General features: G+C 46.6%; 100 protein-coding genes, 1 tRNA gene, 5 pseudogenes and 1 riboswitch (1 of these 107 running past the window's edge). Of the genes and pseudogenes, 78 read left to right on the plus strand and 28 right to left on the minus strand.

Annotation, left to right across the window (positions count from 1 at the left end; genetic code table 11):
• Together AC3WT9_RS29570 and AC3WT9_RS29575 are read right to left on the minus strand one after the other, a co-directional pair.
• A partial coding sequence (locus AC3WT9_RS29570; protein WP_492408491.1) for a transposase occupies window positions 1-218 on the minus strand: 218 nt, incomplete at its 3' end.
• Between the two features lie 228 nt (window positions 219-446).
• A complete protein-coding gene (locus AC3WT9_RS29575; RefSeq protein ID WP_341378048.1) occupies window positions 447-2480 on the minus strand; it encodes a vWA domain-containing protein in 2034 nt (677 codons plus the stop codon).
• Window positions 2481-2873: 393 nt separating this feature from the next.
• Between AC3WT9_RS29575 and AC3WT9_RS29580 the strand changes: the two genes are divergently transcribed.
• The 23 genes from AC3WT9_RS29580 (at window position 2874) to AC3WT9_RS29690 (ending at window position 29736) form a co-directional block, all read left to right on the plus strand.
• On the plus strand, window positions 2874-5042 hold the full coding sequence (locus AC3WT9_RS29580; protein WP_341091517.1) for a transcriptional regulator: 2169 nt from the start codon (window positions 2874-2876) through the stop codon (window positions 5040-5042).
• 121 nt (window positions 5043-5163) lie between these two features.
• A complete protein-coding gene (locus AC3WT9_RS29585) occupies window positions 5164-5589 on the plus strand; it encodes a hypothetical protein (RefSeq protein WP_038589056.1) in 426 nt (141 codons plus the stop codon).
• A gap of 126 nt (window positions 5590-5715) precedes the next feature.
• Window positions 5716-6138, plus strand: a complete 423-nt coding sequence (locus AC3WT9_RS29590) for a J domain-containing protein (protein WP_341091518.1) — start codon at window positions 5716-5718, stop codon at window positions 6136-6138.
• 48 nt (window positions 6139-6186) lie between these two features.
• The gene (locus AC3WT9_RS29595) at window positions 6187-6735 is read left to right on the plus strand and encodes an FHA domain-containing protein (RefSeq protein ID WP_341091520.1); all 549 of its coding nucleotides are present in this window, start codon (window positions 6187-6189) and stop codon (window positions 6733-6735) included.
• Between the two features lie 27 nt (window positions 6736-6762).
• Entirely contained in the window at window positions 6763-7296 is a 534-nt protein-coding gene (locus AC3WT9_RS29600) for an FHA domain-containing protein (RefSeq protein ID WP_038589064.1), read from the plus strand.
• Window positions 7293-8162 carry a PP2C family protein-serine/threonine phosphatase gene (locus AC3WT9_RS29605; protein WP_076110616.1) on the plus strand — a complete coding sequence of 290 codons (870 nt, stop codon included), beginning with the start codon at window positions 7293-7295 and terminating at the stop codon, window positions 8160-8162. Before AC3WT9_RS29600 ends, AC3WT9_RS29605 begins: the two co-directional genes overlap by 4 nt.
• 61 nt (window positions 8163-8223) lie before the next feature.
• Window positions 8224-10020 carry a PP2C family protein-serine/threonine phosphatase gene (locus tag AC3WT9_RS29610; protein ID WP_492408495.1) on the plus strand — a complete coding sequence of 599 codons (1797 nt, stop codon included), beginning with the start codon at window positions 8224-8226 and terminating at the stop codon, window positions 10018-10020.
• A complete protein-coding gene (locus tag AC3WT9_RS29615) occupies window positions 10017-11309 on the plus strand; it encodes a normocyte-binding protein (protein WP_341378050.1) in 1293 nt (430 codons plus the stop codon). Before AC3WT9_RS29610 ends, AC3WT9_RS29615 begins: the two co-directional genes overlap by 4 nt.
• Window positions 11306-11995 carry an iron-dependent peroxidase gene (locus tag AC3WT9_RS29620; protein WP_341378051.1) on the plus strand — a complete coding sequence of 230 codons (690 nt, stop codon included), beginning with the start codon at window positions 11306-11308 and terminating at the stop codon, window positions 11993-11995. The genes AC3WT9_RS29615 and AC3WT9_RS29620 overlap by 4 nt, the downstream gene beginning before the upstream one ends.
• 62 nt (window positions 11996-12057) lie before the next feature.
• Window positions 12058-14709 carry a molecular chaperone gene (locus tag AC3WT9_RS29625; protein ID WP_341378052.1) on the plus strand — a complete coding sequence of 884 codons (2652 nt, stop codon included), beginning with the start codon at window positions 12058-12060 and terminating at the stop codon, window positions 14707-14709.
• A gap of 31 nt (window positions 14710-14740) precedes the next feature.
• Window positions 14741-15517 carry a DNA and RNA helicase gene (locus tag AC3WT9_RS29630; protein ID WP_341378053.1) on the plus strand — a complete coding sequence of 259 codons (777 nt, stop codon included), beginning with the start codon at window positions 14741-14743 and terminating at the stop codon, window positions 15515-15517.
• 42 nt (window positions 15518-15559) lie between these two features.
• Complete coding sequence (locus AC3WT9_RS29635) at window positions 15560-16195, plus strand: hypothetical protein (protein WP_341091529.1); 636 nt, start codon at window positions 15560-15562, stop codon at window positions 16193-16195.
• Window positions 16188-17612, plus strand: a complete 1425-nt coding sequence (locus AC3WT9_RS29640) for a hypothetical protein (RefSeq protein ID WP_341091530.1) — start codon at window positions 16188-16190, stop codon at window positions 17610-17612. Before AC3WT9_RS29635 ends, AC3WT9_RS29640 begins: the two co-directional genes overlap by 8 nt.
• 95 nt (window positions 17613-17707) lie before the next feature.
• Window positions 17708-18949: a pentapeptide repeat-containing protein gene (locus AC3WT9_RS29645; protein WP_341378054.1), complete on the plus strand. Its 1242-nt coding sequence runs from the start codon at window positions 17708-17710 to the stop codon at window positions 18947-18949.
• Complete coding sequence (locus AC3WT9_RS29650) at window positions 18946-19506, plus strand: hypothetical protein (RefSeq protein WP_341378055.1); 561 nt, start codon at window positions 18946-18948, stop codon at window positions 19504-19506. Before AC3WT9_RS29645 ends, AC3WT9_RS29650 begins: the two co-directional genes overlap by 4 nt.
• A 69-nt stretch (window positions 19507-19575) precedes the next feature.
• Window positions 19576-20061 (plus strand): DUF4280 domain-containing protein, encoded by a 486-nt coding sequence (locus AC3WT9_RS29655; RefSeq protein ID WP_341378056.1) that lies wholly within the window; start codon window positions 19576-19578, stop codon window positions 20059-20061.
• 22 nt (window positions 20062-20083) lie between these two features.
• A complete protein-coding gene (locus tag AC3WT9_RS29660; RefSeq protein WP_341378057.1) occupies window positions 20084-22828 on the plus strand; it encodes a phage baseplate assembly protein V in 2745 nt (914 codons plus the stop codon).
• A gap of 39 nt (window positions 22829-22867) precedes the next feature.
• The gene (locus AC3WT9_RS29665; protein ID WP_341378058.1) at window positions 22868-23371 is read left to right on the plus strand and encodes a hypothetical protein; all 504 of its coding nucleotides are present in this window, start codon (window positions 22868-22870) and stop codon (window positions 23369-23371) included.
• A gap of 41 nt (window positions 23372-23412) precedes the next feature.
• Window positions 23413-23850 (plus strand): Imm48 family immunity protein, encoded by a 438-nt coding sequence (gene imm48, locus AC3WT9_RS29670; protein ID WP_341378059.1) that lies wholly within the window; start codon window positions 23413-23415, stop codon window positions 23848-23850.
• A 520-nt stretch (window positions 23851-24370) separates the two neighbouring features.
• Window positions 24371-27055, plus strand: a complete 2685-nt coding sequence (locus AC3WT9_RS29675; protein WP_445935327.1) for a phage baseplate assembly protein V — start codon at window positions 24371-24373, stop codon at window positions 27053-27055.
• 44 nt (window positions 27056-27099) lie between these two features.
• Entirely contained in the window at window positions 27100-27879 is a 780-nt protein-coding gene (locus tag AC3WT9_RS29680) for a hypothetical protein (protein WP_341380345.1), read from the plus strand.
• Between the two features lie 26 nt (window positions 27880-27905).
• Window positions 27906-28619: a pentapeptide repeat-containing protein gene (locus tag AC3WT9_RS29685; protein WP_341378060.1), complete on the plus strand. Its 714-nt coding sequence runs from the start codon at window positions 27906-27908 to the stop codon at window positions 28617-28619.
• 619 nt (window positions 28620-29238) lie between these two features.
• On the plus strand, window positions 29239-29736 hold the full coding sequence (locus AC3WT9_RS29690) for a hypothetical protein (protein WP_341378061.1): 498 nt from the start codon (window positions 29239-29241) through the stop codon (window positions 29734-29736).
• A 525-nt stretch (window positions 29737-30261) separates the two neighbouring features.
• Here AC3WT9_RS29690 and AC3WT9_RS29695 read toward each other — a convergent pair.
• Window positions 30262-30558 carry a transposase gene (locus tag AC3WT9_RS29695; RefSeq protein ID WP_341378062.1) on the minus strand — a complete coding sequence of 99 codons (297 nt, stop codon included), beginning with the start codon at window positions 30556-30558 and terminating at the stop codon, window positions 30262-30264.
• 254 nt (window positions 30559-30812) lie between these two features.
• Here AC3WT9_RS29695 and AC3WT9_RS29700 point away from each other — a divergent pair, with 254 nt between their 5' ends.
• From AC3WT9_RS29700 to AC3WT9_RS29760, 13 genes and pseudogenes are all read left to right on the plus strand, one after another.
• Window positions 30813-33167 (plus strand): M13-type metalloendopeptidase, encoded by a 2355-nt coding sequence (locus tag AC3WT9_RS29700; RefSeq protein WP_341378064.1) that lies wholly within the window; start codon window positions 30813-30815, stop codon window positions 33165-33167.
• Window positions 33168-33707: 540 nt separating this feature from the next.
• A pseudogene (gene imm47 / locus AC3WT9_RS29705) lies at window positions 33708-34415 on the plus strand (Imm47 family immunity protein); the annotation flags it as partial.
• Window positions 34416-34846: 431 nt separating this feature from the next.
• On the plus strand, window positions 34847-35476 hold the full coding sequence (locus AC3WT9_RS29710) for a hypothetical protein (RefSeq protein WP_341378065.1): 630 nt from the start codon (window positions 34847-34849) through the stop codon (window positions 35474-35476).
• 31 nt (window positions 35477-35507) lie between these two features.
• The gene (locus AC3WT9_RS29715; RefSeq protein WP_341091552.1) at window positions 35508-35984 is read left to right on the plus strand and encodes an SMI1/KNR4 family protein; all 477 of its coding nucleotides are present in this window, start codon (window positions 35508-35510) and stop codon (window positions 35982-35984) included.
• Window positions 35985-36028: 44 nt separating this feature from the next.
• Window positions 36029-36529, plus strand: coding sequence for a hypothetical protein (locus tag AC3WT9_RS29720; RefSeq protein WP_341378066.1), 501 nt, complete (start codon window positions 36029-36031; stop codon window positions 36527-36529).
• 58 nt (window positions 36530-36587) lie between these two features.
• Window positions 36588-37163 carry a hypothetical protein gene (locus AC3WT9_RS29725; RefSeq protein ID WP_341378067.1) on the plus strand — a complete coding sequence of 192 codons (576 nt, stop codon included), beginning with the start codon at window positions 36588-36590 and terminating at the stop codon, window positions 37161-37163.
• Between the two features lie 254 nt (window positions 37164-37417).
• Window positions 37418-37765 carry a hypothetical protein gene (locus AC3WT9_RS29730; RefSeq protein WP_341378068.1) on the plus strand — a complete coding sequence of 116 codons (348 nt, stop codon included), beginning with the start codon at window positions 37418-37420 and terminating at the stop codon, window positions 37763-37765.
• A 17-nt stretch (window positions 37766-37782) separates the two neighbouring features.
• Window positions 37783-38250 carry a DUF6985 domain-containing protein gene (locus AC3WT9_RS29735; protein ID WP_341378069.1) on the plus strand — a complete coding sequence of 156 codons (468 nt, stop codon included), beginning with the start codon at window positions 37783-37785 and terminating at the stop codon, window positions 38248-38250.
• A gap of 227 nt (window positions 38251-38477) precedes the next feature.
• Complete coding sequence (locus AC3WT9_RS29740; RefSeq protein ID WP_341091560.1) at window positions 38478-38966, plus strand: hypothetical protein; 489 nt, start codon at window positions 38478-38480, stop codon at window positions 38964-38966.
• A 25-nt stretch (window positions 38967-38991) separates the two neighbouring features.
• A complete protein-coding gene (locus tag AC3WT9_RS29745) occupies window positions 38992-39435 on the plus strand; it encodes an SUKH-3 domain-containing protein (protein WP_341091561.1) in 444 nt (147 codons plus the stop codon).
• Window positions 39436-39454: 19 nt separating this feature from the next.
• On the plus strand, window positions 39455-39913 hold the full coding sequence (locus AC3WT9_RS29750; RefSeq protein ID WP_341378070.1) for an SMI1/KNR4 family protein: 459 nt from the start codon (window positions 39455-39457) through the stop codon (window positions 39911-39913).
• A gap of 55 nt (window positions 39914-39968) precedes the next feature.
• Window positions 39969-40439: an SUKH-3 domain-containing protein gene (locus AC3WT9_RS29755; protein ID WP_341378071.1), complete on the plus strand. Its 471-nt coding sequence runs from the start codon at window positions 39969-39971 to the stop codon at window positions 40437-40439.
• Window positions 40440-40519: 80 nt separating this feature from the next.
• Complete coding sequence (locus tag AC3WT9_RS29760; protein WP_341378072.1) at window positions 40520-41194, plus strand: Imm3 family immunity protein; 675 nt, start codon at window positions 40520-40522, stop codon at window positions 41192-41194.
• A gap of 4 nt (window positions 41195-41198) precedes the next feature.
• Here the strand turns inward: AC3WT9_RS29760 and nfi are convergent, their stop codons facing one another.
• The 4 genes from nfi to AC3WT9_RS29780 all read right to left on the minus strand — a co-directional run bounded on the left by nfi (window position 41199) and on the right by AC3WT9_RS29780 (window position 44646).
• Window positions 41199-41876: a deoxyribonuclease V gene (gene nfi / locus AC3WT9_RS29765; protein WP_341380346.1), complete on the minus strand. Its 678-nt coding sequence runs from the start codon at window positions 41874-41876 to the stop codon at window positions 41199-41201.
• Window positions 41877-42003: 127 nt separating this feature from the next.
• The gene (locus tag AC3WT9_RS29770) at window positions 42004-42843 is read right to left on the minus strand and encodes a DNA alkylation repair protein (RefSeq protein ID WP_341380347.1); all 840 of its coding nucleotides are present in this window, start codon (window positions 42841-42843) and stop codon (window positions 42004-42006) included.
• 80 nt (window positions 42844-42923) lie between these two features.
• Complete coding sequence (locus AC3WT9_RS29775) at window positions 42924-43613, minus strand: Crp/Fnr family transcriptional regulator (protein ID WP_341091569.1); 690 nt, start codon at window positions 43611-43613, stop codon at window positions 42924-42926.
• Between the two features lie 145 nt (window positions 43614-43758).
• Entirely contained in the window at window positions 43759-44646 is an 888-nt protein-coding gene (locus tag AC3WT9_RS29780) for a fructose bisphosphate aldolase (RefSeq protein ID WP_341378074.1), read from the minus strand.
• A 132-nt stretch (window positions 44647-44778) separates the two neighbouring features.
• Here AC3WT9_RS29780 and pyk point away from each other — a divergent pair, with 132 nt between their 5' ends.
• Window positions 44779-45888, plus strand: a complete 1110-nt coding sequence (pyk, locus tag AC3WT9_RS29785; RefSeq protein WP_341378075.1) for a pyruvate kinase — start codon at window positions 44779-44781, stop codon at window positions 45886-45888.
• 313 nt (window positions 45889-46201) lie between these two features.
• Here the strand turns inward: pyk and AC3WT9_RS29790 are convergent, their stop codons facing one another.
• Window positions 46202-47392, minus strand: coding sequence for an alpha/beta hydrolase (locus tag AC3WT9_RS29790; protein ID WP_492408508.1), 1191 nt, complete (start codon window positions 47390-47392; stop codon window positions 46202-46204).
• Window positions 47393-47514: 122 nt separating this feature from the next.
• Here AC3WT9_RS29790 and AC3WT9_RS29795 point away from each other — a divergent pair, with 122 nt between their 5' ends.
• Window positions 47515-48102: a TetR/AcrR family transcriptional regulator gene (locus AC3WT9_RS29795; RefSeq protein WP_341091576.1), complete on the plus strand. Its 588-nt coding sequence runs from the start codon at window positions 47515-47517 to the stop codon at window positions 48100-48102.
• Window positions 48103-48254: 152 nt separating this feature from the next.
• Here AC3WT9_RS29795 and AC3WT9_RS29800 read toward each other — a convergent pair whose 3' ends face one another.
• The 4 genes from AC3WT9_RS29800 to frlD all read right to left on the minus strand — a co-directional run bounded on the left by AC3WT9_RS29800 (window position 48255) and on the right by frlD (window position 51695).
• Entirely contained in the window at window positions 48255-49343 is a 1089-nt protein-coding gene (locus AC3WT9_RS29800; protein ID WP_341091578.1) for a low temperature requirement protein A, read from the minus strand.
• Window positions 49344-49589: 246 nt separating this feature from the next.
• Window positions 49590-50018, minus strand: coding sequence for a secondary thiamine-phosphate synthase enzyme YjbQ (locus AC3WT9_RS29805; protein ID WP_341091580.1), 429 nt, complete (start codon window positions 50016-50018; stop codon window positions 49590-49592).
• A gap of 4 nt (window positions 50019-50022) precedes the next feature.
• Window positions 50023-50874: an amidohydrolase family protein gene (locus AC3WT9_RS29810; protein ID WP_341091581.1), complete on the minus strand. Its 852-nt coding sequence runs from the start codon at window positions 50872-50874 to the stop codon at window positions 50023-50025.
• A gap of 35 nt (window positions 50875-50909) precedes the next feature.
• Window positions 50910-51695, minus strand: coding sequence for a fructoselysine 6-kinase (gene frlD, locus AC3WT9_RS29815; protein WP_341378077.1), 786 nt, complete (start codon window positions 51693-51695; stop codon window positions 50910-50912).
• Window positions 51696-51916: 221 nt separating this feature from the next.
• On the opposite strand from frlD, the gene AC3WT9_RS29820 reads away from it, so the two are divergent.
• Together AC3WT9_RS29820 and AC3WT9_RS29825 are read left to right on the plus strand one after the other, a co-directional pair.
• Window positions 51917-53248 carry an APC family permease gene (locus AC3WT9_RS29820; protein WP_341378078.1) on the plus strand — a complete coding sequence of 444 codons (1332 nt, stop codon included), beginning with the start codon at window positions 51917-51919 and terminating at the stop codon, window positions 53246-53248.
• A gap of 143 nt (window positions 53249-53391) precedes the next feature.
• Window positions 53392-53464: transfer RNA gene (locus AC3WT9_RS29825), tRNA-Lys, on the plus strand.
• A gap of 246 nt (window positions 53465-53710) precedes the next feature.
• Here the strand turns inward: AC3WT9_RS29825 and AC3WT9_RS29830 are convergent.
• Window positions 53711-54601: a LysR family transcriptional regulator gene (locus AC3WT9_RS29830; protein ID WP_341378079.1), complete on the minus strand. Its 891-nt coding sequence runs from the start codon at window positions 54599-54601 to the stop codon at window positions 53711-53713.
• Window positions 54602-54710: 109 nt separating this feature from the next.
• Between AC3WT9_RS29830 and AC3WT9_RS29835 the strand changes: the two genes are divergently transcribed.
• The 8 genes from AC3WT9_RS29835 to AC3WT9_RS29870 all read left to right on the plus strand — a co-directional run bounded on the left by AC3WT9_RS29835 (window position 54711) and on the right by AC3WT9_RS29870 (window position 63981).
• Entirely contained in the window at window positions 54711-55103 is a 393-nt protein-coding gene (locus AC3WT9_RS29835) for a tautomerase family protein (protein WP_341378080.1), read from the plus strand.
• Window positions 55104-55123: 20 nt separating this feature from the next.
• Window positions 55124-55450, plus strand: coding sequence for a carboxymuconolactone decarboxylase family protein (locus tag AC3WT9_RS29840; protein ID WP_341091591.1), 327 nt, complete (start codon window positions 55124-55126; stop codon window positions 55448-55450).
• 169 nt (window positions 55451-55619) lie between these two features.
• Window positions 55620-57710, plus strand: a complete 2091-nt coding sequence (locus AC3WT9_RS29845; RefSeq protein ID WP_341378081.1) for a serine hydrolase domain-containing protein — start codon at window positions 55620-55622, stop codon at window positions 57708-57710.
• A 99-nt stretch (window positions 57711-57809) separates the two neighbouring features.
• Entirely contained in the window at window positions 57810-58493 is a 684-nt protein-coding gene (locus AC3WT9_RS29850) for a response regulator (protein WP_341378082.1), read from the plus strand.
• Window positions 58490-59533, plus strand: a complete 1044-nt coding sequence (locus tag AC3WT9_RS29855; RefSeq protein ID WP_341378083.1) for a sensor histidine kinase — start codon at window positions 58490-58492, stop codon at window positions 59531-59533. Before AC3WT9_RS29850 ends, AC3WT9_RS29855 begins: the two co-directional genes overlap by 4 nt.
• A gap of 101 nt (window positions 59534-59634) precedes the next feature.
• Complete coding sequence (locus AC3WT9_RS29860; protein ID WP_341091600.1) at window positions 59635-60420, plus strand: ABC transporter ATP-binding protein; 786 nt, start codon at window positions 59635-59637, stop codon at window positions 60418-60420.
• Entirely contained in the window at window positions 60407-62332 is a 1926-nt protein-coding gene (locus AC3WT9_RS29865) for an FtsX-like permease family protein (protein ID WP_492408515.1), read from the plus strand. Before AC3WT9_RS29860 ends, AC3WT9_RS29865 begins: the two co-directional genes overlap by 14 nt.
• A 416-nt stretch (window positions 62333-62748) precedes the next feature.
• The gene (locus tag AC3WT9_RS29870) at window positions 62749-63981 is read left to right on the plus strand and encodes an RICIN domain-containing protein (protein WP_341380348.1); all 1233 of its coding nucleotides are present in this window, start codon (window positions 62749-62751) and stop codon (window positions 63979-63981) included.
• A gap of 126 nt (window positions 63982-64107) precedes the next feature.
• On the opposite strand, the gene AC3WT9_RS29875 is transcribed toward AC3WT9_RS29870, so the two are convergent.
• The gene (locus AC3WT9_RS29875; RefSeq protein WP_083675605.1) at window positions 64108-64473 is read right to left on the minus strand and encodes a VOC family protein; all 366 of its coding nucleotides are present in this window, start codon (window positions 64471-64473) and stop codon (window positions 64108-64110) included.
• Between the two features lie 46 nt (window positions 64474-64519).
• Window positions 64520-65299 carry an SDR family NAD(P)-dependent oxidoreductase gene (locus AC3WT9_RS29880; RefSeq protein WP_038589173.1) on the minus strand — a complete coding sequence of 260 codons (780 nt, stop codon included), beginning with the start codon at window positions 65297-65299 and terminating at the stop codon, window positions 64520-64522.
• Window positions 65300-65527: 228 nt separating this feature from the next.
• Between AC3WT9_RS29880 and AC3WT9_RS29885 the strand changes: the two genes are divergently transcribed.
• The 11 genes and pseudogenes from AC3WT9_RS29885 to AC3WT9_RS29935 form a co-directional block, all read left to right on the plus strand.
• Window positions 65528-66208 (plus strand): TetR/AcrR family transcriptional regulator, encoded by a 681-nt coding sequence (locus AC3WT9_RS29885; protein WP_341091605.1) that lies wholly within the window; start codon window positions 65528-65530, stop codon window positions 66206-66208.
• A 270-nt stretch (window positions 66209-66478) separates the two neighbouring features.
• A riboswitch (cyclic di-GMP riboswitch) is annotated at window positions 66479-66572 on the plus strand.
• Window positions 66573-66623: 51 nt separating this feature from the next.
• Window positions 66624-68756, plus strand: a complete 2133-nt coding sequence (locus AC3WT9_RS29890; protein WP_341091606.1) for an S-layer homology domain-containing protein — start codon at window positions 66624-66626, stop codon at window positions 68754-68756.
• Window positions 68757-68781: 25 nt separating this feature from the next.
• Window positions 68782-76206, plus strand: a complete 7425-nt coding sequence (locus tag AC3WT9_RS29895) for a polymorphic toxin-type HINT domain-containing protein (RefSeq protein WP_492408519.1) — start codon at window positions 68782-68784, stop codon at window positions 76204-76206.
• Between the two features lie 5 nt (window positions 76207-76211).
• The gene (locus AC3WT9_RS29900) at window positions 76212-76757 is read left to right on the plus strand and encodes a hypothetical protein (protein ID WP_038589198.1); all 546 of its coding nucleotides are present in this window, start codon (window positions 76212-76214) and stop codon (window positions 76755-76757) included.
• A 358-nt stretch (window positions 76758-77115) separates the two neighbouring features.
• Complete coding sequence (locus AC3WT9_RS29905; RefSeq protein ID WP_341091609.1) at window positions 77116-77292, plus strand: hypothetical protein; 177 nt, start codon at window positions 77116-77118, stop codon at window positions 77290-77292.
• 175 nt (window positions 77293-77467) lie between these two features.
• Complete coding sequence (locus AC3WT9_RS29910) at window positions 77468-78379, plus strand: hypothetical protein (protein WP_341378087.1); 912 nt, start codon at window positions 77468-77470, stop codon at window positions 78377-78379.
• A gap of 93 nt (window positions 78380-78472) precedes the next feature.
• The gene (locus AC3WT9_RS29915; protein ID WP_341091613.1) at window positions 78473-78775 is read left to right on the plus strand and encodes a hypothetical protein; all 303 of its coding nucleotides are present in this window, start codon (window positions 78473-78475) and stop codon (window positions 78773-78775) included.
• 162 nt (window positions 78776-78937) lie between these two features.
• Window positions 78938-79852, plus strand: a complete 915-nt coding sequence (locus AC3WT9_RS29920; protein ID WP_341091615.1) for a class I SAM-dependent methyltransferase — start codon at window positions 78938-78940, stop codon at window positions 79850-79852.
• A gap of 230 nt (window positions 79853-80082) precedes the next feature.
• Window positions 80083-80528 (plus strand): annotated as a pseudogene (locus AC3WT9_RS29925) (TetR family transcriptional regulator C-terminal domain-containing protein); the annotation flags it as partial.
• 24 nt (window positions 80529-80552) lie between these two features.
• On the plus strand, window positions 80553-80921 hold the full coding sequence (locus AC3WT9_RS29930; protein ID WP_341091616.1) for a DUF4180 domain-containing protein: 369 nt from the start codon (window positions 80553-80555) through the stop codon (window positions 80919-80921).
• 22 nt (window positions 80922-80943) lie between these two features.
• Window positions 80944-81026, plus strand: a pseudogene (locus AC3WT9_RS29935) (formylglycine-generating enzyme family protein); the annotation flags it as partial.
• A gap of 97 nt (window positions 81027-81123) precedes the next feature.
• On the opposite strand, the gene AC3WT9_RS29940 reads toward AC3WT9_RS29935, so the two are convergent.
• Together AC3WT9_RS29940 and AC3WT9_RS29945 are read right to left on the minus strand one after the other, a co-directional pair.
• Entirely contained in the window at window positions 81124-81996 is an 873-nt protein-coding gene (locus tag AC3WT9_RS29940; RefSeq protein ID WP_341378088.1) for a stalk domain-containing protein, read from the minus strand.
• A gap of 153 nt (window positions 81997-82149) precedes the next feature.
• Window positions 82150-82524, minus strand: a complete 375-nt coding sequence (locus AC3WT9_RS29945; protein WP_038589217.1) for a VOC family protein — start codon at window positions 82522-82524, stop codon at window positions 82150-82152.
• A gap of 228 nt (window positions 82525-82752) precedes the next feature.
• On the opposite strand from AC3WT9_RS29945, the gene AC3WT9_RS29950 reads away from it, so the two are divergent.
• The 3 genes from AC3WT9_RS29950 (at window position 82753) to AC3WT9_RS29960 (ending at window position 85216) form a co-directional block, all read left to right on the plus strand.
• Window positions 82753-83532: a hypothetical protein gene (locus AC3WT9_RS29950; RefSeq protein WP_341378089.1), complete on the plus strand. Its 780-nt coding sequence runs from the start codon at window positions 82753-82755 to the stop codon at window positions 83530-83532.
• Window positions 83533-83664: 132 nt separating this feature from the next.
• Window positions 83665-84300, plus strand: coding sequence for a hypothetical protein (locus tag AC3WT9_RS29955; protein ID WP_341091620.1), 636 nt, complete (start codon window positions 83665-83667; stop codon window positions 84298-84300).
• A 202-nt stretch (window positions 84301-84502) separates the two neighbouring features.
• Window positions 84503-85216 carry a glycosyltransferase family 2 protein gene (locus tag AC3WT9_RS29960; RefSeq protein WP_341091621.1) on the plus strand — a complete coding sequence of 238 codons (714 nt, stop codon included), beginning with the start codon at window positions 84503-84505 and terminating at the stop codon, window positions 85214-85216.
• Window positions 85217-85295: 79 nt separating this feature from the next.
• Here the strand turns inward: AC3WT9_RS29960 and AC3WT9_RS29965 are convergent, their stop codons facing one another.
• From AC3WT9_RS29965 to AC3WT9_RS29975, 3 genes are all read right to left on the minus strand, one after another.
• On the minus strand, window positions 85296-85487 hold the full coding sequence (locus AC3WT9_RS29965; RefSeq protein WP_341091623.1) for a hypothetical protein: 192 nt from the start codon (window positions 85485-85487) through the stop codon (window positions 85296-85298).
• A 103-nt stretch (window positions 85488-85590) separates the two neighbouring features.
• On the minus strand, window positions 85591-86241 hold the full coding sequence (locus tag AC3WT9_RS29970) for a Vat family streptogramin A O-acetyltransferase (protein ID WP_341097616.1): 651 nt from the start codon (window positions 86239-86241) through the stop codon (window positions 85591-85593).
• A gap of 178 nt (window positions 86242-86419) precedes the next feature.
• The gene (locus tag AC3WT9_RS29975) at window positions 86420-88111 is read right to left on the minus strand and encodes a M3 family oligoendopeptidase (protein ID WP_341378090.1); all 1692 of its coding nucleotides are present in this window, start codon (window positions 88109-88111) and stop codon (window positions 86420-86422) included.
• Between the two features lie 166 nt (window positions 88112-88277).
• On the opposite strand from AC3WT9_RS29975, the gene AC3WT9_RS29980 reads away from it, so the two are divergent.
• The 4 genes from AC3WT9_RS29980 to AC3WT9_RS29995 all read left to right on the plus strand — a co-directional run bounded on the left by AC3WT9_RS29980 (window position 88278) and on the right by AC3WT9_RS29995 (window position 92624).
• On the plus strand, window positions 88278-89021 hold the full coding sequence (locus AC3WT9_RS29980) for a MerR family transcriptional regulator (protein ID WP_341378091.1): 744 nt from the start codon (window positions 88278-88280) through the stop codon (window positions 89019-89021).
• A 263-nt stretch (window positions 89022-89284) separates the two neighbouring features.
• Window positions 89285-90196 (plus strand): alpha/beta fold hydrolase, encoded by a 912-nt coding sequence (locus AC3WT9_RS29985; protein ID WP_341378092.1) that lies wholly within the window; start codon window positions 89285-89287, stop codon window positions 90194-90196.
• Window positions 90197-90299: 103 nt separating this feature from the next.
• On the plus strand, window positions 90300-91088 hold the full coding sequence (locus AC3WT9_RS29990) for a helix-turn-helix domain-containing protein (RefSeq protein WP_341091630.1): 789 nt from the start codon (window positions 90300-90302) through the stop codon (window positions 91086-91088).
• A 225-nt stretch (window positions 91089-91313) separates the two neighbouring features.
• Window positions 91314-92624 (plus strand): hypothetical protein, encoded by a 1311-nt coding sequence (locus AC3WT9_RS29995; RefSeq protein WP_492408526.1) that lies wholly within the window; start codon window positions 91314-91316, stop codon window positions 92622-92624.
• A 185-nt stretch (window positions 92625-92809) separates the two neighbouring features.
• On the opposite strand, the gene AC3WT9_RS30000 is transcribed toward AC3WT9_RS29995, so the two are convergent.
• The gene (locus AC3WT9_RS30000; RefSeq protein ID WP_341378094.1) at window positions 92810-93703 is read right to left on the minus strand and encodes a LysR family transcriptional regulator; all 894 of its coding nucleotides are present in this window, start codon (window positions 93701-93703) and stop codon (window positions 92810-92812) included.
• A gap of 210 nt (window positions 93704-93913) precedes the next feature.
• Between AC3WT9_RS30000 and AC3WT9_RS30005 the strand changes: the two genes are divergently transcribed.
• From AC3WT9_RS30005 to AC3WT9_RS30020, 4 genes are read left to right on the plus strand one after another with little or no spacing between them, the layout of a single operon-like run.
• Window positions 93914-94882, plus strand: a complete 969-nt coding sequence (locus tag AC3WT9_RS30005; RefSeq protein WP_341378096.1) for an ABC transporter ATP-binding protein — start codon at window positions 93914-93916, stop codon at window positions 94880-94882.
• 27 nt (window positions 94883-94909) lie between these two features.
• Window positions 94910-96004 carry an ABC transporter substrate-binding protein gene (locus AC3WT9_RS30010; RefSeq protein WP_341378097.1) on the plus strand — a complete coding sequence of 365 codons (1095 nt, stop codon included), beginning with the start codon at window positions 94910-94912 and terminating at the stop codon, window positions 96002-96004.
• 5 nt (window positions 96005-96009) lie between these two features.
• The gene (locus AC3WT9_RS30015; protein WP_492408529.1) at window positions 96010-97689 is read left to right on the plus strand and encodes an ABC transporter permease; all 1680 of its coding nucleotides are present in this window, start codon (window positions 96010-96012) and stop codon (window positions 97687-97689) included.
• Entirely contained in the window at window positions 97686-98993 is a 1308-nt protein-coding gene (locus tag AC3WT9_RS30020; RefSeq protein ID WP_341091641.1) for an MBL fold metallo-hydrolase, read from the plus strand. Before AC3WT9_RS30015 ends, AC3WT9_RS30020 begins: the two co-directional genes overlap by 4 nt.
• Window positions 98994-99125: 132 nt before the next feature.
• On the opposite strand, the gene AC3WT9_RS30025 is transcribed toward AC3WT9_RS30020, so the two are convergent.
• The 4 genes from AC3WT9_RS30025 to AC3WT9_RS30040 form a co-directional block, all read right to left on the minus strand.
• Window positions 99126-101528, minus strand: coding sequence for an ABC transporter permease (locus AC3WT9_RS30025; protein ID WP_341091642.1), 2403 nt, complete (start codon window positions 101526-101528; stop codon window positions 99126-99128).
• A complete protein-coding gene (locus tag AC3WT9_RS30030; protein ID WP_341091644.1) occupies window positions 101528-102295 on the minus strand; it encodes an ABC transporter ATP-binding protein in 768 nt (255 codons plus the stop codon). The genes AC3WT9_RS30025 and AC3WT9_RS30030 overlap by 1 nt, the downstream gene beginning before the upstream one ends.
• A gap of 99 nt (window positions 102296-102394) precedes the next feature.
• On the minus strand, window positions 102395-103837 hold the full coding sequence (locus AC3WT9_RS30035) for a sensor histidine kinase (protein ID WP_341378098.1): 1443 nt from the start codon (window positions 103835-103837) through the stop codon (window positions 102395-102397).
• Between the two features lie 24 nt (window positions 103838-103861).
• Window positions 103862-104560, minus strand: a complete 699-nt coding sequence (locus AC3WT9_RS30040; RefSeq protein WP_341091647.1) for a response regulator transcription factor — start codon at window positions 104558-104560, stop codon at window positions 103862-103864.
• A 191-nt stretch (window positions 104561-104751) separates the two neighbouring features.
• Here AC3WT9_RS30040 and AC3WT9_RS30045 point away from each other — a divergent pair, with 191 nt between their 5' ends.
• A complete protein-coding gene (locus tag AC3WT9_RS30045; RefSeq protein ID WP_341378100.1) occupies window positions 104752-107088 on the plus strand; it encodes a winged helix-turn-helix domain-containing protein in 2337 nt (778 codons plus the stop codon).
• A gap of 429 nt (window positions 107089-107517) precedes the next feature.
• Here AC3WT9_RS30045 and AC3WT9_RS30050 read toward each other — a convergent pair.
• Window positions 107518-107733: pseudogene (locus tag AC3WT9_RS30050) on the minus strand (transcriptional regulator); the annotation flags it as partial.
• A 277-nt stretch (window positions 107734-108010) separates the two neighbouring features.
• Here AC3WT9_RS30050 and AC3WT9_RS30055 point away from each other — a divergent pair.
• The gene (locus AC3WT9_RS30055) at window positions 108011-109042 is read left to right on the plus strand and encodes an aminoglycoside phosphotransferase family protein (protein ID WP_492408533.1); all 1032 of its coding nucleotides are present in this window, start codon (window positions 108011-108013) and stop codon (window positions 109040-109042) included.
• Between the two features lie 41 nt (window positions 109043-109083).
• Here the strand turns inward: AC3WT9_RS30055 and AC3WT9_RS30060 are convergent, their stop codons facing one another.
• Together AC3WT9_RS30060 and AC3WT9_RS30065 are read right to left on the minus strand one after the other, a co-directional pair.
• Window positions 109084-109479: a hypothetical protein gene (locus AC3WT9_RS30060; RefSeq protein ID WP_492408535.1), complete on the minus strand. Its 396-nt coding sequence runs from the start codon at window positions 109477-109479 to the stop codon at window positions 109084-109086.
• A gap of 106 nt (window positions 109480-109585) precedes the next feature.
• The gene (locus tag AC3WT9_RS30065; protein ID WP_341091653.1) at window positions 109586-110569 is read right to left on the minus strand and encodes a glycosyltransferase family 8 protein; all 984 of its coding nucleotides are present in this window, start codon (window positions 110567-110569) and stop codon (window positions 109586-109588) included.
• 214 nt (window positions 110570-110783) lie between these two features.
• Between AC3WT9_RS30065 and AC3WT9_RS30070 the strand changes: the two genes are divergently transcribed.
• From AC3WT9_RS30070 to AC3WT9_RS30095, 6 genes and pseudogenes are all read left to right on the plus strand, one after another.
• Entirely contained in the window at window positions 110784-111251 is a 468-nt protein-coding gene (locus tag AC3WT9_RS30070; RefSeq protein ID WP_341091654.1) for a DUF1801 domain-containing protein, read from the plus strand.
• Between the two features lie 46 nt (window positions 111252-111297).
• Window positions 111298-111705, plus strand: coding sequence for an iron chaperone (locus AC3WT9_RS30075; RefSeq protein ID WP_341091656.1), 408 nt, complete (start codon window positions 111298-111300; stop codon window positions 111703-111705).
• Between the two features lie 37 nt (window positions 111706-111742).
• Window positions 111743-113044, plus strand: a complete 1302-nt coding sequence (locus AC3WT9_RS30080; protein ID WP_341091657.1) for a DUF1963 domain-containing protein — start codon at window positions 111743-111745, stop codon at window positions 113042-113044.
• Between the two features lie 386 nt (window positions 113045-113430).
• Window positions 113431-113697, plus strand: a complete 267-nt coding sequence (locus AC3WT9_RS30085) for a CD3324 family protein (RefSeq protein WP_341091658.1) — start codon at window positions 113431-113433, stop codon at window positions 113695-113697.
• Window positions 113698-113965: 268 nt separating this feature from the next.
• Window positions 113966-114376 (plus strand): annotated as a pseudogene (locus tag AC3WT9_RS30090) (transposase); the annotation flags it as partial.
• A gap of 356 nt (window positions 114377-114732) precedes the next feature.
• Window positions 114733-115343: the 5' portion of a hypothetical protein gene (locus AC3WT9_RS30095; RefSeq protein WP_341091659.1), read on the plus strand. It continues 157 nt past the right edge of the window; the window shows 611 of its 768 coding nt (coding positions 1-611); it begins with the start codon at window positions 114733-114735; the stop codon falls past the right edge of the window.

Raw genomic sequence — 115343 nt, forward strand, 5'->3', positions numbered from 1 at the left:
ATACCGTAAAAGTAACCGAGAAAAATCATTTTAAATAAGACGACAGGATCAATGGCAGGACGACCATTATCTGCACAGTATAACGGTCGAACTATTTCATCGATAAAGGAAAAATCGATATATTTATCTACTTTGCGCAGCAAATGGTCTTGTGGCACTAAATCTTCGATTGAAACAAACTCGTAGGCTTGCTGTTTTTCTCGGTTGGACCGCAACATACCAAACACCATCCGTTCTATAAATAGTTACCTATATTATACAACATTAACGCGGTGTCGTCTTAAATTATTTACATATAAATAAGGCTGTCGAGACTTTCTCGACAGCCTGAGGACAACCTCTAAAGGTTGTCCCATACGGTAACCGGTAGTGATCCTGACTTGAGGGTCACTTTTCTTTTGCCTGGAAGCAGCTCTCGCACGGAATCCCCGGTTATTCTCCACAGCTTATATAACTTCCGAATCCCTCTGCTGGCCTACATAAATATTAGTTTTTGGCTTAATGGCCTTATAACGAATCTCAATCTCCGTCAGACCATCTTCGAACGTAATATAGAGCCGGTCGTTGTATTCAAGGACTTCCTGCTTGCCACGCTCCACAGGGGTTCGCCCATGTACGACGGTGCAGCGGGAATCATGCCGGACGATCAAGGTTTCATTCTTGCCGGCTTTGAACCAGATATTCCCTGCTTCCGGAACATGTTCCCGGATCTCCATCATGTTAAGCAATTCAGCCAGATTCATCCTGCGCTGTTGAAACGAGGTCATCGGCCAGTGGGTCACAGGAATATCCGTACCGCTTGCAGTACTTAGGAAATAACCTTCCAGTCTGCCGCGAAATACTGGCTTTGGCCGCAGCACGAACCAGTACAGCAGTCCAACAGCGATCAGCAACAGTACGGAGAGTACGCCAATACGCAGCATCTTTTCCACCATGGAAGTGATATGTACAGGGATTCGGGCGGTTACTTTGGCGCCTTCATCATCTGTGGCTGTTACTGAGAGATAGGACTTTCCTGAATGCAGCGAAGACAATAAGAGTTGTCCATCTTTGATGTCTGCTTGAGCCAGGCTCCGATCTCCTTGTTCTGTATCCACGGTATAAGTAAGCGAATCCTTATTAGGATCTTCGAAGTAGCTGGTTAAGTCAAGCTTAACAGCTCCGTCATCCTTGGATAAATCAATGGATTTATTCAAAGCGACCGGCGGCAGATTGTTAATCTCGATGACTGCAGTCTTGCCTTCTCTGTAGAAATCCGAACCGTCTACACGGATATGGTATTGGTATGTATTTGATTTAGGAAATATGTAGGTGCCCTTAAAGCCGCTTCCCGTATTGGTTAGTGGAATCCGTTCAACTTTGCCTTCTTTGGGTGTTACGATCAGTTCTGCTTTTAGCCGATTGTAAATATCGGTATCCTGAACTTTAGAACGGTCGTTTATTCCGTATAGTGCAGCCTCGAAGACGGTAGCTTGTCCTTTGAGCACCTTTTGTCCGCCGGATATAGCGGCTTCGGCACGCATATTGTAATTTCCAAGCAGATTGATTTTGACAAGATCACCGGCATGTCCGCGGAATTTCAGCACGAAATTGCCTTTAACCGGCTTGACGATTTTCATCAGCGAGTATTTATCCGATTGAATGAAGCTTACATTGCTTGATTTGTAATAGAGCTGGGCCTCCGTTACCGGATGCTCCGACAACATGATAATATTGGCGTCAGCCATGCTGGAGTTTGGAATCTCCACTGTGATTTCCTGAAGGGAGCCATTTGCTGTAACGGCTGCTACGGATGTAAGTACGGATTGAATCTGACTGGCAAAGATCTGGTTAAATATTTCAGGCAAATCGTCTGCACTTCCGGTAATAAAAGAGGTACCGCCCGTCTCACTTGAGATCCGCTCCAATTCACTTGAATTGACCTTGCCTCCATTATTAAGGCCAACGGTGTAAATCGGGTATCCTGACTTTCGGGCCATGTTAATAACTTTGTCCACATCATTTGCAGAATCAGCAAAAGTCCGTCTACTGGAGTTGTTCCCAATATCGGTCTCTCCGTCGGAGAGAAGGATGAGGAAGGGTTGTCTACCGTTTGCCCGGGATTTCGCCAGCAGTTCAGCGCCGCGCCGCAGTCCAAGGCCAAGATCTGTGTAGCCAGTCCGCTTCAAGCTGTCGATCTTGCTCCGTAATTGCTGTCGTGCGCCGGAAGACGTAATATCCGTGAGCGGGACAGAAGAGGTGATCCGGTCGTTGTAGGCCACGAAGCCGAGCCTCGTTTTTTGCCCCCCGCTCATATCCATGAACATGCGGATAACTTCATCGGCTATCCGGTCCTTGTCCGTCTGATTCATGGAGTAGCTGACATCCAGCACAAACATGGCATCCAGACCTCCTGCCGAAGCGGAATTGTTCTTGCCGGATGATGCGTAGCTGGAAGTCCCGCCGTTTCCTGCCAAGCAACCTGAAATCAGTATTATCACTACTACAATTTTCCTGAGTGATCTAAAGTACATAAGCTGCGGAATCCCCCCTTGTATCTGTTTAGGCCTAAAGTTATTGATGCAGCTCCATAAAATGCTGGGATAAGGTTATCATCGGTGGCTCATTGAGGGAAAATAAGGAAAAATTACAAAATAGTCCTTTTAGTCTAGTTAGTCATAAAAATGATTAAATGGAACTATATGCCTTTATATTGACAAAAATTATCTTTACTGGTTAAGATGGGTCCCATGAATCTAAAAATTATCGCTTCAAATGGCAGTATTTAGTCGAATGGTGTAACCAAAGACTCACGAATGCATGCCGGGTAACAGAAAATAATGGAGGGGGGAAGGCATCCTCATGAGCCTTTTTTAACATGGGATGCTGCCTGAATGGACATTATCAATCAAACGAACCGAACCTTGCTTTTTGAGGAAATCAACCCGGAAAAGCTCGATTTGATCACCATCGTCGGGGATGTAAAAGGTATCGACAGCTTGAGTGACGATAAGATCAAAGAGATTAATGAGCATCTTCTTGTGCACAATTTTGATGAGTTCCTCGACAAGTTTTCACCGAGCATTTACTCCTTTTTTAATGCGGCGAACCAGAAAGTAATGTATACGCTTAAGAAGCCTGAAGGCATTCCGGATGATACCATTTCGGAGATTAAGATTGATCAGAGCAATGACTTCCTGCGAATGTTGTTCACACTGATAGATACGAAAAGAAGCCAAGGGATTACGAATGTTGATTTCAAATTTGAAAATTTGCTGGACATGATCTCTCCAAAGAAGGTTATGGATGATATCCGCCAGGTCCGCAAAGAGATTCACTACATGTACGGCCAGTACGACAAGCTGGATGACGGAGATCCCAAAAAACTGGATGTCGGCGATAAACTGAATATTATGTTCGAGGAAGCCAGCCGCAACTATAACAATGTCATGGCTATGCTGCCGCTGGCCATCGAGGATATCAAGACTCGGCTGCTGCTCGGCCGGGCGCAGGAGGATACATCTTCCGAATTGATTCAAGTAGGCCAGCTTACCATCGGCGAGAGCGGTGAACTGAAGATCATCGAGGCTCCCAAGAGTGACAGTACCGACCTCATGCTTCTGGATGAAAGCACGAATACAGACCTCACACAGGTATTTGCTGAAGATTACGGCTCTTTGTCAGAATCTCCGTCTACTTATGTGCAGGACCTGGTAGTACGCACATTCTGTCCGCTTCCGGCGGTCCGGGCTGAAGTCAACGCCGCACTGGAAGTACAGAATTACAATACATACCTGGAATTCTATAAGAATGCCAAAGATGATTTCGTCAAGACGGTTAAGCCGTTAGTGGAAAAAATACTGGGTGTTAAGATGTTCTTCGACCAGTATGCGGTTAAAAACAAAGGGATGCAGCCTTCGATGCTGATTGCCAACAGCAAGCTGGATATGCTCGTGAAGAGCAGCAATATCCCGCGGCTGGAGACATATTTGAACACAGTGAACTCGAAAAATGAATTCTCCGATACGATCTGGTACGGGATTGTTCCTTCCGTTGAGCTAGAGACAACCGGCAAGGTCAAAGTTAGCCGGGAACGTTTTCGCGGAAACGACAAAGTGGTCAAGCAGGATGGCAACAGCATGGAATCACTTACAATGCTGCTCCAAGTCATCAAGGACTACAAGGTGCAGTTGTTCTTCAGCTTCGAGTCCGGCGAGGACACTACATTCAGCAGTATGGCTACTGCCGGAATCGACAAGTACATTGACAAATGTGCAGGATTGACACGGAAGGAATACAGTGAATTTGCGATCCCGAGTGCACCGAATTTCACGGTGATTCCTAAGGAGAAGTCCGGAGTTATCATTGACAGCAGAATGCTGCAGACCGAGAACGGTGTGGAATTGTCCAAGGATAAAGAAGACATTCTGAAGCTTTGGATCGAGGGTGTCTATATCGGAGCCGCTTATGTTGCCGCTGGTATTGTAGCTGCTTATCAATGTCCTGAATATCTGAGAAGCAACTTTAAGAATGTAAACCGGGAATTTCCGGGAGTACGCTTCGATATCGAAGCGGGAGACAACAGTCTGCGCTCCGTAACAACGATGACCAAGGAAATCTCGGGGTTCACGAATACAATCAAGGACTCCATTAACCGCAAGAACTTCGGATTTATTTTCTCCTCTGAGAACGCACAGCTTCAGGATACGGATATCAAACGTATTACCGTATATAAATCGAGAAGTATGGCTATGTCAGAGGACGGATATGATTCCATTTACAAAACACAGGTGAGTACCTATATCGAACGTTTCCTGCGCTTCCAGACCGGAGATTTCAAGCATGAGAACATAGTGAAGTTCTTCAGCAACAATCCGAGCAGCCAGAAGAGCCGCTGGTTGGGCAAACGCGGATCGGTTAACTCGATCATTCAAGAAGGCGATGATATGAGCTATATTATCGACGAGAAGAGTAACCTGTGCCATATAGATCTGGTCTTCAACGGCAATGTGAAGAATCTTGAGGTCATGATAACCAAGGGAACCAGCACTGTTAAGGCTTAAACATTCATATAACAACGATAAAAGATTATATTACAGAACTTATTAAGGTATCAGAGGCTTGTTCATCCGAGCTAGCCTTTATACATATTTCAACACTATTTTTCGAGGAGGTTTTTTATTTATGGGTTTTATTTTAAAAGTTGAAGGTGCAGAAACAATCGAACTGGGAATGGACAATATTCGTTCTGTTGTGTACGACACGGACACTCCGGATGATTCAAACGCAAGATCGACCGATGTTGGAGCAACCCTGCGCATCACTGGTAAAATTATCACGGCTACTGACGGCGATAATGCAGATGACACCATCAAGCTGGCGCTCTGGTCTATTGTTCCTGCTGAAAAAGCGGACTGCTACCGCAAAGTAACGCTTGAAGTTATTGCAGCAGACCAAGTAGTGCGCAAGATCCATTTCCCTAACGCATTCGTTGTGGATTACACAGAACGTTACGGGGACACCGAAGGTGTTGGTGAGTTCACACTGTACATCAAACAAAAGAAAGACAAAACCGAACTTACCAAAATCGATGGCGGATTCTCGGCCTAATATTAGGTAATCGGACTGGGACATCGGGCTGGCTGTGTCTGCCCTGATGTTCAGAACATTAAGGGGCCTTTATGCGCCTCTTAATGTTTATTTATCTCTAAATCGTAACGGGAAGCGGTGAGGCGTTTGACAGATTATTATGAAGTGCTTGGTATTGCCCCAAATGCATCATCCGCCGAAGTGAAGCAAGCTTACCGGAAGCTGGCCAAAAAGTATCATCCCGATACGAACGGAGGAGATCCGCAGGCCGCCGAGCGGTTTAAGCAGGTTCATGAGGCCTATAAGGTACTAGGTAATGAAGAGTCAAGGACGGCTTATCAGTCGCAGTCGCGTACAACCCGGGCATCCGGAGAGCCGCCGGAGAAGCCATCCGCAGGCAAGGAGCGGGTCAGTTTTGATCCGGGAAATATGGAAGAGCAGTTCGAACGTTTTTTTGGTTTCCAGCCGAAAAAGGAGAGTGACCGGAGCATCCCCAAACGCTCTGAGCCAGCAAAAAGTATGGAGTCATCGGAGCTGTTTGAGCGCTATTTTGGAATCCGAAAGAAGTGATCCGGCAGTCATTCTGGGGCGTAGCCCGGTAAGGCGGAGGTTATGGGAGTGAAACAAGGAAGGTCGGTCTGGACCCTGGTGCTGGATCTATTGATAACAGCCATCTCGGCTGTAATATTCTATTACATATTTGTGGTTGCAAAGGTTAGGGGGGCACAGGTGGTTGCGGCAGCAATCCTTTTGTTGTCAGTAGTCATAATTGCAGTCAGAACAAGACCCAAGAAGATCAAGGTGCAGAATAAGGTCAAACCCGGCAGCAAGGTTGTAAAGCTGGTGCTGCTGAGTGAAGACGGTGAAAGTGTAAAGGAATGGTACATAGAAGGCGAGACAAGTGTTCTGATCGGCAAAAGCTCAAGGCACGGTGAAGCGGATATAGATCTGTCAGATACACCTTATGCTTCTCTGATCAGCGCCCAGCATGCTGTGCTGAACAAAGCATCCGGCAAATGGTACATAGAGGATATTGAATCCTCCAGCGGTGTGGGTATACGGAAAAGCAATCAGAGCAAAGCAGTTAAATTGGAAATCGAGGAACCCAGCCTGCTTGAGGCGGGGGACTTAATTTATATTGCCAACACGAGGATTCTGGTGAAATGAACAACACATGCGGGGGTATGAGAGCGAATGAGTCTGACAAGATGCGCTAACGGACATATGTTCAGCACAAGAAGACACGGCAACACGTGTCCTTACTGTAATCTTACCGTGGAGAGCCCGGCTCCGTCCGGCAGCAAGGGAGCAGCCATTGCTATGGCGTCCCGTCCTTCCGAAGATGACAGAACGATGCCGTATTTGGGAGAGGCTACCGGAATTGAACCGGTGACGGGTTGGCTGGTCTGTATTGAAGGGGCACAAATGGGACAGGACTACCGGATTATGGCGGAGAAGAATTTTATCGGCCGCTCGGAAGAGATGCATGTGCGCATTCTGGGTGACAATACGATCTCCAGACGCAATCATGCGGTGATTGTCTATGATCCGAAGAAACGCAATTTCTACTTGCTGCCCGGTGATGCTTCCGGACTTGCCTATCACAATAACGAGGCGGTATATTCCCCGGTAGAGCTGGCTGCTTATGATGTTATTCAGCTGGGACGAAGCAAGTTTATTTTTGTTCCCCTGTGCGGTGTTCACTTTGAATGGGAGCAGCAGCAATGAATACGCTGAAGCAACTGCTGGATGATAGTGCATTGACCCCATACTGGATGATTGTTGTCTGGATATTGCTGATCTGGCCGCTGATTATGTTCAGGCATCGTATTCAAAAGATGCCGAAGGCTGGCACCGGTTCCGGGGACGGAATCGGGAACGGCCAGACGATCGGTGCGCGTGAAGAGCAGGATGACTATTTTGCGACGGTCAATATGCCTTTTGGATTGCTAGCTGTGCTTGCGGATGGAATCAGCGGTTTAAGCGGGGGAAGGGTGGCCAGTACGGCGGCCGTCCATACTTTTGTTAAAGAATTTCGGGAACTGGAGCGCTTCCCCGATCCGCCGGAATTCTTCGGTGATGCGGCAATGAACGCCAATGGAGAGATCATGAACCAGTTGCACGGAGTGCAGGGAGGGACCACGCTGGTAGCGGCGCTGATCCGCAGTAGTATGCTCTACTGGGGGGCGGTAGGGGACAGCCTGTTGTTCGTATACCGCGGCGGTATTCTGATTCCGGTTAACCATAAGCATACGCTGGAGAACACACTGCAGGAACAGTATCTGTCCGGTGAGATTACCGAGTCGGAGGCGCTAGGCAATCCGCAGCGCAAGACTCTGGTCAATTATCTCGGGTCCGAGAATTTCAGGAGCATGGAGCTGGCAGAAGAACCTTTTCAGCTGTATAAGGGGGACAAGATTATGCTGTGCAGCGACGGGGTATACAACACGCTCACGGAAATGGAAATGGAGACGATACTGTCCCGGCCGCTGTCACCCTATGATGCTGCTCAGGCCATGATTGATTTGATAGAGGAGAAAAGGCTTGTACATCAGGATAACGCTACAGTCATTATTGTGGAGAGGCGTTGGTAGAACAGGAGATGTCCCGCCGGGTACATAGCATAAATCATCAATACGGGAAATGGGGATACGCATGAGGAAGGAGAACAGCGATTTTTTAATGAGTTTCGTCTCCGAATCGGGTTCTTTTATGACTAACCGGGATTTTTTCGGGTGCGTTGAGCTGGAGGATAAGGCCTGTTATATCATTGCCGACGGATTGGATTCAGATGAAGAGGCTCACAGTGCCGAAATGATTGTGCAGACGATTCTGGAGAGCTTTTTGGAGAAACCCACCCTCTCCCGGCGGCGTTTGACCGATTACATCCGGATTGCCCATGAGTGGCTGCATTATGAGAGCCGAAGAGTCCGTCTGAAGGCCAGTATACTAATTGTGGTGACGGATTATACGAAGATGGTATGGGCATCGGCCGGGAATGCGAGACTTTATCATTTTCGCGGGGAGCGCCTGATCTTGAAAAGCCGGGACCACAGCCTTGCCCAGCAGATGGCAGACGAAGGACAAATTGCCGAGGACAAGATCGATACGAATGATGAGCGTGGCAATCTGCTGCAATATGCCGGGATGCCGGGCAAGCTGAAGCCTTATGTCTCCGGGAAGATTCCGCTGGCAGATGGCGATGTGCTGGTGATGTGCACCTCCGGGTTGTGGCAGGCTGTCGAGGATGCGGAGATGATTGATTCTGTCCAGGCGGCTAATGATCCGGTCATGCTGGCGGATACGCTTGAGGAAGTCATGCTCAGCAAACAGCGGATGCGGATAGACAATTATACGGCAGCATGTATCTACGCTAATAAGACCTATCAGGAAGAGCCGAAGAACCGCAAGAAATGGATCAAACGCATTCTTATTATTCTATTGACGGTGCTTCTGGTAGGTGGCGCCGGGATCTTCTATAAGGTCAAAAGTGCGGCTAAGAAGGCCGAATTAGCTGCCGATATGCTCCAGTATGAACAGAGTGCTGACGTGTATGTTACAGAGCAGGAGTATGGCAAGGCAGTATCCGACTATAGTCTGGGCCGCAACAACTCGATCAAGCTCAAGGACCGGATTCATAAAAAGCTGCTGACAGACAAAATGGCGGCTGCGCAAAAGCTGGTTGACGGCGAAGCCCACCTCAAGGAGGGGGATATTGTAAAAGCCAAAGCGAGCTATACCAAAGCGCTGGAACTTTCGGAGCCGTACAGTATCTTCAAGCGGCAGGCGATTGAGGACAGACTGGGACAGATGAACGCCTTCCAGAAGGTACAGGACTGGCTTCGGGAAGCAGATCTCAAATTCCAGAACGGGGACTCCAGCGGAGCCATTACGCTGTACCTGCGGGCGCGGTCCTCCGCCACGGAGAACGCTTATAAAGAGGCTCTTGCCGAAATTACAACCAAGCTGGAAACGGCGGAAGCCAAAAAATCGGATGTGGAGCGGCAAGTAAGTCAGCTCCAGGCCGATAAGCTGGAAGCAAAGGGCGACCGTTACAATGAAGCCGCTGATTACAGCGGGGCGCTCGATGCTTACGCAGCGGCGCAAGAGGTCTATCAGAGTATTGATATGCTGGAACGGGTACTGGCAATGGAACGCAAGATCTCCAAGCTGGAAGAGAAATTGAACCCGCCTGTACCTGCTGTAGATCCGAATGCTGCCGGAACTGCAGACCTTACGGGAAGTATGGGTTTGCCTCTGGTGACTCCAGATGAAAGTACAGATAACAACGGAAATATCACAGGAAATTCAAGTAATAATGAAGCTGGTAAGGGTTTAGAGGAAAGTGCCGCAAAAGGTGCAGCGGGCACAGAACCGGGCAGCGGCGTAGATGCCGCGCTGCCAAAAGAGGAAACGGTCCAGAAATCCGCTGAAGAGGAGGTGCAGCCATGAAAGATATCATTCGTGACCGTCTGAACAAGATGGAGGATCTGGAGCAGCGCCGGATGCTGAAGGATGTAATGACTGGTTTATTTCTGAATCTGGTGGAATATCAGGAGACGCTGAACCGGCAAATTGAGGAGCGCGTCTTCAATGAACTGGAGCCGGAGGAGGTGCGGCATGATGTGTATGCGTCACTCTGTCCCCGCGAAGAGCTTGATCCACTGCATGAATTCCTGTACCCCATGGTCCCAGGCGATTCAGAGCCGCAGTTTATCAATCTGGCGGAAGTTGCGGCTGCCTTATCGAAGCAGGAGGAAATGAAGTTATGTACGCTGTTCCTCCAGTGCGATACCTCACAGATTCGCTCGCTTACCCGGAGCAAGCGCCAGTTCAAGGGTGAGATGATCACCAGCGGAGGCCGGTATGAGATAACAGTCCGGCTGAAGCAGAGCTCAATGTACACCGAACGCATTGAAGAACTGTACCGGATATTCCGTAAAAACAGCCTGCCGTGGAAAACAGTCCACATCCCTTATGCCTACAAATTTATGGACTGCATCCTGATATCCTGCGGTTCGGAGTGGGACAACCAGGAGACGGTGAAGCAGATTTCCATACAGTTGGAGGAATTGGAACCGTATAAACATATGAATCTGGTGCCGATCTGGAATATTCAGAGAATGGAGATGAAGATCGGCGGCTTTCCCGTTCCGGCGGCTGACCGGGTGAATTACGAGCATGTGCTGCCGCTAAGAAGAACAGGCACAGAACACGGATATCTTGTAGATGGCGAGGAAGCAAATATCCGTTATATTAAACGCTCGGAGGAAGAGATTACAGTTGTATCTCCGCTGGATAAATCGGATTCCTGGACCATGCTGAAGGTGACGAGGCCCATGAATTCTGGAATTGGCCGGATGCATTATCCTCTTTTGTCGAACCGCAGACAAGAAGGGTATATCGGCAGATATGTCCGGCAGGCCGGCAGTCCGGTTCGGTCCAAAGGTGGCATTGCCCGTTTGACCGGGGCATTTGAGGTTTCGCGGGAGGTAGAACTGGAGGATGTCAAGATTCTGCCGCCGGGACAGGAGATTCCGCTGACTTATGAACTGAACAACTTCGTCAGCGACCAGGTCCGCGTACAGACGGATAAGTACCGGATGCGCCTTCTGTTCAGAGCTGTGGCCAGGGATCGGTCACTTGCCGGATCCTATCTAAGTGACGATGTGCTCAGCTTCCTCGTCTCTGAAGTTCAACTGGTCTTTCCGGAGTACCGCTGTGAAGGAGCCTGGGTATGAACTATATTTGGGATCTGCTGGTTCGGTCGGGGCGGGCGGGAATGAAGAGGAGCGACATTCACTTTGTTCCGGCGAAGGTGTATTCACCTTATATGGAGCTGAGCCATACCGATCTCAATGCGGCTGCTGTGGAGCAGGAGGTTGAGGTGAACCCGTATTATCGTTTTTACGATATTTTCAGAGACTTGTTCGATCCTAACAACGCTGAGGATTCCGAACTGCGTGAGACTTTATTCGATCTGATCATTCATTTCCTGGCTGAATTGGACCTGATGCAGGGGATGAACAAACGGGAATATCAAATCCGCTTCACACTGCGGGAAATGCAGGAGGGAGTCTTCGGAGAACGGATTCGGCAGCGGCTGAAGCTGTTTGGACGGGAAGAGCAGGAAGTCATCGCCGGGCATGTTCTACGGCTGTTCGATACCGGCGAAGCGGTGCATCTTCTGCGGGAACTGCTGGTCCGGATGTTCCCGCGTTCCACATTATATGCGAATTGTGAGGATAAGGACGAATTGCTGCTCTACATTGGTGAGGAAGAGCGCCCGGAGACAAGGGAGAAGCTGGAACTGATTTTGGAGCTTTTTTTACCGGTACGCTTCGAAACGGAGATTTACTGGAAACGCCATTTCGGCATTATCGACGTGGATCACACGATGGTTCAGGATTGCATTGCCATGTATTAAAGGAGCAAGAAGAGAGGGCAGATTCAGATGCTGCGGGAGCAGCCGCCTAGGAGGTTACGAACATGAACGGTTATACATACAGGTTGCATCCTGACGCTGCGAGCCGTGAACGCATTCGGGGAACCACCCGATATACGCGGGCAGAGCTTATGGACATGACGACCTTTCAGCTTCGCAACATTTGCTACAAAGAACGGATGGTAGAAGGGCTGGGTCCGCAGACGGACCGCGAAGAGTTGATCCGGATTATCCTGAAATTTCTGGGAGCGGATGATGTACTGTGTATCGGCCGTGTGCATAAGGGCGGGTTCGAACGGATTCAGCAGGCGATCCACCGCCATATGACCTCGCCGCTAAGCAGTGATGGCGGGATTAGTGTTCCCGCCCGTCTGATTCTGTACGAAGGGCTTAAGGTGGACAGGCTGGACCGCTATATCGTTACTGCAGCGGGAGGGCTTACGGACTCCAATGTACTGCTGGTGAACGAAAGTATGGAGCTGTGCGGGATTTTCAATCTGGAGCAGGATGAAGCCGTGCCGGGCACCTTCTACTTAACCGCCGACAGTGGAGCGAGATGGGAGAGAAGCAGGAACCGCCAGTACAGTCTATTGTTTTTCCGCAAGCGTGACTCGGAGTATTTGTACAAGATTTATTATTCAGACAAGCCGCTGCCGCCTGTTAACATTCAATATACCAAAATTCCGCTAGCCCATCTCGACATCCGTGAGCTGGAACAGACGCAAGCCGTGCTTGCCATCGATTTTGGCACCTCCAATACGACGGCGGGTGCTTATTTGCATAGAGGCTATATTCAGGAACCCAGCAGCCAGGACCTGCTGAACGGACGTGTCCGCCTGGAGGAGATTAATTATGTGACTTTTCCGGATACAACCTTTAAGAATACGGACTGGATTGAAGTGCTCCCGACAGCAGTCAGCATCGCTGATTGCTCGGAACCCGGCAATATCCTGTACGAATTCGGATATGAAGCGCTGAAGAGCATGCGCAGGGGGGGCTATAGCAGCCGGGCCAGTGTCTTCCGCGGCATCAAGCGTTGGATTAGCGATTACAGTAAACAGGAGGAAGTAGTAGATGCCCAGGGCAATGCAGCTGTAGTGACGCGTCTGGATATTGTGCGCGCCTACCTTGAACATGTAATTCTGACGGCGGAGCACCAGTTCAAATGCAGGTTCAAACGGCTGCATCTGTCCGCTCCTGTGAAGATGAAGGCCCAGTTCCTTGAGATGTTCAGCGAGATTCTGCCCGAATATGAAATTGAGAGCGAGCATTCCCTCGATGAAGGAATGTCAGTGCTCTACAACACGATTGCCGACGGTATCGAACGCAATGCCTTTATGGAGGGCGTGCCGTATCAAGCTCTGGTAATTGATTGCGGCGGGGGCACAACCGACCTTTCCTCCTGCCGCTTTACTGTGGAAGACGGACAGATTGCTTACAAGCTGGACATCCACACCACCTACGAGAATGGGGATACCAATTTCGGCGGCAATAATATCACTTACAGAATTATGCAGTTCATGAAGATTGTCTTCGCGGATTATTACTCCGGACGGCGGGCCGCAACCGATATTGACAGCCTGATTGCAGCACCGGGGGCAGATGTGTTCCGCCAGGTCGATGAAGCGGGAGTCCAGAGTGTATATGCGGAGCTCGACCGCCGGTATTTGGAGGCGGAGCAGATTATTCCTACGGCCTACGCCCACCGGGAACATCGTTCACGGGACGAATATTTGCGGGTCCGCGGAAATTTCCATTTCCTCTGGGAGATTGCTGAAGAGATGAAGCAGCAATTCTTCCGCAAGACCGGCATGCTACGCAACCGATTCCACTCCGCCATTGAGGACGGACAGGACAGCGATTTGCAGATTACCACGATGGAGCGCTGGTTCCTGTCCGTGGTGCGGAACGGCGAACTCCGTGATGAATTTGAATTTCCGGATGTGGTCTTTAACATCAAGGAGATCACCCAGCTCATCAAGGCGGATATTTATGATGTGGTCCGCAAGTTCCTGGAGGAGTTCTACCGGGAGGGAAGGCTTGGCCAGTATTCGATGATTAAGCTGACGGGCCAGTCCTGCCGGATTGATGTCTTCCGGGAAGCGCTGAAGGAGTTCGTACCTGGGCGCAGTATAGAATTCCGCCAGAAACCGGCGGAAGGCCGTGTTCCTGATCTGAAGCTGGCATGCCTGCGGGGAGCGATCCGCTATCTCAGTGCCAGAAAGACGGGGGCAATTCAGGCGGAAATCACCCATGAGGCGGCGGTCATTCCTTATACGGTCAGCGCGTATTCCCACAACCTCCGGCAGAAGGTATTGATTAACAGTCTCGAGCGGAGTGACGGTCTGCCCGGCAGCATTTCCCGGCCGTTCGAGACGGCCGAGGTCGAGCTGTATGTAAGCGGCAGCGACGGGACCCTGCGGCAGAAATGTGTATACGTCAATCGTAAGGAGAATTACGAGCAGGTGGTCTATGAGGACATCCAGTCCCGCTTTGGTACGAAGATTCCGCAGGACGATACGGATTCCATTATGAACGGGGAGACAAAGTTCTTCGTGTTCGCGGATCATTCGCATTGGGGTTTCCATGTCCTGCCTGTGGCCCGCCGTGATGAGCAATTGCTGCTGGGTCACAAAAGACTGTTCGCCTATGAGAATGAATCCTCGGAACTAGACTTTTTTGATGGACTGAAGTAAAAAAGGCAAGTCTGGGAAAGGAGCGCCGCAAATGTTCACCTATACTTACCCTGAGTTTCATAAAGGGCGGATTCTAAAGACCCGTATGCTTGAGGATCTGCGTGATTTCCCCCGGCAGTTTTGGGAGCTGTACTACAGGGATTATGCTGATGGAATTGTGTCTGGGGCAGAGGTGGAGGTACACGCCGAACGGTTATCGGTAAGCCCCGGCATACTGCTGCATGAGAGGCGGCTCTATATGATGACGGAGCCGGCGGAAATTGCTTATAAGGCCACAGGTCAAGAAACTGTTCTGAAGCTCCGGTTCACCGAGCTGGAGACAGGTCATGACCTGTCTCTGGGGCAGACCTCGCTTGCACTGGAAGATGCGGCGTCCGGGAGCGGTTCCCATGAGATGGAGCTCGCCCGCTTCAAGCTGAAGGAAGGGGCCAGATTGCGCAAGGATTACCAGAGCTTCGCGGATCTGGCCACAGAATACAATACGCTCCAGGTGCTGCAGGTTCCCTATGCGGCTCCCGGTGCCAGCACCCTTCCTCCGGCTGTGCTTCAGGACTATGCTCAGCGCCTTATGCGTACCGGTACGCCGGATCCGCATGATGTGATGTTCGCCATGCTGTGTATGAATGAAGGTGTCATCACCCGGAGTGTTATCCTGCATTATATTGCGAACCGGCTGGGACAGGAATACCGGGATTATCCGAGCCTGCAGATTCACCGCTATCTGGACCGGATTCTCTCAAATGCGCGCGGGGGACAGGGTCATAAGGGGCAAGCTCACGGGGGTATGCAGCGGATGCTGGTGGAGTAGAACGGCTGCGCATCAATCGACTATTGGAAGGATGGGGTGAAGATGGAGCATTGGGATGAGAAGATTGTGTCCATGCTTAACGGCAATACAGGCGGACAGCCTGCGGATAATTACGGAGTGATTCCGGAAGAGGCTGGACCGGATTTAACCGCACCCGTGGTGCAGATTGGAGACGAGCCGCACACCTTTGTGGAAACGGAGCTGCTGGACGGTGCGATGCGTATGCTGCTCCCGCAGACCTTTAAGCTCATGAGTAAAGAGATGGCAAAGCGGAAATATCCTTCTGAGCATCGACCCGGCGTTATATATACGACTTCCAATGCCAGAATTAACATTGCCGTCAATCACACCAAGAACCCGCTGCCGGAGGACGAGCTGTCCGATTTCAAGAAGACCATGATCCAGATGCTGCGCCGGACGCAGAAGCTGACGAAATGGTATGGGGACCATGAGTTCAGCATTAACGGCAAGCCGGTCGCTACTTGTGAATTTTTAACTCCGGCGGTTAATGCCAATCTGTATAATCTGATTCTGTTCGCTTCACTTGAGGATCGGGCACTGATGTGTACTTTTAACTGTACGGACGAGGAGCTTGAGGACTGGAAGCCGATTGCACTGGCCATGATGAAATCCATTCAGTTCATTCCACAGGAAGAAGGGGACGAGTCTCATGAGTGAACCAGCTTTGTCTTACGATAATCTGCGGGTTAGCCCGTTTGAACTGGTCAGTCTGCAGGAGTTAACCATTACGAAGCAAATGAATGAGCACACCTATGTGAAATTCACCGGTATTGTGGATGAAGAGAAGAAGGACAGCTATGTCCGGTTGAGCTCATCAAATACAGTGGTGGAGATCACGCAGGTGAATGAAGAAGGCGGCAGCTGGGTGCTGTTCAGCGGACTTATTCTGAATTTGAGTGTGTCGGTGAACCGCGGGGTCCACATCCTTGAAGTGGAGGGGGTCTCCCATACCCATGAGCTGGACATCCGCAAGAAAAGCCGTTCCTTCCAGAACCACAGCATGACTTACCCGCAGCTTCTGGATCAGATCGCGGAGGGTTATTCAAATATTGATATTATGGACGCGGCAACAGATGGAGCGGCTATCGGCAAGTTCACGCTCCAGTATGAAGAGACAGACTGGCAGTTTTTGAAGCGGATCGCTTCACGTCTGCGTACCGGTCTGATGCCTGCATCGGTCTTTGATAGTCCTAAGTTTTATTTTGGCGTGTTCGATACCTCCTCGAAAGGCAAGCTGCAGGATTTTAACTACCGGGTTCGTAAAAGAATGGACAAATTCCGTTACACTACGCAGAATACGTCAGCCAAGGTAGGCGAGGATGATTTCATATATTATGAGGTCGAGACGGGCCGGGTACTGGATCTGGGCAATGCGATCGAATTCAAAGGCAAGCTGCTGTATGTATATGAAGCGTACACTGAAATGAAGAAGGGCCTGCTTCGTCACCGCTATATTTTAAGCTCGCGTCATGGACTTCGCCAGAACACCTTTTATAATGACAAAATCATCGGAGTTTCGCTGCAAGGTCAAGTGATCGGGATCAACAAGGACAAGCTCAAAATCCACCTCTACATTGATTCGGAGCAGCAGGCAGGAGAAGCGCATGACTTTCCGTATTCATCTGTGTACACGGCAGAAGGCAATAGCGGCTGGTACGTCATGCCGGAGAAGGGCGATCATGTCCGGGTGTATTTTCCGGGGAACAAGGAGGAAGAAGGGGTAGCAACCAGCTCGGTGCGGCAGAATGCCGAAGAAGGCGAGAGCAACAAGTTAAGCAACCCTGACCACAAGTTCTTCCGCACACCGGCCGGCAAAGAGCTGAAGATGACCCCAGATGAGGTGATTGTGACCGGAAAGGACGGAAAGATCTTCATCCGGCTTAGTGAGGGCGGCGGGATCGAGATTATCAGCAGCCAGCTGATTAAGCTCAATGCTAAGGAAGATATTATGATTAACGCGGATAAAAGCATTGTAATTTCCGCCAAAGATCAGCTCAGCCTGACCTGCAAGGGCAGCAGCCTGAAAATGGACGGCACGACCGCTTTAAGCGGAACTGAAGTACGTACGAACTAAGTAAATATATGCAGATAACATCCTATGAACAACGGTTTAGTTCCTTTGGGGAGAAAAACCAAAACTGGAGCACGCGATAACAGGAGGGGAAACTGTTGGCTCAGACTGCCGTGATGGAGATGTTTATGGAAGAAATTGTGGGGCCGGTCCGTAACCGGGTACTGCTGCATTGGGAGCAGCTGTATCAGGCCAACCGCAAGCCGTTAAAGGAGGCGTTCATCCGTCACTTTGACAAGCTGTGCCGGGAGGTGGCGGAGCTGCAGAGCATAGGAGAGAAGGGGGCCATCGGGCATTTCACCTATTCGATGCTCCGGACCCGGCTGCAGGAAGGACGCGGAGTTTATCTGGTAGAGGCTTCGGATGAGACGTGGCTGTTTGACCCCGCTTCTGTGGCGGGTGAATATGATGCTTCTTGGGCATTCGGCTACCTGGATGAGCTCCAGCTGCTGCTGGAGGAGGAAAGACAACGCCCGGGTTCCCCGTATGCCGGAGGTATCAGCCGTCCCGAACTGGAGAAGCTGCTGCTGCGTGAATCGCAGCATGGGCATCAATATGTTATTGCACTGCTCCGCTGGGCGATGCCGGAGGCGATGCTTACCGAGGGGTTTCGTAAGCTGGAGCAATGCGGAATAGTTGAAGTGCGTGTAGGCGAGTATCTCGATATCAGCGAGTCTGTCTACCGCAAGGACAGCGACCCTGCGGATGAGACCGAGATTCGGAAATGGCTGGCTGAGCGGATCGAAGGTGCTTACGGATACGGCGCACTGGAGCGGCTGGATCTGACAGGCGGAGATTACAGTGAAATGGATTTTCGTTATTCTGCCTTTCGCGAGAGCACTTTTGGCGGTAGCAGCTTCGCAGAGAGCAATCTGGTGGGTACGGTCTGGGAAGGCTGCGATTTGACGGATACGGAATGGAATCAGGGATGGCTGCACGGTGCAAGCTTCAAGAATTGTCGTCTGGTGGGGGCGTTATTTCATCGGGCGGAGGCGGCCTGCGGGCTTCCTGATCCGGGGAAGTGGGAGATTCCGGGCTTCCATGAAATATCCTTTGCCGGAGCTGACTTAAGCGAGGCTGAATTTGTTCTGGCCAAGCTGCGGGGGGCTAGATTCACGGGGGCGAAGCTTACCGGAGCCATCCTTGGATGGTGCGATCTGACCGGTGCAGATTTCCGGGGAGCTGATCTGCGTGGAACGAATTTCTCAGGCTCCTGTTTAATAGGAGCGCAGATGGATACGGGCGCGTGCAGCTTGCTCAGCGAACGTCCGGAAATGCCGGAACTTCCGTTCACTGAAGAAGCCATTATGGATTGGCTGAAGGAGGAACATCAACAATGAGAAACAACTGGTTCCAGCTCTCACAGGATATGCGTGTGCGGGGGGCACTTGAACCGCTTGGTGTAAAAGAAGCCATCCGTCCGGAATGGCTGAAGGGGGAGGATTTACGGGAACTGGAGCGGTCCAATCTGCATTTTGCGCTGAAGCCCATCCACCAGCCGGTGGCGGTAGACCTCATTGAGCGGCCTTATCCGCTGTGGTCTGATCCTCTGAAGCAGCTCCTTCAGACCTTTGCCCCGCGTCTGATCTTCCGGCTGGCCGGACTAATGGATGCCGAACGAGAGCAGCTGTATCCCTATTGGTTCCTGGTTCCGCCGCAGCTTGCCTGTCTGAACGGAGACAGCCAGTTCGACAGCAGCGGCCGCCTAACCCGGCTGAAGGTCGATGCGGACTGCTTGCAGACCTGCGGCTGGCCGATTGTCCAGGCCATGGATAATCGGCTGCACGAGAATGTGTTCCTGATCAACCTCGCACTTGCGGAAGCCATTTTGCGCAGAGACTTTACCGGGTTATGTATGCAGCGGGTAGAGATGACAACAGTGGAGTCGATGTTATGAGATAAATGGAAGTCGTTAATTATAGCACTTCAACTGACATAGGCAGTTGATTTTAGGAGGGGAATCTCTATGGCAGAAATCAAAGGAATCACGAGACCGGATGTTGTGGAACAGGACGGAGGAGGGGCAGAGCCGAGCTACGTGGTTGCCGGGGCAATCTTAAGCTGTACATGCGGAACTCAGCTGAATCGCTTGAAAATCCCTTATAGCCACGGCGTACACCTGAAAGAAAAAGCACAGCTGAATGTGGAGGACAAGAACCCGATGATCCACATTATGCCATTCGGGAATTGTACCAGCTTATTGAACCCGGCTGTCCAGATCGGGAAACTCGATATTGAAGGGCGTAAGAAGGCGCCGTGTGTTCCGGGGATTTCGACTTCGTGGATGGACGGAAAAACAGATGTGCTTGTGGATGGACACCCCGCGCTGCTCAGCACATGTGTGAACCAGTGTGTTTATGGGGGACGAATTGTGATCGAGGATGACGGTCAGGAGCTTGGGGGATCGAGCCTGGAGGGGACGACGAGCGGGTTCGGCGGGGCCATCCGGTAATGTAAAGGAGAGGAGTGAGACAATGGGCATTGTGGAAGCCGCAACAGGCACATGGAACCTCAAGTGCCATTCGCCCTATCCCGTGCACAGCATCCAGAACATACATATGGAGCGGAAGGCAGGCGGACATGCACGCTTGTTCCTGACCGCTGTTCTTCCCGAAGAACAACAGGACCGGGAAATCGATATGACCGCAAACGGGGAGAATATCTCCCTGATCGAGACCGGTGAACGGGGCCAAGAAATACGCAAGCTGTTTCAGGGGATCATCCAGGAGGTTGGCGTCCGGGATGTTCAGGGGGTATACATCCTGGAACTGGAGGCCGTCTCCTATTCGTATCTGCTGGACATCGAGCCGCGAATTCGTTCGTTTCAGCATAGCGAGATGGAATGTGAGGACGTGATCCGTCAGGTATTATCAGCCTACCCAAAGTCTGACCTCATCGACTACGTGAGCAGCGGCACGAAGCTGGGAGGGCTGACGGTACAGTACCGCGAGACGGATTGGCAGTTCCTGCGGCGAATCGCATCCCGGTTCGGAGCGGTGGTGATCCCGGAGGTGACGGCGGATGCGCCGAAGCTGTATTTTGGTGTCCCGGATGGCGGATATCATGAACTCAAGGATCAGAATTATACAGTAACAAGAGATTTGCACGCGCTGAAGATGTCCTGGTCGGTGGGAGCCGCAGACGTAAAAGAAGCAGACTTCACCTCTTACCGGGTAGAGACGCGGCGCTGGTTCGGACTCGGAGATACCGTACAATTTCAAGGACAGGAGCTGCGGGTAGCAGCAGCAGAGAGCAGGCTAATGCAGGGCATGCTCATACATACGTATACCCTCAGTCCCCACAGCGGGATCCGGGAGAATGAAATCCGCAACGATGAACTGGCAGGAGCTTCGCTGGAAGGCAGGATCTTGGCGGTCACGAAGGATACTGTAAAAGTGCATCTGAACGTGGATGCGACCCAAGCGGAGAATGAAGCGAGCTGGATGCCGTACTCCGCGGTGTACGCGAGTGACGGTGGAGGGTTCTACTGCATGCCGCAAGCGGGAGACTCGGTGCAGGTGTATTTTGGAAGCGGGCGTGAACAAGACGCGTTCGCGATGGGATCGGTGAGGCGGGGCAGCAGTCCGTCACCGAAGACCGCGGATCCGGCGACCAAGAGCTGGGGAACAAACTTCGGGAAAGAGATGCGGATGACCGATGCGGAGATGTCGCTGATTGCGACCGAAGGGAGCCTGTTCATCACACTGGACGACGGAGGCATCTCGATCACGAGTAACAGCGGCATCCAAATGAAAGCCGTGCAGGATTTGGTACTGGACAGCGAGAAAAGTATAGAGATCGAAGCGAAGGAAATTCTGTTCCTGCAATGCGGGGACAGCAGTCTGGTGCTGGACGGGATGTCGGACCTGCGGGGAAGCAGCCTGACGATGAATGGCATCATAAAGCTGCCCGTGCAGGTCGAAGACCTGGAGCCGCAATACGAAGCTCCGTTTGTGAGTGAAGTGGCCGTGCCGGAAGAGGCCGCCCCCGAAGAGCAACCAAAGAAGAAGAAGAAAAAAGGGTTTTGGAGTAAGGTGCTGGATGTAAGCCAGACAGTGCTGGATGTGGCGGGCCTGATCCCGGGTGTAGGAGAAATCGCAGATTTGGCGAATGCGGGGATCTACGCGCTGCGTGGGGATTATTTGAATGCAAGCCTTTCATTAGCAGCGACAGTGCCTGGTGCAGGTTGGGCAGCAACAGGAACTAAACTGTTTGTGAATAGTAAGAAATTCACGAAAGCCGCAAATATGGTGGGGAAGGCGACGAAAGCTGTAAGCAAAATAGCGGACAAGGGAGCTGATGTCGCGAAAGCGATCGGGAAATTAGCGGATACCACGGGGGATGCGCTGAATGCCGGTCTAGGAAAAGTGCTGACAAAAGCGAAGAAGCTGGCGAGCAATGTAAGTACGTTCGATCTAGCCGGGAAGCTGAAGAGCGGCATGAATACCATCCTGACGAATTCATCCAATTTGAAAAAAGTGTTGCAAAAGGTCAAAAAAGAAGTGAAGAAAACCGCAGATCAAGTAATGGATCAGGTATCCGATACGATGACAGGGCTGAAAAACCGTCTGTCCGGTCCACAAAAAGCACTGGATGGCCCCTCTGATTTTTCATTCAGCAAACCAAATAAATCTCTTCCACAAAATAGCCAGCAGAAGAATTTCTGGAGTGAGATGGAGGCAGGCAAAGAGGATTTAGCGAAGAAGATGCCTGGGGGGACGGGTAAAGGTAATCTAAAAAAACCAGATGACATCGAGATTAAGGAATACGGAGAATGGAAAAATGATGGATCGGGGACTCAAAAGCATCATTTAAACCAAGACGCAGCGTATGGTTCAGTAATTCCAACTGATAAAGGAGTAACAATTGAACTTGATGGAAACATCATTAGTGGTCCTGTCGGAACCCCGCACTATAAAGCACATCAAGAAATGGAGAAATTCTGGGATCAATTCAGAGAAGTCACTAAAAAATATCCTGCAGGTCCACGTGTAGGTGATATCCCAACAAATTTAGAATATACAAGAGCTTTAAAACGTTCCCTGGAAGCAGCAGGTCTATCACCGGATCAGGTAAAGAAATCTTTGAAAGAAGCAATTCATCAAAGAGTAAAATACGGTTTGCTTGGTGGTATGAATGTTCCGTTAAAGTTTGGAAAGAATGGAGTACCGAAGATTCCGGGTAGGATATATGGCGTTTATAGAGATTACAAACCATAAAGTTTCATTATTATTGCTGGAAAATGGGAGGTATAACAGATGAAAGAGATTATAGTTAATCAAGAATTATTAAACGAGTTTGAGAATATCCAGTGGTTTATTAATTGTGGTAACATAGAAGAAATAGATTTACTATGTTCGGTACAACTTGTTGCTGGATGGGAGAAGGCAGAGGAACTTGACGATAAAGAAGAATGGGAGGAGGTAATATCAAGCAGTAGGGATGAGCTTTCAAATTTTGTTCTGAAAAAACTGGGATATAGTGTTAGGGATTTTAATTCAATTGTTGCTGTAGTAAGAGAGTCACTACAGTATAAAACTGCTATCTCTAAACTTTACGACGTTATTGAAGAGAAAAATATAAAAGAAGAGTTTGGTGGTACATTGGGTTGGTTATTACTTAATGCAGGTATTGAAAGTGCTTATGTTGAGTATAATGGTTGTCCAAGATTTTTTAGCGAAATGCTATCCGTTTTCAAACTCGGACACTGTCCATGTGGATGGAAGGGGAAATGGCCTAAAGGTACATTATATATTTACTAAACACTTATTTATAATAAGGTAAAGATGATGGGAGATAGATAATGAGCGACTTTTTAGAACCCGAGAAACTCGACGGAGTAAAAGTAAATAATGCGACAAGTGAGCTAAGGCTTTTTTTAACTAAAATATTTGAACTAATTGGAATCAGGTTTGAGGATACATCTGAGCTTGAAAGACAAGTTATTGCAGCGTTTTGTTTTGGCGCATTAAATGCTATTGTTCAAAGGGACGAGATGAATCAGCCACAGGCACATGCCTTGATAATAGCGCTACTGATTAATGGATTTAAATACAGTGAAAAACAGGCAGTTAATTTTGCGGAGGACTTAATTCAAGCAACAAATAAAGAGTATCACCCTGTAATGAATTCAATAATTCATAGAGGAATAGATGGTCATTATCAGTATGAAAATAACATGGAGGAAAATTTAAGACAAAATATATTAGGTGTCATTAATGCGGTGAAAAAGAAAGCGTGAATAATGCTTCTATTTTTACCGCAAATCAAACACTTTAATTTTACAATCTTTACATTGAACAGGTCGATTATTTTAGACACCTTCTGTGGTTTAGTGGATATTCGACAATCTCACTTTACCAAACGAAGCAGTGTTTTTCTATGTTGGCAAGATCCTGACTTAAACATGCTCCACCTAACCCTAGCGGGGTCTGAATTCGATTCTGACTCTGCGAAAGTTGAGCTATTAACATCAAGATAGTATAGTACAACCACCAAACCAAACTCTAAAAATTGAAAAACTACTTACCAATTTTCAAACGCTTATTCCAACTTGAATCATGAGATAGGAATAAGCGTTTTTGTATGTCAAAAATCAAAGGTGGGAGTAGCGAATAATTGAAGAAACAGTCTATGCGCATGCAGACCTGTGTCTGGCCGATCGTCCGTGCTGTGGACGATCAGCTGAAAGAGAATGTATTACTCCTGATCAACCTTGCACTCCGGAAGCCATCCTGCGCAGGAATTTTACCGGGCTGGGGGTGTACATCCTGGAACTGGAGGCCGTCTCCTATTCGTATCTGCTGGACATCGAGCCGCGAATTCGTTCGTTTCAGCATAGTGAGATGGAATGTGAGGACGTGATCCGCCAGGTCTTATCGGCCTACCCGAAGTCCGACCTCATCGACTACGTGAGCAGCGGCACGAAGCTGGGAGGGCTGACGGTACAGTACCGCGAGACGGATTGGCAGTTCCTGCGGCGAATCGCTTCCCGGTTCGGAGCGGTGGTGATCCCGGAGGTGACGGCGGATGCGCCGAAGCTGTATTTTGGTGTCCCGGATGGCGGATATCATGAGCTTAAGGATCAGAATTATACAGTAACAAGAGATCTGCACGCGCTGAAGATGTCCTGGTCGGTGGGAGCCGCAGACGTAAAAGAAGCAGACTTCACCTCATACCGGGTAGAGACGCGGCGCTGGTTCGGACTCGGAGATACCGTACAATTTCAAGGACAGGAGCTGCGGGTAGCAGCAGCAGAGAGCAGGCTTATGCAGGGCATGCTCATACATACGTATACCCTCAGTCCCCACAGCGGGATCCGGGAGAATGAAATCCGCAACGATGAACTGGCAGGAGCTTCGCTGGAAGGCAGGATCTTGGCGGTCACGAAGGATACCGTAAAAGTACATCTGAACGTGGATGCGACCCAAGCGGAGAATGAAGCGAGCTGGATGCCGTACTCCGCGGTCTATGCGAGTGACGGTGGAGGTTTCTACTGCATGCCGCAAGCGGGAGATTCGGTACAGGTGTATTTCGGAAGCGGGCGTGAACAAGACGCGTTCGCGATGGGATCGGTGAGGCGGGGCAGCAGTCCGTCACCGAAGACCGCGGATCCGGCGACCAAGAGCTGGGGAACGAACTTCGGGAAAGAGATGCGGATGACGGATGCGGAGATGTCGCTGATCGCGACCGAGGGCAGCCTGTTCATCACGCTGGACGACGGAGGCATCTCGATCACGAGTAACAGCGGTATCCAGATGAAAGCCGTGCAGGATTTGGTACTGGACAGCGAGAAGAGTATAGAGATCGAAGCGAAGGAAATTCTGTTCCTGCAATGCGGAGACAGCAGTCTGGTGCTGGACGGGATGTCGGACCTGCGGGGAAGCAGCCTGACGATGAATGGCATCATAAAGATGCCCGTGCAGGTCGAAGACCTGGAGCCGCAATACGAAGCCCCGTTCGTGAGCGAAGTGGCCGTGCCGGAAGAAGCCGCCCCCGAAGAGCAGCCGAAGAAGAAGAAGAAAAAAGGGTTTTGGAGTAAGGTGCTGGATGTAAGCCAGACGGTGCTGGATGTGGCGGGCCTGATCCCGGGCGTTGGGGAAATTGCGGATTTGGCGAATGCGGGGATCTACGCGCTGCGCGGGGATTATATGAGTGCAAGCCTTTCATTAGCAGCGACAGTGCCTGGTGCAGGTTGGGCAGCAACAGGAACTAAACTGTTTGTGAATAGTAAGAAATTCACGAAAGCCGCAAATATGGTGGGGAAGGCGACGAAAGCTGTAAGCAAAATAGCGGACAAGGGAGCTGATGTCGCGAAAGCGATCGGGAAATTAGCGGATACCACGGGGGATGCGCTGAATGCCGGTCTAGGAAAAGTGCTGACAAAAGCGAAGAAGCTGGCAAGCAACGTAAGTACGTTCGATCTAGCCGGGAAGCTGAAGAGCGGCATGAATACCATCCTGACGAATTCGTCCAAGCTGAAAAAAGCGTTGCACAAGAACGTGTCCGCGCTGGATGAAATGTGGACGGGATGGAAGCAGCAGGTCAAACATGAAGTTAAGAAAACCGCAGCTCAAGTAATGGATCAGGTATCCGATACGATGACCGGGCTGAAAAACCGTCTGTCCGGTCCACAAAAAGCACTGGATGGCCCCTCTGATTTTTCATTCAGCAAACCAGATAAATCTCTTCCACAAAACAGCCAGCAGCAGAATTTCTGGAGTGAGATGGAGGCAGGCAAAGAGGAATTAGCGAAGAAGATGTCTGGGGGGACGGGTAAAGGTGATAATGTAAAATTAAACAAAAACGGTTTGACTCCAGAACAAGAGAAGTATCATAGACAAAGAATAGATGAAGCAAAAGCACGTGGAGATCAGAAGGCTGCGGATAAAGCTAGATATGAACGTTACCTTGAGAAAGTGAAAAATAAAGGTGAAAAACCTTTAGATCGAAAAGATTGGGATACTCTCAATGAAAGTCTAAGAAAGAACAGGGTGCGCGGAAGAGAAGAAGAAATAAAAGGTAGAAAGGCTTTGGAAGAGCAACTTGATCGTAAATTAGCTGATAATAATGCCGACGAAGTCGTTACGTATACATCTAGTGAAGGTCATGTTACACGCCCAGACAGTATAGGGCGTAATGATAGGGGCGAAATTGATTTAGTTCATGACCACAAACACAAAGCAGGTGGAGAAGATCAAATTGTTCATAATGACAGCCAAATTAGAGCTGAAAGAGAAATGCTTCAAGACAAAAACGGTAGCCATTATGTAACAATATCAAGTGACAAACCTGACTTAAATGCTATTCCTCCTAAGCCAAGACCAAGTGGACCTTTAGGAAACAAAAGTTATGTCTACTATACTGATCCAAAGATAGGGAAAGTGACTCATAAATGGGAACCTAATCCGTTATTACCTGGCGGTGGTAGATGGAAAAAGCTATAAAAACATTATCATATAATCTTATTCTTGCAGCAGGAGGATATGCAATGAAGCCTGATTTATTTTCAATTACAATGTATCCCATGGTATCTTTAAACAAAGAAGAGATATTAAGTGATATTTTGGATGTGTTTGAGTCAAATGAAAAATTTGCTCCTACTCATTGGGGCAATAGTGAGATGGTAAGGGTTGAATATAATCGTAATGAGATTCTTGAAAAAGTAACTTTAGAGCGTAGGGTATCTGAAATTCATCTTCATCGTGATAATACAGTAAAATATACGGGGAGCTTTGAAGTTAACTGGAGCACACGCTCATTTTTGAAGTTTGATTTTCATAAATCTATGCCTCCAAAAATGTGGCCAGCTTTTTTTGAGTTATCTGATCGGATCGCAGAAATTGTAAAACCATGTTACGGAGTAACACATATTTTTTGGCCGTCATCATATCCTTGGAATACCGAGCGTGAACGTCTAAATATGTGGATGGATATATGTTCTTATCCTGTGCCGGTTAGATATCTTCCAAATGGCCCCTTAGGGATAGGGGCTAGAACATACTTTAGTGGTCATATTTTGGAAATGTTTGATGGAGAATTATTGCTAAATAGCCCGGGAGTTGTATCAAAACTTAACTGGGGTGGTATTTGTATCGATATTTTGAATGGGAAATTAGAAACTGATAATAGCACATTACTTGATAGCTGGTTGAATGTAATGAAATATTTGGAATCAGCCCAAGTGATGGCTATTCCAAGTTTTGATGAGGATCGCATGGGTGTGTCGTTCCGACCTAATGCAGCTTGGAAGGATTACCTTAAAAGATAAAATTTTGCTAGGAGGTGGTGGGAAAAATGGACGAGAATAAAGATGATAGAACAAAAGTTATAGAAATGTTAAATAAATACAAATGCAGTGGTGAGGTTATTGATGGATTGAACATGAGTGACATGGACCTCACATTTTTAGACCTGTCAGAAGTTATGGCAGATGGTATCATTGCAAAAAGGGTCATGTTAAGAGCATCCTCTTTAATTAGAGCGTCGTTTTTAGATTGTGATTTTGAAACGGCTGATTTTAGAAGCTGCAATTTAGAGGGGATTGACATGGCTGATTGTGTGCTTAGTGGAGCAAACTTCCAAAGAGCAAATATGAAATATGCAAAAATGAATATAAGTATGTGCTTAGAAACTTGTCTTGAAGAAGTCGATTTTTCCCATGGTGAACTGATTGGATCAACTCTAATCAATGCTATCGTTCGTAATGCAAATTTATCTGGGATCAATGCTAAACAAGCAAGTTTCTCTAGTGCAAATTTAAGCAGCGCTAATCTCACAGAGGGTAATTTTGAAGGAACTAATTTTATTAGTGCAAATTTATCTGAAGTAGATGCTAGAAATGCTAACTTTGCAAGTGCAGACTTAACAGGAGCTACCCTTTGTAATGGGATTTTTACAGGAGTTGATTTTACGGGTACCAAACTTGATAACGTAGTTTGGAAGGGAGCGAATGTGGAAGGGGCTAAGTTTGACAAAAGTGTTAAGGAACAAGTAATAAAGATGATCTAGTGATCTGCTTGGAGTTTTACGTAAATTAGACGAACAAACATAGTTACTTAGAAGGCTTATTCCAACTTGACTGGCGAGAAGGAATGAGCCTTTTAGCATGTATAAAATCAGATAGCATTAGGCCATATAGTTATCGAAAGAATTACTTAATCACAACTGACGAACTTAACCATAGAGATGCAGGGGCAAAGATAGAGAATATCTTAATACGCACAGTCCATGGTCATGATGGTACATTAAAGGACTTGTGCAACAACTCCCAAAACTTTTGAGGAATTCTTAATTGACTTATTGGGAGGGTAGCTTTTTTATATGTGGTCAGATAAAATTTCTTGGAGACAAGAGGCTTCAGTGTATTTCAATGTGTAAAGGAATTACTAGAAGAGTTTGGGGGAACAAAGTAACGCTTACTCCAAGAAAGAAGGAACTATAGAGGTCCTTCCATTTTATTCCTTGAAACTGCAATAGGTGATATATTGGAAAACGAAGATTTTTTAAAGTTCGAGTATTGGTTTGCGGAACCACTTGTAGTTATTGGAGAGGCATATCGACGTAAAATGAATATGCCTATCGAAAAAATTAATAATAACGAGCTTCGAGGAACGGAAGTGGTGATAGTATGTTTTCAGATAAATTTGAAAAAATGACAGATGATGAGTTTAGGAGTTTAACAGATGAAGAATTTAACGAATATATAAAATTGAAGAAAGAAGATCTTCCTAGACATCATCGTAAAATAGAAGAGATCACGATCGATGTTGTTTCGACTCCAGAAGAAGCAATTGAAATCGCAAAAAAGTACCATCAAGTACATGAATTGGATGGGGCAGTTAATGAGCAAATAGATAGTTTATTTTTTGACGAAGCCTATACATTTAAAGTGGATTTAGAAAATAGAGAGAATGATGATATTCGACCTGCTTGGAGAGTTACTGTAGATTTACCACCAAATCCATTTTTGTTTGAAGCTTATACTATAATTGTATCAGACCGAGATAAAGCGGTAATGGGGATGTTAGATCCTAATGGACATCCAGTATCAGAAGGTAACGAGTTCACTGATGAAGATATAGAGTATATTATGAGTGATGAAGACCTAGAAGATGATGAGGAATAATATTGAAATCATTTTTAATCCTATTATTTTATTTTTTAAGTAGTGATTTTAGTGGGTAGGTATAGAAGGAACTCATTATCAAACAATACCACATGTTTGGAAAGTATAAGGTTAATAACGTAAGAGCGTACTTAGAACAGGCCGATTATGGTCAGATATACCATGAAAAAGGAGCCGATGTCGCGAGAGTGATCGTAAGAATAGCGGATACCGCAGGGGAGGCAGCTGAATGCCGGTCTAGGGAAAGAACTGACGAAAGCGAAGAAGCTGGTAAGCAACCAAAGCTGGGAGATGCTAGCCGGAAAGCTGAAGAGCCGCATGAATACTATCCTAGTTTAGTTGGTTCAGGAACAGCACGAACTTCTAGCAATTGATGAGAATGGTACATAGACTTGATTGGGAAGGAAACTCTGTGATATATCCAGGGAGATCCAGATTTCAAGGGGGCTGGAATGGTAAAACAGGAAGTTGATATAGGTTGACCGGAGAATCTGCAGGGACTTGCCGCCGAAGTGCATAGGGTTTTTAGAAATGAACATTGTCAAGAAGCCGAATGACAAAGGATTGTCCGTCTTGTTTGTAGCGATCCAATTGTTCCAAATTGCCGTAAGCACGGTCCATGACCATAATAAAGTCAGGATTCTCCAACGTTTCGCATACAGGCCCATCGTGCCGTGCGCCAATCGTTTCCGTGACGCCAAATGGCTGTCTGTTTTGCACCCGCAAGGCGACATGCAGTTTAACCGCGAGCCCAGGCAAACGAGTTTTCCCAACCGTCATGATCGTCGAGTCAATGAGCAATAGTTCCTTCGGAAAAGCCAACTTTCGCCTCGTTTCCCGATTACATTTGTGGACAAGGAGTTGAAACAACACTTGAAATACAGCAAACGGCAGATCCGCTGCTTTACAGGAAAAAGAGGAATAATGAACGAGAGTGAGGCAGCGATCTCATTTGAATTATGCAAAATGCTGACATATAGCAAAGTGAAACTTCAGAACGAACATCACGTAATAACAAAATGGTATGTGAAAATAATATCAATTTAGAATTTTATTTTATCCGAGGAGGGGAAGCTTTGAAGAAATTATTAGCATTTTTGTTGTCTTCATCCTTGATACTTACTTCACTAGCGCCACATGCACTAGCTAAGGATGAGAAAGCAGCAATGACACGAGAAGAGGTTGTTACTTATTTATTAAATGTTGCAGATGATTACAACCCTGGCTTGAAGAAAGAAGACATTTTGAAGGGGGATGCTCAAGGAAAAACTAAAGACGGTGAGTATGTCTCGCGTACCGAAGCATTAATTATGCTAAGTAGAGCATTCTCAGACCTACCGAAGCCGCAAGGAAACGATTTGCGTAGCTTAAATACAGCGTCTTCCTTTAGTGACATCCCGGTGTGGGCACAAGATGAGATGACTACAATTGCTGCGACAGGTATCGTTAACGGTTATACGGATGGCAAACTTGGAGCTAAGGATCAAGTTACACTTGAACAATTAACCGCACTAGTTAAACGAATGGTAGCGTTAAAGGGGACAAATCCTCGTGATGATTATTATGAGTTTGTAAATAAAAAGTGGCTGAATGCATCTACCATTGATGCTGGAGAAATGAGCAATGGTGCATTTAACGAATTGGATAAACAAAATCAAGAACGAATTAAAAATATACTGCAAGAAGTTGTGAAGGACACACATGCTAAAGGATCAGTGGAACAGAAAATTGCAGACTTTTATACGAATGCACAAGATATGAAGCATCGTAATACTTTGGGAATTAAGCCAATTGCACCTTATATAGCATCCTTGAATCAAGCTTCTACAATCAAGGAGCTAATGAATGTAGGCTTGAAGATGGAGAAAGAGCTCGGCTTTGGCTCAATTTTATCATTTGGTATCATGGCAGATGCTAAAAAAAGTGACATTAATGCATTATATTATGCAGGTGTAGGCTTGATTTTAGACAAGACGAGTTATGTTTCTAACAATGCTCAAGCAAAACAAGTGTATGTCTCGTATTTGAGCAAGTTATACCAGCTTGTTGGTGACAGCAAGGAAGCTGCCGAGAAAAAGGCAAACTCATTGTATGAGTTTGAGAAGCAAATAGCAGCAGCAACGATGGACATTCAAGACCAAAATGATGTAAATAAATATTATAATCCATATACGATCCAAGACTTTGCTGCGCTGTTCCCTTCACTGGATATGGCTGATTATTTGAAGCAGCTACAGCTTGGTTCCGTGGATAAATTAATTGTAATGGACAAGGGGCAAGCCAATAAGCTTTCACAATTAATGACTGATGAGCACGTGGAAGATTTTAGAAACTACATGCAAGCGATTTGGCTTATTAATTCCAGCAGCGTATTAAGTGAAGAGTTGCAACAAGCGTCGTTGGATTTCCAAGCTAATCTATTTGGTATTCAAGGTCAAAAAACACAAGATGAAATTGCAATTCAATTAACACAAAGTGTAATGAGTGATTACTTAGGTCAAATGTTTGCAAAACGCCATTTTACAGCTGAAGCGAAGCAAGACGTGGAAAAAATGGTGAAGGAATTTATTGCGGTGTACAAGGAGCGTATTAAGGCGCTAGACTGGATGTCTGAAACCACTAAAGCTAAAGCTATGCTGAAGCTAGATAAAATGACCTACAAGATCGGTTATCCTGATAAATGGGATGACAGATTTAAAGACGTATCCATCGTATCCATTAAAGAGGGTGGAACATTATTTGATAACTTTGTAGCTATTCGCAAAGCATCATGGAAAACAGAAGTAGCAACATTGGGTCAACCTGTGGATAAAAGTAAATGGCAAATGAGTGTCTACAATGTTAACGCCTATTACAACGCACTCAATAATGAAATTGTATTCCCAGCAGGTATTCTTCAAGCACCATTCTATGATATTAATGCGAAGCACGAAACAAATTTAGGTGCAATTGGTATGGTAATTGCTCATGAAATCAGCCATGCATTTGATAATCTCGGCTCTTCCTATGATGAAAATGGAAATGCTGTAAACTGGTGGACACCTGAGGACTATAAGAAGTTCCAAGAAAAAACGGAGCAAGTGATTGCTTATTATAACGGACTGGAAGTCATTCCTGGTGTATATAATAACGGTAGCTTAACTGTGAGCGAAAATATTGCTGATCTTGGTGGTATGGCCGCCTCCTTGCAAGTATTGTCTCAAACGAAAAATGCTGATTACAAAGCTTACTTTGAAGGGTATGCAACGATATGGCGTACAACAATGACTAAGGAAGTGTTAGCTTATCTTTCTAGCAATGACACACATTCCGCTAACAAGATTCGTGTGAATCGCACAGTTGCCAGCTTTAAAGATTTTTATGATGCCTATGGAATTACAGAAAAAGATATGATGTATGTAGCGCCAGAGCAGCGTGTGAGTATCTGGTAGAGTATTGTAAGTTCTAATTTATTTTTGCCTAAAATATAAAGGATTGTTTCCACGACATTTCGGGTGGGCCGCAATAACACTCCAAAGCTCTTTCCCACTTGAACCATGAGTAGGAATGAGCTTTTTTACATACCCGAAATCAAAGGAGGATGAAACGAATGGCAAAACGTGTATAGGTTGTGACAGCAGAATTGAAGAAACAGCAACCAGTGCAGAAAGCAGAAAAGAAGTTACGGTCCATAGCACAGGCCCGCGCATTATACGAGCTAATTGATGGAATTTATGATAACTGTCAGCAAGCCCGGGAGTACGTGAGTAGCAGGGGTACATCATTCTGGACGGACAGATTCTCAGGTTAGTGTAGGCTTATGCAGTATAATCGGGGGGAAATGCTGCTGAAAAAAAGGGGAGAAGTATGTAGTGCCCTAGCTTTAATTGTTTTTTCACCATGAAAATGGTGATGGTAAAAAAAATGTCGAAGTATTGACTCGGATGAAAATGGAATCATACACTTTGGTAAATTCTCAGATATACTGAAGACGTTCAAAGACGGAACAAGATGTTATACTCCAACTCGTGGAGCTTTTCAAGTTAGGAGATTTTACGCAAAAAACACTCTTAATTCACTTGTTAAATCATTCTGAAGATGAAGCAGTATTAAATCTTTGCATTCGGATTTTTTGCTCAATTTGTACGCATGAAGATTTAAGAGACTCGAACAATCTTCTGTTTTTAGAAAATGCTACAGAAGATGTGGTTCATACATTTGCGTCAGCGGCAGTTACAACGCTTTCTCTCGAAGCAGTTCCATATCTATTAGCATTACTTGAAGATTGGGATGAAATTAATGATACGTCGATCATTATAAGGGATTCTATAGATGCTTTTATTGAATTTGAAGAGCATTTAGGTGATGGTGCAACCGTGGAAGAGATTGGTCATTATTATTTGGAGTACATTAACAGTTGTAACTCGGAAAAGTATTACTATAATCAAAAAAATGCATTTATTGGTAATTTAACAAAAAAATTAATTGAAAGAGTTATGATTGCCGCTAATACCGGACAGCGTCTTGAAATGGAGTTAGTTCCATCCTTACTATCGATTTGGTCTGGGGAGAAAGTGCCAGGCGATTACTACACAGTAATAAATGCAGACAACTATAAAGGTTTTATTAATTATGTCGAAGGACTTTCAAAGAAAAACTGGGAGAAGGGACATAAGTATTTTTACGGACTTAAAGTATAATGTACGGTTATAAGACACCCTCTGTGATAACATGATGTGAAATAACCCGTGATAAAATGAGGGCTGCCCAGTTCCAAATGAACTCATCATTCAACTAACAACACATATAACTTAACAATAGCGTTACGATGATCAGGTCGATTATGGTAAGATACCACCATGATTGACCTGTTTTTTTGTTTTTTTATAGGAATTCGAGCAATTCATGGAAAATAGTGTCCTCTAGATCAAGCAGCCATGGCTCATTTAACTGCCGTTGTCTCGTGGTGGAGCAATACGGGGAGATAGTATGGTACAAAGTCCCCAGAAGTTAGGGAATGGATGCTTAACTCCGATAACTATCTCAAGTTTTTTAAAAGTTAAATCTCAGAGCAAATGAAAACTGGATAATAGAATTGGATGTCGATTTGAATATTGTAGGAGTAAGATAAATGAGAGTATGCCTTAAAGAGGGTTTAGCGAAAAAAGAGAATCTATCAATGAATAAAAATTATATAGTTTTTTCTGTGGAAACCAGTGAAAATGGTGAGAAATTTTTCCGAGTAGAAAATGATGTCAATCAAGTTGTGCCTTATTCAATCTCTTTATTCAAAGTTGTATCCGATAAAGTGAACTCTGATTGGATATTGTGGAACAAGCCCAATAATAGCTCAGCTTTATTGCCGAAGCAATTTGCTTATCTAAGTTTTTGGGAGGATTATTATAATGATGAATTAGAGGCATTGAGTATATTTAACTTGGTTAAGGAGCAGCTATTTCAAGAAGAATTAGAAGAGATTGAGGTGCGTGAGATTTTTGAAATAGAGAATGAGGATGAGATTACATTCGTTCTTAATGTTCTCTTTAAGACAAAAGACAATAGATTCATTAATCAAGCGATTCAATATGTAAAAACAAAGTTGGAAAAAAATTATGGAATAGATGATACTACACTACTTGCATTTCAATATCTGAGTTTATTCAATCAAAGTGAAGTAAAAGATTATTTCCTTTGTTATTTGACTAACATTGAGTTAGGAAACGACCAATTAACTGCAGTAGTAAATGATTATTTTAGCTAAAAGTAAATGACTCTAATGAGGGTGAAACATTTTGAAATATTTAAATGAGTTAGTCTCACAATTTAGAATTGATAACATTCCTATGAATCCTTGTACAAACGAAGATTTAATTAATGTGAGAAAACTGATAAGCGATCAAATATTACCGATGGCTTATATTGAATTTCTTGAAACAATGGGAAACGGCACTGATCATACTTTTTTGCGTGGTGAATCATGTTTTATGGATGAATTGTTAGCGTTAAATGAAGGGGGGGCAGAATTGTTAGAAGAAAACAATGTACCTCTTAAACTTACTTCAAACGATTTTGTATTTTGGATGAGTCAAGGTTGTATGTTTTGCTTCTTTAAATTAGATGAAGGGGAAAATCCACCTGTCCACTTTTACTCAGAAAGTAAAAAGAAGGATGGTTTTTATAAGATTACAGATACTTTTACAGAATTCTTACAGCGTAGGTATATAAAAGATAGGTATATATTTCAAAAAAAAGAATGGGTTGCTAAATAATTCGTTAATGGATGCCATAGCTAACAAAGTTGGAGGAAAGTATAGTGTATTCAAATAATGACGAAGTTGGTTTAAAAAGAGATTTATACGAACAATCAAAACCTGGGATGATTGATACTTCAGCGGTAAGCCCTAATTGGTTTACCTTTACGGATCATGAATGGGAAGCATTACAAAAGGATTTCTTTGAAAAGCCTCTTGACGGCTTGTTGGTTGATTTAGTCTCGATATTTAGAAAAGGGAATCCCAATTACATCAATTTAGGTAGCCTGTTCGGCATTGAAAAAAAGAGGGTAGATGACAAAAATAAGATTATCTACACTGTTAATCAGGTGAACCGGAAGGAAAATGACATTACTAATGTTACAATGTTTCTTCATCCTGATAGCCACATAATCATAGAGATTTATTTACATATGCAAGTACTGCCTCATATGAATGAACTTAAATGCAGGATCGAGGAGAACTATTCCGATTTACTTGTTAATGTTAGCAATGAGCTTGTAATTATTGATAGAGATTTTAAATTAACGCTTAAAGAGTGATTTTGTGAAAATGAGTAATCCATTAATTTATAGGATAATTTTGAAAGGGGGCGTATAGATGTCTAGTCCAAAACTTTCTGCATCACAAGCGTTGAATATTGCACAAGAGTACATCAACGAACGTAACAAGCACATCATGGGGTATAACAAAAACTACATTCCATCGACCATTGACAGTGACATAGATAAATCTGTTCAGTATTATGAAGATTTTTTTGCATTGACGGGCGGCGCTTGGATTGTTGAGATAGACTTTAGGGATTTTGAAGAGCTTTTGGTTGTTTCTGATGAACAACAAGTTATTTCTTTTTGGATATTAGGAATTGATAGAAATAAATTACCTGAAATACACACCAAATTAACCACTGACCAATTACTCCAAATTGCTCAAAGCTATAATGACGAGTATGATTTAGAGGGAGTAATCCATCCTAATCACGGTGAGTCAATATTTTTTTATGAGAAATTTGAACATGTTGAAGGGTACTCATGGATTATTAATATGAACGTACCCCCTTCACCTTATGGCGGGGGTGATATGGTAAGTCTGGTTTTTTCTGATGAAAAAGCGTGTGTTGAATATATGTTTGATCCGTCAGGTTACCCGATTACCCCTCATTTAGATGACGATTAAGAGAATGATTCAAGATGAAGATAGCCTCTATCAGAACACACAACGTACAAACTTGGCAGACGTTAAAAGGCTTATTCCAACTTGAATCATGAGTTAGGAGTGAGCCTTTTTATATGTATCAGAATTTATGGGATCATAAAAAGTCTTAGAAAGTTCAACTAGCACAGAAAATTGGAGGGAGTTTAATATTTATAAAAAATGACGAAAGCATTAATGCGAAGTTTCTTTATAGAAAGCCTGTAGTTATTGGGGTATTGGACGATAGTGATGATGATTTCAATGATATGAGCTGGATGGTGGATAACTCGTGGGAATTGTTAAAAGTGAAATTTATAGAAAGTTCTTTTCAGGAGTTAGTTGTGGGGTTGGTGGAAATATTTATAGGTGGACAACCAAACTACTCAACACTGGGTGAAATGTTCGGTAATGATACAAAGGTGGAGGGGGATGTTGAGAAAGTAGTATACAAAATAAGCAATATTGAAAGAAATTCAAATGATATTATAAGAGTTAGCGGAAAATATGAGGGCGTATCCATTGAATTAAATAGCGAGTTTATTATTACAGGTAAGGATTACAGAATCATCATAAGCGGCAAATAAAAAGGGGAGACTTAAAAATGACAATAAACGATCCGATTTTTGGTGAACTTGAGTATAACTATACTTGGGCTAAGGATACTACGATTCATTTTTTTGGAAAAGAAACTGAGATTACATTGATGATCGATGGTGAAGAAGATGGCAAGTTTGATGAAGATCAATATACGGCGTATCAATCATTAATGCAAAACTGGCAGCAATTACAGCAAAGCTTCTTGCAACCCATTTTAGACTATTACCAACAAAAACGATATGAACTGGGTTATGATATGGAATTTAATGAGTATTATCCCTTAGTTGAAACAACCAGCCAACTTCTTGAGATGATTACTTTGGTTGGAATTGTTGTTTCATATGCAGGGATTTATGAAGGCCGAGATATCGGAATACTTTTTGATTGTACATGGGATGCAGAGAACGGAGTGGGAATTCGTTTATTGAATGAAAAAGTAATTGAGGTAGGTTATCAGGATGTTGCGATTTGAATAACTTATCATACGATACGAGAGAAATACTGATACAAGCAGGCTGGAACCCGAATAATAAGGCTGATTTAACCGAGACAGTAAAGTTTTTAGAAGCAATGGGGTATCAAGTATTCGATTCAGTGATTGATGCACTAGACCCTAGATACTCTATGTTTATTTAGAAAACCAGAAGAGGTATAACGCCGGGAAAAGATAGACTTGTGGCAAAGGTGGTTTGATAAGTTATGAAGAACGGAATATACAGCAATTTAGTTGAGGAAGTTATTCAATTCTCTAATTCTATTATGGAATTCCCGAAAACAGCTAGAGCCCAAAATATCGTTACAATTAATCAATATGAAGAGGCAAAAAGGCTAGCCAGTACAGAAGTTTTTGGTGAAGATGAATATACTTGGTCTGATATAAGACAACTTGAAATGGGAAAAGTTAAGGGGAAGTTATATAAATTAGCTTCTTCCCAAAAACCTAGTGGTTTGGATGAATTAACTGGATTAATAGCGGATGGTCTTAGAAGTCAAATAACTGACCCCTATCGCGATTTTTTTGAAACTGTTGTAGTGGACTTGAGAAACTGTGCAATCAATCGTGCAATAAACGGTGAGGTTGAAAATTTTTATGAACAAGTTTTTAGAATCTATAAGGCTGGTGGTTTTCCATGTGGTTGGGATGGTGATTATCCAGACGAAGGAAGAATTATTGCTTACTTTGCCTAAACAAGAAATTGAGTGAGGTTAACTTATGACTTTTTCACAAAGAACTATTGATATTTTAAAGGATGCTGGCTGGTATCCTGAAAGGAAAGTAGAGGTTAGCTCGACAATAAACTTTTTGGTGGAAAAAGGGTTTGAAGTATTTGATCTTGCCAAGGAGGCATTTGAACACTTCGGTGGACTAGAGTATTCAGTGCCTAGTGACGAATCAGATGACTTTCAGATAGGTCCTGAATTTTTAAGGGCAGGCATCGAAAAGAAACACTATAGCAGGTATGAAACAATAATAGGAGAAGAGCTAGTTGTAATCGGATTGGCATATGACGAGAATGCAACTATGTTTATGTCTAAAACAGGGAAAGTATATGGCATTATGAATGATTATTATATTTGGAAATTCGGCGATAATATATATGAAGCTATACATAATTTATGTGAGAGTAAAGAGTTAAAGGTAATTAGTGAAGAATGAGAATAGTGGGGGGAGTTTTGTGAACATAGAATTTGAGTCAACATTTAAACCAATTCAACATCAAGAACTAATAACTTTTGAAGAAACGTCTAGTCTTGTCTTGCCAGATGATTATAAGAATTTTTTAATGTATCGTAACGGAGGTAAGACAGTTCGCAGAAGATTTGAAACAAGAGATCAGAAAATCACATCGTCTATTATGTTATTTCTGCCACTTAGCAAAGAAACGGAGAGTAATCTAGAAGACTATTATAAAAAATATAATGGTGGAGCAATAATCCCTCCTAACTTTATTCCTATTGGGATAGATCCTGCAGATAGCCTTATTTGTCTTGCTGTTAATGAGGAGGATCAAGGAATAGTTTATTTCTGTGATATGGATTATTTCGAAGAGGACAATGAGTTGAGACCCGAATTCATTAAAATAGTATCTTCAAGTTTTAGTGAGTTTGTGAATTCACTGTACCAGCCAGATTGATTCCAAAATCCGCCCGCTCCGATAACAGTCACAACACGGCATTATGGAGGTAAACATGTTCAAGAGCGAAAAGATTAAAAATTACTTCGAGGAAAATGGTTGGTATGAAGGAAGGGAAATTGATATATCCCTTTATAAGGACATGTATCAAAAATTCAATATTAAGCCCAATCCTTTAGCGCTAAATCTATTGAAGGAATTTGGAGGAATTTATTTAAAGCTGCCCTCTAAAAGCTCGAATTATTATACATCTTTAATACTTGATCCAAGTGAAGGCGAAGTAACTCTCGAAGAGTTAAAAGAGTTTGAGGAAACAATGGGTGAGAAGCTGACACCTTTAGGTTTCTTTCCTAGGAGCACACTTGATATTTATATTTCAAACTCTAATAAATTTTATTTTGCTGGTTCCTATGAATTTATGTATATAGTTTTTATAGGTTCTGATTTTTATGAAATGTTAGAAGTGTATTTTAACAAGGAATATCTTGACCAAGATAGATTTCCAAATCTATTCCCTGAGGATTAATACATAGCATTGCAGTTCAAAATTTAGCCTGGCAGACTTACTCCACTTGAAATTTGGGTTGAGGTAAAGGAGACAGATAGGTGAAACGAAATTATGAAGCATTATTTGGTGCGTTTTATGAAAGTTATTTTGATTATAAAAGCGAAAAGATGAGCGATGCTGAAGCCATTGCCTGCACAGCTGATGCATATTTTGGTGTGCAAAACAGAGGCGAGATGGAGAAGGCTGTTGTATATATTTCAGAAGGAAGAATTTGCTTAACGCACTCAAAAATATTCATTAAAGCAAAAGAAAGAATAGTTGAGGTATTAAATTCTTTAGATTTACATAAGCTTCAAATTGAAACAACTCCAGATGAATATAAGGACCTATTAGAGCGCAGAGATATGGTACTGGATGAAATTGATAATATTCCAGTAGATTATAGCCCCTACACAAGATGGTATTACCATGAAATGGAGAAAGAAGTTAAGAACTACTTTGGGATCATTGTTAATGAAGTGGAAAATAAAAATGAAATGATAGAGAAAGTATTGGAGCGTTTTGAACGTGAATGTACGAATACGCTTAGCGAAAATATTGTTGTTAAAACTACGCTTGTAGAGTTACTAATTAGATATGAAATTAAGGGAAATGAACAATTTGTAGAAATCAGAAAAGAGCTGGAACAGTTCGATATAAATGATGTAGGTGAACAATTAACAGAAAATGAGAAGGAAGATCTGTCTCTCCGAATCAGCAACTTGTTGATGTAAAAGTTTATTCGATACTTGCTAGAGCCTTTTTAACAAGTTGGTCTGACTGACGTGTTGTCTCTGGCAAACGATAATCGGGTGATAGATGTAGAACCCATTCACAAGCGGTATCTAATGAAATACGATGACCAGTGGAGACGAAGATAGGCTTAACATTATTCTGTGTTCTAAGAACATTTCCGATAATCTCTCCTTGATCTTGCAGTGGTGAAATTGAGCCTCTTGTTAAATTGGGTTCTTCATACTCTCCTAATAACCTGGTTTTTCCACAACCAATTGTAGGAATATCAAATAGAACACCTAAATGACTTGCCAGACCAAATCGTCTCGGATGGGCAATCCCCTGACCATCACAGACAACTAGCTGAGGAGAGGTCTTTATCTGCTTAAATGCTTTAACTAAAGGGGGAAGCTCCCTGAATGAAAACAGCCCTGGAATATAAGGGAACTGAACAGAATCTTCAACTACCACGGATTCTACTATATCTAAGGAGCTTGCTTCTAAAATGACTACTGCGGCAATCAGTAAGTCACGTTGTTCACTATATGCCACATCTACTCCAGCGATATAACGAATTTCAGCAAATTGATCTTCTTTTATTACTTTTAAGGATAACTTTTGCTGTAATATTATTGCTTCCGTTTCGGTCAAAATCCAGGAATGATTTAATATGGGTTCCATCTTGTATCCCTCATTTTCGAACATTAGAATATCTGCAAATGCGAAGTACATTTATCTTAACACCTGGAAAATACTAAATTTGAAGAGGAGCATCATGTCTTTTAGAAAAGCAAACTGCGTCACCGCTTTACTTACGCGTAAGGGTCCGTTGCGCCCGCTCAGTAATACGTTTCGTTTCCTTTGTGTCAGAGGCCTTCAGCCAGTCGGAGCAAAGCTGCAGCACCCAATCCGGCTGGCTTTTGCTGGCGTCATTCAGCCAATTGGCCACCGAGTCCTGCACATATTTGACCGGATCGGAACGAAGGGGTTCAAGGAGCGGAAGCCCCTGTGCCGGGTTTTCTTTCAAGGCTTGTATATGTTTTGCCCAGACGCCTTGGGGACGTGTCGACTCCACGGCAAATCTGCGGATATTTGCGTCCTCGTCCCGGACCCATTTCGCCAAGAGGGTGATGGCTGCCTCCAGATTGGCTGAGATATGGGCTCTTACGGCCATCCAGGCAATCTCACGCACTCCAAAATGGGAATCGGCAGCAAACGGGCGGATATGCTGCAGTATGCCGGCAATATCCATATCTGGAGTGACTCCGACGATATAAGCCGCCCAACAACGGACGCTGTCGGAGCGGTGTGACGCCAGCATGGCGAACAATTGGCCTCGCTTGGTCTCGGGCAACTCCCTCAGCAGGCGATGCCACTGCGCTGCAATGGCCGGAATCATCTTCATCGGCTTGTCTTCTTTAAGCTTATTTAAAGCAGGCAGCATTACCTCTGCTTCATGTGAAAGACCGGAAGTGTTCAGCACAATGGACAATAACGCCCGGTGATCTACTGCCAGCCATTCTGTCAGATTGACGCTCTCAATAAGACCTTGATTTAAGCGTTCCAACACATTTTGCGGAATATCCGCAGCCTTCTTGGCGCCTTTGCGATTAAGGATATCTGCGGGAAGTGAAGCCGTTTCGTTCATCAAAAAAAGGACCTCCTCATGGGTTGCTTTCCTTAAAATACCCTGAGCAACCGCATGGAGGATGTAATGCAGATTACAGCTTAATGACAATCTGATATCAACTTCTCAAGTCGCTCCGGATGGATGCGGACCGTTTTAAAGCCTGTCTGGACCAGGCCGTCTCTGTTCCATTGCCGCAGGACGCCGCTTACTGCCTCCCGGGTGGCTCCAACCATATTGGCGAGTTCCTGGTGGGATAAGGACAGGTTGATCATGGATAGTCCGTCCTGCTCTTCACAGCCAAACCTGCGGGACAAACGCAGCAGAATATGCGCAAGCCTAAACCGCAAATCCCCAAGTGCCAACTGCAACATCAGACTGCCCATATCATTAAATTGGCTGCTTAACGTCTGTATCAGGTTCAACATGAAACGGGGCCGGCTCAGCAGGAACCCTTCGAAGCGGTCTTTGTTCATCAGACAAATATCGCAGTCATCCAGCGTGTCTATAAAAAGCTCTCTTGTCCCAAGCGAGATGCCGGCCATTTCCCCAAAAACATTTCCTTCACTCAGAATATCGAGCGTGAATTGCTTGCCGGTGCTGCTCAGCTGATAAAGACGAATCTTGCCCTTTTTGACAAAAAACAACCCTTCAGTAAATGTCGACGGTGTCTGGATCAACCTATTCGCCGGGACTGCTGTAATGGAAGTCATCTCCTCCATCTCCATTAAGTCCTCAGTGGACAGATTATTCAGAAGATTAAACTGGGATAAATACTGGATGCTATTCATGAATCCTCCTTAGCATATAATTGGTACTACCCTACCATAATCGAGCCAAAGCTCCGACGAAACAACTATGTAAATCACAGCTCTGCCATATAAATGAACCCCGGGCTGCAAAAAGCCCGGGGTTTATTTTGTGTGATAGCTACCCTTAGGTAATGGAGGCTTCGTAGATTTCCTGTGTGGATTTTGCGAGCATAGCATTGAATTCATCGTCCGATAGCTGATCGCTGAGCCCTTGCGATAAAGCGCGGGAGAAGCTGGCGATCAGTCCATGGTTATGTGCCAGCTTGTCATTGGCTTCAGCTTGGGAATAGCCTCCAGACAAAGCCACGACCCGTACCACATGCGGGTCTTCAATCAAATCGCTGTAGAAATTGTTCTCAGTCGGTATGGACAGTTTTAGCATGACTTTTACATCTTTGCCAAGGGCGGATAATTGAGTGGAGAGCTCATGTTTTAATAGCTTCTCAGCTTGTCCCTTATCTGCACTGTGGATATCCACTTCTGGTTCAATGATCGGCACCAGGCCATAACCTGCAATTTGCTTAGCAATGGTGAATTGCTGTTCGACAACTTTTTGAATGCCTTCGGGATTTGCTTCCTTAATCAGCGAGCGCATCTTGGTCCCGAAGATGTTTTTCTGCACTGCGCGCTTCAGGAGGTCATCCAATCCGGGAATAGGCTTCATAAGCTGAACCCCATTTTCAAGTTCATCCAGACCTTGATCGATTTTCAAAAAAGGCACAATGCCTTTCTCTTCCCAGAGATAATCGGCGGTTAATTGCCCGTCAATGAAGCGATCCATCGTGTTCTCAAAAAGAATAGCACCCAAAATGTGCTTGGAATCAAACGCTGAGCTCTTGATAATACGTGTTCTCATTTCGTGAACCAGTTCAAACATCTCTTCTTCATTGGAATAGCGGTCTTCCTGAATACCGTATTGCAGCAGTGCTTTAGGCGTGCTTCCACCGCTTTGATCCAAAGCCGCAATGAAGCCCTTTCCCGTGTGGATCACGTCCAATTGTTTCGTATTCATGGTCGTTTCCCCTTCCCTTCCATAAAATGAATGGTAACTGTTTCAATCATGTATAGTTTAGTTAGAATAAACGAACAATGCAAACTAAAGGAAAAGACAGGGAAGCCAAACAAGTATGAGAGGTGTGTTCACATGAGTATTGATTTGATCTGCACGATAGGTCCGGCAAGTTCTTCTGCTGCTGTTCTCAAGGAATTGCTGCTGAGCGGGATGACGATTGCCCGGCTCAATATGTCACACGGGAGCCATGAAGAGCATGAGCGGGTAATTGAGGCTTTGAAGACAGCCGCTGCCGAATCGGGACAGCCCGTACGGATAATGGGTGACTTGCAGGGACCGAAAATCCGTCTGAGGAACATAAAAGGGGACGCGATTCGCTTAGATGAGGGTCAAACGTTTATCCTTGACCAGTCTGATGAACCGGGAAGCCGGGAACGCGCAGCGCTCGATAATCCTGGTGTAATGGAAGATATTTTACTAGGGTCAACTATTTTAATCAATGACGGGGAAGTCAAGCTTAAGGTGACGGATAAACATCCGTCCAGGATCACTACACGGGTTATAGTCGGTGGAATGATCGGCAGCCGAAAAGGCGTTAATCTTCCAGGAACGGTACTTCACTTGCCGGCCATTACGGAAAAAGACAAACGGGATCTTCAGTTTCTGCTGGAGCATCATGTGGATTGGATTGCGTGCTCCTTCATCCGTGAGGCGTCGCATTTGGAGGAAATTCGAGAGTTTGTAGCTTCACTGGGGAAATATAGTCAACCTGGCCTTATTTCTAAAATCGAAACTATTCATGCGGTGCGTAACTTTCCATCCATCATGGAGGCGTCCGAGGGAATCATGATTGCGCGCGGAGATCTTGGGGTGGAGCTGCCTTTTGAACGTATCCCCTTTATTCAGAAAGCGATTCTTCGCGAGTGCAGCCTGTCGAAGACCTATGTAATTACGGCCACTCAAATGCTGCAATCCATGATCGATCATCCGGTTCCGACGCGCGCAGAGGTAACAGATGTCTCTCAGGCCGTAATGGACGGGAGCGATGCCGTGATGCTGTCAGCTGAGAGCTCGGTTGGTCATTACCCGGTGCAGAGCACAAGAGCCCTGAATACGGTAGCCAAATTTGCAGAGAACATGCGAGAGCAGGGGAAAAACGGTTTTTCACTGGAGGAGATTTGCTCCGAGTCCCTATTTCATAATCTGTATAAGAATATCGCTATTAATAACCGTTCAGATTGAACATTTCTATACAGCAATATGGATGCAGAGATACCGGCTGCTTTCGCTCAACCGCCGCTTAGGTGATAACCTATTTCAAGCCGTTGCTTTGGCAAATATGATGAAGAACAACATTAACTCGCCTAATATAAGATGTGGAGTTGCGCATTGCTGTCACGGCCGAATCGGTTGATGTATACGGATTGCCCTAGACGAAGGGCCTACGCTCATGGAGCTTGTGGCTAGAAAATCCAAAGCGAAATTCTTCATGCTGGATGCGGGTGAGTATATAATTTGAATACAACATGTTAAGAGAAAAGGCTTCATCCGTCGATTAGAATTGCCCGATCCATTGAAGCATCACATCAGCCGCCAAGCCTAAATTGCCAATTTGACAGTGATTGGACGCGTGTTCCTTTGCTGTGAACATGCGGGCAGTAAGCGAACGGACATGGGTCAAACTCGTGATTTGTTCGTTTAGCTGTTTGAGAGGAACATAATGATCCTCCTGTCCTACCAAAAGAAGAACATCTTGTGTGAGCAAGGAGGAAATATCCTTCGTGTTATACAGCATGGTTTTTCTCATGAATTCTGCCGGTGTTTGGCTGCTGGTGATATGCATCCCCTGCATCAAGCCCCACTCAATCATCAGGCTTTTGCCCGCCATTTGTTGTAACGCCGTATTGACTTGCTCATTCTGCCCATCCGCCAACAGCGTTTGAAGCTTTTCCCTGGTTTCTGGTTCAACTTGCTGCATAAATACTTCAAAAAAATTCGTCAGAACGTCATACGCAATAACATGTTTTACTCGCTTCTCAAACGCCGCAGCCCGCACTGCCAGAAATCCCCCCAAGGACATACCAATCAGAGTAACATTGTCCAGGCTAAAAAAATCAAGAACCGCACTCACCGGTCTTTCCCATTCATGGGTAAACGGTAACCCGTAATCCTCTAAGGCTGCTCCTTGTCCGGGTCCGTCGAAACAAACGACATCAAATCCGGCACCTTTAAAAATCATAACCATCAAAAGAAGCTCCTCCACATAACTGTCGAATCCTCCAAAAAAGACAACTGTTCTCTTGGGATTGTCCGCAGAGATATGGTAAGCTGACAGAAACTTGTTCTCGTAAGGAATGAGGTGGTGTTGCTCCTTGGCTATCCCGTAATGGGCAGTTGACAACGCAATGAATTGCTTGCGCAATTGCTGTTTCTTCGGATTTCCCTCTGGCAGGTAGAACTCCCCTCCCCGGAAATAATACGCCGCTTTAAGCTTTTTATCTTGTTCCAAAGCCTGATTGCCGAGTTGGATAAAGGAATGGACAAGCTCCTCATATGAATGGATACTGCGCGCGGCCTCACGCATTTCGCGAAGCATGTCTTCGTCATTTGTCCAATTATAAAACCGGTTCATTTGAAAATTGATGCTGACATTCGGGTGGAGGTCATAAAGTCCTACGGGAAAATCGCGGGTAGACCATTTGTTCATCATCTGTAATGCTCCTTTCCTTTTGTTTTTTTTTATCATACACTCACTATAATGAACCCGAACCTCTGCCACAATCACTGGATAATGCGGTTTCGTTGCTTATTCAACAGACGGATCTCTTTTGTTGCTTGACACAGAATTACGAGACAGGCGGTGTTAAAATGTCTTATGAAAAAGATCTGAGGGTGCTGAAAACACGCAGGCTGATCAGAGATGCGCTGGTAACCCTCATAGAAAAAAAAGGATTTAAGAATATCACGGTCAATGATATTGCCGAGCAAGCAATGATCAACCGTTCGACTTTTTACCACCATTATACCGACAAGTACGAACTGCTTGATCAGATGGTGAATGAGTTAATTGCAGAGCTAATGACGCTGGTGGCTCCGGAGGCTCATGTCAAAGGCGGGAAATTGGAATACTCCAGTTTTGTGGATACGATACAAACCATATTAAGCGTTGTAGCAAAAGACGCACAGCTTGTAAAAGTTGTAATGAGCGATAATGAAATGATCAGAATCCGCAGGCGAATGGAAAATACGTTAAAGGAAAAGCTGGACAAGAGTTTTCAGGAACAGATCCTAATCTCCAAGGATCTGTTCCTCGAATTAATTACGTCGCTTTATATGGCTGCTATCGAATGGTGGGTCAATAACGATATGAAATATTCTGCGGGGTATATGGCAGAGCAACTGGTTCGGATGCTTGCGGCCGGGCCTGTAAAAACCGCTGGTCTGGGGTCCATGTAGGCTTTGTTGCATGAAACTTTAAGAACTACAGTAGAGCGAATCCAAAAACAATCCGATGTGAATGTATTTGGTCTTGAGGATGACAAAAGCCATTTGCGCTTATCCGGTTCATGGGCATCTCATAATCTGTAAAGGGACACAGATAACCTATTTCAAGCCGTTGCCTTGGCAAATATGATGAAGAACAACATCAACTCGCCCACTATAAGATGTGGAGAAGCCGCTATAAATAGGTCCAGGGTAAACAGGGCACAAAGAATGCCGGTTAACAGAGTAACAACGGTGAAGCTGGGTCTAAGATGATTGAATTTGTACTGAAAGAGTATGAACATCACGGAAATATAATAGATCAGCACAGAGCCGAAGGCAAAACAAAGCATAAATACGTATTCCAATTGATCTATAAAGAGAAGTTGTATGGAAGCGGCAATCATACTGAGTGAAAAATAAATAAACAAGTGCCCGTATATGAGGCTCTGTCCTGCCGTTTGTTTCGATTTGTCTACGTGCTTCTCCACATTCTCGAAGTATTGCCACCAGATGGCGATCACTAATAGAAAAGCCAGGGCTGCAAATAAAACAGAAGATCCTGTGAATTTATAGGATTGCAGGACAGACAGCATGCTGACTACCGACTCACCAAGCAGAATCAGGGTAAACAAAGCAAATCGTTCTAATAAATGCGCAGTATGAATAGGCGTCTTGACCAAAATCTTTCGTCCGAGCAGAGGTACAATAATGTCCACAGCAATGCCTGCATATAGAAACAAATACCGTACTGAGGAGTCGAAAAAGAGGGAAACGCAGGAGATAACGATCCCCAGCCCAAAGGAGGCTCCTAAGAAACGGGCTGTTTTCTGCTTATGTGCAGCCTCTGTCCGCGAAGAGAGCACATACTGGACGGCGGTTAAGCTCCTTAAACCGATATATCCGACAAAAAAAGGCAAATAATTTGCATCAAAGTCCACATCAAGACTGGCGGTCATGATCAAAACAAAAAACAGCTGCACGATCATAAAGAGCCGCTGCGCATTGCTGTCACGGCCGAATCGGTTGATGTATACGGATTGCCCTACCCAAGCCCACCAAATCGGAACGAAAATCAGAATGAATTTCACCAGATGTTCAACGGAAATACTGTTATGCTCGACATGTAGCAATACATGGGTAGCTTTGGAAACAGCAGCTACAAATAACAAATCGTAAAAAAGCTCTAGCCAAGAAACCTTCTTCTCATGCATTGTTAGGAAGCCCCCCTCAAATTTTGCAGAATAGATATGGAGACTGGTGATGTTTTCTCAGAATATACTAGCACACAATTACTTAAAAAATAAGCAAATATTTAGACCTTTGGTATTAAGCTATTATCATCGTTGCGTAAAAACGGAGCTATTTCACAAGCAGATAAGACTGCTTACAAAATAGCTCCGTTGATGATGCATTGTTGTTAGCGTATCCGTTATTAGAAACGGTATAGTATCTTCCAGTTACTCACCCATCATTTGAACGTATACTTTACGAGTCTGCGGACCGTCACACTCCACAAGATAGATATGTTGAGCAGAACCACACACAATTCTAGATCCCTGAATTGGAAACATACAGCTATTTCCCAGCAGCATCGATTTCAAATGACCTGGCGAGTTATTGCTTGTGGCTCCATAGGTTGGAAGAAAATGAGCGTGAATATATTTATCGTCATCAGGAACGAGCTTCTCCAGCCGTTGTAATATATCTGTTTCTACACACTCCAGCGGTTCATTGATTGTAATTCCTGTGGTAGTATGAGCCGTAATTACTGCGACCAGGCCATTCGTAATTCCTGATTCCGCAACGATTTTGTGTACTTCTTCCGTAATATTTATCATTTGAACCGCTTGCTTCGACATACATGAGATTGAAACTAATTTGTTCATAAGCTTATTTCTCCTCCCCTAGAAATGCAAGTGCATTTCCCCCAAAAATGTTCGTCTTTACCTGTTCACTAAACGGTAGATTTTCTATAGCTTTTTTTAATTTAAACGCACGAAACCTCGGGGTATTTGAACCAAACATCACTTGCTTGGCAAAATTGCGTTCAAGGGTCTGCGGTTCCATTTCCTTCATAAAAATACGCTCCATAAAATCATTAAAGGAATCCATATACAGCATTGAGGTATCTGTGTAGACATTAGGATATTTTATCAACAGCATCATCATTTCTCTAACCCATGGCCATGCAAAATGTGCGAGGCACATTCTCAGCTCCGGGAATTCCACTGCTACCTGCTCATAATGAATCGGGTTAGCATACTTGGCTAGCGCATTAGGCTCCCAACTCAAGCCGGCATGAAACATGATCGGTTTATCGTATTCTCTACATTTCTCATAGATCGGCCACAATAGCTTATCATCAGGATAAAACCGCTGCTTGGAAGGATTCAGCTTTAGCCCGCTTAGCTTCAGATTGGCAAAGGCATTGTCCAAAACCTCCACCGCATCCTTCCGATACGGATCTACACTGGCAAATCCAATAAATGAATCGGGATGAAGATCTGTGATCTTCTTGATCTCCTCATTACTTACAATACAGCCGCCACTTTGTGTTGTTAAATCAAGTGGAAGCAGAATGGAACGGTCGATCTTACCATAAATCATTTCAGCTATAATTTCCTCATAACTGTAAGGTGACTGCTTATAGGTACCAAACTGCTCAGAACGGAATTTCAGGGCGGAATCATCCCCGCAAATCGTATCAAAATAAATCGGATGTACATGTGCATCAATAATCATTTTTTCTCCTCCTCCAATATCCTCAGCTTTGTAAATTAATAGGGTTCGAATTTTTGAATAATCTCAGCGGACAGCTTTGCACCCTCTTGCAAGCAGCTTTTTATCGGAAAACCCTTGATCACCCCAGCCATAAATCCGGCAAAAAAGGAATCCCCGGCTCCCACTGTATTTACAATATTTTCTACTTTTATAATACTTCCCGAATAGAACTGTTTACCATCGTACGCCAAGCTTCCAAACTCTCCAAAAGTAGCTACTACGATTTGTACTCCTTGATCACAGGCCCACTTCATTTTGTCTTCAATCCACGAATCTCGCTGCGGGTATGAGAATAAAGCATAATCCACATTTGGGATAATCAATTCAAAATCCTTATCCTCCAAAAATGTAGAGAAATCAAAAGCGATCTTACAGCCTGCTTGTCTGAATTGTGCCAGTAAGCCATAAATACGTCCGAAGTAATCTGTATGAATGTAATCATGCTGCTTAATAAAGTCAAAATCGTCATCTGTCAAATAATAATTGGCCATAACTCCATCAATAGAATTACCGTGGACTCTGTCGTTATCAATCAACTGCATATGAATTTGTGCCGTTGAGCCCTTATCCACCCGGAGGTGAGTAGTATCAATTCCGCTTATCTGCAGCCTCTCCGCCATCTGTACCCCATAAGAATCATTTCCCACAGCGCTCACAACAGCGGCGGGGATTCCATGTTTTTTAATATTGATAGCAAAATCAACACCATTGCCTGTAGGGTAGCTCTTATCCAGATTGTCATAAACATCCATACAGCTATATCCAACTGCAACAACTTTCATAAAGATCAACCTTTCTACACAGATATCTAATAAACAATATGCATAACGTTATATAACGTATTGATAATATGTCCAATATAAGCGTTTTCATATAGAGTGTCAAGAGAGAACATTATTACACACATCGTGGTTTCGGGATGTGTTTTTTGCTGTTATGTCGTAAACTATATATACGTAATTTTCCCCAATACATATAATACAACCGGGAGATCTATAATTTCGTGACAGGAAGGACTTTTAATTTCACAATGAATACGAAGCCGCTAACAAAAAATGTAACATTCATTGAAGCTCTGGCCATTGTGGTGGGGATGATCATCGGATCGGGGATTTTTCTGAAGCCGGGTATTGTGCTGAATCATGCCGGTACGCCATGGATGAGTATTTTGGCCTGGGGGATTGGAGGAATCATTACGCTGGCTTCGGCGCTGAGCGTGGCGGAAATCGCAGCCGCCATTCCTAAGTCAGGAGGACTCTATACTTATCTAGGTGAATTGTACGGCGGGGTATTCGGCTATTTGCTGGGTTGGGTGCAGGCTGTAATCTCCTATCCGGCCTCCGTTGCGGCGCTGGCGATAGCGTTTGCCACATACTCCGGCTACTTTTTGCCGCTCAATCAATGGCAGCAGAAGCTGCTGGCGGTGTCCATTCTGGCATTCATTCTCCTCATGAACGTCATTGCGACCAAATTCGGCGGTATTATTCAGACGGTTGCGACTGTTGGGAAGCTGATTCCGGTTGCAGGTATCGTAGGAGTAGGTTTATTCTCGGATTTGGCTCCCGGCTTTGGAGGGATTGGAGTTACTGCGACTGGTGCAGGCTTTGGGGCGGCGGTTCTGGGCACATTATGGGCCTATGACGGTTGGATCAGCGTGACCAATATGGCAGGAGAAATCAAAGATCCGGCCAAGACCCTGCCGAAGGTCATCTCCATTGGTGTGATGTTCGTGATCGCCGTTTATGTGTTGTTCAATATTGCAATTTTCAAGGCGCTGCCTTACGACCAGATCATTTCTTCCCAGACTCCTGGGGCTGATGCAGCAGAGGCTTTGTTTGGCAGCGGCGGCGGGGCTTTCATTACCGCGGGGATTATCGTGTCTGTACTTGGTGCGCTGAATGGGTATTTAATGACCGCGGCGCGGGTACCTCAGGCAATGGGGGAGAAGAATCAGATTCCTTTTTCCCGGGTACTCCGAAGCATCCATCCCAAGTTCCAGACTCCAGCCAATGCGCTCATTTTTCAAAGTGTGCTGGCGGTCATCTATATTTTCTCGGGAACCTTTAATACGCTGACGGATTTACTGGTGTTCGTGTTGTGGATTTTCTTTACAATGGGTGTGTTTGGTGTGTTCATCTTGCGTAAAAAACTGCCGCCGGAGAAAGGACGCTACCGTGTGCCACTCTACCCGGTTACCCCTATTCTAGGGGTGGCAGGCGGGATCTATATTCTGGCCAGCACAATTGTCAGTGATCCGCTGCGTTCTCTTGTGGGTATCGGCATTACGCTGGCCGGACTGCCGGTCTACTATGTGTTGTCCCGCAAAAACAGGTAGTTCTAAAATAATGAAAGAACTCGAGTAATGATTTTCTTGACATAAGCAATATAAAGTTATATGATATTAAAGCGTCTTTTGAAGATGATTTTTTTTTTGAAAGATACCAGTCTAGTGGAATTCGAATAATTAGACATCTATTTGGACTCTTAGCTCAGTTGGTAGAGCAGTTGACTCTTAATCAATTGGTCCAGGGTTCGAGTCCCTGAGAGTCCATCACAGAAAAAACGGCAGAGATGCCGTTTTTTCTGCTGTTTGGATAGAAAAGACGTACAATGCAAAGAGAGCCGTGCGTCAACACGACTCTCTAGGCAATAGCCGCTTTTAAGGGCGGCGGCTTTAAGGTATTACAGGCAGAGATAGACCGCATCCTTTGGACCAGGGAATACAAAGCGCTCCAAAGCACTTGCTCTAATCGGACAAGCAAACCAAACACGCCAAATACGGCGTGTTTTTTTGCGTTTAATTTCGGCGTCGATCAAGCTCCAGCTCTTCTTTTATATATTGCATCAAAAGTTTCTTGGAAGAGGATATATATTCATCATTGCGTGCTTGCAGCAGGCCGACCAGAATGGCGGAATCCTTCAGTTCAACTTGGATTCTCACAACATTTGGCGGTAATGGCGTAGAATCGAGAACGGCTCCTATGGAGGAAGGGATTTGCTGGACGAACCCCGCAATGGCTGAGATTTGACTTACTGTATACAGAAAAGGAGTTTCAGTGTAACGGGAAAATTGCTTCGATAACCGCGAATAATATAAACAGGTAGTTCCCCCGGATATGATTGGATAACCCAGTAATTCTTCAAAAGGGATTTCGTCTCTCCCGGCCAAAGGGTGGTTGTGCACTGCGATGAAAGAGATATGCTCGTTGTACAGTGGCTCAAAGTGAAACGAAGCCGCCTCGGCAGGCTCTCCGCATAGGGCAAAGTCCAATACATTCTGAAGCAGTGAACGGGACAGGGAGGTTGTGTTCCCGATTACGAAGTGGCAGGATACATTGGGCTTATAGTCGCGGAACCGCTTCAGCGAGTTTGGCAGTACTTGCTCTGTTAACGATTCCAGCCCTCCGATACTGAGAGTGCCGATCTCCTCTTTTTGCAAAGCTTTGGCCTGTTCTGCTACATAGTTCCAATGTTGAATCAGCTTGTCGATCTCTGTTGCAAATATTTGCCCGGCAGCGGTAAGCTCTGAATCCCAGCCTCGTTTGAAAAGCTTGATACCCAGTTCCTTCTCCAGCCGCTGAACCTGGTTCGTAATCGTAGATTGTGCGTAGTTCAGTTTTGCGGCGGCTTTGGAGAAGTTTCCTTCTTGAAGGATAGTCTGAAATGTAGTGAGTTCCTTTAAGTCCATAGTCTATATCTCCATCGGAAAAATTGAATTTATGTATCATTTAATTCAATTATACAGAATAAGTGATGGGGAGTACAATAAGGATAAATCGCTAAAGGAGTGAAGGAACATGCCATTCGTCAGGGTAAGTTACTTGGAAAATAAATACGATGTAGAGCAATTACCCAATATTAGCCGTGATATCATGAGTGCTCTAGTTGAGCATTTTAACGTACCGGAAGATGATTTTTTTCAAGTATTCCATGCACACAAAGCAAGTGAGTTTTACTATAGTCCAAATTACTTGAATATAGAGCGAACGGATGGACTGCTTTTTATTCAAATCACGCTCAAATCCGGAAGAAGCACAGAGCAAAAAAAGAGTTTTTACAGCAAGTTGGCTCAACTTTTGTCGAACACCCTCCACATCAGGAAAGAAGACGTCTTCGTCGTGCTGGTCGATACGGAATTTGAGGACTGGACGTTTGGCAATGGCATCGCACAAATGATTGAACATCCATAGAAGGAAAGGAGGGGATTGGAATGAAGCATCGTAAAATTGCATCGAAAGCCCTTGAAACCTTTGGGGAGATTGCCCCAGCGTTTGCCCGCTATTCAGAAGAAGTGCTCTTCGAGGAGGTATGGCGGAGAGAGCAATTATCGCTTCGGGAACGCAGTCTCCTAACGGTATCGGCGCTAGTCGCTGGTGGACTTACCGAGCAGTTGCCCTTTCATATCCGTCTGGCCCGGGAGAATGGTCTATCCGAGGAAGAATTGATCGAAGCGATAACACATCTCGCTTTTTACGCGGGGTGGCCGCGTGCCGCATCTGCAATACAGGTGGCCAAGGATATGTTCCAAGAAAACTAGAAAGTGATTCCCAAAGTGACAACAATGTAACAAACCCCCTCCTGCTTATCACCTGGATCGAACGACAGGGTTTGCGCTTAACCATACAATAAATGTGTTGGTTGAAACTGCCTGTTCGATCTGACTTGGGTTAAGCCCAAATTTAAGGAAAGCAAGGAGAGGATTTTCGTTGAGTAAGAATAAGAATAAGAATAACAAAACCCGCCGCAAGTCCGGCATGCTGGCCGCTCTGCTGATGCTGACTCTTGCCGTTGAAGCAAGCGCGTATGCTCAGCCGTCTGAGCCATCAGATCATTTAGCCTTGGTCCAACAAGTTGCCGCACTCAGCAGCGCTGCCCCGGGAGATTTAAAGAACGGGCCCCGTGATGCGAAGGAGGTTGAGGCGTTTCTTGACGCATTTTTTGCCCAGGATGCCATCAAGCAAAAAGCCGGATCGGCTGCGGTCTCTGTCGTTCAAGACGGGAAAGTGCTTGTCTCCAAAGGTTATGGCGTAGCTGATAAAACGTCGAAGGCACGGGTTGATGCCAGCCTGGGTACCTTCCGGATAGGCTCCGTTTCTAAAGTATTTACAGCCGCAGCCATTATGCAACTTGTCGATCAAGGGAAAATTTCGCTTCAGGACAACATTGAAAAGTACCTGGATGGTTATAAAGTAACAAATCCCTTCGATACACCGGTAACGATAGAGCATCTGTTGACGCATACGACCGGTTTTGAAGTTCGCGAACCTACGGATGCCAGCTATTTATTTGACCCTTCCCAGAAACCTATTTCATTAAAAGAAAGCATCTACGATGTGTTCCCACCTGTTGTTCGCAAGCCGGGAACGTCCTATATGTACGATAATTTTGCTTCCAGGCTGCAGGGATACATTGTGCAGAAGGTAAGTGGAGAATCCTTCGGGAGTTATGTGCAAAAACATCTGTTTAAGCCGCTCGGTATGACTTCAAGCAGCTTTAGCATGACCAAAGATTTGACCCGCCGGCTCGTCACTTCTTATGATGCGGAGGGCAATGCTATTCCGGTGTATGGGTTTTCGCCGGGTGAATGGCCGGAGGGCAGCATGTTATCGACCGCCTCCGATATGGCATTGTTTATGAAAGCTTTTCTGAATGATGGCCGTGCGTCGGACGGCACGGTTATCCTGTCACCTGAATCGGTGAAGGCGATGTCAGCTTACCAGATGGCCATCCATCCGGATTTGCCGGATATGACATATGGCTTTGAATCGCCTGTTCTTCCGGCCAAAACGAAGGGTGAAGCTGTGATCTCCAAAGGTGGCGATATTCTGGGCTATAGTTCGCTGCTGTGGATTCTGCCTGACCGTAAAACGGGTGTTTTCGTTTCTTACAATACGAATCAAGATTTGCGTAATGATCTGTTTACCGCTTTTATGAATCATTATTATGCGAGTGGCAAATCGCCGTATGAAGCGAAGGGATTCAAGGTACAGTCGGCGGAAGACCTTTCCAAGTTTGAAGGCCTGTACTCCGATTTGCGGATTAAACTACTGACCAAAGTCGAAGTGGCAGGAGATGGCACCCTAAGGGTGAGCGATATGCTTAGCCATCACCAGTTGAAGCAGACCGGTGAGCTGCTGTTCGTTGATGAGGAGGGGAATCCTCTAGCCTTCAAGGCGGATGCCGAGGGCCGTATCCTCTATATGAAATACTCTAATTTATTCAGCTATGCAGCCAAAATACCGGAGGATCCAGCCGAATTCCCGGATGTAGCGGCCGATCATCCGTATGCCAGCTACATTCTTAGCTTAAAGTCACTGGGGTTCTTAACGGATGATTTGTCACAGCCATTTGAGCCTACGCAAACGGTCACCCGTGGAGCGTTCATCCATATTTTTAACGCGATATGGAGCATCCCTGAATCATCAAATCCGTCTGTATTCAAGGATACTGAAAATTCTCCCTACCGAAAGGCTATTCAAGCCGCTGTCGAGGCCGGTATGCTGAATGGAACAGGGAGCGGATTGTTCGAACCGGACCGTCCGATTCTTCGCGAAGAAGCTGCGGCTATCGTCTACCGCTTACTTACTGTAACGGGAATTAGGATGCCGGATTCCACGGCTGTCCTTGCCCCAGGCACGTCGAAATGGGCTGCCGATGCTGTCAGCTCTGCGGTCATCTGGAAGCTGCATGGACCGGAGGTGACCGAATCGAACGGCATGTTCGATTACGGCTCTCAGCGGGCGTTGAACAAGCAGGAACTGGCGGCTCTGCTGTTCACGATGCTGCTTCCGCAATAAGTTCATTACAGTGGGGGGCGATTCATTTGCCTCCCCTTTTTGTATGGAAGCGCGGAATGGTATGATGAAGGAGCAACAGCCGGAAGGGAGCTCGCCGATATGGATTTTAATATATTTATTATCGAAGATGATGAGGCCATTTTTTCTTCCTTAAAGGAACGATTGGAGCAGTGGTCGTTTCATGTCACGGGACCGGAGCGGTTTGATGATGTGATGAGCACCTACATTAAAGTGCAGCCCCAGCTGGTCATCATAGATATACAACTTCCAATGTATGATGGTTTTCACTGGTGCCGGGAGATTCGGGCAGTGTCAAAAGTGCCGATTCTCTTTCTATCTTCGCGCGATCATCCGCTGGATATGGTGATGGCGATGAATATGGGGGCGGACGATTATATTCAAAAGCCGTTTCATATAGACGTGCTGCTCGCGCAAATACAAGCGGTTCTCCGCCGGACCTATGCTTACAGAGAGGAAGCTGATGACCTTATCGAATGGAACGGCACCATTATTGATATGAAGCGTGGATTGATCCGTAAGGATGGGCAGGATGTGCTATTGACCAAGAACGAATTTTTTATTCTGGTGGTGCTCGTCAAGGAGAAGGATAAAGTGATCTTACGCCAGGATCTGATCCGCAAGCTGTGGGATGATGAGACCTTCGTCAACGACAATACGCTGACAGCGAACATAACGCGGCTGCGTCAGAAGCTGGCGTTTTTTCAACTTGAAGAAGCGATAGTAACAAAAAAAGGACTTGGATATATGGCGTGTACGTTATGAGCGGGAAACGTTTATTCCTCCGCTATCTGTATGACAGGAAAAGCTGGATTGTGTTCTTCCTGTTCTCATTGTTGTTTGTAGATTTGCTGATCTGGATCGACAATGGCATTTCCATCCGTGGCAATTCGATGCTCTATTTAAACCTGCTGCTAATTCTGGCGATGATCGTTTTCCTTGGGTGGCGTTTTCGTAAAGAAACGAGGTATTCGCGAGCACTGGCAGAACTGGCTGAAGGAATCCATGAAGATTGGGTTGAAACCTTGCCTTCAACTTATTTGTATCAGGAGGAAGCGACGAACCAGCTCTTACGGGCAGTGGACCACTGGTACTGGCATAAAATATCGAAGAGCTATTCTGCCCGATCTATGGAACAGGATTATATCGCTGCCTGGGTGCATGAGGTAAAGACGCCGCTGACTGCAGTGAAATTAACCATCGATGCCAACAGAGACCATCCGGCGATGCGTAAAATCGAATCGGAATGGCTGCGGATTCATTTACTTATCGACCAGCAATTATACATTTCGCGTTTGCCGACACTTGAGGCTGATTATGTGTTGGAACAGACGGGAATTCAGCGGCTTGCTGCACTGGAAGTACGTGAGCTTAGCTCCTGGTGTATGGAGAAAAATATAGCTGTTGAGTTTGAAGGCGAAGAGAACCTAGTTAGAACGGACCGCAAATGGTGCCGTTTTATTATCAGGCAAATATTGACGAATGCGGTTAAATATAGCCCGGAGGGCGGAATGATTGTACTGTCAACTACAGCCATAGAGGATGGGCCTGTCAGATTGACGATTAGAGATGAAGGACCGGGTATCACCGCACAGGACTTGCCGCGTATTTTCGACAAAGGCTTTACCGGAGAGAACGGCAGACTGCAAAATGCGGCAACTGGACTGGGGCTCTATTTAGCTCAAACTGTTGCGGACAAAATCGGGATTAGGTTAACGGTAGAGTCTGAGTCCCAGTCAGGAACGGCTATTCAGATGACCTTCACCGCGATCAATGCGTTCGAATCTGTCCGGACTTCAATATGATAATATTGTCACGTAGAACCTCCTGTTTGTCATCTGATACGGGCGACGGGCATGGCCTGTTTCTCTAAAATGAAGGTTATATCAGAGTGGAGGCTATGGAGATGAATCAAAACAATGGGCTGAGAACCGTACTGCATGCGCAGGAAGTCCGTAAATCATTTGGTGTCAGGGGAAATGTTCAGCAGGTGCTGAAGGGCATCAACCTGCGTGTAGTGGAAGGTGAGTTTGTCGGAATCATGGGGCCGTCCGGGTCGGGGAAGTCGACTTTGATCAAAGTGTTGGCGACCATTGATAAAGCGACGGAAGGGAAAATTCTCGTCGAAGATACGGATGTCTCAATTATGAAAAATAGCGAATTGTCTGCTTTTCGGCGCAGGAAGCTGGGCTTCATCTTTCAGGATTACAACTTACTTGATACGTTGACGGTAAAAGAGAATATCCTGCTGCCCCTTTCCCTCGATAAGATGAAGAAAGCAGCGGTGGAGGCTGATTTTCAGGCCATGGCTGCAGATCTTGGCATCGGGGAGATTGCCCATAAATATCCGAATGAAATTTCCGGGGGGCAGCGGCAACGGACGTCTGCTGCACGCGCATTAATCCACCGGCCCTCCATCGTATTTGCGGATGAGCCGACAGGTGCTTTGGATTCGAAGGCGGCCTCCTCTCTATTGGGAATGCTGGAGGAGCTTAACGGGCAGCACAATATTACCATTATGATGGTGACTCATGATCCTGTGGCCTCGAGCTATTGCAGCCGAGTTGTGTTTTTGAAGGACGGAGTGCTGTATTCCGAATTGTACCGTGGCAGCAAGACACGGCAAGCTTTCTTCAAAGATATATTGAATGTGCAGGCCGTGCTCGGGGGTGATCATATTGACACTGTTTGAGTTGATTATCCGTGGTGTACGGAAAAATATTAAAAATTACTACTTATATTATTTTGCACTAATTTTCAGTACAGCCCTTTATTTCGTGTTTGCCACATTGCAGAATGACTCATCGGTAATGGCAGCATCATTCGGCGATATTCCATTTACTTTGGTGTTTGATGTGGCCGGAATTTTGGTGCTCACGATTGTAGTTGTATTCATGATCTACGCGAACAGCATTTTTCTGAAACGCCGCAGCAAGGAAATCGGGCTGTATCAGCTGGTGGGCCTGACGCACAGCGCGGTAGCAAGGTTGCTCATCACGGAGAGTGCACTGCTGGGGATGGGGGCGCTCCTGACCGGAATAGTTGGGGGAGCGCTTGTGGCGCGGATTTTTATGCTTATTCTGATGAAACTGATCGGTATAGAAAGCGTTGTAACCCTCTCTTTCTCGAGTGGAGCCGCCTTGCAGACCGTCATCGTATTTACTGTGCTTATCGGCCTTACCATGGTACAAATGCTGTTCAAGGTTTACCGCTCAACGCTACTCGATCTATTCAAGGCGGACAAGCAGGGCGATTATCCGCGAGAGCCGAAGACTGTTCTGTCCGCTTTGATGGGGTTGCTTGGGATTGGACTGATCGTTACAGGCTATCTGCTCTCCAGCCAAACCCTCGGCCAGAATCTGTTCCAGCAGGTGCTTGTGATTCTCGCCTCGACCATACTTGGGACCTATTTGCTGTTTCGTGTGACGATAGGCTGGCTGTTCTTCCGGATACGAAAGGGGAAGGATGGACAGCTCGGGCTAAAAAACAGTTTGTCGCTAGCCCCGATCATGCATCGCATGAAGGGGAATGCGAACTCGCTCACCCTGATTACCATTCTATCTGCGATGACGCTGACGATGGTAGCCATCTCTTATTCGCTGTACTATTCGGCGGAGAGTGAGTCTAGAGCAATGCTGCCTTACGACTTTATCTTTGCCAATAATGAGCGGGATGCGAAATCATTTCGTGTTGAGCTGGAGAAGGAAGGAATTGCGTTTGCTTATCAACCGGTTGAGGCAGTCCGGCTGTCTGGCACGATCGGTAAAGGGCAAGGGGACGGACGCAGCCTGTTGTTGCTCGCGGCAGAACAATTGCAGGCAAGCGGTGTAGACATTATTGTCCCAGGACAGGGTGAGGCCGTCTGGTACACCGGCCTCAAGAAGGCGCTAAGCAAGCAGCCGTTTCCGGTTACTTTTCCACAAGCTGTTGATTTCGGGGCAAGTGGGGTTCACACCAACATACAATTAACACGGGGAAATGATCGCTATGCCATGAATTTCAGCTTACACGGCCATCAGCTGGTGATGCCGCTGGCCTCGATAAAGGCTATTCGTGAGCAATTACCAACTTCCCCTGTATATGAAGCCATTATTATCGACACCTACCAAATTGCGGATAAGAATGAGCGTGCAGCCGCAGCTGGCATCTATGCGAAATATGTCAAGGAAGAGGGAGGCAATCCCGATTTCGATAGCTTTTATAAAGGGGCGCTCCGAAAATTCGGGCTGATCATTTTTATAGCAGGTTTTCTCGGCCTGATCTTCCTGATTTCCACGGGCAGTATTCTGTATTTCAAGCAAATGACAGAGGCAGAACAGGAGAGGGATAGCTATACGATTCTGTGGCAGCTCGGATTCGGGGAGCGTGAGATCATGGGCGGCATTGTCCGCAAGCAGATGTTTGTATTCGCGATTCCGCTTGTGATCGGGCTTTTGCATTCCATCTTTGCCGTAAAAGCGGCTTCTGCGCTGTCCTTATCCAACCTCACCTTCCCGGCAGCTATTGCCATGTCTGTATATACGCTCATCTATTTTCTGTTCGCTGTGCTCACTGTTGTTTATTATCGCCGGGTTGTGAAGATGTCTCAGCATCAAGACTGCTAAGCTGTGCGAGCACCTACATCACATCCACTAATTTTTTGAAAATTGGACAAAATATAGGTGGATTCATGAACCGAAACCGGTTTATAATGGGTTTATACAAAATGTTTGCGCTTACATAATTTCCTGTGAAACTACCACTGTAATGAAGACATCAGGTGTTTATATACGAAACAGGTTGAATAACAATAAAGTGAACAGATTAGACGGCCCCCTTCAAAGGCGTCGGTACCTATACAGTGTGGAGAACGCTTATTATGCTCTGGTTAATTCAGGTTTCAAATGTGCGGAGCGCGCGCCGTGCATTGAAATAAAAGAAAATAAATGAGGTGATTTTACTGGACTGATCATGGTTAGACTGTTATCGTCTGTTTTCCTGCGTCCTATTAAAACTTTCATTTTAAGAGGAGGGAAAGATGATGTTGAGAAGGGGAAAAGTTCTGGTTCTATTACTTCTGTTCACACTCTTGATTTCTTTAGTACCCGCTGGGCATTCAAATGCAGCTTCTAACTGGAATCAGGTATGGAGCGACGAATTCGACGGGAATTCTCTGAATACTGGCAATTGGTCTGCCGAAGTTAACGGCGATGGCGGGGGAAACAATGAACTGCAGTACTACACCAACCGTGCGCAGAACTTGAACGTTACCGGGGGGAATCTCGTCATTACTGCACTCAAAGAATCCTATGGCGGAAAGAATTACACCTCTGCAAGGATAAAGACACAAGGATTAAAAAGTTTTACCTATGGAAAAATCGAAGCGAGAATCAAATTGCCCTCTGGGCAGGGAATATGGCCGGCATTTTGGATGCTTGGAACGAACATCGATTCGGCGCATTGGCCTCAGTGCGGGGAAATCGACATTATGGAACGTGTAAACAATAATGCCTTTGTTAATGGAACAGTGCATTGGGATGCCAATGGACATGCTGAGTATGGACAGGTATCCGGCAATCTGGATTTTTCCCAGTACCATGTCTACAGCATTGAGTGGGATGCAAATTATATTAAGTGGTTTGTAGACGGCAACCAATATAATGCCTTCTATATTGAGAACGGAACTGGAAATACGGAAGAATACCAGAAGCCATTCTTTATACTGCTCAATCTTGCCGTGGGCGGAAATTGGCCGGGCAGTCCCAACAATTCAACTCCATTCCCGGCACAAATGCTGGTTGATTATGTACGCGTGTATCAGGCATCCACTTCGCCAAATATCGAAAGCGGCAGTATTTATACCTTAACAAACAAGGCGAGCGGCAAGGCGCTGGATGTAGTGGACGTTTCCACAGCCAGTGGAGCGAAAATGCAGCAATGGACCAATTACACTGCCAATAACCAGAAATTCAAGGTAGAAAGTACAGGTGATGGATACTACAAGCTTACTGCAATGCATAGCGGAAAAGTATTGGATGTCCCAAGCTCAAGTACTTCCACCGGTGTACAGCTTCAGCAATGGGACGATAATGGTTCCAATGCCCAGCAGTGGAGAATCGTGGATGCGGGAGGCGGGTACTTCAAACTTGTTTCCAAAGGGAGTGGGTTGGTCATGGACGTATCCGGATCTTCTACGGCAGATGGGGCACTGGTCCAGCAATGGACCGACAATGGAAGTGATGCTCAGAAGTGGTTGTTTACCAAAGTTAACTAACACCCTAGCAGGACACTGAAACAAATTTGTCTGAATGCCGTGCCCCGTTTCGGGTAATTTATGAATCTTGTGACGGGGTGCAGCTTTATTGCTTCTGCTCCATAGTGAAAAGACGAAAACACTGGCTTAGCTGTGCGCTGCAATCTGTACCTCGAAACCGTCCGGATCCAGTACATAAAAGAATGATATGCGTGGATTCGGCGTGATCGGACCACGCGCTACCGGGATACCCTGGCTTTTGAAACTCTCTATCGCCTCATCCAGTGACGCCACCTCGAACCCAATGGACACACCGCATTCCGGCTTCAGAGCCGGGTCGCTTCCCTGAATAAGCTCGATCTTGGGCTGCCCCTCCGTGCCTAACATTACAATCTGTCTTCCTCTGCTTTCGAATCTGCGGTCAATCGGAAGTCCCAGAATGCTGTGATAAAAATTAAGGGATGCCTCCAGATCTCGCACCCTGAGTGTAATCCAATTCATGCTCAATATCATGTATCCTACCCCCTTTCTGTGAATTTTCTATTTTGTTCATTATACGCTATTTTGGGGCAAGCATGTTTCCAACAATCCGCAGACTCTGCTTTCGGGTAACGAATCTGGACAACTGTGCTCCGAGGTAATTTTGCGAGCCTGGAACAGTGTATATCTTCTTTTTCGCGAGTGAGCGCAGCGCAGTCTCAACTACCTGCTGTGGAGTTGCTTTCTTCCCGACTGAAGCATCCTCCGTCCCCACGACGGTGAAGAAAGCTGTATCTGTAGAACCGGGGCAAAGTGCAAAGAACTGGACTCCACGGTCACGATTCTCCCACCATAATGCGTCTGTAAAGGACAAGACAAAAGCTTTGGTTGCCCCATACACAGCCATATAGGGGAGCGGCTGAAATCCTGCGGTGGACGATACATTGATCACAGTACCAGAGCTTCTGCGCAGCATATCCGGCAAGAATAAATGAGTCATATTTACGACGGCAGCAACATTCAACATAATCTCCTCATGCTGCCGCTGGCCTGAGATTTGCTCGAACCTCCCATGAGTGGCAAATCCGGCATTATTGACCAGCAGCTCAATCTCAAGTTTCAACAGCTGGCATTGCTGGAACAATTCGCTTGGTGCACTTGCTTCCGTAAGATCCATAGCTATGACTTTGACCTTGATGTTATAGCTTCTTTCGAGCTCCGCTGCCAAGTCATCGAGTTTGTTCTTAGATCTGGCTACGAGAACCAGATGACTTCCTTGTTTAGCCAGCTGTATTGCGAATTGTTCGCCAATACCGGAAGAGGCACCCGTGACTAGCGACCATTTTCCTTGAATATTCATAAAATTATTCCTCCTATTAAAACGATGTATTCGTTAGGAAACGTTGTTTCCTGTTGAAATCATAGTAACCCGCTGGCTGGAGAAAGTCAAACCTTCTTTTTTAAAAATTTGCAAGAAGATATGTGTATGTATGATTGACTTTGTGGAATCGACTGTATAGAATGCGTGGTATATGATTGGAAACTGCGTTTCCCGAGAATAACAACATAAATAAAGAAGGCGATTAAGTTGAATGAACCTAATAATTTTGCTGACGCAAGCAATAGAAAGCTGACAACCTACCAGGAAGCCCGCTTACAGAACACAGCTAGTCTTCGTCAACTCGTAGTTGATGCAGCAGCCTTTATTCTTCAGGAAGAAGGGCCGGAAGCTGTCACCGTGCGAAAAGTAGCTCAGAAGATGGGTTGCTCGACCAAGATCATCTATAGTCTGTTTGCTAATAAAGAAGGTTTAGCCCAGCAATTATATCTGGAGGGCTGCAAAATACTCTCGAGCGAATTTGAGAGTGCTTCACAGTCAGAGGATCTGCAGCAGTATTTAATTAATCTGGCAGAAGTGTATTGGGAATTTGGCCAGCGCTACACCAGCTACTATAAATTGATGTTTGGGGGAGCATTTGCCGATTTCAAACCGGATGAGCAGAGTATGAAAGGCACTGTTACTGCTATGCGGCGCTTGTTGTCCGTGATTGTCAGCGCTCAAGAGCAAGGCCTAATCGCCGGTGATTCAAATGCGGAATTTATTGTAGGTACGATTTGGTCCTCTCTTCACGGAGTGATTCACCTGCACATAGGAGGACATTTGGGAAGTGTCGCAGCGTCGCACGCAGTGTATAAAGGAACGGTAGCTCTGCTTGCAAACTCGCTGTTTGCACCTGCAGCCGCAGCCAAGCATTTAAAGCAGGAGTAATTAGTGAAATCCTTTATATAGGTCCTGGGTTCGAATCCTGAGAGTCTATAACACAATTAAACGGCAGAGATGCCGTTTTTTTGTTTCTATATTTGTTGTAAATCTTTACAAATGCCGAAGAACGAAGCCTATTTCCGAAAAAAGGAAAAGATATATAAGTAAGGGAGAACTAGGACTTATTAATTTTATAGGGATAAATTCCGATAAAGAAAGAGTCCTGTACATCTAAAGTCACACTTGTATACCCATAACGGGACAGAAAAACCGAGTTTGAAACAAAGGCAAATCCGTACGAAAGTCGGAGACGCAAAGCCACGGGTCTACTTCATCCAAAGGAGGATGTTAAGACAGCCGGGCCGCTCAAGGCACTTGGTTTTTTGGCGTGCCTACAAATAGCGCTAGGGGAGAGAAGTAAATGAGGTTTATTAGGAAAGGGAAGTTTTCGCGGATGGTTGTTTCCGCAGTGGCGGTGAGTTTGCTTGTGGGCCTGATTAGCGGCGGCCTTAGCATGAAGCAGGTTTTGGCTGCCGGGACCGATCCGGGTAGAACGGACTATAACGTATCCGGTAACCGGATCGTATGGCTGGAAGCAGGGGCCGATGGGGTGAAGCAGGTTCACGCGATGAATCAGGCCAGTGGTGCCAGCACTGTTCTTACATCGGGTTCATCCGCCAAGGATGCGCCTTATGTGAGCGGCAACGTTGCAGTGTGGGCCGACAAAGGAACAGAGCAGGAGTCTTCACTGAACTGGGATATTTACACTGCCGATCTTGAGACGGGTACCCGAAGAAAGCTTAACAAACAGTCTGGCACATATGGCAATCCGACTACGGATGGAGCCGGTGTAGTCTGGTACGAGCGCAAAAATTACGGCAGCATGATCTATCATGATCTGGCTACGGGTGTTGAAGCCGACCTTGGCGAAGGACGTTTCCCGGTGCTGGCCGGCGGCAATGTGGTGTATAAGAATGCCCGTGACGGGGGGCTCAGTCTGCTCCATTTGAAAAGCGGAGCTACGCGTGCACTTGTTAGTCTGGGCGGAGCAAGCTATGTGGACTGGTTTGTTTTTAACGGCAGCGATGTGCTGTTTAAGCAAAAAAATGGGTCTTCCGAGAGCAAATATGTGATTCTGAATATCAAGGATCTGACTGCTCTGCCTGTGGATCTCACCGAGATGAAGCCTGGAGGAACCCAGTATGCCTTCATGTCGATAGGTGAAGGGCAGGCAGTTTTTCAAGAGGAGAGGGACGGTGCTGCCACATTGCAGCAAGTGAACCTTTCTACATATGCAGTGAAATCACTGCCAGCAATAGAGCCCGGAACGAAGCTGATCGGCATTACCGGGGATAAGCTGCTTTACAGCAAGAAGGATGACTACATAGAGTCGATTGACCTGAAGGAAGGATCAACCCCTCCGAGTCCGGGAGCCACTCCAAGTCCAGCGGTAACCCCAACCCCAGGAACGACTCCAACTCCAGGGACAACCTCAAATCCAGGTGCAGTTCCAAATCCAGGCGCAGATCCGAACCCGGGTTCAACCCCGGAAGTGAAGACCCCTGTAGTAACCGGAGCCAAGGACAGTCAGGTTATCGGAAGTGCTGGAGGTACTTTGTCTGTACTGAATGGCTGGGCACGGCTGGAGATTTCAGCAGGAACCTTCCCTGACAATACCACTGTAAGCTTGGCCCAAGCTGAGCTGGAGAAAGAAGTACTGCTCGACGCAACCGGCAAAAAGCTGCTGAAGGCAGGTTCTGCGTGGCAGGTGCAAGCGAGTGCTCCGTTCCTGATGCCGGCCAAGCTGACGGTAAGGTACCCGAAGGAAGCGCCTTGGACGACAGGCCGTGAGAAGCTTGGAATCTATAGCAACGATCCGGCAAAAGGCATATGGAACTATATTGGCGGAGTGACTGCGGCGGAAGACGCCGTTGTTCAATCCAGAATTACAGCTTCTGGACTATATGCGGTAATGCTACGCGGAGCTGAATTCACAGATATGTCAGGCCACTGGGCGCAGCAAGCAGTAGAGGTGCTGGGGGCTAGGGGGATTGTAAACGGGATGAACGGAACGGCTTATGCGCCAAAAGGGATCCTGACCCGGGCTGAATTCACCAAGCTGCTGGCAGCAACTCTTGGATTGCAGCCGCAGCGGCCGGAGACGCCGGCTTTCCGTGATGTTTCAGCTGCGAACTGGTCCTACCCTTATGTGGAAGCAGCTGCAGCGGCAGGAATCGTAACGGGAGAAGGTGGACTTTTTCACGGTAATGATCCGCTGACCCGTGAACAGATGATGGTGATGCTGATGCGGGCAATAGACAGCACTATCGGCAGCCGGGCTTCTGCTGCAGAATCTGCCAAGCTTGCAGCTGAATTGGGCGGATATAAGGACAACGGCAGCGTTAGCAGTTGGGCAAGGGATTCCGTAGCTGCGGCGGTAGGCAAGAAGCTGGTGCAGGGTAACGGACAGCTTTTGAAGCCTAAAGATTCATCAACGAGAGCAGAAGCAGCGGTCGTGATGTACAAGCTGCTGGCTGAGCTGAAATTACTCTAACTTACAACGGATAGGAGATCAAATCATGAAATTCGGAGCGCTCAAAAGGAAGTGGCGCGGCGGCAGCTTGAAGGCGCGTTTTAACCTCATGCTTGCTTTGCTGTTGGTCATTTCTTATATTCCCATCCTTCCAGGTCTGGATAAGCTCATCTCTCCGGCCTATGCAGCTACCAATATGCGGATTGAACCCAGTGAACTTAACCCGGAATCGGGAAAATCGGTTAAAATCTCCTTTAGCTTCAACGCGGCCGACAACGGTCAGGAGTATCATAAAACGAATATCAGCCTCTGTACTCCGCAGCGGGACGGATCGTCCCCGCTCCTCGGGGATCTGATTAAGAGCGGTGAATATCCAACGAAGCTGAACGGCCAATATATCGTTCATGAGTATGAATGGGACGGGAAAATCGGCGGTGTACCGCTGGATGAAGGGCGTTACAACATCTGTATCTCCCCTGCCGAGTATAACGGTGTTGGCGTGTACTACGGGCAGATCGCCAGCTTTGAAATCCTTGGGGGCGATGAATTGCCTCCTCCGGCAGCTTTGCAGATCAAACCTGCTGCTGCAGGACAATCTGTGGTTTCAGGAACTGCTGAACCAGGGGCCCAGCTGGAAGTGGAACTTTATTATCCGTCCAGTGGGGAAAAACGGCTGTACTCTAATATTGCTGCCAACAGCGCAGGACAATGGAGTGAACAGATCGGGCTAACGCTGGGCAAAGCCGTGCATATCACGGCAAGAGCGAAAGAGGAAGGTAAGTACTCTGGAGTTTCGGAGCCGCTCGCAGTGCTGCGTGCGCCTATGCCTGCTTTTTCACTCAGCTGGGAGGCGCTGGCAGCCTATTATTATAAGCTGGATACTGTTCAGGCCATGCAGGAGAAGGCTCAGGACATTGCAGTATTGAATCAGTCTGCAACCTCTGCGGGAACAATCAGCGGCCTGACCTCCATTCTGCTGGCCAATCCGCAAACCAGCCGGGCTATAAACAGCGGGGATCTGCCGCAGTTTACGGAAGCAGCACTTCAGGATAGGCTGCGGATTGTGAACCCGTCCGGACAGGCACCGGTTGATCCGGCCCGGGGAGATTTTGTCTACTCCAGTGATTCAATCTCGCTGCAGGCGTTGATGCCGCTGCAATTCGGCCTGAACTATTTAAGCCGTGACCCTTATACAGGTGTAAGTGGATTAGGGTGGCATCACAGCTATGAATGGAAGCTGACTGCGGTAGAAGACGGCAAGGTAGAAGTGATGAGCCCGGATGGCTCGCGTTTTGAGTACGTACCTTTGTCGGGAGGAGAGTATCTGACACCGCGCGGCACGGACTGGACGCTGAGTGCTCCGTCAGCAGGGGTGTATACTCTATCATCACCTCAAGGCGATCTCTACCGGTTCAATGCAGAGGGGCTGCTGCAGTCCATTACGGATTTGAACGGGAATAAGATCACTTTTGCTTATCAGGGTACGAAGCTGGCAACGGTCAGTACAGCCGGGGCTTCTCTGAGCTTAAGCTACGACGGAGCAGGAAAGCTGATGACTGCAAGTGATCCAACCGGCCGCCAAATGTCATTTCATTATGACCCGGCCACTGGGGACCTGACCTCGATTACTGATGTGGATGGAGCTATAACCAAGCTTACCTATGATAACAAGCACCATGTGCTTAGTGTTACGGATGCCAAAGGGACCGCCACGATGAGTGTGACCTATGATGACCATCAACGCGTGACCGGCTTTACCGATTTTTACGGGCAGACAAGTTCATCCAGCTATGAAGGGCGCGTAGCTCCAGTAGTTCGGGGAGAGGTGTCTGATGGCGGAGAGACTGGGATAAATCCTGCAAACGGACGGGATATTCCGGACTCGGATGAAGTGATTTTGTCCGGTACGATGCATAATCTTGCCCATGCACCTGCATACCGGCAGGTTGCCGGGCTGAAGCCGCTCATCGCTGACTATCTGGCGGGCAGCATCGGAGCCATCGAGAACAAACGGGATGGCTTCATTACTTCTGCGGTTGCCGCTCCAGGCGGGATTGCTGCCATCCAAAGTGCAATTGCGGCCAGCAGTACATCCCCGGCAGTTGTCAGTTCGGGTCATTTAAATCTTGAAGAAAGCGTAACATTCGGGTCGCCGAACAAGCCTGTGGTGCTGATCGTGGATGGTATGAATACGAACCGGGATATTACCGTGCGTGTGTACGGTACGCTGATTCTGAAGCAGGGACTTAATGCCAATACCAAGCTTGCACTGGATGTGCAGAAGGTTCAAGGTTTGTACGGCAATCTGTGGTCGGGCGGAACGATTCATCTCAACAATGATTCTTCCGTAACTGTGGGGGATACGCTGCAAACGGGCAGTTTGACCTATAACAGCGGCGGGCTGACCATCGATGCACAGCGGATATTGATTGCCGGAGACTTGTCCATTAACACTAGGGTGGAAATGAATATCGCCCAGGAGATGGTCATTGGCGGGATCGTATCCAACAACCAGACGGCGAATCTAACCGTGTCCGGCGGCGATCTGTTCGTTCGTGACAACGTCAGTGTTAACAATAATCTGAATGTGCAGACGGGCGGTCTATTCGTCCTTGGCGGAGACATGACTCCGAACCAGACTCCTGTTGTTCATACGGGAGTGGGAGCAGGCAAGACCATTTTGACCTACTCGGAAAGCGGAGCAAGCGATGTGAATTCCGGGAATGCCAGAACGGTGAGTGCTGCCGGATTGGCCTCTTCCATCGCTACTACTGCGAATAAAACAACGTGGACCAATGCGCTTGATCAAGATACTGCTTATGTATGGAATAATAATTTCCAAGTCGTTCAGCGGCAAGCGGCGAATGGCTCGATCGTTAAATATAGCTATGACAGCAGTGACCGGGTAACCGCGATCACAGACGCTAACGGCAATAAAGAGAAATTGGCATATGACGAGCGCGGCAATGTTACTCAGCTGACAGATGAGAATGGTACTTCAACCCTCACACGTTATAACGCCTTGAACCGTGCGGTTGAGAAGATCGATGCCCTCGGCAACCCTTCCACCTACGATTATGATACCGCAGGCAATCTTGTCACAAGTACGGATGCCCTCGGCAGCACTGTCACCATTGTGAGAGACAGTGCAGGGGTTCCGGTCTCCGTAACCGATGCTGAAGGGCATACCACAGCATATATCAATGATGCTGCCGGGTTCGCACAGGAAATTAAGGACCCGAGCGGATATACGACATTGATTGTGCGTGATACCCTGCACCGCACCACCCAAGTGGCAGATGCCGATGGCAAGCTGCAGGGTGTCGAATATGACAAGAAGGACCGTGCCGTTTCCATAACCAACGCGCTGGGCCAGACAAGCACGGTCACTTTTGACGCAAATGGCAATGTGGAAGAACAAACGGATGAAGCCGGGACAAAGACCGTCAGCTCTTACCAGGTATACCGGTTAAACGGTACGAAGGACGGACTTGAGCATAGTACCAGCAATACGTATGATGCGCTTGGCCGCGTGATAGAGCAAATAGATAAGGCGGGTGAGACAACGGCTTACAGCTACGACAGTGTCGGACAAGTAAAGGAAGTTACCGACGCTGAAGGCGGGAAGAGCACTTATACCTACGACGATAACGGAAATATGCTCACCCGGAAGGATGCCAAGGGTAACCTCACCTCCTACACCTACAGTAAACGCAATGAACTGCTGAGTGTGACCGATCCACTCGATGCCAAGACGAGTTACCGTTATGATGCGGCTGGCAATACCATCAAAGAGACGGATGCGCTGGGCAATAGCACCTATTATGACTACAATGCACTGGGACAACTGGTGAAGGTAACAGATGCGCTACGTGGAGTAACGGAATACCAGTACGACAAGAACGGTAATCAGATTGCCGTCATCGACCCTAATCATTCCATCTGGAAAACCAAATACGACAGCAGAGGTCTGGATGCAGGGACAATCAATCCGCTGAATGAGGAAACGGTCGTAACCCGCAATGCACGCGGACTAATGACTGGTTTCACCGATGCGGCAGGCCAGAAGACCACCTACGAATACGATGATTTGGGACGCAGTACACGGGTACGCAACGCGCTCGGGTACGAAACCTCATATGCTTATGATGCTCAAGGCAATGTAGAGAAGATCGTGGATGCGAATCAGCGTGAAACTGCTTTTACGTATGATCCGCTGGGCCGGTTAACAGATGTGAAGAATGCGGAGGGCAGCACCACCCATTACACCTATGACGCCTCCGGCAACTTGCTGGACAAAACCAATGCCCTGGGAGCAGTGACTTCCTATCACTACGATGCACTGAACCGGGTAATTGAATCAGTGAATCCGCTGCAGGAGAAGACCAGCCTTGCTTACGATAAGAACGGCAACCTGCAGAAGGTTACTGAACCGGACAGTAATACAACCGTATATGCCTATAATAAAGGCAATCAAGTGGAGCAGATTAAGTACGGTAACGATCTTACTGTAAATTACAAATATGACCTCGCGGGACGCCGTGAGTTGATGACAGACAGTACGGGAAACACAAGATATACCTATGACGCACTTAACCGGCCAACGTCGGTCATTGATCCGGACGGCAATAACGTGCGTTATGAATGGACCGCAACCGGACAGCGCAGCAGAGTAATCTATCCGGATAACTCAGTGGTCAACTATGCTTACGATAAGCTGGGCCGCATCAAGCAGGTGACGGATGCGCAGAACCAGACGACCAGCTATCAGTACGATGCAGGCGGCCGACTGACGGAGAAGCTGCTGCCGAACAACGGTCAAAGCACTTATACCTATGACGGGGTTGGACAACTGCTGGAGATGAAGCATCAGGCACCGGGCGGCGCGCTTCTGGAGCAGCTGACCTATGTCTACGATCCGGCAGGGAACAAAATACGTACGGAACGCCAGGAAGGCGGCAGCGATGAGGATAATCCGGCCGGCACACAGCGTCCGGCAGACATCTCGGATTATGCGTACGATGCGCTGAACCAACTGGTTGAAGTACAGAAGCAGAATGGTTCCAAAGTCGTCTATTCCTACGACACCGTAGGCAATCGTCTGGGCAAAGAAACAACTGAATCCGGAATTGCCACCTTGGAGAGCTACACCTACGATGCGGCCAACAAGCTGACCCATTACGAAAAAGGCAGCGACTACAAGGACTACGCCTACGATAAGCGCGGCAATTTGCTGGAAGTCAGCGGGATCGACAGCGAAACGGTTTTGAGCTTGTTCACGGCGAAGGCCAATGCGCAGAAGGTTACAGTGCCGGAAAGTGTCTATTCGGATAAGGAAGTAAAAGGATTGGAAGCAGGCGGGAACATAGACTTAGACGCAGACGTAAATACAAATGCAAATGCAGTTACCAATACAGATGCATTGTCGGAGCTGTTAGATCCGCTGTCATCGATTCCAACTCCATCTTTAAGTCCAGTAGGAACGATTCCAACCGATGCTGAAGGAGCTTCATTATCCGGTCTTCCGGAAGCAGAGCTTGAATCTGGTGTCACGGAAGAGGTATATGGGGCAGATAAAGTCCTGAATCCTGACGCGCTGCTGAAGGTTGCACAGGCTGCAGGCCCTCAGGTGCTGGAGAGCAACCGCTGGGATGCATCGAACCGGCTGATCGGGAATACCAACGCGTACGGCGATATCACCACATACAAGTATGACGGTGACGGGAACCGGGTCTCCATGCGGACCACCATTGGTGATGGTGCAATTCAGGATGCCTATCTCTCAAGCAATCCTGCCGGGAACCGGGATGGCTGGGAGCCGCAATATAAGAAGCGGCAGATTGATATTTATTTTACCAATGACATCACCATGAGCATTCCACAGCCTCTTATGGCAACCGGAGCTGACGGCCAGAACTGGAAGCAGTCCTACGTCTACGGAGCCGGTGAAGAACGGATCAGCATGAGTTATCTGGTCAGCGGAGACGAGAGTAATGATTGGGAACCGGCTGATGGAGCCAGTGGTGCAGGAGCGGCGGCTGTAGCGCCGAAGACACTCTATTATCTGAGTGATGCACAGGGCAGCGTGATTGGCCTGGAAGGCCAGGACGGCAGCGTGTCAACACGGTACCGTTACGACGAATTCGGCGTAGCCGAAAACCCGGAGAAATTCGACCTGAACTGGTCCGGTCCAGACAACTTGTTCGGCTACACCAGCCTGGGCTATGATTACTACAGCAGCTATTCCCATGCGCAGGCGCGGGATTTTGACTCTCGTATTGGCCGGTTTATTAGTGAGGATACGTATGAAGGGGAACTGGATGATCCGCTGAGTTTTAATTTGTATACGTATGTGGAGAATAATCCGTTGAGGTATACAGATCCTAGCGGGAATATGGCATGGGAACCCTATAATGTCAAGCAGCTAAGAATCATAGTGGATGAAGCTAGGGTGAAATCTAAATTCAGTACAACCAATAAGAATTATCAGGTGTACAAGGATTTCATATGGAATCACTACAACTTTGCTTCTTTCATGAAGAAAAACCAGTACAATTACTTATATGGATTGTTAACGGGAACAAGTGCCTACACGAACAGTGCCGGTAATGCAGGCTGGGCGAGAGAAGAGTTAATACGAGCGTATTATGAATCAGTAGAGGCAGAGTATGTCGCAGCTATGGCGATGGGATTTGCTACAAACGTCAGTATGCGTGGCAGTGTAGGCAACCAGAATAAGACGAAGAGCAAATCTTCATCTGGATGTAATTGCTTTGTAGCGGGTACTAAGGTTCAAACAGACGAAGGGGAGAAAAATATCGAAGACATTGAGGTCGGAGATAAGGTTCTTTCCAAGGATGAAGAGAGTGGAGAGCAGGCTTATAAGGAAGTCAAACATCTGTATCGAAATGACAAGGAAATCATCTATGAACTTACAATAGGCAACCAGGTCATTGAGACAACCGACAATCATCCTTTCTGGGTTGAAGGAAAAGGTTGGGTGCTTGCGGCTGACTTGCAGGCTGGGGATAAGCTACAGCAAAGCAACGGAAATATCTTAATGATTGACAATATCAAGATAGTCAAGCATGATAACCCAGTTAAGGTATACAACTTTACGGTTGCTAATTTCCATACCTATTTTGTAAGTGATTTGGGGATTTGGGTTCATAATACTGGTTGTGATGTAATGAGAGTCTGGGATTTAGAGGGAACGGGCGATGCAATATCAAAGAAGAATCTAAAAGACATTACTGAGAATATGAAAAAGAACGGATGGGTTGGCGACCCAATAGAGATATATCAAATGAATGGTAAAAACTTTATTGTAAATGGACATCATAGGGCTAAAGCTGCAAGGCAAGCAGGCATTGAGAATGTACCAGTTAAAATGTTAACAGAGCAGCAACTCAGAGACATTTATAAGAAAACTCCAGATCAGTTGCTTAATGATTATTATTACGGAAGGTGATTGTAATGGGTTTAGAATCATACAACTTGTTATTAGTTCCACATGACTCCCAAGTTACTATTGAAGATGATATTGTTGACTATGTGGGAGGGAAAAGAACCCCTTTTTCCAAAGCAGTTGAAGCTATTTTATCTATAAAAGGGATTCGAGCATATGTGCCACCCGATATAACAGTAAGGAAAAAGGCGGAATGTTATTATGTTTATTCAGATGTTAAAACTATTGTTGAGATCGAAATAAACGCCGGATTAGTTGAAAAGGAAGGTATAGAGGAAATTTCGGTACGTTTTGCGGTAACTAGCAATGAAGAAACATTTGAAGTGGCTGTATTTATTTGCAAGGTTTTGAATGAGCAGCTACGAATGAAAACTATTGATATGCGCCTGAAAGAGGAAATAGACTTAACAAACGACTTTCAAATAAGAAGGAGTCAGAAAGCGTTTGAGCAAAAAAAGCGGAGGTTTTACGAAATGTACTCTCTGCCCTATAATTGCATTACTGAACCTATGAACTGTGGAAAAGCATTTTTTGAAGCATTAAGGGGCAAGTAATTTGATATCGAAATAGAACTACTATAATAACCGACCTTGGGGCGACAATTCTCAAGGTCTTTCTTTTCCCCCACCCAGTGCCGAATGAACTGGGGTAGAAGTTATAACAGCCCACAATGATTATTATAATTGAGGTGTTTCAATGAAACTTAGGCATGTTCTTTTAGAAGTATATTGTGAAAACAATACTTCTCGACCTTCTTTGTGTTGAAAAGATAGAATAGGTAACCCTGGATATCATTGTTTATCTGAGAATTGTCCGAATGTTAGTTATACGTATGCTCCGCATGAACTTGCTTACTCAGGAGAATTTGGGGTAGTACCCGACTCAAAAGCATGGATTGGATTAGGAGGCGAAATGTTCCCTGTTGACAAAGATGAAAATATGGAAGTTGAATTCAAAGAATTATGGGAACGTATATGTAGGCAGAAAATTCAGGAAGCCTACGAGGAGTACATGAAACAAGTTGATGAATATGAAAATAATATATTTAGTTTTTATTGTAGACAGATTACATTTGAAGTTTTAGTGTAATGTTCATTTTTGCCAAATTACTCAGAATTCCTTGACTGTGAATAGAGCCTTAGCAGTCTATTGCACCAAATTCAAAACAAAGCAGTAGGCGTAGGACGAAATATTTCAGTACATTGAATTTTTTATAACCACAAATGAATTCAGGGTGCTGTTCTATTCGAATGGGAGGGGAAGTATGGTGAAGATAGCTATAAACGTTGACCGGCAACTGGATGAAGAGACCTATCATTTAGTGGAAGGCCTTGCAAAAACAAGAAGAATGAAAAGAGATGTCAAGATACTTTCTAGTATGGTTCCAGATAAAGATATGGGGGTTGACGGCGAATTTTATTATAATCCATTAGATTTTCCAGAGTCTGGACAGAGCGTAGATCCATCCGTTGTTGATTATAATGCTCCGCCCAGTTGTCAACCGGACCTCTGGTTGCATTGGAAACCAACCAAAGATCGTAAGCAAATCATATGGACCTCCAGTGAACAAACGGTAAATATTGTGGAATGGCTGGTTTATTTGGTTCAAAAGGTCTTTGGGCCCAAAGGTTACTCCTTGAGTGGAGATGCACAAGTAACCGGGTCTATAAGGATCAGGATAGAGAACAATGAGATATTTGTAAACGACAGAGCTATAAACGCCATGGAAATTTTGATGAACATTATAGTGTCCAATATGAGGATGGATTTGAATACATCGGTTTTACCTGGACGAATACTTAAGATGGAGATGTCTCCTGGTGAGAAATGGGCTATCGAGGTCGAAGACACCCGTTCCGAAGTGAGGACTGTATTGTCTTCAGTTGAGAACGAGATTACTTTGGTACAGCAGTGTAATGATGTTTTATTCAGTTATTCTGGCCATCTCCAATTAGATAGTGAGGCTATTGAAATTCATTGGAGTGATGACGGCAGTAGATCCGCGGTTTTCCTGAACGGTTTTCTTGTGACTGTTTATGACTTGGCAAACCAAAGAATGATCAAATCCACGCTGAACGGAGGTGAGTTGATTCCAGTTCCTGCAAAGTGTTTTGTAAAGGGTATTATTGGAAATATAGGACAAGTAATCAGTATAAACATACGCACAAATCGATAAGGGATTTTTAATATATTCTATGCCTAGATAATGTGTATGTACCAATGGAGGAAGAGTACGCGGCTGAAATGACTGGAAAGTGGGGTGGATTCTATGAGTGATGAAATTCAATTAGAAAAGGAAATATCAACTCTCATATTAAATATTCTTCTGTATATAAGAACGAATAGGGAGTTGCCGGAAGAAAGTATAAGAGAGCTACTGGGTTTTTTAGAGGCACTAAGAAAATTCACTAAAGGAAGACATGAAATATCTAAACCTTTGGCGTATCAATTGTTCTACCTTTACACAACAGGTGTAAGTCAAGCTGCTCATAACAAGGATTCAGATAGTACTATACTTACGGAGTTATACATGGGCATTGTTGCCGTATTTAGTGATATTCTTTATCAATAATCAAATTTGCTAGATAGATTGAACTTAAAACTTGGATGATCAAATTTATCATTGACAAAATAATTTATTTATGCTATAATTTACATATCCGAATTTAACGTTTATAATAAGATTCTCCTGGCCAGGGGGAGTCTTATTTTTGTTTATGCGGAGGGTGATTGTATGAAGACAAATGAGTCCAGTGTAACTTCCTTAATCTCAGCATTTGGTCGAGCCTATCATAGTAAATATGACACACCCAAAATTTTCGATGATTTTATTGCCAAAGATTTAATTACGGCCAAAGAATTTGCAGACATCAGCGAGAATATGATCCAAGGCATATCCTTTTTTAACCAGGAGATTGCTCAAAAATATCAAGAGGACCCGGATGAAATTTTAAAATGGATTACACAAGTCCAGCTTTCTCCAACGCCTTTAGCACGGGCAGCATACTGTGAACAAGTATTCCTGAATGAAGCGATACTCGGATTAAAACAGTATGTTATCCTTGGAGCCGGGCTAGATACCTTTTGTTTCCGGCATCCAGAATTGGAAAACAAAGTGGAAATCTTCGAACTGGATCATCCGGCTACACAGGAGTTGAAGAGGAAGAGGTTGGAAGAAGCTAATTTAACGATCCCTATTAATCTTCATTTTGTTCCTATGGATTTTACTAAACAGTTTTCTTATCAGCATCTGATAGAGGCGGGATTTGACAGCACAAAAACGTTCTTTAGTCTCTTGGGAGTTTCTTATTATTTAACGAAAGAGGAAATTTCGAACCTGATCCATCATTTATTTGCCAACGTCCCGTCAGGCAGCTCAATAGTCCTTGATTATGCAGACGACAGACTGTTTGAAGAAAAAGGGAGTTCTAATAGAGTAGAAAATATGGTGAAAATGGCTTCGGTAGCCGGAGAGCCTATGAAATCAGGCTTCGCGTATGCGGAAATGGAGAAGCTGCTGGAGAGCGCAGGCTTACTAATCTACGAGCATCTATCACCGGCTGAGATCAATGACCGTTTCTTCAGTCACCGGACGGATTATTTGTCTGCTTTTGAGACGATTCATTATCTCCATGCGATAAAAAAATAATTGATCAATGACCGCAGGCTTAGGAAAGAGACCGCATTCCTTGGGATTGCGGTCTCTTTCTATATGTCCAGCTGAATAGTTAACTCATGATCCCCCCCAGGGTTTGACAAAATGCTAAATCATTAAGTACATTTTATTTATTCCGACTGTTCAGTATAAATAAAACAAGCAAGGAGAACATATGCCCAAACTAGGGATGGAACCCACTCGCCGGGCTGAGGTTATCATACCTGACGATCGAAGCGGAAATTGCAAACACCATGACAGCCAGGGATATGCTCGATGTTACACTGAAGTATATCTTACCGCCAGCCCGTAATGACACGGGAGAGCAGATTAATGTATCGCAGCTGGATGGAATTGAAAAGATGCATATTCCGTATTCAGCTCAAGGCAGGCTGTTTATTCAGTTTTTTTCGAAAGCTGTCTTGGACCGTAATTTACAGGAAGTTGTGTCCAGCAGTTATCTGGCTGATGTCCATGCATCGCAAAGATCTTTGATTACGGCAACAAGGCGGGACAAATGACTGTAGAGGATGCGCAAAGCGCTGCCTATGGGCTGCTGGCTATGGTAGTAGGACTAAGCTTCTTCAGAGTAGCGGACATACCGCCAAGCCGCAGCGAAGACAACCGGTACATTTGCGAGGAGTATGTCAGAAGGTTCACCAAGCATTGAATATGCAATCTTAGGAGGACAATTATGAATGTAGCAAAGGTAGAAGCAGGTGGCGTAGATATTGCTGTTGTGAGCAGCAGCGATGTATTAATTGGGGATGTGCAGTCAGCGCTGGATTTTATAGCTACCGTACGATATGAAACGGACTGTGACCGTATCGTTCTGAACCAATCCAATGTAAGCGACAGCTTTTTCGACTTGAAAACACGCCTGGCTGGCGAGATCCTGCAGAAGTTCATTAATTATCAAGTGAAGCTTGCGCTGGTTGGTGATTTTTCCGTGTATAACAGCCAAAGCCTTAAAGATTTCATCTATGAATGTAACCATGGGAATGACTTCTTATTCATGCCAACCGAACAACAAGCGATTCAAAAGTTAAGCACGCTGAAGTAAAAGATAGATCGGAAGTGGAGTCAGAGGTTGTGGAGCAACCTGCCCCGCCGCAGTCACCCTACGTTTTTCATTGACGATCTCGGATTTCGTATTCCCAGATCCTAAAAAAGGCGGAAACCCCCCCTAGAAATAAATCGGACAACCATAGTGTCTCCAATTATTTGCTAGAGGGTGTCCCCGCTCAATGGACTATAATGCAAAATTACATATTGACGGCTTTGAGGTAATACATGTTGGTCTTCTTGTCTAGTTCAAATTCCATAAAGACACTGAACTTAGAGATGAAGAAACCGGGCAAGTCTATTTCATAAGCCAAAGTAGTATAAGAATCACCTTTATTAGAGTAGTCCGTGTCTAACGTTACATCGTTGGCAGATGCACTTTTTAAAATGGCTGCATATTTCGTAATAATATCTTTTTCATTGACTTTGATGTCTGATTGAACTGTTTTGGCGAAGTTATCCTTCGTTCTTTTTTTGTAGCCCATGTCATAGTCATTTACATCATCGATCAAATATTTATCCACCATAGCATCGAATTCGGCAGTTGATCCAGAGGTCAAGGCATTGCCATAGGCTTTGATAAAAGCTGCCGCTATGGATTTATTTTTTTCACCTGAGGCTTTGAGATCATGATTCGCAGGCAATGTAATCAAACCAGCCGGTGTGCTGACCGTCTGAGTTGCAGGTGCACTGGCTGCCGGAGCGCTGGCTGCTGGAGCACTGGCTGATGGTGTGCTAGGAGCAGCATCATTATAAGGAATACCGGCATTGGCGCCACCAGTGGTTGAAATGACAACGGTGTTGCTGCCGCTGTTCCAGAGGACTTCCGCATTCAGCGCTTCACCGACGGCTTTGGCGGGAAGATAGGTAGATCCGTTGTAGACCAGAGGGGAGATTTTGTTTCCACTGGCATCTTTAGGCGTCCAGGAAGCTCCATCTACAGTAAACTTAATTGTGCTATTCAGGTAAGCTTTGACTAAAGAAATCCCGTCAGCAGCATAGGCACCGACAGCCCCGAACAACAATCCGCTTGCCAGAATGGTAGAAACGAATGCTTTTTTTGAAATGTGCATAAATATTAAATCCTCCTAATTCATTGATTTGGTTTATTTTAACTATGTACTTTAAATGAGGTTTAATTTTCCTCTCTTTTTAATTTATAGTATCTTATTCTTATCGTCAAATTTAATGTTATTATCAAGGAAGAATAGAGAGAGTTTTGGAGCTTACACCATAAAACACCATCGAACGCCAAATTTGTCCACAAATTGGACCATACATGGACTAAAGAATACCGGACCTATGGGCGTAATTGTGGTGCTTTCATCCTTCATGATCTGATAGGCCTCCCGCAGAACTGTTTCGTTATCAAAGGTAGCGACCAGCTCTAAGATAGAATCGGATGAATGTTCTTTGTTGCCGCCGTAGTCGCTGAACATAACCCTTTGGCCGAGAATATGCATTTCCGCGTGAATGACAAATTTCTGGGGCTCCTTGTCGGGATCATACATGATGGAATCTGTAGTGGCGTTAAAAGCCTTTTGATAAAGTTCGATAGCTTTGCAGCAATCACCATTCAAATATAATTGTGGATTTAGCATACATTCTCTCCTTTAAGGGATTTATACTAAACGGGTAACAGTTTGAAGAAAGCTGATGCCAGTTTACCCGGTGATAATAAGTTATATTTTACCACCCGTCAATGAACTAATTATCGTTTTCTGATACCTGTGTTGCAGGGGGATCGGCTATCGCGGAGCCATCCGTTTTGAGCTGACCCTGGAAATGTGGGATAATAAGTTACACTGATTGGAGAGGTGAGAATTTAGATGACCTATTCGTTCGCAATTGGACCTATAGAGCTGCAGGAATTTGACAGTGAAGATGAATTGATAAACAAATGCAAGGAATGGAATCTCTTGTCGAGTACAGCAACACGGGTGAAGACCTTTCTGTACAAGAGAAACGGCATCACGCTGCCTTGTGAAATTGTGGGGTACGTCGATAGTATGACTGTAGTGATACAGTTTGAGAATAAGCAGCAGCACTGCATTCACCCTGCTTATTTAAAGGAGATGCAGACCTCCGGTTTTGGACAAAAATCAGCAGCAGCTGCTGAAGTTGAGGTGACAGAGGGAACGGATGAAGCTGGCAATGAAGCGGTAAGTGAAGAAACCGTAATTGAACCAGCGGCAATCGAACCAACCACAATCGAACCAACAACGCTTCCGCCGGCCGCCGGTGTGAAGACTGAGGAAAAACCGCAGGAACCCTTGAAGAAACAGGAGAAAGCGAAAAAGAAAGCAGCGCTTGAACTGCCTGAAGAGAAACTGCAAATGTCCGCTACAGTCAAAGAGTTTACCACCGTGCCCAACCACTTTTCAGATAATGATGATGAGGTCATCATCTATGATGAGGTAGCAATAGAAGGCTACGAGCTGGAGCTTGGGGAAGTTTGGTCCAGCCACAGCGCCACATTGAAGAAACTTGAACTTGCGGTCGGGGATAAAGTTTCTTTTGAAGCAAAGGTGGTTGCTAAGAAGCTCACCCAGCATCCTGTAAAGTATAAGATCAACAACCCATCGAAATTGAAGAAAATAACAGAATAAACAGGACCTTTAGCCGCAGGAGGACGGGTAAGCTTATAAGTGACAATTTTGAAAACAAGCCGTGCTCTTAATCGGTACAGATAGTCTCTCAAGCTGCTGAATGGTATGATAGGAAGCGGGGTGAATTGGACAATGAATAATGAGACAACGAATGAACCAACAAACGAGGAACTAGAAGGCAATCAAGAGAATATGTCTGCCGAGAATTGGTCCGAGCTTCTGAACGCTGTTCATCATAACGGCCTCGTAGCTTTGAAAATGAGCTTTAATGAAGTGGAAGGACAAGTGTCGCAGCTGGAGGCTTACGGTGCGGTGTTTGTGTACCGTGTTAAGGATGCGTCGAACAATGACTATTTCTGCGGGTTTTTCCTTCGCGAGCTGATCGCAAGATTTCAGTCGGGTAATGATCCTGCGATCTGGATGGCCTCTTTCTTCCACGAGCTGATGAAGACTCCAGGAGGCAAGGATCTTCCCAAACCGCCTGCAAACGAGGAAGAAGCAAAAGCGGTCATCGACAACGTGTTGGTTCCGCAATGCATCGAAGCTATTCGTGAAGAATTTGCTCCTGAGCAAATCCATGCGGGGCTCGCCTTGAACCCGGAGCATGGACCTGTCCTGGAAGCCGGATTCCCGGCCATTACGGATGGCCCTAACGTTTGCGCGATTCCGCTACATTTCTTGCTAACCCATTTGCAGCTGAACCGTGATCCGTCTGAGCTGCTAATTACAGGCATGTACAATATCCGTAAAGAGCATGGATTGGACTAAAATGTGAAAAGCATGAAACCATACAAAAGCAACCCTGCCATCGGGCGGGGTTGCTTTTGTAATTTGCAGTACATATTTCAGAGTGTTTAGCGGTACAGGGAAGCACGTAATCGCCGCAGAGGTAATTGGCTGACTATAAGCCCGAACCGCAGTTTGCTCCTGCTCATATGTTGAATGGATGACAGGAGAGGGGAGAACGGCCTTGGGAAAAGCAGCTGATCCATACGGCGTTTCAATCATCGTGTGCACCAACCGCCCGCAATTTTTTGATAATCTGTTAGGCAGCTTCAGAAGTCAGCAATACAAAACGAAAGAATTAATCATTATACTTAACAGAAACAGCATGAATCTGAAGCAGTATCAAAGTAAAATACGCGCCTATCCCAATATCTCGCTGTATAAGGTACCCGAAAAAACTTCGCTAGGACAATGTCTAAACTGTGGGATTGCTAAAGCCCGGTTCCCGTTTATCGCCAAGTTTGATGATGATGATTACTACTCCCCGTACTATTTGAAGGAGCAGATGAATGCGCTCAAGCGCACCAAAAGTGATATCGTCGGAAAACATGCTTGTCTTGTGTATCTGTCAGGCACCAAACGGCTCATCATCAGATCGCCCAGAGAAAAGAATAAAGCTGCGGATTTTGTGCAGGGGGGAACGCTGCTGTTCAGCAGACAAGTGACGAGGCAGGTGCGTTTTTCGGATCGTTCGCTGGGGGAAGATGTTGCTTTTTTACGCAGATGCAGCGCCAAAGGGTATCGTACCTATGCCACATCCCCGTATAACTATGTCTATATGCGCAGAGAAAACAAGGGCAGCCACACGTGGAAAGTGGGAGACCGCTTTTATCTTAAAGGAAGTATACCTGTCGCCGTGACCGACAATTACCGGGCAATCGCAAAACGGAAAGTGTAGAAGTGGAATTGAGGGGAAGGCCAAGGGGGGACAACCACACAGGTGGTTAATCCCCAAGCCTTCACAAGAAATAATGGCATTAGCGTTCGGAGGATTTTCTTGCCCGGATAAATAAAAATTGCGGTTTGCGCAGCAGCTTCTCATATGACTGAGGCAGCGCTTGCTTGAATTCTTCCGTCGGCATAGGCTCCAGCAGCTCTTCGAGTATAAAGCCAGCGTGAAGTACAGCGGACATAATCGCATTTAGAGGGCGGCCGTTCATAGTAAGCATTATAAGGTTTTTTGTCCACATCGTTGAGATAGTATTCTGCCATTTCTTCATAAGAATCCAGCGAAACTGACTCCTCGTGCATTCTGATCCCCCCTTTTCGCAATTAACCTTCCTGTAGCAGCCTTTGAAGTTCTTCTTCGTCACAGCCCGATACCAGCAGCTCTAGATGTTGAAACAGCTTGTGCTCATCCCAGTTCCACCACTGCACTTTGGACAGCAGCCCGATCAGCTTATCACTGAAGCGTTTTCGAATTAAACTGGCGGGATTACCGCCGACAATGGAATAAGGCTCTACATTTTTTGTTACGGTTGAATTGGAAGCGATAATGGCACCGTCCCCAATCGTGATACCCGGCATAACTGTAACCTGCTGGCCGATCCAGACATCGTTGCCAATTACGGTATTCCCTTTAAAAGGAAGCTGGTCCAGCGTAGGTGTCACCTTTTCCCAGCCGCCGCCAAAAATATTAAAGGGATAGCTTGTCAGTCCATCCATGCGGTGATTGGCACCGTTCATAATGAACGTAACACCTTCTGCAATGGCGCAGAATTTGCCGATGATCAGTTTGTCGCCCAAAAATTCATAATGGTGCAGAATGTGTTCGTAGAAATGCTCCGGGCTGTTGTTATTGTCACTGTAGTAGGTATAGTCACCGATTTCTACATTTGCCCTAGCTGGAAGATTACGGATATAGCATACAGTTTTAATATTCTCATTGGGGTACAGCTTGTTTTTATCCGGCCCGGCCATCATGGCTTTCACCTCGCGAGTTATATTTACGGAATATTGAAGCAGGGGTAAGCGAAACTCCGCAGTCATTCTATCTTACTAATTTATGGCAGTCCGTCAAGTTGGAGAAACTTAGGGAAAAGCGGAAAAAGCAACTCCCCCAACCCGGCAGGAATTGCTTTTTGTGTTGCAGCTTTATCAGTTACAGTGCTTTATCGTCAATGGAATTTAACCAGCCTTCAATCTCTCCGATGACGGAGCTGACGCAGCCATCCTCGAATGGTGAGATCAGACCGGCAAGCTGGGCCAATTGGACAAAAGATTGGCTTCCACCGGCCTCACAGAGGCGCAAATAATCGCTCCAGGCAGATTTGAAATCTTCATTTGAACGTTTCCAGAACTGGAAAGCACAGAGCTGGGCTAGCGTATAGTCGATATAATAGAACGGTGAGCGGAAGATATGTCCTTGCTTATGCCAGAACCCGCCTTGTTCCAGATAAGTGTTGCCGTCATAATCGCGGTGCGGCAAATATTTCTTCTCAATTGCCCGCCAGGCCTGCTTGCGCTCAAGCGGTGTGGCCTCTGGATTCTCATAGACAAAATGCTGGAATTCATCCACAGAAACACCATAGGGAATGAACTCCAATCCAGACGCCAAATGATTGAAGCGGTATTTGTCGGCATCCTGCTCAAAGAACAGGTCCATCCACGGCCAGGCAAAAAACTCCATGCTCATCGAGTGAATTTCCGCCGCCTCCGAAGTTGGGAACTCATATTCAGGCAGCAGCATATTACGGCTTGAATAGACCTGGAAGGCATGGCCCACTTCATGGGTCAGCACATCAATATCTCCTGCCGTTCCGTTGAAATTGGAGAAAATGAACGGGGCTTGATACTGGCTCAGATAGGTACAGTATCCGCCGAATTGCTTGCCTTTTTTACTTGTCAGATCCATGAGCTCGTTGTTCTTCATAAAAGTAAAGAATTCATCCGTTTCCGGAGAAAGCTCTTTGTACATCTTTGCACCATTTGCGACAATCCACTCGGGATCGCCTTTGGGTTCAGCATTGCCTGTATTGAAGTTAAAGCCTTCATCGTAATACTTCAGGGCATCCAGACCCAGACGCTCGGCTTGGCGCTGCTTCAGCTTCAGGGAGACAGGAACGATATGCTCCAGCACCTGCTTACGGAAATTGGCCACCATCCCGGCGTTATAATCGGTTCGCATCATCCGGTCATAACCGAGTTCTACAAAGCTGGCGTAACCCAGCTTCTTGGCTATGCGGGCACGAACCTTAACGAGCTCGTCGTAAATACGGTCGAATTCGGCCTCATGTGCGGCCATAAATTCATTTTTGGCCAGATATGCACGTTTGCGCGTATCGCGGTCTGTTGCTGTTTCAAACGGTGTCAATTGGGACAAGGTGCGTTCTTCCCCATCGAACTGGATCTTGGCGGAAGCGATCACCTGGGAATATTCGGTGGAGAGCTTGTTCTCCATCTGCAGATCCTCAATAATTTCCGGGCTGAAGATCCGGAGCGAAATTTCAGCCAGCTGGAGCAGCTGCGGGCTCCATTCCTTTTCAATTTCAGCTCTGAATTTGGAGTTTACGAGCGCTTTGTAGTATTCAGTTATGTATTCCTGGACAATGGGGCTGATCTCATCTACGTAATCCTGTTCTGCCTTGTAGAATTCATCCTCAGTGTTGATGGAATGCCGGATGTAGACGAGGGTTGTCATGGTTTCAAAAGAACTGCGGAGTTTGTTCAGCGCAAGGATTGCGGCCTTTTGTTCCTCCCAGTTATCCGCTTCGAGACCTTTTAGCAGCGCCGTGAACTCCAGCTTGAACTTGTTTGCGTCGGGGCGTTCATAAGGGTATTCTGTAAATTTCATGAAACCATCAACATCCTTTCTCTACCATATGGACTATATTATATACGCTGGAGCATCAAAAAAACAAAAAAATAATGTTCGGAGACCTTTAATTAATTTGGACGTGTGGTATTGACTCTCCCCTTAGAGGAGGCCCTAAACTAAGTTTTGAAAGGAGCGGGTTCAGTTGCTTTATAGCGTAAAGGAGACAGCCGCACTATCCAAGGTAACCGTCAAAACTCTGCATCACTATCACAAAATCGGCTTGCTGATGCCGTGTGAGATCAGTGAAGCGGGGTACCGTTTGTATGGGATGGAGGAGCTGGAACGGCTGCAGCAGATTCTTTTATACAGGGAATTGGATCTTACGCTGGAGCAAATCAAGCAGCTGCTGGAAGATGAGCCGGATAGACTAACGATTCTTGTAGAGCAGGAGAAGCTTCTGCTTCTCCGCAAGCAAAGGCTGGAAAGTATGCTTGGAACATTAAAGAAATCTATTATGAGCAGAAAGAAGGGAGAACAAATGGAGGATAAAGAGCTGTTTACAGGTTTTGAGAGTGAGGAAGAGTGGGCGGAGGCCATGCAGCCACAGTATGAGCATTTGAAAGAAACATATGATTTTGAATTGCTTGGTGCGGCTCCCGTTGATCTTCAGGGGATGAATGAGATGGCGGCGGAGGCAGCAGCTTTTATGAAGGCGATGGCGGAAGCTCTGCGTTCAGGAGTGAAGCACAGTGATGCGGCCATCACACAGTTAATCGAAAGCCATCTTGGGTTTTTGAAGGGGCAGGGGCATCCGGTTTCAGCACAGGATTTTGCACTGCAGAACCGCTTTTTCCTCGGGGATGACTTTCATTTGCAGATGCTTGAAGGCCAGCAGACCGGGCTTGCTTATTATCTGTCTGCGGCAGCAGATTATTTTGAAAGATAAGAATTTATATGTTTCACGCTATAAATTATCCTTCTATTTCTCGCTGAAACGGATACCGTCCTTTTGGGGACGGCAAAGCCGTTTCCACTTGCAGCGCAAGCGCAGTAGAGTGAATTCCAAACGGACAGCAGAGCTGTACGCACCGATATTCCGCCAAGCACGTTTAAGTGTTTGGCGGTTTTTGGTGATAAGGTACAGAACTATTTTTTGTCACGGAAATCCAAATGCATTCATGTTATCATCGGTTCAGCAAAGGAGTGCTGATGTTGAAGACGAAGTTGATCCCACCGCCAGGAAAGTTAATTCGGGTTAAAGGCAAACAGATGCATATCAGAATAAATGGGTTACCGGGAGGTAAGACCGTTGTTTTCGATCATGGCTGCGGCTACGGATCTTATTCGGATACATGGTCACTAGTTGAGGAGAAAGTAGCGCCATTTGCACAGACTGTTGTTTACGATCGGGCGGGGTATGGTTGGAGTGAGAAGGGATCCGTTCCTAGAAACAATGAGCAAGCTGTTGAAGACTTGCACGAGCTGCTTCAGGCAGCAGGAGTTCGACAGCCTTTTATCTATGTGGGCCATTCCTATGGTGGTGTAAATGCGCGTCTTTATGCGGAGCGGTATCCGGAAAATCTGGCTGGCATCGTGCTTGTTGATGCTAGTCACGAAGATGAGCTGACAGACCGGTTCCCAAGAGAACATGTGAAGGGGCAAAAGTCGGGAATATTGATGTTTCGGATGCTGTATTGGTTGACTAGAGCAGGTATCCTGAAATGGCTACTGCAGCGGAACAAGCTGAAGGATTTTGAAGCTCTGTTGAAGCATTTCCCTGAGTCAATATCTCTACGGATGAGACTAATGACCCCACAGAGAGCGACAGGATTGGCAGTATATCAGGAATTCAAAAATTTACAGCTTGGCTATGATGCAGTCCGAAAAAAAGGTCTTCCGCCAGGAATGCCCTTGCTTGTACTAAAAAGTGGAAAAGTGGAGCATTTAGAGAAAGTACCGGCAGGGATCGCCGATAAAATAACGAGCTGTTTATTGGATGTAGCTGAAGAAATGTCCCAGTTGTCTGACCAGGGCGAACTGGTCGTTGTGGAAGACAGCGGACATAATATTCATATCGAACGGCCCGATGTCGTAGCTCAAGGAATCCGTCAAATGCTTTAAAACCGTGTTTCCGAACATATGCAACCTGTGGTTGACAGATTGTTAACGTCGCTTGGTAGTCAGGAACATGACGGTTTAATACGATAAGTTTGAGGTGATGATGATGGATTTTGCGGATAAACTGCAAGGCTACAGAAAACAAAGGGGGATGTCCCAAGAAAATTTGGCGGAGGTTATCGGTGTGTCGCGGCAAGCCGTATCTAAGTGGGAATCGGGTCAGTCGTATCCGGAAATGGATAAGATGATTGCCTTAAGCGAGTTCTTTGGTGTAAGTATGGACCATATGGTCAAAGAAGTTTCGGGTAATCAGGAAGCAGTCCTGCCACTCGATGCTGGGAATTTCCACTCTGATGTTACTGCAAAGTATCATTATGAATACAAGAGCAAACGAACGTTGTTCGGGATTCCCCTGGTGCATATTAATGTCGGACGCGGAATTTATGTCGCCAAGGGAGTTCTGGCTATTGGGAATATTGCCGTTGGCGGTTTGTCAGTCGGAATCCTCTCGCTTGGCGGCCTATGCTTCGGCGCACTTGCAGGGGGGATGATGAGCATTGCCGGGCTGGCTCTCGGTTTTCTTCTGGCCATTGGCGGACTGGCCGCAGGAATTATCGCTATTGGGGGTCTTGCCGTTGGGATCTTCGCCATCGGCGGGCTGTCCATCGGAATGTTCTCGCTCGGCGGCTGTGCGATTGCTTCGCGGATCGCCATCGGGGGTTATGCAAGCGGACATATTGCGATCGGCGACGTGGCCAAGGGGGCGTACACGATCCTAGTCGAACAGGATCATTTCAGCAGCATTCAGGCGGAGCAAGTGAGGGGACTGATAAATCAGGAGTACCCGCGCCTGTGGAAGCCAGTGGCGGAAGGGATCATAGCTATCTTCGAATAGAAGCCAGTGTAGCATCCAGCCGCTGATCACTGACAGGAACTTTCTAACCAGCTTCCGGAGCGCATGGCTGTGGCGGTGTACTCCGGGGGGATTTCTGCAGGAAGGCTGGCAACCCTGTTACAATTTGGTATACTGAGCCTATTATTACAACTTCCTATGCAACCAGAGTTTGACAGATGAAGTATGTTTCGCATAGAGATCTAATGTGTTATGGGGGAAATGGGATTGAAAAAGGCTGTTTTATGTTCAATATTGTTCATGTTTATAATGGGTAGCTGGATTCCCGGGGTGGGAGCGGCTGCGAATTCCGTCTATCCGGGTGATAATGGGCCCCGGCAATCCAGTTATGCTGCACCGTTAGCCAAGCCGGAGTTGAAGTGGGCGGTTCCGTTCACAGGAGAAATTAAGCAGGTGGTTGTTGATTCAGCAGGTATTTTGTATGTTCTGTCCGAAGGAGCGCGGGTAGTGAAATTAACGTCACTTCGGGCAAGCGGCGAGATCCTCTGGTCCAAGGAAATAAAGGGCGTAGAGGCGAATACACTCAACCTGTCCAACGATAAGTTTCTGATCGTATCAAGCTCGCTCGACGGCCGGGAGCTGACTGATTCTTCAAGGCTGAACGATAGAACGGCGATTGTATCCAAATACTCTATCGCCGGAGAACTGCTTTGGGAAAATACATACGAATATGTAATGAGACTCGGCAATATCACCGTAGGTGATGACGGCTATGTGGCGCTTGCGCTATCGTACTTTACTCAAGCAAGCGGATCGAAGAGATATACGGAACATGTGAAGCTGATCGGCATGAATGCGAGTGGTGAAACCAAGTTCAACAACACAATGGTTTCGGACACGGAGACGGTCCCGGTATATTTCTCTGCTCCTCTAATTGTGAAGGACAACGTATACTTGTCGATATCCAAGGGATTCATGAGACCTTATAGTTCAAGAGCGATGAAGCCCGAATTCACGGATGCCCAATTTTTAAAGATCAGCAAGCAGGGGGAATTGTTGTCCAGCACGAAGTATAAAGGCATTAGTCCGTATGCTCCTGTCTATTACAACAACAATTTCTATGTGAGCGGTGAACCCTATGGCGGGGACAACAACTTGTATATTATCAATACCGCCGGGAAGATCACCAAGACCCTCAGCGTAGAAGCGGGCCATATCGGCAACCAGATTCCGGCTTCCATCAGCAGGGATGGGCATATTGTTTTTGCACAGCATGTGTATAGTCCTGCCGGCAAGCTGCTCTGGAGTTTTCAGCCGACTGTCAAAGGCAAGGTCTACCGCTTTTATCCGTATTCCGTACCTGGCCTCACCCTTGACAGCAGCCAGAATATTGTATATAGCGGCTATGATAGTCTATACGATGGCAATTACATCAGCTCCATCAATATGAAGACTAAAAAGATCAACTGGAGCTTGCCCAGTAACACAGACGCACGGTCTCCGGTCATCATTGGCAAGGACGGAACGATATATGTATGGGGATATAAGTTATATGCGTATGGCAAGAAAGCTTCGTAAGTAAGCTGAGCTTTGAACAGTCATTCCCAAACGGCAGAAATGCCGTTTTTTTTGTTGCCCGCGTGACCGGGTAAGTACACGTTTTTCAGCTGGTGAAGGCCGTGGAGCGGGAGGGGGCAATCCCTTGCCCTCAATAACTCTATCTCTAATCACGATGTTCGATTCGCTTTCTGCTTGTCTCGGTTTCAGATGTTGATCGTGCGTATCAGGTCTATGAATAACCCAATCAGCGGGGAGTAGTGGCGGTCGCGATTATAGGAGTAGAAGATATGCCGCTGAAAATTGTAGTCCGGAATAGTCCGCATCATTAATTTCCCCCTCGCCACCTCATCTTCCACGGCAAGCCGCGAAATAAAAGACACATGTCTGCCGCCCATAAGCGATTGCTTGATCGCCTCCAGTGAATCGAGCAGGATATGGGCTCTTGGCGTTACGCCGGATCGTTCAAACCACTTGTTGGTCAACTGGCGTGTGCTCGATTCCATATCATGCAGAATAAAATGGGCAGATGCAATCTCGGACGGACTAAGCCTGGTCTGAGCTGCAAATTCATGCGTGGGGGCGAACACCAGTACAAGCTCATCTTCGCATAAGGACTGGCTGTGCAGAGTCGGCACATAAAAGGATTCCGTGGACAATATGCCCAGATCAATTTCATGATTCACCAGCATCTCTTTAATTACGGGGGAGGGCTTAACCGATAGCGAAATCGTTGTCCCCGGATGCTGCTCTCCGAACTGGCCCAGGATTTGGGGGAGAATATATGTGGCCGGCACATAGCTTGCACCGATTTTGAGCGTGCCGCGGCCTGCATTACTGAATTCCTTCACTACCCGCTCGGCCTCTGCGGCCAGTGCATTGATTTTGACAGCATAATGAAGAAACGCCTTGCCGCTTTCCGTCAGGATCATTTTATCCATTTTCGACTCAAAAAGCTTCTCCCCGAGCTGCTGCTCCAAATTCTTCAAATGATAAGTCACTGTAGGCTGCTTCAGTCCCAGTTCTTCGGCTACTGTCGTGATTTTCCTGTGTTTATAGAGCAGTTCTACGATCTGCAGCTTAATCAAATTCAGGTTCATTTCTATTCACTCCCTCGTCTGCTAGCTAAACGATAACATAGAAAAATTCTATGAATGTTAAAATAAATCGGTGAAAAAGTTAATATCGGCGTTACACCCGGCAAATATTGCGGGAATTGTTTGCCTTTAAACTAAGGACATGTTCATAGCAACCTTACTTTAGTGCAGTCATTATCTCTTTATAAGTTAAGAACAGGCAGGTACATGAGAATGAAGCAGCTTATCATTAGTGGACTGGAAAAGAAATTCGGTGACGTGCATGCCCTGAAGCCTGCCGATCTGACCATTGCAGCAGGAAGCTTTACCACGTTGCTTGGGCCTTCGGGCTGCGGTAAAACCACCCTGCTTCGCCTGCTTGCAGGACTGGAAACACCGGATGCCGGAGAAATTGTGGCTGACGGGGAACTTATTTTCTCGAGCAGCCGGAAGATCAGCCAGCCGATTCACCGCCGGAACTTTGGCATGGTCTTTCAGGATTTTGCGCTTTGGCCGCATCTGAGTGTCTTTGAGAATGTAGCGTTTGGGCTGCGGGCATCGCGGCAGAAGAAGGAGCTGCGCAGCCGGGTGCAGGAAGCGCTACGCAGCGTAAGACTGGAAGGACTGGAGCTGCGGTTTCCCCATCAGCTGTCTGGCGGGCAGCAGCAGCGGGTCGCTTTTGCCAGAGCGGTGGTGACCCGGCCCCGGCTGGTGCTGTTCGATGAACCACTCAGTGCGCTGGATGCCGTCCTCCGGGATGAGATGCGGCTGGAACTGCTCTCCCTGGTGAAGGACATGGGCATCACCGCCCTGTACGTGACACATGACCAGACCGAAGCGATGTCTATGTCGGATGAGGTGGTTGTCATGCATGGCGGAAGCATCCTGCAGACTGGTGCCCCCGAGGAAATTTACAGGAAGCCGGCTGAGCCATTTGTGGCCCGTTTTATCGGCAGGTCGAACTGGATTGTCCCCGGGAAGCAAATGCTTCGGCCGGAGCAACTACGCTGGATCGACAGAGAGGGAGCCTCTCAGGTATTTACAGGAGTCATTCGGCATGTCAGCTATATGGGTGACCGCTATGAGGTCATTCTGGAGATGCAGGGAATGGGCACCTGGACGGCCTATCATTCACACCGCTTAACGGTGGGTGAGAGCATTCAGGTCTACGCCTCACAGGAGCACATTCACCATCTGAACTAACCACAATTATTCTTAGGAGGTCTTCCCTTGAAAATCATTAAAAAAAGCAAACTAGGTTCCGTTCTCTTGACTGCCGTGTTAAGCATCAGTCTGGTTGGCTGCGGTTCCTCCAATACACCCGAGGCTAACGCCAAAGCGAACGACAGCAAGAGCAAAAACAGTAATACTCCGTCTGCTACTGAACAAGCCTCACCACCGGCAGAGAATACGCTTAGCGGCAGTCTGGTGGTATACAGTGCTGGACCTGAGGGACTGGCGAATAAAATCAAAGAAGGGTTTGAAGCGAAAACGGGAGTCAAAGTGGAAATGTTCCAGGGTACCACAGGTAAGATTCTGGCGCGGATGGAGGCGGAGAAAACCAACCCGGTGGTCGATGTGGTGGTACTTGCCTCCCTGCCTTCCATGCAGGGCATGAAAAACGACGGGATATTGCTTCCTTATCAAGAAGCGGTGAATGCCGGCAAGCTTGTCAGTGACTGGTCGGATGCGGAAGGGAATTACTTCAGCTACAGTGCGTCGGCACTGGGAATTGTCTATAACACCAAGAAAGTAACCACACCGCCGGCTTCCTGGGCTGACCTGGGCCAGCCGGAATGGAAGGGCGTGGTCAACATCCCCGATCCATCGCTCTCCGGCTCGGCACTGGATTTCATGACCGGTTACCTGAGTGCTCAGGGAGACAGCGGCTGGGATTTGTTCAAGCAATATAAGGCAAATGGGGTGGCGATGGCAGGGGCGAATCAGGAAGCACTGGATCCGGTAATTACCGGTGCCAAATCCGTGGTTGCCGCAGGGGTAGATTATATGGCCTATAAAGCTAAAGCGGATGGGGAACCGGTGGATATCGTGTATCCGGCAGAAGGCACAGTGATCAGCCCGCGTCCGGCAGCCATTATTAAGACGAGTGCAAATGTGGACAACGCCAAAGCATTTATTGATTATCTGCTTTCCGATGAAGCCCAGGCACTTGTAGCCAAGGCGTACCTGCTGCCGGGAAGAAGCGATGTGAAGGCGGAGAACCGCGCCAATCTGGATGAGATCAAAACCTTTGACGTGAAATGGGATTGGATGAACGAATATGGCGATGAAGTGTCCACAACATTCACGGATTTGTTCAAGTAAGCGGAATGAAAATTAACGCTGTACGCTCATTTAAGTGGGTGAGCAGCAGCCTTGCTTTGTGTATACTGGCCATTCTGGTGCTGCTGCCGCTGCTTCTGATCTTCTGGACCAGCATTTATTCTGGTCAACAACTCGATATCACCGCGCCGCTCAGGACCATTACCGGAAACAGCGGGCTAATGAAGGTGCTGCTGAATTCTCTGGGTCTTGGAGCAAGCGTAGTCGCCTTGACTACAGTGTTCGCCTTGCCGCTGGCCTGGATTATGGCCAAGAGTGACATCGGGCGCCACGCTTGGCTGGATGTTGTCCTGCTGATTCCGTTCATGACACCGCCTTACATCGGTTCCATGGGGTGGATGTTATTTATGCAAACGGGTGGCTATATGGAGCAGGTTCTTCCGTCTTCTGCAGCACTGACCCCTTACTTCTTCAGCTATGGGGGGATGGTGCTGATCATGAGCCTGCATCTGTTTCCTTTCCTCTATCTGCTGCTGCGCAATGCACTGCTGCAGATCGGGGGCGGCTTGGAGGAAGCGGCTTCGGTTCACGGCGCTCCATTCCTTTACAAGGTTAGAAGAGTTATTGTGCCCTTGCTGTTATCGAGCTACGGGCTTGGTGTGCTGCTAATCTTTGTTAAGACAATTGCCGAATTCGGGACACCTGCGACCTTCGGGCGCAAAATCGGGTTCTATGTTCTGACCTCGGAAATTCACAAATATATTTCCAGCTGGCCGATTGATTTCGGCAAAGCGACTTCACTGGCCAGCCTGCTGCTCGGAGTCTGCCTGATCCTCTGGTATATCCAGACGATTATCAGCAGCCGCTATTCTTACCGCCTGGTGGGCGGGAAAGGGATACGCAGCAAGCATTACGCCGCAAAGGGAGCCTTGGGCTTCTTCAGCTGGGGGTATATTGTGCTGCTGCTGCTCGCTTCCGTCGGAGTCCCGTATTTCTCCATTATTACCGCCTCATTATTGAAGCTGCGCGGGGAGGGGCTGTCGTGGGGGAACTTGACGTTAAGTCATTATGCTGAGCTGCTCTCTCCAGGCTCACCAGGCCTTCAGGCACTAATCAATAGCTTCAGCCTGGCGATTGTTGCTTCGAGCATCGCAGTAATTCTTGGCACATGGCTCGCGCTGATCATTGGCAAGGGCACAGCCTGGCGGCAAAAATGGACCGATCTGTTCAGCCTGCTGCCGAATACTGTACCGGGCATTGTCCTTGTTGTTGGGCTGATCCTCATGTGGAATGCCCGCTGGATGCCGGTCCCGCTCTATAACACCTATGGGATGGTCGTGCTCACCTATGTCGTGCTGTTCCTTCCCTACACCGTGCAGTATGTAAAAGCCAGCTACGGGCAGATTGATTCCTCCCTGATGCAGGCGGGGCAGGTATTTGGCGGAAGCAAGGTTTACGTGTTCCGCCGTATCCTGCTGCAACTCATTCTTCCCGGAATGGCGGCTGGCTGGATGATGACCTTCACCATCTCCGGCCGTGAATTGGTGGCCTCGCTGCTGATTCTGCCGCCGTCGATGCAGACGTCGGCGACTTATATCTTTGCCCAGTTTGAACAGGGTGCAGTGGCGATGGGCATGGCAATGGCCGTAATCTCTGTAGGCGTTACAACTGCATTGCTGCTTGTAATTCAATACTTAAGTCCAGACAGAAAGCGGAGACAACTATGACCAAGCTGACGATATGGGGGGGCGCCGGGGAGCATGGGCGCTCCTCCTACCTTTTACAGGGTAAGGAATCCTGTATTTTGCTCGATTGTGGTGTGAAGAAGGAAGGGAAAGGAGAGTATCCGCTGCTGGATGCCGCGGTTATTCCGCAGCTTCAAGCGGTCTTTCTGTCCCATGCCCATGAGGACCATTCGATGGCCCTTCCGCTGCTTTATAAATATGGCTATAAGGGAAAAGTATGGACAACACGCGATACCTTCAGGCAGCTGCCCGGCTATTTCGAGGCGTGGAGCAGATATACGGCCGCTGAGTCAGCCGGGCTGCCTTATGGAGATGAAGACAAGCAGGCAATGGAATTTATGTTTCTGGACGAGCAGGCCGGACCCCGCACCTGGCTGAACGTTGCACCCGGCCTGCGTGTGCAGTGGGGGCGAAGCGGACATCTGGCTGGTGCGGTATGGCTTGCCCTGGAATGGGAGGGGAAGAGGATCTACTTCTCCGGTGATTACACCGAGGAGTCGCAGCTGCTGGCAGTGGACCGGCCACAGGCGCTGTTCTTGTCCGGGCCTGAGGCAGGCAGGGGGCAAGGAGAAGCCGATCTGGCCATTATCGACGCCGCCTACGGAGCGGATCCCGAAGAGCAGCATGTGAAATTGCTGCAGCTGGAGACTGTGATCCGGGATACTTTAGAAGGCGGCGGCTGCGTGCTGCTGCCAATGCCGCTGCAAGGCCGGGGCCAGGAGCTGCTCATCTGGGCTGCTGAGTGGTTCCCACAAGCGCAGCTTGTGGTGGAAGAAGCTCTGCTGGCTCCGCTCCGAGCGCTGCAAACCCGTTCAGCTTGGCTGAGAGATGAGGCTCCCGGCAGCATTGACCGGCTCCTGAACAGCAGGAACTTGAAAGCAGTCTCCAGTCCTTCCGAGCGGAAGGAGGCACTGCTGGAGCGGAAGAATAAGATAATCTTCACGAACGACGCACTGCTCCAGTCTCCTACAGCCCAGTGGTATTACCGGCAGCTGCTTGATGTTCCCGGCAGCCATGTGATTTTTACAGGCCATTTGCCTGAAGGCAGCTTTGGCCGCAACCTGCTTGGGCAGCAGAGCAGCGGCGGCTGCAAGGTTTCTCTGATCCGTTACAAGGTGCATCAAGGCCTTCCTGACATCCGCCGGATGCTGCGGGCTGTTCCAAGCCGCCGCACAGTGCTGGTTCATGCCCCTAAGAAGCAGACGGATCAGGTGCTTTCCATCCTGGAGGAAGAAGGGTTTACGGGACTGTATTCTCTGCTTCCCGGAGACAGTATCTCCTTCTGATGCACTCGAATACGCTCTTCAGACAGCAAGCCAGCTCGATACCTGAGCTGGCTTGCTGTCTGTTTGCTGTTTATCTACTAAACCCAGCGATACGCAAAAGGTCGGTTCAATGGGTTATTCAAATAGCTGCTGTTATTCCGTGACCAGAACCCGTGGTGAAGTGCTGCGGATAACGCTGGAGGCGATCCAGCAGCCGAGACCGGCCACGGTTATACTAAGCAAAGCGAGGAAGGAGATGCCAGCCCACTGCATTAGGAGCGGCAGCTTGACAATACCATAGGTGGAGAGCAGACCTCTTAATATGCCGGGGAGGAGAAATACCCCGCAGCCGATGCCCAGAGCCGTACCCGCTGCGGACAGCGCCACAATGCTCCAGGTTACTGCACCCCGGATGTTATTCGAAGTCAGCCCGATGGATTTGTAGATGCCATAGGTCTTGGTTTCCTTGCGGATATGAATCCGGCAGGTACTGTAAATAATGAGGCAGGTGACCAGCAGAAACAGCAGGCTCAGAATGCTCATCGGAAGGATCAGTACCGCCGTAGCTTCCTTGAATACCGAATCGAGCAGGGTTTGCTGTTTGATGGCCTGAATTCCAGGGCCATATTTGTCATTCAGCTGCTGCACTATCTTATCTGCATCATCGTCGTTTATTAAATTCAAGTACGCCGTATCAGGGTGAAACTGGGTGAGTGCATCCGAGGTTATTCTGGCCTGATTGGACATATTGGCAATCGACTGATAAATGCCGGTCACTGTAAAGGTGTGCCGCTCTCCTTCAACATACAGCTCGATAACATCCCCCAGCTCTTTTCCAAGCTGCCTGGAGATGTTGATGCCGATGGAAATTTCATTCCGGTTGGCCGGATTTCTGCCGTTTAAGGAGGCGAAGCCCACCTCATCCAGACTTCCTTCTACGGCATTAAGCGGAATGCTGAGGGATTGTGAAGTATCGCCCACCTTCCCGGAGCTTCGCATGGTTTCTGCAGATACAACGCCGATGGATTGGCCTGCCCAGTTAAGGTTCAGGATAGCAGGATCGGCCTTAACCCCGGCATTCAGAGCTTCACGGTCAAAATCCGCCTCGTTCACGACCATGACAACAATATCAGAGGCATCATAACCCCACAGCGGCGAGGTTTTCTGCATTTGATAGATGCTGTTCAACAGGACGAAGCCGAAGACCAGCACTGACGTTGTAACGGTGGTCAGAATAAGCATCAGGATAGAGCCCTTAAGATTTTTGGTTACATTTCTCAGCCCGATGACAGCAGGAACCGGCCAGCGTTCAAACTCACTGCCCCGCTTTCCCCGGCCTTTCGAACGTTTGCCAAGGCTGCTGTGCGAAGCTTCAGACATGCCATAACGAATGGCCTGCATCGGCTGGATGGAACGCGTTTTGCTGGCATAAATCCACACGCATACAAGAATCAGCAGCAGCATCCCTGCTCCGACCATCCAATCACTCCAAGCTCCCTGTAGCTGGATCGAGGAATGATCTGTTTTTAAGAAGGATAGAGACTGGTCAATAATCACTCCGGATAAAAAGCGGCTGATCCATAGCCCGGGCAGGATGGACAGCAGTGCAAGAAAACTGTACTGGGCAACGTAGGTGCCTATAATCTGCCTTGAAGTCAGACCCATGGATTTGAAAATCCCAATGGTTTTGTAATTGGCCAGAATCGCGTCCGAAATCGTAAAGCTGATCGTAAACAAGGCAACCAGTATCATTACAATGCTAAGGAAGCTCATGACAAAACCGATGATTTTATTCATGATAAAGTAAAAAGCAGAAATTTGCTCAAAGCTGGTCTTCTCCTCCATGAATGGAGTACCCAGAAAGGCTTCAAACCGTTCCCAATAATCAGCACGCTGGCTGTAGTCAGCGAAACGGAGCCCCAGAATATATGAATCAGTGTCTTGAGCAGAGCTTAGATCCTGCTGGTAGTCGCTGCTGTTCATCCAGATTCGCGCGGTTGTGGAAAAGGGCCCTCCCAGCGGAAGGTCGATTACGACAGCAGATACAGTTAAGCTAAGAGGAGTATTACCTGTCTTGAACTGAAGCTCGTCACCAATGGAAACATCATATTTATAGGCGAGTGAGGTTGGAATCCAAATCGTACCCTGTTCGGGTTGAGCAGTCTCCGGTCCTTGGGCAAATACAAGCTCATCTGTGCCAAAGGGCCGGTCCGGTGTATTCATCATATACAAATACAGGTTGGGGATATCTTCTCCTCGGTGTTTGACTCCTGCCAATGGCTTGTAAGGCAGCAGCACGGATGCCGTTACGCCATCCTGCTGGGACCACCAATGGGCTGACTTCTGCGGATTATGAAGACCTCTGCTGAACATTAATAGTTCATGGGAGCCTTTAGTGTCGCGATGCAGGCTTTCGTAAAGATCTTCCGAGTTGGAAATAACGGTTATCGCGGTGTTGGTCAGCAGCGTGGACAGCAGAATAAGCAGCGCAATCAGACTGTTCTGCACTTTGCGTTTCCTCAGATTCCCCCAGCAAATCGTCATTATAGCATGCATTACATAAGGCTCCCTTCACGGGAGATGTAGGAGAAGATGAGGGACTCTCTGTCCTGCAGCTGATCAGGGGTAAAAGCACCAAGCTCCAGCACGCCGCCAACCTGACCATCGCGGATAAAAATCAGCCGGTTCGCACGGCAGGCCGATTTGATATCATGAGTGACCATGACGATGGATTGTCCTTCGGCATTCATGCTTGTCAAAATATCAAGTACCGCAACGCCCTGATCATAATTCAGGCTTCCTGTCGGCTCATCTGCAAAAATGATCTCAGGCGTATTGATTAATGCCCTCGCAATAGCAGCTCTTTGCTGCTGGCCCCCGGATACCTCAGCTGGCAGCCGGTGCTGCTGCTCTTCAATGCTCATGGCCTTCATCAGCGACAAGGCCTTCTGCTTCACTTCACGCCGTGGCCTTGCTGCAACATAGCCGGGTAAAGCGATATTTTCCAGCAGTGTCAGATCAGGTACAAGATTGCTGCTCTGATAGATATATCCGATTTTTCCAGCTCTCAGCCCGGAAAGCTCCTTCTCGGAGAAGCTGTCCATACGCTGCTGGCTGAAATGGACTTCACCTGCGGTGACCGTGTCCAAACCGCTAAGCAAGTAGAGCAGCGTTGATTTTCCTGACCCGGAATCTCCCATAATTACAGTAAAATCCCCTTGGTAGATGTCCAAATCAATATTTCGGATGGCGTGAAATTGCTCGCTGCCGGTGGAATAGGTTTTACACAGGTTTTTGGTATGAAGTATCGCGGTTTTCGGCATACATAAATCCCTCCAGGTATCATTTTCCTTCATTGTAGAGGGGGAATCTTGCAATAAGCTTATCAGGTTATTAATAAAGTATTACAAGGCAAGGAGCTGTCAGGAGATAGGCAGGGTGAAATAAAATTCGGTCCCTTGATGTTTGGCGCTTTTAAAGGAAATGGTGCCATGATGGGCTTCAATAATATGTTTGCAGATCGACAGACCCAGTCCGGACCCCTCATTGAACCGCTTCTCCAATTGGGAAGGCGCATGTCCCTGGAAATAACGTTCAAATATAAAGGGCATGTCCTGCGGCAGAATTCCCTCGCCTGTATCGGATACGGTCACCGTAAGCTGATGCTGTTCCTGGAGGATGGCTACCCGGATCGTATCTCCGGCAGAAGTATGCTTCAGCGCATTGGCGATAAGATTGGATAGAAGCTGTTCGATTCGGACAGGATCTATGCGGATCAGCACGTTTGGGATTTCGGCAGGCTCAGTAAATTCCACGCCTGCCGTACGGATATAAGGACCCATTGGCCTGAGGATGGACTCGAAAATCTCCTTGCTGTAATGCTCCACGGGATGTACAGAAATTTGGCCTAAATCCCTTAAAGCATGCACCAGCAGATCCTCGACCAGCACGGTCATCTTGTTGGCTTGCGCCTGCATAATCTCCATATACGCCATCACCGCCGGCAGATCGGAGCAGACCCCTTCGCGGATCGCCTCAATGTAGGCTTTTACGATGGTCAGCGGTGTTTTCAAATCATGTGAAATATTGGAGATGAGCTCCTTCCGGGCTTTGCTCTGCGCTTCATTCTGCATGCTCAGCGTCATAATTTCACTCCGCATTTGATCAAATACGGCGTAGACCTCACCGATTTCATCCTGCTTTGCATATTCGGCTTTCTGCCCGTAGTTCCCCTTGAGAATGGCCTCGGCATGATCCTTTAAACCGTTAACCGGATAAAGGAGGTCGTGATTGATTTTGTACCGGAGCCGGAATAGAAGCAGCAGCAAGAGGAACAAGGCTATCATCAGCAGAGTGAACATGGCAGGAAAAGACGCAGTTTGCCTATAAGCGAGGAGTGAGCCGGGCAAGGTGAAGATCGCATTCCCCGCCTGCACTCCAGACTCAGGATCAACAACCGGGAAGGCCAGTTTGAACCTTTCCTGTGCTGTTTTGGAGCTGTAGAGATCATAATGCAGATCACTTTTAAGATTCAGCTTGTCCTTATTCATGGAATGTGGAGCCGAGGAGTCGAAAAGAAGGGTACCATCAAGGCCAGTGTATTGCAGATGGAGCTGCTTCTCTTCACTCCACTTATGCAGTTCTTCCCGTATCCTGTTCTGACTGGAGACTTCTGTGTGATGCTGCTCCAGAACCAACATAATGCGGCTTATCTCAATACGAGCCTGATTCACCACTTCGTCCGGAAGAACATCCTGTTCCGTAGCCGAAAGTCTATACTGAATGAACGCCCCGCAGCCCCCCATAATTACAATACAAGCGATGGCTGAGGCGAACCACGGTTTAAACCAATTTCTCCAATACATAGTTCAGCGGCTCCATTCTTTGATTTAATCCAGGTTGAATTTATAGCCGACTCCCCATACGGTTTTGAGATACTCAGGATTGGAGGGGTCCGCTTCAAGCTTCTCACGCAGCCGGCGGATGTACACGGTAATGGTGCTTTCATCTCCAAAGGAGGTGTAGCCCCAGATTTGATCGAGCAGCTGGCTCTTGGAAAACACCTGATTTTTATGCTCGGCCAAAAAGAACAGCAGCTCAAATTCCTTGGCAGACAACGGAATCTCCCGACCGCCTTGCGTTACCTTATAAGCTTTTTTGTCGATGGTCAGGGTACCGATAGAAATCAGTTCGTCCTGCGGCAACGGATTTCCGAGGCTCTCCATTCTGCGCAGGTGAGCCTGAATTCTTGCCACCAGCTCGCTGAGGGAAAAGGGCTTGGTCATATAATCATCCGCACCGAATCCCAGCCCCAGCACTTTATCGGTATCACTGCTGCGGGCGCTTAGAATGAGAATTGGCGTCCGGGTTTTATCGCGGATTTGTCTGCACAGCTCAATCCCGTTTGCATCAGGCAGCATGATATCCAGAATAATGAAATCGGGCTGTACTGCTTCCAGCAGCCGAAGACCGTCCACGCCATTGTCTGCAATATGTACGTCAAAACCCTGCAATGTAATATAATCCTTCAGAATACGGGAAATGTCCTGTTCATCTTCAATGATGAGAATCCGTTTGCGTTGCTGCATCGTTTACACTCCTACTTGTTTATTCTGCTTCCATTATATAGGGCATTCCGGAGATTCACTATAACTCCTTATGTTCTCTATGGTTTCGGGCTGAACATAGCTTTATTATCGGAAGTATCGTCTGATATAATAGGCTTAACTATACAAATTTAAAACATAGGGTTGCTTGCTGCAATTTGGAGGAATACATAATGATTGAGAGCACAAAACTTCACATCCCCCATGGCCGCAACTCCCTGGTCCCCCGGCCAAGTCTGATGAACAAGATCAATGAAGGAATGACTGCAAGGCTCACTGTTGTATCAGCACCCGCAGGTTACGGGAAGTCAACAGCGTTAAGTGAATGGGTCAAATACAGCGGATCGCGTGCCGCCTGGGTGTCCCTGGATAAGCAGGATAACGACTGGATCACGTTTTGGAGCTATGTGGCTGCTGCGGTCGAGGAGCAGATTCCTGGGTTTGGAGCCGGAATCCGGCCTTTGCTTAAGAAAGGTTCCTCAATCTTCTCCGAGCCTGCACTGGACGTTATGCTGAATGAATTCAGAGAAACTGCTGCCGATCTGGTCATTATACTCGATGATTATCATTTCATCAGTCTCCCGGAAATACATGATTCGCTGGTTTATCTACTCCAGCATTTGCCGCCTCATATTCACTTTTTTATAGCTGGCCGTACCGACCTGGCCATACTGATCAGCAGTATAACGGAAGCAGTCACTGTACATAAAATTACTATGCAGGATTTGAGCTTCCAACTGGATGAAGGGATGATCTTCTTCCGGGAGACAACGGATTTAAGGTTGACGAAGGAACAGGTGACACAGCTCTACCACCAGACCGAAGGCTGGATCAGCGGACTGCAGCTGGCCGCAATTGCTCTAAAGAGCAGTGATAACATCCCCCGCTCCATTGATAGCATTAGAGGTCAGCATCAGGACATCTCCCGCTATTTGCTGGAGGAGATATTCTCTCATTTGCCTGAGCCCATACGTGTATTTCTATTGGAAACCTCGATCCTGAGCCGGATGAACCATTCCATCTGTGAAGTCGTAACCGGTCAGCCCGATTGCCAGGAGCAATTGGAGAGCCTGGAACAGCTGAATTTGTTCATTATCCCTTTGGACGATCAGAGAAACTGGTACCGGTATCATCATTTGCTGTCGGATTTCTTGCAGGAACAGCTGACAGCCGAAGATCCGGCAAAAATAACTGAGGCCCATATCCATGTGGCGCATTGGTGGGAGCATTATGGATTTGAAGCGGAAGCGGTGGAGCATTACTTGGAGGGCAAGCAATATGAGGACGCTGTCCGGTTGATTGAGAAGAATATCCTTCACCTTTTGCAGTCCAGAAGTGTTGTGCTCAACCGATGGTTATCCGTCATTCCGGAGCATTATTATGCCGGGAAACCCATGGTGGAAGTCTTCTATATCTCTGTGCTGCTCGGAGTGGGGAAATGGGAAGCAGCATTTAAAAGAACTCAGCAGGCTGAGGGTTCATTCCAAACCCTGCAAGCCACTTTAAGCGAACAAGCATATCATCAGGCGATGGGCAATATCTACTTCATGAGTTCGGTCTCTGCCTATCTGCGCAAGGACTTGGTAACCATGTCGAAATACTTCGAAAAGATGGAGCAGCATATACCGGAGGGCAGCTTTTTTCAAACGATGGGGCGCAACAGATATCAGGGATACGATGCCTTCGATGATCATTTGGTCTATATTAACGATCTTCATTATGCAGAAGAGACATTGGTGAAGTGGATATCTGTCTGGGAGAGTAAGCGGGAATATCCTTTTGTGGGCTTCCTGTTTGTCTCCTATACCAAGCTGCTCTACGAGTGGAACCGCCTGGAGGAAGCTGTTGTTGCTGTTCATAAGGCGCTCAAGCGTGAGGATATCAAACCTTTTGCACGGATATTGATTCACCTTACCGTCAGCGCCGTGCGAATTCATAACGCCCAGGGTGATCCTGAAGGTGCTTCGGAGCTGCTCTCCGGTCTGGGCTCACAGATTGATTCCCCGGATCATTTGCAATTTATGAAAAGAGTTGAAGCGGAGCAAGCCTTCTTGGCACTGGAGCAGGGCCGGGTGGAAGAGGCCCGCGCGTGGCTGCAGAGCTGCGATGTAGCCTATACGGATGAGGTATCTCCGAACCTTGTTGCCGAGCATCTGATCTTGGCGAGAGTGCTTGCGGCTTGCGAACAATCAGATAACGCACTGCAGCTGTTGGAGCGGATGTATCAGTTATTATGCAAGGAGGACCGTCAGCGCGGCCAGATTCAGGTGCTGGTCCTGCAGAGTGTGCTACATCAGGGAATGGGACAAACGGAGACGGCCCTTGTTAAATTGGGAACCGCGTTGCACTTGGCACAGCCACAGGGGTATATCCGCAGCTTTATTGACGAAGGGGCTGCTATGAAAGAGCTGCTATCCTCTTATTTGAAGCTGGGGTGGGAGAGCAATTTGCGCAAGCGTGCCGAAGTTTCCACGGAGTATGTTGAGCGGCTGCTGCAGAGTTTTGAATAGAGGGTAACTCTCTGGCAATGCATCCAAAGAAACGGCAGAAATGCCGTTTCTTGAGTTGTTATAAACACCAGATGGCCAGTACTCAGTAAGTACTTACTAATAGGCTGCTGCGCGATTCCTTGGTGTGATTGATTGGGCGCTTGCGGCAGGGAAAACCGTACCGAAACGCATTCGAAAACTACCGGAAAAAGTACCGGAAAGCGCATAAGAAAAGTCCAGAGTATCCAACCCGAAAGAGTAACGGAAAACGCAGCGGAAAAGTACCGGAGTACGTAACCCAAAAACTACCTGAATACGTACCTAGCAGATCATCCCCGCAAGCTGCGGACTGTATAGCCTCTATTTATGCTGGGTAGCTCTTTTTAGCAGGTTCACGGACCGTATAGCCTTTATTCGCCTCCAGTTACTCCTAAATAGGAGAGAGTTGAGCAAATCCAAATACCGATAGCCATTATTGAAATCCCGAACCTCCCACTCAGGAAACAGATGGTCAAAATTCCCGACTGCCGGGAACCAGACTCTCTTTAGAAATTCAACCGTTCCATGTCCCAAGCCTTTGGCCAGCAGCTCCCTCCGTCTAGGGTTAATCTCATTCGTGAGATTCTTTTCTAACCATTCCATGTACTGCTGCTCGAACCGCGCCATTGCTTTCCCTCCCTAAGAATTGTTTCGAACAAAAAGAAAAGCCGCTTTCCCACCACTCATCCCGGATTAACATACGAGAGATGAATAGTGTAAAAGCGGCGTGTTCTTCACGACCTATAATTCTGATTATACGTGGAAGCTTCCCATTCAACAATTGAAAATAGATAATCCTCCATTTCAGAAGCATTTTTCTCACACCAGAAATAACCAATTCTATGCTAGATTAGAATGAGGCCGAAGGCCGGGCCAATTTGATTATGTGGAAGGATTATAGACTATGGAAACTTTGCATCAGCAATTCGATTTCAACAAGCTGTGTGCAGCTTACGATTTAGGGCAATTAACAACACAGCCGGAACAAATTTTCGGCGGGTTCCTTCATAAAATGTACCGCTTAACTACGGACCGGGCTGAATATGCTGTTAAAGTGCTGAATCCGCAAATTATGAAGCGGAGCACAGCGATGGAGAACTATGTTTTTGCGGAAAAGGTGGCAACTCTGGCCCGTGAGCAAGGAATAAACGCTCTTCCGGCTCTCGTATCGAAGGGGAACTTTATGCATGAAGTAGAGGGTCAATATGTGCTGCTGTTTCCTTGGGTGGACGGAAAGCCGCTATCCTCCGGGACCATTGATATGGATGCCTGTGAGAAAATTTCCGGAATTCTCGCAGGCATACATCGCATAGATTTCTCTCAACTTACAGATGAGGCTAATTCAGCCAAGGAAGATTTTATACCGTCAACCGTGGATTGGCAGAGTTACGCCCTCAAGGGAGAGCAAGCTCACTTGGAATGGTCGTCCATGCTGACAGAATACTTGAGTAAACTGCAACTATGGGAGCAGCAGGCGAACGCAGCAGGGGCTGCTTTGATGAATAACAAGGTGATCAGCCACAGAGATTTAGATCCGAAAAATGTGTTGTGGGATAACAATCATGTTCCGGTTATCATTGACTGGGAAGCAGCCGGGGCGGTTAACCCCATGCAGGAGCTGATCGAAGTAGCTTTGTATTGGTCGGGCTATAAGCTGGGGAATGTTAACAAAGACGTTTTCCGTACAATGATAAACACATACCGCAAGCATGGAGGCAAGATCGGCGATAACTGGCATGACGTGCTGAATTGCGGATTTCAAGGGAAGCTCGACTGGCTCAGCTATAGCATCAAACGATCGCTAGGAGAGGAAAGCACAGACGCTGCGGAACAAGAGCTGGGAACGAGTCAAGTCATACCGACAATACAAGCTATGGCGGATTATGCTGATTTTATACCGGTCTGCATTAAATGGCTGGAGGAAATGGAGAGTTGATCCTGCCTTTCGGTAAGATAGGTGAATTTGTTGACCGGTGCTTACCTGTAAATGGCCACTGTTAACACGGACAAGAAGGCGATCCCGGCTAAAGGGGTCATGATCCATTTTTCTTTTGGACTCTTGGAGAAAAGGTTGGCGAACGTATTCAGGCCCAAATAAACAGCAATGATCCAGATAAAAATAGATGTGGAAAGCTGAATCCTGAGGCAAGGACTCCGGCGTGTTGCAGTAAAACTGCTGAAAAGAACAAGAGAATGAAAACCGAACAGCAGACTGAACAAACGCAGCTTTCCAGGCAATTTGCCTTTATTTCTCCCGCCCATTGTGATTTCACCCCAGGGCATACCGAACGTCAGCAGCAATTGGATCAAAGCAATGATCATGAACAAGAGAGTGCTAAGTTTTGCCGCTGCCTGTATGTAAGAATCCTCCATCGTGTTAGCTCCTTTTTACTTTCTTTACAGTTCTCCATATTTTACGCCCGGTTAGTTTATATAGTCCAAAAGCAAACAGCCATATCAAATGGCTGTTTGCTCCAAGCTAATGTCTAGTATAACGGCTTTTTCTCTTGGCTTTGAGAAGATTCGCTCTACGGCTTCTGAGCTGTCTAATGATGCTTAGTTCGGTTAAGGAGAGGCGGAGAGTCTTCGACCTTTTCACTTTCAAATGAAGTCTTCTGCTTTTTTTGTAACGAAGTTTAAGGTGGGTGACTTTCCGCTTTCTCCGTTTCAAATATGTTCTGAATTTTCTCCACGGCGTCAGGCTGAGGTATTTATGATGCAGACCTGCCCCCGGAGAGTTTTGATCCCAGAACTTTTCCGCTCCGGTAAAATGGATAATTTTATTATGGAAGTCATGATTGGGTATAGACTGGTTGAAGAAATTGAAGCGCCGATCCAACTGAAGGTAATTCCCCCCGAAAACTGCATTCAATGCATCCTGATCAGGCATCGTGGAATCCGGGAAACTGCGCAAAAAGTGCAGTGTTTCTTCGTACCATTCCTGGTGGCAGCGGATAGTATTCAGGGCAAACAGAACCACTCCGGAATTGAAATAACGCTCGGGAACCAAACCTTTGGAATTGATAACATGTGCAACTTCCATAATGCCCTGATCCCAAACTGCGCCTAAATAATACTGTCCCAGATCAATTCGCCACAGCTCTTCAAGGTCCATATTGACCAGCACATCGCAGTCCAGATAGATGATTTTTTCAACCGGGATAAGTGCGGGAAGAAGCAAGCGGTACATACATGCCTGTGTCCATACATTAATCGAGCCTACATTTTCCATTACCTGAAGCATGTTTTCAGGAAGAGTAATGGGATAGAAGGTAATGGTGTGTTTATATCGGCTTGTTAGTCTCATGAGCTTTGACTTGTTCTCTTCCGTTAAAGTCTGATCATGCAAAATATGAACATTAACACGGGAAGCGGTATTGTGGAAAACCGAGGCTAAAACAACTCCGGCATGCTCGGCATAGTGTCCATCCTGATCCTGAAAAGCTAACGCAAGTTCGATCATACGCTAATTCCTTTCTCAACTTTATTGTGTGAATGTACCATAGTATACGTTTGCCATGGATACATGGATCAGGCGATATGCCTACTCCATTCACCCATTTTCAAACGGTCTGCTGGATGGAAGGAAGCAGGCGACGTTGACGTAAACTTGTCTAGTTTCCGGATTCAATTTAATATTGAGATAAATTAAAGTGTTTTCTTCGAGGAGGGTCAGCATGAAATACGAGTCGGAAAGTCCGGAAGACTACATCAGCCAACTGCCGGAAGATCGTCAGGAAGCCATTAAGCAGCTACGGAGCACAATCAAGGGGAATCTTCCAAGCGGCTTCGAGGAAACGATGTCCTATGGCATGATTACTTATGTTGTTCCACATCACTTGTATGCGCCGGGTTATCACGTGAATGCTGAACAGCCTCTTCCGTTTATAAGCATAGCCTCACAAAAGAATTTTATCGCACTGTATCATATGGGACTGTATATGCACCCTGAGCTGCTGGTGTGGTTCCGCGGGGAGTATCCGAAGCATGTCCAGACAAAGCTTGATATGGGCAAATCATGTATCCGGTTCAAAAAAACAAACAACATTCCATACGGGCTTATTGCCGAACTGAGCCGCAAGATTGCGGTGCAGGAGTACATTGAAATCTACGAGCGGGAAACAGAAAAGATCAGAAAAAAATAATTTATGCTGCGGATTCCCCGCTGGCAGGCTAAAGGAGAGAAACGTTATGGACAACAAAATTACTTATGAATCTGTGGATGATTATATTTCAAGATCTGCTCCTGAAGTTCAGGAGATCCTCCAAACGTTGAGAAAGGTCATTCAAGAATCGGCCCCTGAGGCGAAAGAAAAGATAAGTTATCAGATGCCTACTTTCGAGCTGCATGGCAATCTGGTCCATTTTGCGGCATTTAAGAAACATATTGGATTGTATCCGGCACCGAGCGGGATTGAAGCCTTCAAAGAGGAGCTGGCGGAATACAAGGGAGCCAAAGGTTCCGTTCAATTCCCTTTAGATAAGCCGATGCCCTATGATTTGATCAGACGGATCGTTGAATTTAGAGTGGCTGAGAATCTTCAACATGCAGAGGACAAAGCGAAAAAGAAGAAGGAAGAGCAGAAGCAGGAGAAATAATTCAGGGTGAACCTGTAAGTGAGTGAGGTGAAATATAGTGACGGAACGGATTCCCTGCCAAAGCGAAGACTGTGCGGCAACCATTTTACCGGCTACTGCCCACAAAACGGGCGGATTCTGCATGCCGTGTTATCAGGAACAGGAACGCCGCAAACGCCAGGCGTATATTGAACAGCACCGCAGGGATGTGGATCTATATAAAGGAATCACTGATCCGGTGGAAGTGCTTAAGATTATGCATGCAAAACGAGCCTACGACCCTTTGATCCGCTATCTGCCCTATCCCTTAAACCGCGAGCAGGTGTATTCTTCCTTGTCGGGTGAGGATGCGGAGAGGATGAAGGTATATGCATTAGAGCTGCTCATTGCCGGTGACGAGGAGACCAGCGTGGATATTCTTTTGTCGCTGCTCTGTTACAACAACGTGCGGCTTACGGACTGTATCCCTGAGCTCATCGGCCATGAGCTGTATTACCCGGGGATTCTGTATAAAGATGCTTCAGCGGAGGTCCGGGATCAGCTGCTGGAACAGGTGGAACAGGATAGTGAGAACCGCAATCATCTGCTGCTGGCCTTAGCCTGGATAGGAGACGGACGGATTGTTCAGCAGTTTCAGCAGTGGCGGCAGCATCCGCCCCAGTGGGCGAAAGAGCTTTTTGTTTCACCTGATCAATACTCACTTGAAGCCGGCTGGAAGCTTACAGAAGCCGGAGTGCGGCGGGATTTGTTTTCTCACACCGGATTTGCAATTGAACGGGCAGCGGAACCGCTGGATGCTGAACTTGCTGCAAAAGAAGCGGCGCGGTTTCTGGGAGCGGCCCCGGAGGAATGCCCGTGGTGCGGCGGCGGGTTAATGCGGCTGATGGAGCTGCGGAAGAATCACCCGTCGATTCGTGATTTGGCTCTGGAAGATGAGTGGCTTAAGGTGGATACATGCCTGTCCTGCGGCAGTTACAGTGTGATTTATATGGAAACTGGAGTTCAAGGAGAACCCCGCTGGAGCCTATACAATCAAGCACCGCAACCATTGCCGGAGCTTAATCTAGCCGACGATAATGACGAGTATTTAGCCGCTGCACCACGCCTGCATCTCGCTGCCCAACCGCGAAATGCCTATCATGCCGTGGAGTGGACACTGGAACCCGCAGCCTCGCAGGTTGGCGGACACCCGACCTGGATTCAGGATGCAGAATATCCGGCCTGTCCCTGCTGCTCTGAAAATATGATATTTATAGCCCAGTTGGATTGGTCACAGCTTGGCCCTTACGGAGAGGGCATCTATTATATGTTTATTTGTCCGAAAGATAAGATTACAGCTACCGTATATCAGCAATCCTAGTATATTAACGTCACTGGAGAAGGACCCTTATTCTCTGGAGCTGAACATCTTCGGATGTGGGGGTGATTTTTGTATTCCTTCAGAGCTCCCGGAAGGTTTAATTTTAGTGATTGCCTTGTTTGAATTTATATTTTACAGTAAGATTTGTGAATACCATGATTTGTAACTCTGCTTGGTGACATAAGGCGCTGATTAGGGGGTGTAAACCTTGTACCAGATTATTGATTTCGTACTCAACAAGCTCCATGCAAAGCCTGCGGAATAAACAAGGCGAAGCTTGGCATGGAGCGAAGGAATAATTTCGCCTGTAGTAACTTAAAAGTTGTGTTTATTAAAGCAGGCTTTGCCCTTAGAATATCTATTCTATTTTAAGGAGCGAGCCAATTATGGATTATATAAGAGCGACAGATGTGTTCCCGGATCGACTACTCCAGGAGATCCAGCGGTATATTCAGGGGGAATTGATCTATATTCCAACCCGTTCAACCGAGCGGAGAAAATGGGGCGAGAATTCTGGTGCGGCAAACTATTATATTGCCCGTAATGAAAAGATCCGCCAGAGTTTCCGCGAGGGTGTGACCATCGATCAATTGTCAGACCAGTTCGGGTTGTCGGTAGAGAGTATTAAGAAAATCGTATATTCGAAGAGATAACATTGGGGGCTGTCCCAAAAGTGATGTAATGGCTGCTTGGGATAGCCCCTTGTTTTTAAGTAGGATCAACGTGAGCACTTGGGTGGTCGCTCCGCGAACGGACCGTTGTTCCAATCGCTGTGGTCTCCAGATTTTTTACATTCCCCTTAGCGGTGAAAATCCGGAGACCAAGACGACCGCTGCCGCTTTTCCACAATCGTTCCGTCCTCTCCGCTGCTTTTAAAGGAAAAAGTTTCTGTAATCCTTCTAAATTCACAAAAAAGAAATCGCCGCCGGACAAACGCTGCATTTCCGCAAAAAAAGCAAGGAAACGTTAGAGAGTGGATATGAAATCCGAAAACGTCATTACCGTAGCCAGAGCTGCGAGGGCTGCCCACTGAAGGAATGATGTACGAAAGCCGAAGGAAATCGAGAAGTGGTCGTCAGTTTGGAACGACTGCGGTACCAGAGTCAGGCTCGGGAGATTCTACGGAGTGAAGAAGGTTACGCCTTGGCCGCGCGCCGGATGACGGAACCGGAAAGTGTATTTGGCCATCTGAAGAACAACCGGGGATTCCGGCGCTTCCTACTTCGTGGGACGGAGAAAGTGAAACTCGAGGTCGGTTGGCTTTCCCTTGCCCATAATCTATTAAAGCAAGCAGCCAATGACCAAAAACGCAAAGCAGCGATTCTCCAGTAACGGGAGAATCGCTGCTTTGCTCAATTTTTGTGGTTTTAAGAATGAAGAAAGCTATCACAGTCAAAGAAATCTACTTTTGGGACAGCCCCTTCTACATTTCTCCCATTGCCTCCGCTTCGCCCGCTGGTCATTAGGGATGAAGCTCTGTCCAGGAATAGCCTCCGTCCGCTGTGCTCCAGAGATATTCTTATGTTCAAAAGATTACACAAATGTGCAAACGCTTGCCGTTACGGGTTTTCCATGAAAACTAATCATATCCATTTCATCAAAAATTAACATAAAATATGTTTATTATTGGTATATTTTATGGTATACTCACCTTGAATTTCATACCAAAAAATAGGAGATGTCGTAAAATGTTCAAGAAGATGAAGAATAGTTTATCGATTTTGGTTTTGGCAGCTGTTTTTGTGCTAACGTTTGCACAATCTGTCTTTGCCAGTGACCAGCCTGTTCAACTGACTTCAGCCAATCTATATCTTTACAAGTATGGATACGTTGGATTCAGCGGCAATATCGAAGTAAACAACCTGGGCAACCAAAAAACTGTAACTATTCACTATGCTCCTGGAGACGGTCAGTGGTATGATACGAACGCCTCCTATGAAGGCCCAACGGACTCCACGCATGAAAAATGGGGTTTTATGGTTTCCACCGATAACATGAGCAATAATAATCCACAGCTCACAAATGCCCAAACGATTCAATTTGCAATTAAGTATGAAGTCAATGGACAAACGTATTGGGACAATAACAACGGACAAAACTATTCCGTCAGCCGTTTTAATCAAAGTTCAACCATTCTTGGTAAACCGAACGTTTTTCGCGCTTACGATGATTTATATGAGAACACCTTCTCGGGAAGTGTATATGTCAAAAATTCAGTCTACAGCAAAGAGGTTAAAATCAAATATACAACCGATAACTGGAATACAACCAGGGAAGGATACGCCAGCTACTCCATACC

This window comes from Paenibacillus sp. EB106-06-01-XG199, assembly GCF_058791575.1.

What these genes read in the sequence shown, in the direction of transcription:
- AC3WT9_RS29940 (WP_341378088.1), bottom strand. Translation starts at nt 81,996, where the DNA reads ATGCACATTTCAAAAAAAGCATTCGTTTCTACCATTCTGGCAAGCGGA.
- AC3WT9_RS29745 (WP_341091561.1), top strand. Translation starts at nt 38,992, where the DNA reads ATGACTTTTTCACAAAGAACTATTGATATTTTAAAGGATGCTGGCTGG.
- AC3WT9_RS29770 (WP_341380347.1), bottom strand. Translation starts at nt 42,843, where the DNA reads ATGAACGAAACGGCTTCACTTCCCGCAGATATCCTTAATCGCAAAGGC.
- frlD (WP_341378077.1), bottom strand. Translation starts at nt 51,695, where the DNA reads ATGAAAGTTGTTGCAGTTGGATATAGCTGTATGGATGTTTATGACAAT.
- AC3WT9_RS29795 (WP_341091576.1), top strand. Translation starts at nt 47,515, where the DNA reads ATGTCTTATGAAAAAGATCTGAGGGTGCTGAAAACACGCAGGCTGATC.
- AC3WT9_RS29810 (WP_341091581.1), bottom strand. Translation starts at nt 50,874, where the DNA reads ATGATTATTGATGCACATGTACATCCGATTTATTTTGATACGATTTGC.
- AC3WT9_RS29990 (WP_341091630.1), top strand. Translation starts at nt 90,300, where the DNA reads ATGGATTTTGCGGATAAACTGCAAGGCTACAGAAAACAAAGGGGGATG.
- AC3WT9_RS29650 (WP_341378055.1), top strand. Translation starts at nt 18,946, where the DNA reads ATGAGAAACAACTGGTTCCAGCTCTCACAGGATATGCGTGTGCGGGGG.
- AC3WT9_RS29625 (WP_341378052.1), top strand. Translation starts at nt 12,058, where the DNA reads ATGAACGGTTATACATACAGGTTGCATCCTGACGCTGCGAGCCGTGAA.
- imm48 (WP_341378059.1), top strand. Translation starts at nt 23,413, where the DNA reads ATGAGCGACTTTTTAGAACCCGAGAAACTCGACGGAGTAAAAGTAAAT.
- AC3WT9_RS29975 (WP_341378090.1), bottom strand. Translation starts at nt 88,111, where the DNA reads ATGAAATTTACAGAATACCCTTATGAACGCCCCGACGCAAACAAGTTC.
- AC3WT9_RS29805 (WP_341091580.1), bottom strand. Translation starts at nt 50,018, where the DNA reads ATGAACAAATTAGTTTCAATCTCATGTATGTCGAAGCAAGCGGTTCAA.
- AC3WT9_RS30020 (WP_341091641.1), top strand. Translation starts at nt 97,686, where the DNA reads ATGACCAAGCTGACGATATGGGGGGGCGCCGGGGAGCATGGGCGCTCC.
- AC3WT9_RS29665 (WP_341378058.1), top strand. Translation starts at nt 22,868, where the DNA reads ATGAAAGAGATTATAGTTAATCAAGAATTATTAAACGAGTTTGAGAAT.
- AC3WT9_RS29890 (WP_341091606.1), top strand. Translation starts at nt 66,624, where the DNA reads ATGAGGTTTATTAGGAAAGGGAAGTTTTCGCGGATGGTTGTTTCCGCA.
- AC3WT9_RS29580 (WP_341091517.1), top strand. Translation starts at nt 2,874, where the DNA reads ATGGACATTATCAATCAAACGAACCGAACCTTGCTTTTTGAGGAAATC.
- AC3WT9_RS30000 (WP_341378094.1), bottom strand. Translation starts at nt 93,703, where the DNA reads ATGAACCTGAATTTGATTAAGCTGCAGATCGTAGAACTGCTCTATAAA.
- AC3WT9_RS29710 (WP_341378065.1), top strand. Translation starts at nt 34,847, where the DNA reads ATGAGAGTATGCCTTAAAGAGGGTTTAGCGAAAAAAGAGAATCTATCA.
- AC3WT9_RS29610 (WP_492408495.1), top strand. Translation starts at nt 8,224, where the DNA reads ATGAGGAAGGAGAACAGCGATTTTTTAATGAGTTTCGTCTCCGAATCG.
- AC3WT9_RS29600 (WP_038589064.1), top strand. Translation starts at nt 6,763, where the DNA reads ATGAGTCTGACAAGATGCGCTAACGGACATATGTTCAGCACAAGAAGA.
- AC3WT9_RS29835 (WP_341378080.1), top strand. Translation starts at nt 54,711, where the DNA reads ATGCCATTCGTCAGGGTAAGTTACTTGGAAAATAAATACGATGTAGAG.
- AC3WT9_RS29690 (WP_341378061.1), top strand. Translation starts at nt 29,239, where the DNA reads ATGTTTTCAGATAAATTTGAAAAAATGACAGATGATGAGTTTAGGAGT.
- AC3WT9_RS29830 (WP_341378079.1), bottom strand. Translation starts at nt 54,601, where the DNA reads ATGGACTTAAAGGAACTCACTACATTTCAGACTATCCTTCAAGAAGGA.
- AC3WT9_RS29660 (WP_341378057.1), top strand. Translation starts at nt 20,084, where the DNA reads ATGGGCATTGTGGAAGCCGCAACAGGCACATGGAACCTCAAGTGCCAT.
- AC3WT9_RS29850 (WP_341378082.1), top strand. Translation starts at nt 57,810, where the DNA reads ATGGATTTTAATATATTTATTATCGAAGATGATGAGGCCATTTTTTCT.
- AC3WT9_RS30070 (WP_341091654.1), top strand. Translation starts at nt 110,784, where the DNA reads ATGAAATACGAGTCGGAAAGTCCGGAAGACTACATCAGCCAACTGCCG.
- AC3WT9_RS29735 (WP_341378069.1), top strand. Translation starts at nt 37,783, where the DNA reads ATGACAATAAACGATCCGATTTTTGGTGAACTTGAGTATAACTATACT.
- AC3WT9_RS29880 (WP_038589173.1), bottom strand. Translation starts at nt 65,299, where the DNA reads ATGAATATTCAAGGAAAATGGTCGCTAGTCACGGGTGCCTCTTCCGGT.
- AC3WT9_RS29780 (WP_341378074.1), bottom strand. Translation starts at nt 44,646, where the DNA reads ATGAATACGAAACAATTGGACGTGATCCACACGGGAAAGGGCTTCATT.
- AC3WT9_RS29875 (WP_083675605.1), bottom strand. Translation starts at nt 64,473, where the DNA reads ATGATATTGAGCATGAATTGGATTACACTCAGGGTGCGAGATCTGGAG.
- AC3WT9_RS29930 (WP_341091616.1), top strand. Translation starts at nt 80,553, where the DNA reads ATGAATGTAGCAAAGGTAGAAGCAGGTGGCGTAGATATTGCTGTTGTG.
- AC3WT9_RS29965 (WP_341091623.1), bottom strand. Translation starts at nt 85,487, where the DNA reads ATGCTTACTATGAACGGCCGCCCTCTAAATGCGATTATGTCCGCTGTA.
- AC3WT9_RS29680 (WP_341380345.1), top strand. Translation starts at nt 27,100, where the DNA reads ATGAAGCCTGATTTATTTTCAATTACAATGTATCCCATGGTATCTTTA.
- AC3WT9_RS29895 (WP_492408519.1), top strand. Translation starts at nt 68,782, where the DNA reads ATGAAATTCGGAGCGCTCAAAAGGAAGTGGCGCGGCGGCAGCTTGAAG.
- AC3WT9_RS29870 (WP_341380348.1), top strand. Translation starts at nt 62,749, where the DNA reads ATGTTGAGAAGGGGAAAAGTTCTGGTTCTATTACTTCTGTTCACACTC.
- AC3WT9_RS29740 (WP_341091560.1), top strand. Translation starts at nt 38,478, where the DNA reads ATGAAGAACGGAATATACAGCAATTTAGTTGAGGAAGTTATTCAATTC.
- AC3WT9_RS29910 (WP_341378087.1), top strand. Translation starts at nt 77,468, where the DNA reads ATGGTGAAGATAGCTATAAACGTTGACCGGCAACTGGATGAAGAGACC.
- AC3WT9_RS29655 (WP_341378056.1), top strand. Translation starts at nt 19,576, where the DNA reads ATGGCAGAAATCAAAGGAATCACGAGACCGGATGTTGTGGAACAGGAC.
- AC3WT9_RS29970 (WP_341097616.1), bottom strand. Translation starts at nt 86,241, where the DNA reads ATGATGGCCGGGCCGGATAAAAACAAGCTGTACCCCAATGAGAATATT.
- AC3WT9_RS29635 (WP_341091529.1), top strand. Translation starts at nt 15,560, where the DNA reads ATGGAGCATTGGGATGAGAAGATTGTGTCCATGCTTAACGGCAATACA.
- AC3WT9_RS30030 (WP_341091644.1), bottom strand. Translation starts at nt 102,295, where the DNA reads ATGCCGAAAACCGCGATACTTCATACCAAAAACCTGTGTAAAACCTAT.
- nfi (WP_341380346.1), bottom strand. Translation starts at nt 41,876, where the DNA reads ATGGAACCCATATTAAATCATTCCTGGATTTTGACCGAAACGGAAGCA.
- AC3WT9_RS30040 (WP_341091647.1), bottom strand. Translation starts at nt 104,560, where the DNA reads ATGCAGCAACGCAAACGGATTCTCATCATTGAAGATGAACAGGACATT.
- AC3WT9_RS29900 (WP_038589198.1), top strand. Translation starts at nt 76,212, where the DNA reads ATGGGTTTAGAATCATACAACTTGTTATTAGTTCCACATGACTCCCAA.
- AC3WT9_RS30085 (WP_341091658.1), top strand. Translation starts at nt 113,431, where the DNA reads ATGGATTATATAAGAGCGACAGATGTGTTCCCGGATCGACTACTCCAG.
- AC3WT9_RS29790 (WP_492408508.1), bottom strand. Translation starts at nt 47,392, where the DNA reads ATGATAAAAAAAAACAAAAGGAAAGGAGCATTACAGATGATGAACAAA.
- AC3WT9_RS29985 (WP_341378092.1), top strand. Translation starts at nt 89,285, where the DNA reads ATGTTGAAGACGAAGTTGATCCCACCGCCAGGAAAGTTAATTCGGGTT.
- AC3WT9_RS29630 (WP_341378053.1), top strand. Translation starts at nt 14,741, where the DNA reads ATGTTCACCTATACTTACCCTGAGTTTCATAAAGGGCGGATTCTAAAG.
- AC3WT9_RS30075 (WP_341091656.1), top strand. Translation starts at nt 111,298, where the DNA reads ATGGACAACAAAATTACTTATGAATCTGTGGATGATTATATTTCAAGA.
- AC3WT9_RS29920 (WP_341091615.1), top strand. Translation starts at nt 78,938, where the DNA reads ATGAAGACAAATGAGTCCAGTGTAACTTCCTTAATCTCAGCATTTGGT.
- AC3WT9_RS29800 (WP_341091578.1), bottom strand. Translation starts at nt 49,343, where the DNA reads ATGCATGAGAAGAAGGTTTCTTGGCTAGAGCTTTTTTACGATTTGTTA.
- AC3WT9_RS29615 (WP_341378050.1), top strand. Translation starts at nt 10,017, where the DNA reads ATGAAAGATATCATTCGTGACCGTCTGAACAAGATGGAGGATCTGGAG.
- AC3WT9_RS29605 (WP_076110616.1), top strand. Translation starts at nt 7,293, where the DNA reads ATGAATACGCTGAAGCAACTGCTGGATGATAGTGCATTGACCCCATAC.
- AC3WT9_RS29640 (WP_341091530.1), top strand. Translation starts at nt 16,188, where the DNA reads ATGAGTGAACCAGCTTTGTCTTACGATAATCTGCGGGTTAGCCCGTTT.
- AC3WT9_RS30065 (WP_341091653.1), bottom strand. Translation starts at nt 110,569, where the DNA reads ATGATCGAACTTGCGTTAGCTTTTCAGGATCAGGATGGACACTATGCC.
- AC3WT9_RS29775 (WP_341091569.1), bottom strand. Translation starts at nt 43,613, where the DNA reads ATGAATAGCATCCAGTATTTATCCCAGTTTAATCTTCTGAATAATCTG.
- AC3WT9_RS29955 (WP_341091620.1), top strand. Translation starts at nt 83,665, where the DNA reads ATGAATAATGAGACAACGAATGAACCAACAAACGAGGAACTAGAAGGC.
- AC3WT9_RS29725 (WP_341378067.1), top strand. Translation starts at nt 36,588, where the DNA reads ATGTCTAGTCCAAAACTTTCTGCATCACAAGCGTTGAATATTGCACAA.
- AC3WT9_RS29950 (WP_341378089.1), top strand. Translation starts at nt 82,753, where the DNA reads ATGACCTATTCGTTCGCAATTGGACCTATAGAGCTGCAGGAATTTGAC.
- AC3WT9_RS30025 (WP_341091642.1), bottom strand. Translation starts at nt 101,528, where the DNA reads ATGCATGCTATAATGACGATTTGCTGGGGGAATCTGAGGAAACGCAAA.
- AC3WT9_RS29585 (WP_038589056.1), top strand. Translation starts at nt 5,164, where the DNA reads ATGGGTTTTATTTTAAAAGTTGAAGGTGCAGAAACAATCGAACTGGGA.
- AC3WT9_RS29840 (WP_341091591.1), top strand. Translation starts at nt 55,124, where the DNA reads ATGAAGCATCGTAAAATTGCATCGAAAGCCCTTGAAACCTTTGGGGAG.
- AC3WT9_RS29755 (WP_341378071.1), top strand. Translation starts at nt 39,969, where the DNA reads ATGTTCAAGAGCGAAAAGATTAAAAATTACTTCGAGGAAAATGGTTGG.
- AC3WT9_RS29915 (WP_341091613.1), top strand. Translation starts at nt 78,473, where the DNA reads ATGAGTGATGAAATTCAATTAGAAAAGGAAATATCAACTCTCATATTA.
- AC3WT9_RS29945 (WP_038589217.1), bottom strand. Translation starts at nt 82,524, where the DNA reads ATGCTAAATCCACAATTATATTTGAATGGTGATTGCTGCAAAGCTATC.
- AC3WT9_RS29855 (WP_341378083.1), top strand. Translation starts at nt 58,490, where the DNA reads ATGAGCGGGAAACGTTTATTCCTCCGCTATCTGTATGACAGGAAAAGC.
- AC3WT9_RS30045 (WP_341378100.1), top strand. Translation starts at nt 104,752, where the DNA reads ATGATTGAGAGCACAAAACTTCACATCCCCCATGGCCGCAACTCCCTG.
- pyk (WP_341378075.1), top strand. Translation starts at nt 44,779, where the DNA reads ATGAGTATTGATTTGATCTGCACGATAGGTCCGGCAAGTTCTTCTGCT.
- AC3WT9_RS29860 (WP_341091600.1), top strand. Translation starts at nt 59,635, where the DNA reads ATGAATCAAAACAATGGGCTGAGAACCGTACTGCATGCGCAGGAAGTC.
- AC3WT9_RS29620 (WP_341378051.1), top strand. Translation starts at nt 11,306, where the DNA reads ATGAACTATATTTGGGATCTGCTGGTTCGGTCGGGGCGGGCGGGAATG.
- AC3WT9_RS30015 (WP_492408529.1), top strand. Translation starts at nt 96,010, where the DNA reads ATGAAAATTAACGCTGTACGCTCATTTAAGTGGGTGAGCAGCAGCCTT.
- AC3WT9_RS30055 (WP_492408533.1), top strand. Translation starts at nt 108,011, where the DNA reads ATGGAAACTTTGCATCAGCAATTCGATTTCAACAAGCTGTGTGCAGCT.
- AC3WT9_RS29905 (WP_341091609.1), top strand. Translation starts at nt 77,116, where the DNA reads ATGTTCCCTGTTGACAAAGATGAAAATATGGAAGTTGAATTCAAAGAA.
- AC3WT9_RS30005 (WP_341378096.1), top strand. Translation starts at nt 93,914, where the DNA reads ATGAAGCAGCTTATCATTAGTGGACTGGAAAAGAAATTCGGTGACGTG.
- AC3WT9_RS30060 (WP_492408535.1), bottom strand. Translation starts at nt 109,479, where the DNA reads ATGGAGGATTCTTACATACAGGCAGCGGCAAAACTTAGCACTCTCTTG.
- AC3WT9_RS30035 (WP_341378098.1), bottom strand. Translation starts at nt 103,837, where the DNA reads ATGTATTGGAGAAATTGGTTTAAACCGTGGTTCGCCTCAGCCATCGCT.
- AC3WT9_RS29685 (WP_341378060.1), top strand. Translation starts at nt 27,906, where the DNA reads ATGGACGAGAATAAAGATGATAGAACAAAAGTTATAGAAATGTTAAAT.